The sequence below is a fragment of the Bacillus sp. FSL W8-1202 genome, from assembly GCF_038006165.1.
Lineage (GTDB): Bacteria > Bacillota > Bacilli > Bacillales > Bacillaceae > Bacillus > Bacillus subtilis.
The window spans coordinates 3,473,277-3,587,318 of record NZ_JBBOUR010000001.1; the positions used below are offsets into that span (position 1 = coordinate 3,473,277).

Consider the following 114,042-nt stretch of genomic DNA (forward strand, 5'->3'; position numbering starts at 1 on the left):
AATAATGTTTCCAAATGAAACGGCCCGATATTCAACTCACCGTCGCCTTCAATTAGATGATCTGCAGGCTTAGCTGTTACTTCTATCCCTCGCAGCATGCCGGAGCCGTTTAAAGAAGCGTCCGTAAGCCAATTTTTTTCATTTTGATGCAGGTAAACAGGGATATCCCATTTTTCTCTCACTTCATCAAGCGCCCCAATATGGTCAAAATGGGCATGTGTAAGCAAAATGGCTAAAGGCGTCAGCCCTTTTTCTTTTATGTATTGATTGATTTTATGTCCCTCACCGCCCGGATCAAAAATCAGGCATTGATCATCACTGATGAGAAAATATGCGTTCGCTTGAATCGGCCCTACTGGCATTCGTCTCCATTTCACTATTATCACCTCTTTCTTTTTTATGCTCTTATTATGAGGGTTTTTTAAAAAAGATTCAAACAATCGCAATGAAAACGCTATCGACAAACCTATAAAAAACAGGTAGAATAAAACTGGAAAGAATTGCAGGTTTTTCAATGTAAAGGGGGCTGTGTTATGCTACTTGTCGTGATTTTCGGCCTTGTCGCTCTTTTCGCTTTATGGGGAGTCTTGCGTTCTGTTAGAAATAAAAATATACTCGGGTTTTTATTAGCCGGTGCCACCTTATTTGTCTTTGGCTGGTTTACCGTGATGACCGTAATTAACAGCGGGTATCCAACCGCACATTAAAACCTGTATCCGATGGGATACAGGTTTATTTTTATGGCTGTAAATGTTTATTGACACTTTCTATTTTGCTCTCAAGCGTCGTTTTTTTGTCACGCCTGTCATCGATACGGATATTCGTTGCGACTCTGTGCAATCCTTTTTGAAATGGCGCTTCGTGAATTGCCTGAATGACTGCAAAAAGGTCACTGAGTTCTCCCTCGATCAGCGTATTCATCGGTGTCAGCTGATATTTGATTTTCCCTTCTGCTTGATATCCTTCTAATATCTTTTGCACATCGGCTACGTAAGCACTGACACTGGGTGTTTCCGTACCGATTGGGATAATGGTTACATCTGCGATAGCCATCGTTATTCCATCTCCTTTTGATCAATGATGAGTTGCTTCGTTTCATGTGATTTCAATAAAATAATTTGCTCAAAATGAAAGCCGTATAACGCATATTTCCCGTTCGGAGATATTTGAATCGGCTCCATTTCCCGCAGAGACACAAGATCCTTTGTCTCTCCCGATGCTACATTGACTGCTGCGAGCTTATATGCATCGCCGCTTTGCTTGAATGTATAAAACAGGCCTCCTGCTTCATCATAGTCATACTCCATTGGAGCCAAACTTGTATATTTCGCTTGGAGCGGCCATTTCGCTGTAACAGGTGATGTTGATTGCGGTGTTTTAAACTGATACGTCCCTTTTCCTCCGGAAGCTGATTTGACAGTAAAACTCATTTGATGGAAAGAATCGAAGAATAGAACGTTATCCTCAAGCTTCTGTTCCGTCTTAGAAGCTGTATCGAACGTATATAAAGGCCCTGTTTTATCGTCTCTTCCCTCTTTTACATAATCAAATGTATTTTTGGATGTCCAATGAATGAACGGAACCTGTACTGGGCTTAAGAAAGATTCGTCTTTTTTAGCATTCACCTGATATGTATGGAAATCCCAGTTTTCATTGAATTCCGTCACCATCATTTGATAAGGATCATACTGATTCCAAGCAGCCTCAAGCTCATACGTTTCGTAATCTTTTTCGTAAAGCGTCTCTCCTTCTGCATTAAGCAAAACCACTGCCGTCTTTTGGCTATGTGTGATTTGCAGCAGAATCATCTGCTTTCTCGCATTGATTTGAACATCAACGATTTGACCATCCGTTTGATAGAGCTTTTTCGCTTTGCCTGTAAAGATGCGGTACGCAAAAAGCTCTGTTTTCGTCGGATTAGACGCAGTATATAATATTGTGCTGTTATTCAGCCAGCCTTCCGCCCCATCCGCTTTTTCCGCGGAAAGCGGTATGATGTCTTTTTTCTCATCTTTTGCCGCCGATGCCTGTTTTTGCTGCTGATGAGATGGTTCGCATGCCGATAAACTAAACAGCAATACCGCCAGCAGAATAAAACAAACTGATCTCATCAGCATTCCCCTCCGATCATCTTTATTCTCTCATATTTGCTTCGGCAGAAAAAAGAAAAAGTTTCAGTTACTCATATAACGCTCTCCACAAGATGCCGTTTGTGGCGTTATATATGTGTGAAAACTGCTGAAACGGCAAAGGATTTTGGCCTTTTCCAAGTTCCACCGTATACCCTTCCTTAAAATAATGATGAATAAACCAATCACGAAATCCAGCATAGCTGTCTATATCCCTTACTCCCTTATAAATGTTCCCGCTTAACTCCTCAAAATCCTTTATGACGGCAGCAGATTCCTCAGGCTCAAGGCCTTTATAGCCCCAATAAATTTCTTCTCCTTGAGTATGAAGAGCCAGCAGTCTGTCAGGCGGATTCTCCGTGATCAGCCGGTACATCGCAATAGATTCCGGCTCCGTAAGCGGAGAGATTCCCGGAAAATCGCGGTAGCTGGGTGCTGTCGGTTTTCGATATTTTTCAATTTCCCATAATGATGGAAATTGTTTATTTAAATCAACCCCGTTTATATTCGCCTTCCATTCATTAAAATTCGGACGATGTTCATTTAGCCTTTCGAGCTCATCTCTTCTGGCTCCCATGACTTCTGATCCGTTTAAAACAAGATCAACGCCATCCGGATTGACAAGAGGAACGAGGGATAAGGATGTGCTGTTAAACAGCTTTATGGGAGAAAAGCCAAAGAAAGGCGAATTGCAGCATAATGACATACAGTATTCCTTAAACCATTTTAGCAGGACAGACGTTGTAATCCACTCATTCGCATGAAATGACGCGTTCATATGGACCTTTTTTACGGCATGCTCCCCACCAGCCTTCAGCTCCCAGATAGGCTTGCCGAGTACAGAACGGCCAATTTCCCGGCATGAGACAAACGGAAAAACATCAATAATCTTCTTTATTTCCTTTTCAACAGCTGAATCATCATAGATTTTCTCTTGCTCAATCCAGCTATCAGAAAGTTTCAGCTGCCGAGGCTGTAAAAAGCGCTTTATGTCCTGAATGGTTTGAAGCTCTTTGCCGCTATGCTCCTCTATCACATAACCAGGGCAATACAATTGATGTTTTTGTGCGGAGCGATTTGCACTTTTAAGCAATTCCTCGTCTATCTTCAGTTCTTTCGCCACATTGGCCAAATTGTTCTTGATCTCAGGTTTCACCGTAATAAACGCCATCATCATCCCCCTTTTTTGTTACTATATGACAGCGTATTTAAAAAAAGAAAGCCTCCCGCTCACTTTGACGCGGGAGACATTGTGATTATGATGCCTGATCAAGCATTTGTTTTTCTTTCCGTTTTGACGAATTGTCCAGCCTTTTCTGGTCATAAAATCGCAACAAATCCCCATAAATGATTTCATCAGAAAGTGATAGCTCCTGTTTTGCTTTATCAGCAAATGCTTCACATTGTTTTGTCTCTTCTAACGGTTTTCCCGTCTCTTTGTCATAACACGCACCGTCTGTATAAACAACCTGATCTGTGATAAAGCTCCCGTCCCGGAGCACCGTGAAGTCCAGTTTTTCGTCTGAAAGCAGATCGTTGCCGAATTGAATTTGATCTTTCGTATCAATCCCTAAAAGATTCATCAGCGTCGGCCTGATATCAATCTGCCCGCCTACTGTTTCAATGGTTTGCGGCTTTTTATCAGTAATACCCGGAATATGAATGACCAGCGGCACTTTTTGGAGCTGCACCTCTTCAAATGGGGTTATTTCTTTTCCTAAAAACTCCCCCATCGCTTCATTATGGTTTTCTGATATACCATAATGGTCACCATATAATACAATAACAGAGTTGTCGTATAACCAGTCTTCCTTCAGCTTTTCGATAAACCGTTTCAGCGCCTCATCCTGATAACGCACTGTCGGAAAATATTTATTTAGCGTCTGGCTGCTTGAATCATATTCATCAATCAATTGATCCTCTTCATCAAGATCAAACGGGAAGTGGTTCGTCAGTGTAATCAGCCTCGAGTAAAACGGCTGAGGCAGATTTTTCATCAGCTCTGAAGACTGCTCAAAAAATTCTTTATCCTTCAGTCCCCAGCCGACTGAATTTTCGTCAGTTACATCATACGAGTTAATATCAAAAAACGAATCATATCCAAATGAGTCGTACATTAAATCACGATTCCAAAAGCTCTTATTATTAGCGTGGAGCACCGCTGAATAGTATCCGCTGTTTTTCAAAATTTCAGGAGCGGCCATATATTGATTGCCCGCATTCGTAAAAAACACGGCACCTCGTCCAAGCGGATACAGTGAATTGTCCACGATAAATTCAGAATCCGAGGTTTTCCCCTGGCCTGTTTGGTGGTAAACATTATTAAAGTTGTAGCTCTGTTTTATAAAGTCATTCAGAAAAGGCGTGATTTCTTCTCCATTCAATTTTTCATTAATCACGAAGCTTTGCGTCGACTCTAAGGATACGAGAATGACGTTCCTTCCTTTTGCAGCGCCGAATAAGCGTTTGTTGGCATCCTTCGCATTAGCGGTTACGTAGTTTTCAATTTCCGTCAGGCTGTTGCTGTCTGCCAACGCTCTCTGTGCGGATTGCTTTGACTGAAGAACGCCATCGTAAATATGAAAATTAAACAGGCTAATGTTTTTAACAAGCATTTCTCTGTCAAAAGAGCGTGTCAATAGCTGAGGTCTCTCCGCCTCAGACAAGCCCAGGTTGAAGAAATAAACAGAAGCAACGAACAAAAAATAAGCCGCCCGTTCATTTTTCGTTGAGGGAATGTCCGATTGAAAAGCTTTTTGCCGGATGTGAAGCCATATTAAAACCGCAATATCTACAGCTAATAGGAGGTCTGTCGGCTCAAGAAGTGTTCCGATGCTGCTTCCGAGATCACCCATATTGCTCGTTTGAAAAAGAACAGGGATTGTTAAGAAATCATTGTAAAAACGGTAAAAAACCATATTTGCCAGCAATACAAACGTGACAAGACAGCTCATCGCGATAATGTAGCGATTTCTGTTTTTGCCTTTTAAAAACAGGCTGAGGCCGAAAATAAGCAACAAAAAACTCAATGGGTTGATAAACAGAATAAATTCCTGTGTTAGATTGTCGATTTTAATATGAAAACTGGTTTTGTAAACAGCATACGTTTTCAGCCACATCAATAAAATGGCAATCAGCATAAATGAAATCTTCGAAAAAAACGTTTTTCGCATTTCAACCTCCTATGCAGCACGCTCAAAAAAATCAGTCTATTCCCAACATTCTCATTAACACATCAAACTAAATCTTAACGTGAGCACAACAAAAAATCAATTTCATTTACACAATTTTAACAATTTTGATGTTTCAGCCATTCATTTTTAGCGATCCAAGCGCCTCCGATAACGCCGGCATCATTTCCAAGTGCTGCGATTGAAATATCAGCAGCTTGGGCTGCCCGCGGAAACGCGCATTTGCGGAATGTTTTCTCAACTTTTGATCTCAGCAGTTCTCCGGCTCTCGATACGCCGCCGCCAAGAACGATTTTGGACGGATTAAGCGAGCTTGCCAAATTTCCGAGCACCAAACCAAGATGCTTGGCTACATAATCAACCACCTCAAGGGCAATTTCATCATTTTCACCCGCCGCTTCAAACACATCCCGCGCTGACAATTGTTCGGTTGCTTTTAAACGTGTCGTCTTTTTAACATTTGCTATTTTTTCTTTTGCAATTCTTACAATTCCGGTTGCTGACGCAATTGTTTCGATACAGCCCGTTTTTCCGCAGTTGCAGGGCGCTCCGCCTTCAGGGATGCTGCAAATATGGCCGATTTCTCCGCCGGCGCCATTTATGCCATGTACAATTTCACCATTTGCAATGATGCCGCCGCCAACTCCTGTGCCAAGCGTCACGAGAATGACGTCTTTTGCGCCATCACCCGCTCCCTTCCACATTTCCCCGAGCGCAGCAATATTCGCGTCATTTTCTATAACAGCTGGGATGCCGGTTTCTGTCTCCAGATGGTTTTTCAAAGCATAATTTTTCCACCCTAGATTTACTGTTTCATAAACAACTCCTGCCGCCATATCTACAGGGCCTGGCGCACCCATTCCGATGTATTTGATGATGTGCTTCGGTTTTTGCAGCTCATCCAGCTTGCTGTCGATTGTTTTTGCAATTGTGACAGTAATCGTGTCGCCGGTTTTATCAGTCGGAACTTCCCACTTATGCTGAATTTCGCCATATTGATTAATAAAAGCGAGTTTAATCGTCGTTCCTCCCAGGTCAATGCCCGCAAACCATATCTCGTCCATTTTTATCACCTTAGCCTTTATAGAAGTCTCTTTCGTTTTTTGTTTGTTCCAATTCTTTTCGAAGGACAGCTGCCGCTCTGGCCCACTGCTCCTTTTCAATCATGTGGTTCATGTATAATTCCTTTAATTCATCCAGCATAAACTCAATTTCAAGCTCTCTGTCTCCAAAATAAACAATGTGGCCAAACGTTTTTAACAGCTGCTGCACATCATAAAATGTATTCATTTTCCTCACCATTTCTTGAACTTAACTATCATAAGCGTATTCATAAGGAAGCGGTCAGTCAAGAAGAAAACGCTGACAAAAAAGCCAGCCTCCTTTCCATATTCCACCTTTATGATTCTTTATTATTTTCAATTTGTTGCTGAAGCTCCTTGTAGCGCTGCTCCTTCGGCTTAAGTTTCACAGCCAACCTGATGGCCTTTTCTGCTTGTGCAAGCTCATTTTTTCCCGCATACAATAAGGCTAAATAGTAATATGAGGCATGGTCTTTAGGTTCTTTTTTCACTGCTCGTTCCAAAAGGGAAACCGCCTGATCATATTCGCCGATTTGAATATCAGAAACAGCAAGAATTTTCAAAAGATCGGCAGAGGCATCTTTTTGCGCTGCTTCTTCGTTCAGCAATTCTGTTACTTCTTCATACTTTCCTTCCTGATACAGCTCGCTTGCCTGCTGAATCATCGCTGACTCCTGGTGTGAAGGCGAATGCAATCCGTAATATAAAAATCCAGCAGCCAAAGCAATCAGCAAAACCGCTGACAACAATCTTTTTCCCAAGGCTCCGGCTTTGGGCAACCCCAATGCTGCTGCAGCGAAAAAGCCGCCAATCAAGCCGCCGATATGTCCTGAATTATCAATATTCGAAACCGCAAAACCAAAGCCCAGATTGATGATAATAATGACAATAATATTGGTTCCTATGGTTCTTAAAAACATTTTTCGATTAGACAAAGCAACATACAGTAATGCGCCTAAGCATCCGAATATGGCTCCTGATGCGCCTGCCGAAGGATACGGGCTGAACACAAAACTCGCAATCGAACCCGTAATGCCAGCAGCCAGATAAATCAGCAAAAACCGGCCCGATCCATACATCCGCTCAACCGCTGTACCAACCGACCATAAAGCCAGCGTATTAAAAGCTAAATGCGCTATGCCGATGTGAAGCACGATCGGTGTCAGAAGCCGCCACCATTCTCCTTGTGCAATCAGGCTGTTTTCCTTTGCTCCAAAAGCGACCAGCGTCTCCGTATTAGTGCTGCCTCCGTTTATTTCGAGCAAGAAAAACATCAGGATCTGAAGCGCAATAAATAAATATGTAAAAATCGGTTTTCCATTTTGAAAAACCGCCGCTTCAGTTTTTCTCTGTTCTTCTTGTTTCAGCACTAGCGAAAGGAAGCGTTCTCGCGCCATTTGCGCGTCTTCAAACGAAGCGTGTTCCTCTGTACAATCTTCTGTACGAAATGATGGAAAAACCGCTTGAAGATCATCTCGAAGCATCGTTCCTCTAACCATCGCCGGCTCAACTGACACAGTTCCCTTCTCAAAAGTTTTTTTTGCAATCTCTTCCCAGTCATCAACAGGGGCTTCCGTTGAAAAAAACACATTCAGCAGCTTCATCCTTCGTCTGCCCAATTGATGTCTGACTCGTTCTACTCGTTCGGCCTGCTCTTCGATGTCTCTAACCATTTCTTGACGGAAATCAAGATCGTGCTTATATAGACGAACTAGATCATGAGAGGACTTGTCCGGCGCTTCCAGCCATATTTCATCTGACTCACCGGCTTGTATGACGCCATACCCGCTATTCACCAGGTGCGCCGCAATTTTCCAATATGTATACTCCAGCAAAAACATGTTTACCGCTCCAATAGTTTTTTTTCATTATAACAGCTGGCGCTCCGAAACGCCTACTGAAAGCAAAAAATCCCGTTTTTCACGGGATTTTAGAAAGCTTGCTGTATAAACTTATTGCGGATAAATGGAATTCTTAAAAACAAATGGATAAAAGACCGCCTGATTCCTGGCTGGCTGAGTACAGTATTCATAAGACGGTAGCGATTTTGATAAAACATGACGGCAGAAACCGCGAAAATGGCATATATCAAAAGTTTTTTCATGATATCCCTCCTGCCAATAGGGTTTGTTATTCTACCTTATTTATTCTCGAATAAGGGACAGGAAAGTTATGAAAAACAAGAAATAATCCGATCCTCTGTTATCAGCTTATGTACCGGGATATCATGCGGCAGACGGGGTACGTGCGCAAACAACTGGCACTCCAATAGCAAAGAGACTGTCTTCCCTTCATATTCACTTAAATAGCGATCATAATAGCCGCCTCCAAAGCCGACCCTAAACCCGTTAACATCAAAACAAACACCTGGAACGATCATCAAGTCAATTTGTGATGGGTTTACTTCTTTTGTTTTTTCAATTACCGGCTCGAGCAGTCCGGCGTAAACGGTTTCGAGCTGACCATCAGTCTGATATGTGCGAAATTGCATTTTCTTCGTGTCCGGATGGCATTTTGGGATGCAAACTTGTTTCCCTTCTTCCCAAGCCTGCTCAATGACAGGACGCGTCGGTATCTCTAATCCTCTGGAAATAGTGACGGCAATGGTGCCGGCATTTTGCCACTCCTGCAGAGAAAACAAGTACTTATGCATACGTTCCGTTTTTTGAAGCAGATCTTCATTTGATAAAGCAGACAGTGCCTCCAGCGTCTTTTTTCTTAATTGTGATTTCATCTCTCATCCCCCTTGGAATAGAAAAAAAGCCAGAACCTTTTTCAAAGCTCTGGCTTTTTTCTTACACCTCAAACAGCAAGGCTGTTATTTTGTTTCACGGTGTAACGTAGATTTTTTATCACGTGGGCAATATTTTTTAAATTCAACGCGGTCTGGATTGTTGCGTTTGTTCTTTTTAGAAATATAGTTACGCTCACCACATTCAGTGCAAGCCAAAGTAATATTAACGCGCATTATTTTCCCTCCAAACTAAAATCATTTACTTATTCAGACTTATATATAATACCACTATAATGGACGGAATGCTAGGCTGTTTTTCAATGAATTGCTGAATTATTGAAGATACGCTCATAAAGCTGCAAATATGATGACATAATGAGTCGGGGGTGGTGGAGCTTGAACACTTGTTGTCTGCCAGCATCTTTTATCCGGCGGGCTTTTTCCCGGTCTTTTAAAAAACTGTCCAGCAGACCAGCCGCTTCCTGTACGAGCGTAAAATCAACGATGACTGCCGTTTTGTCATGAACGGCATAGTCACAAAAACCACCCGACTGAGAAACGACAGTCAGCACACCTTGTTCCATGCTTTCTTGCGCGGCAAGCCCAAACGGTTCATAAGAACTAGGGAAAACAGCCATTTCACAGTGAGACAGTAACGTTCTGATGTCTTTCCTATTGAGAAACGGCAGGAACATGACGCGATCCTTCAGATTATATGACGCAGCCAATTTCTCATAGCAGGACAGAGACGGCCCCTCCCCAGCCAGCACTAGATAGAGGTCAGGCTGATGCTGCTTCAAGATGGCAAACACCTTTAACAGCTGCGAAAATCCTTTTTCCGGAACAAACCTTCCATATGAAAAGAGGAATCTTCTATTCATGCTTCTTGGGATTTTCCCCTTCTCTTCCTCCATCGATACAGGGCTCGGGATAACGGTTATTTTTTTATGTGCCGCCTTATTAAGAGACCGCTTCATAAATGTGCTTAATACGACCAAAGCATCAGCCGATTCTATAAGGAGCCGTTCGGTCATGAGCCTGTATGGGTGTGGGGCTTCTCGGCACACCTTCTTCCTTTCGCTTTCAAGGCCGTGGATTGTCGCAGCAAGCGGAAGGCCAAGCCGTTGTTTCAAATACTGGGCGGCAGGGGCAGTTGTGTCATCATGGGCATGAATCAGATCAAAGCGTTTATTGTGTGATAACACATGGCGAACCATTGTAAAGTTAGCATCAGCTATGTAATCTTCAAACTTCGCATACGAAAACAGCTGCCCGCTCGGAGTACAAACTGTAATGTTGATATGAGGATTTAAACAGGAAATGAGGCGGTTTAAATGGACACCGAGCCCGCTTTTCGGCTCATCGGGATGTTCAGGTGAAAGCATGAGAATGTTCACCGTTCTTTTTCCCCTCTCCCATAACAGGTGTATGCAGAAAATTGCGCCTCCCAACTGGTGTGCGCTTCTTCAATCTGAAAACTGTTTATATGACGAATCCCATTTTCATCAAGATAGATGTCGTCTGTACCGGCAAGCTTGAGAGAGACATTCATTGAATTCACAATTCTGTATTCAGCCCGATATACAGCATCACCAGCCGCCTGTCTAATCGTCCATTCGCCTTTATCATACGTTGTGCGTTTTGTCCTGACAGCTTCAATGTCTTTTCTTTTGATGACAATGCGCATTTCTTTTATCATATCCTGCGTTTTTTCGAAAAGGACCGCTTCAGCCAGCCGCATTGTTTCTTCTGAGATTTCCCAGCTTACGGTCAAGGTGTGAGCGTTTTGAATGATTATGTCGAATGTGTCCCTAAAAAAGGAAAGCTTATGTCGTATATTATAGGGAATTGGGTGATTATCCATGGACTCCTAACATTCTCCTTTCCAATCGTTCACTTCGTGTCCCTATTAAACCATTACATAAAGAAGAAGCAAAGAAAGATTTCTCGACAAAATCTCGTTTTTTTCGCGAATTCCTTTAGAAACTATTGGTTTTATGGTATAAAAAAGAAGGATAAAAAAAGAATAGAAGGTGATGAAACGTGGAAATTGCTATTATTGCGTTGTTTATCGTCAGTATAGCGCTAATTGCATTCTCATATTCTCAAAGAGACCCGATGAAAGATGTAGAACAGGAACTCGAAACACTGCAGCTTTCTGCGATGCAGGAAATTTACAAGCTCAAAAAGAAAATGACAGTGCTTGAGGAAGAATTACTGGAAACTAACCTTGTCATTCGCAAATCAAAGCAGAGCGACATCAATCAAAAAATCGCTAAACAAATACTTTCTAAATATAATAACGGTATGTCAGCTGAAGCGATTGCTAAAGCTGAGCATGTATCAGTGGAAGACGTGAATACGATTATCAAAGATAATGAGAAGGTGCTCGTATGACAAAACGGGGCATTCAGGCATTTGCTGGCGGCATCATTTTAGCGACAGCCGTTCTTGCAGCTGTTTTTTATCTGACTGACGAAGACCAGGCCGCTGCTGTAAAAGATAATAAAACAGTAACTGAACAAGACGTGAACAATTACCTTGATTCTAAAAAAATGGTTTCTGTGAACCGTGATGAATATCAAAAACTTCTTGATTCAAAAGAGAAATCGTTGACCGATGACAGCAGCTCAGACACGAAAACAGACAAAGTCAAAACGTACAAGCTCAAAATTAAAGATGGCATGAGCACTGCGGATGTATCTGCTATTCTTGAAAAAGAGGGCATTATCTCTTCGGCTCAAGACTTTAATGACTATGTCATTGATGCCGGCTATCACAAAGAAATTCGTGCCGGCGAGTTTAAAGTAAAATCAGACATGAGTTTCAAAAAGATCGTAAAAACGTTAACACGATAAAAAAACAGGCTGACTCAGCCTGTTTTTTTCATCCAAACTTTCCTGAAATGTAATCGAGCGTTCTTTGGTCCTTCGGGTTAGAGAACATTTTATCCGTATTGTCGCATTCAACAAGCTCGCCCATGTAGAAAAAGGCGGTTTGATCAGAAACCCTTGCTGCCTGCTGCATGTTATGCGTGACAATGACAATTGTATATTTATTTTTCAGCTCTAGAATGAGTTCTTCAATTTTTCTCGTTGAGATTGGATCTAGTGCAGATGTCGGTTCATCCATCAGCAAAATATCAGGATTGGTCGCAAGTGCTCTGGCGATGCAAAGACGCTGCTGCTGGCCCCCTGACAGCGAAAGAGCGGACGTATGCAATCGATCCTTCACCTCATCCCATAACGCCACGTCTTTTAATGACTTTTCCACAATTTCCTGAAGCTTCTTCTTATTTTTGGTGCCATGGACTCTCGGTCCGTAAGCCACATTATCAAAAATAGATTGCGGAAACGGGTTCCCTTTTTGGAATACCATGCCGATATTTTTCCGTAAATCCACGATGTCCACTTTATCCTTTAAAATATTGCTGCCATTATAGTTCAGCTCACCTGCAAGCTTTACATTCGGCGTCATTTGAATCATTAAATTCAATGTCTTGATAAAGGTCGATTTCCCGCATCCGGATGGCCCGATAATCGCCGTAACCTCATTTTCATAAATGCTCAAATTGATATTTCTTAAAGCATGATGCTGCCCATACCATAAGTTCATTCCATTGACTTGATAGACTTCCTGTTTCATTACAGCTTCGGTAGCAATACTCATTGCCGCCCTCCTATCCGAATTTCCCGTTAATATAATCCTCTGTCTTTTGCTTTTTCGGACTCGTGAAAATCTGTTCGGTCTGTCCGTATTCTACAAGCTCGCCGTTTAAAAAGAATGCCGTCCGGTCAGAAACCCGCAGAGCCTGCTGCATATTGTGCGTGACAATAATAATTGAGTATTCTCTTTTCAATCCTGTAATTAATTCCTCTATTTTCGCATTTGAAATCGGATCAAGCGCTGAAGCTGGTTCATCAAGCAAAAGAACAGCCGGCTTCATCGCAAGCGTTCTCGCGATGCATAAACGTTGCTGCTGGCCGCCGGATAACGAGAGTGCGGATGAATGTAAACGATCCTTCACCTCATCCCAGAGCGCCGCTTTTGTTAAACTTTCTTCCACAATTTCATCTAAAACAGCTTTATTCCGCTCTCCGGCATATTTCAATGCATGTGTGATATTCGCATAGATCGATTTCGGAAATGGATTTGGTTTTTGGAAAACCATTCCGATTTCTCTTCTCAAGCTGACAACGTTAATATTGCCGCCCAATATATTTAATCCCTCATAAAGGATTTCACCTTCCGCTCTTGCAGATGGAATTAAATCGTTCATTCGGTTAATATTTCTCAAAAAAGTGGATTTTCCGCATCCCGACGGCCCAATTAAAGCAGTCACCGCATTTTTTTCAATATCCATGTTTACATGATGAACTGCTTGTTTATTTCCGTAAAAAATAGACAGATCTTTGACCTCAAGCACGTGGTTCTGCTTCGGAACAATAACAGCTCGCTCAGGTTTTTCTTTTACCATTTGTTCAGACATGTTTTTCGCCTCTTTCCGTTCTAATTTGCCGTCAGCTTTTTGTAAATCATCGTGCCAAGCCATCTCGCCGCGAGATTAAACACAAGAACAGAAATCACCAGCACGGCAGAACCACCGTTGGCAATCGCTTCATCATCCGGAATCATTCCTTGTGTATTGACGTTCCAAATGTGGACCGCAAGTGTTTCAGCGGGCCTGAAAATATTAAGCGGTGATGTTTCCGAAAACGGGTTCCACTCCGTAAAATTAAGACGCGGTGTTGTCAGGCCTGCCGTAAATAATAATGCGGCCGCTTCCCCGAACACCCTTCCTGACGCTAAAATTGCTCCTGTGATGATAGAAGGAATCGCACTTGGAATTAAAACGGTTTTTACGGTATGCCAGCGTGATACACCTAAAGCGAGAGAGGCTTCCTTCAGATCTTTAGGGACTGAACGGATCGCGTCTTCTGTCACACGCACCATGACAGGAAGGTTAAAAACAGTTAACGCAAGCGCTCCGCCTATGATCGTATATCCCCAGCCTGTTAAGTTGACAAACATCAATAATCCAAACATCCCAATGACAATAGACGGAAGAGATGAAAGCACCTCTATACATGTTCTGATGAAGTCAGTTACTTTGTTATTAGGCGCGTATTCAGCCATGAAGACTCCGCCGCCCACACCGAGCGGGATTGTAATCAGCATTGTAATAAACAAAATATAAAAGGAGTTAAACAGCTGATCTCGTATGCCTCCTCCAGCTGCAATGGCGCTCGATTTTGTTGTAATAAATTGAAAACTGAGCTGAGAAACACCGTTTATAATAATATAGGAAAACAAACCTACTAAAATGGCAGCGATAATGGCTGCACACAAACCAAACATTCCGGTCGCCAATTTATCTGTTATTTTGCGGTTCATTACACTTTCCTCCTAGATGACAAGTAGCGAATAAGCAGGATGAACAAGAATGACATCACCAGAAGCACAAGCCCCATTGACCACAGCGTATTGTTTTCAACACTTCCGTATGTGGTGTGGCCCATATTCAGCGTGATGATCGTTGTCAGCGTTCCCGCAGTGTCAAACAGGCTTTCCGGCAATACTCTTGTATTTCCAATGACCATCTGAACAGCCAAAGCTTCACCGAACGCCCGAGCCATGCCTAACACAACAGCTGTCATCAATGTTGGAAAAGCCGCAGGCACAAGTACTTTTCTGATCGTCTGCCATCTTGTCGCACCAAGCGCATAAGAACCCTCTCGTAAACTCTTCGGAAGAGAAGCCATTGCATCAGCAGAAATCGATGTGATCGTCGGCAGAATCATGACGGAAAGGACAATCGTTCCCGCCAATAAACTGTGCCCTGTTCCGCTCGATTTGAACTGGGCGATAAACGGCACCAATACTGTAAGACCTATGAATCCATAAACAACAGATGGAATACCGACTAAAAGCTCAATCACCGGCTGCAGCACTTTCTTTCCCCAATTCGGGGCAATCTCTGTCATAAAAATCGCACCTGCAATGCCAAGCGGCGCAGCGATTAGAGCAGAAAGAATCGTTACTGCAAATGAGCCAAAAATAAATGGCAGCACTCCGTATTTCGGATCACTATCTGTAGGATTCCAATTTAAGCTCGTTAAGAATTCAATTGGGCTTACACCATTTACAAGAAAAGATTGCAGCCCCTTCACGCCGAGGAAAATGGTGATCGCAACAGATGCCGCAATCATAATCAGCGCACATGCTGTCACAATCATTCTTCCCCGAACTTCATCCAATTGCCGATTTTGCCTTGAGCTGATTAAACGCTCGCTCACAGACATATTTTCTCTATTGTTTATCATTGTTTTACACTCCTATGAATGTGTTAAGAGGAGAAACGGTTGTCCCCGCACTCCTCTTTTTATTAAGATCAGCTTTGCTTCCCGTTGGCATCGCGTGTCACTTTCATATCAGTAACCGGAATGTAGCCTTGGTCAGTAACAATGCTTTTTTGAATGTCTTCACTCTTTAGATAATCAAGAAATTCTTTAGCTAAACCTGTCGCTTCACCTTTTGTATAAGAATGCTGATAAGCCCAGATCGGATACTCGCCAGTTGCTACATTTTTCGCTTCAGGTTTAACACCGTCAATAGATAGAGCAGTTACTTTGTCATCTGTTAAATATGAGAATGCAAGATATCCAATCGCTCCCGGAGTATCAGCAATGATTTTTTTCACCGTGTTGGAGGAATCTTCAGTAATGCCTTCTGCAGGCTCCGCTCCGTCAAGCGCATATTTCACAAATGTAGCACGTGTGCCGGAAGAATCAGGACGGTTTACAAGTGTAATCTTTTGGTCTTTGCCGCCGAGCTCTTTCCAGTTTTTAATTTTGCCAGTGAAGATTTTTTTCAATTCATCTTTTGAAATATTCTTCACACCAGCATCAGGGTTTACAGCTGCTGCCATACCAACTACAGCGACTTGATGATCGACAAGCGCTTTTGCATCGATGCCTTCTTTTTCTTCAGCAAAAACGTCTGAATTCCCGATCTGAACAGCTCCTTCAGAGACTTGAGAAAGCCCTGTTCCAGAACCGCCAGCTTGTACCTGTATATCAGCATCAGGGTTTTCTTCCATAAATTTTTCCGCGGCTGCAAGTACTAGTGGCTGCATGGCCGATGAACCAGAAATGGTTAAAGAACCTGATGCCTTTTCTTCTCCTTTTGCAGAATCGCTATTCGATTTTTTACTTTCTCCTGCATTTCCGCATGCAGCTGCAATCATTATAAAAGCAGCCATCAGAAGCATAAGCACCAATTTGTTTTTTTTCATTTCCTGAATTCCCCCTGCGTATAATGTGTAATTTGTCCTACACGTATAGAGTAAAGGTTCTATGTAAAAAGGGTTTGAACCGAATGTTAAGGTTTTGTAAATCAGTGCGTTTTTTTGTATAAAAAAAACGCCCACATCATGTGAGCGTTTCTTTTTAGTTATCAGAAGACGTTGTGTTTTCTGCATTTTCTTCAATTTTATCTTTATTCTTTTGCTGAGTATCTTCTTTGTCCTGCTTCGATTTCAGCTCAAAATATTTATCCATTACTTCCCTGCCGATTTCGTTTGTAATGGTATATTTAGCGCTGTAATCAATATAAGCCCAAGGGACTACTACAGAGATCGCAATCTCAGGATTATCAGCCGGTGCATAGGCAACAAGTGTCGTATTATAAGTCGCTGTTCCTGTTTTTGATTTATCAGGTCCATCATAGAACGATTGTGCTGTTCCTGTTTTGCCGGCAGGCTGATATGACGCTGAAGCAAATTGGCTGGCAGCTGTCCCTTTTGTCATCACCCGTCTGAATCCGGCCTGAACCTCTTTAATGTATTCACTCTTCATGTCGATTTTATTCAGCACTTCCGGCTGAACGGACTGTACGACAGCACCGATCCCTCTTTTAGCATCAGGTTCTCTGACTTCCTTTACAAGCTGAGGCTTTAAGCGATATCCGCCGTTTGCAATCGTTGATACGTATTGCGCAAGTTCCAGCGGTGTATATGTGTCGTATTGCCCGATCGCATAGTCAAGCAAGAATCCCGTCAATCTGTCTGTTCCTTTATAGCCTGTCATTTCATTCGGAAGATCAATTCCAGTTTTGACACCTAATCCAAATTGGCTGAAATAATTACGGAACGTATCAAAGGCCGTCGTATCAATCGGTAAAGCCTGGTGCGGTTTATATTCACCTTTTCCGAGCGCGATCGCTGTTTTAAACATAAATACGTTGGAAGACTGCTCTAAGGCTCTTTGAATGTTAACAGGTCCTAAAGTAGTCCAGGATTTTTTACCATTTTTATCCTGGCCGATATACAATGGTTCATCCTGAAAAACTGTATTCAGGTTGATGGCACCGGTTTGAAGGCCTGTCAAGACTGTTGCCCCTTTGACTGCTGAACCCATGGCGTAAGATGACGTCATTGTACCTAAAGCGTAATCATCAATTTTATATTTCCCATTTTCTTGTTTAATCTGCTTGCCCGCCATTGAAAGCACTTCACCGTTTCTTGGGTCCATCATGACAACGAATGCCCTGTCTAACAATTGCGTGCTTGGTCTTGCTTTAGCAGATTTGAGGTTCTTCTCAATGATTTTTTCCACTTCTTTTTGCAAATCAATGTCAATCGTAAGGACGAGATCTTTACCGGCTTTACCTTCAGAAACGGTTTTCGTTCCCGTGACATTGCCGTTTGAATCTGTGATATTTTCGACTTTGGCTTTTTGGCCCTGCAGAAGGCTTTCGTATTGGTATTCCAGATAACTTTTTCCGACCCTGTCATTTCGGCTGTAGCCAAGCGACAGATAATGGTCGAGCAAGTTGGACGGCAATCCTTCATTAGAGCTGGACACACTTCCGAGCACTGAGCGAAGAAGGTTTTTATACGGATATTCACGTTCCCAATCGGACGTGACATCAACACCTGGCAGTTCGTCTAAATGTTCACTTACCACTGCCATTTCCTTCGCTGATACACCTTCGTTTTTGATATATTGAGGGGTCAATGCATAGCCCGAATCCATCTGTCTTTTGATAGCGAGGATCTGCATATCTTTATCCGTCAATTCATTCAGCTGCTTATCAGTAATCCGTTTTAGCTGAAGCTGGTATAAATCGTCATCGGATATTTTTTTGTCTTCAACCTGCTGTCTTTCTTTAGAGCTAATGAGCTTTTTTGCTTCTTTCGGTCTAGTCAAAATCCAGTAATCTTTTTTATCCCGTTCTGTTACTTTTTTTGTATCGACTTTGATCATGTCAGACAGCTTTTTTGCGATCTTTAAGCGCTGTTCTTGCGTGGTCGATTTAGATCTCGTGTATGTGATTGCATTTAAAGCCTTATTTGTCACAATGGCATTAAAGTTTCGATCATAAATTTTCCCGCGTGGTACCGCTGAGCTGACTTCACTTTGTTCCTGCTTATTCGCTTGGTTTTTGTAATCATCGCCTTGCACGATCTGCTTGATGCCCAGTTCCACAATAATCCAGGTAAATATAACAAAGGCAGCTAAAAATAAAATATTCAGCCGGATCGGAAGCGACTTCTTTTTCTCTTTATGATTTTGCTTTTTTGGTTTATTTCTCCTCATAACATCACCTTTTCTATTTACAGAAAGAAAAGACACTCAAGTAAGAGTGCCAGTTTTCATTTTAAAGGTTTTTTCGACTTTTTTCTACAGATAACCCCTTTTTGGCAAAAAAAATTATCTCTCGCCTTTTAACAGGGTCGGTTCTGTTACCCGCTTTTGGCCGTCTTCTTCCTTGGTTTCATTTTCCCCTTCTTTCTCCTTAAAACGGATATCCTTGACAAAGTAATAAATCAAAGGATGTCCTATACCCAATATCGCAAGTGACAAAGGAATTCCCACATCCTCTTTCAGAAGGGCCATGATCAGGAGAAAGCACAAAATGGAAACAATTCTGCCGGCATTCAAGAACATTTCTCTAAGCACGATATATTCAATTCTTGCTTTTCTGGCATGCCTCGCGTTCCCTATCACATCATATGTAAGTGATACATATGGCACAAGCAACAGAGGATAGCCGATGGCAATAAAAACGCCGTACGTTAATAATGTCGAAAAGCTCATATGGAACAGAATCAAAAACAGCGCGCCATACAAAATAAGTCCGCCCAGCAAAATCGATTTTTTTCTCGCCTTTTTCTTAATCAGCCTGGATGCAAAGTAGTAGGCAAAGAAGGAAACAGTTGAATTGACAAGACCGAATGTACCGAGAGCAAGTTCACTGTTTGTCTCAATAAATACAAACACACTGATTAAAAAGACAAAAATCCCTTCTCTCAAACCCTGAAAAAAATGCGCATTCGTGATTCTCCGCCAATTCATATTGCTATGGCGCTCTCCAAATACTTTGCTCAGCATAAAACGGCCCTTTGATTCTCTCCGTTTTAAGAAAAAGCTCATCACGACAGCCAGGGCAAATAAACTGAGGGAGAGACTGAAAATCACTGTATAACCCGTATTATTTTCAAGCCTTGAGATCACGAATCCGGCTACAATCGGGCCGATCATTCCTGCAGAGGAAGAAAGAATGCCCATAAACCCGTTGAAAAAGTCTCGTGTATCCGGCTCTGTTATTTCAAAGGTCAGTACGTTAAACGCTAGCCAATAAAAGCCATAGCCCACTCCGAGCACCGCGCCGATTAGCACGAGGCGGCTGGCCGCCGTTTCTCCGGCTAAAAGCACACTTAAATAAAAGGCAGCTAAAAAAATGACGCCGAACCTTAAAATGAATACCCTGTCTATTTTTTTGGCTAACCGTCCAGCCAAATAAAAGGTTATCGGCTGCATTGTCACAATGGATAAATTATATATCGCCAAATCAATAAATTTCCCTGACTGCTTCCAAAGATACACATTAACAAAAGTATTGGACAGTGCAATTCCCAGCGAGTAAAGCCCGCCAATGGTCAGCAGAAAGAGTAACCCTTTGTTTACGTCTACATCGCCTATCACTTTTTTTAGTTTGCTCATTACTGACTCCCCTTTACTATCCCTTAGTCTGTCTCACTCAAACCGAGATATGTAAAAAGAAGACATAAAAAAACAAGGCCCCATAATGAGGACCTTGTTTGTGCCATTATTTTGCTTCGCTGTATAGACGAGCCACTTCGTCCCAGTTTACAACATTCCAGAAAGCTGAAATGTAATCAGGACGGCGGTTTTGATAGTTAAGGTAGTAAGCATGCTCCCAAACGTCAAGACCTAAGATAGGCGTTTTGCCTTCTGAAAGCGGAGAATCTTGGTTTGGCGTGCTTGTGATTTCAAGTTTGCCGTTGTTCACAACAAGCCATGCCCAGCCAGAACCGAAGCGTCCAGCTGCTGCTGCTGCGAATTGCTCTTTGAATTTGTCAAAGCTTCCAAATACACTGCTGATCTCTTCAGCAAGCGCGCCAGTCGGTTCGCCTCCGCCGTTTGGAGATAAAAGTGTCCAGAATAATTTGTGGTTCGCGTGTCCGCCGCCGTTGTTGCGGACCGCAGTGCGGATGTTTTCAGGAACAGAATCAAGATCAGCGACAAGCTCTTCAACTGATTTGTTGGCAAGAGCAGTGTTTCCTTCAACCGCTTTGTTTAAATTTGTCACGTATGTGTTGTGGTGTTTCGTATGGTGAATAGTCATAGTTTCCTTGTCGATATGCGGTTCTAAAGCATCGTACGCATAAGGTAATTCTGGAAGTTCGTAAGCCATGATAATTCCTCCTTAGTATATATGTACTGAAATGCCGCTTCACAGCGAGCCTTTCTTCATTCAATGTAACAAAAGAATGCTTTGTAATCAATGAAAAAGCTCACGATTTGGCTCATTTCAGCGGACATATTTCACTTTAACCGATAATCTGCCCCATTAAACCTGCCGCCAGCATTTCTTATAGGACCGTCCATAAAAAGTATCCGATCATCAAAAGCTGTATGATGCCCTTTGCAATAACCCCTGTTAAAAAACCAATGAGTGAGCCGAGGCCAATTTTAAACGCTGACTTTAAGTCCTTCTGATGGACGATAAGTTCTGCGCAAACAGCCCCGATAAACGGCCCCAATATGATCCCTGCAACCGGAATGACAAAAGGCCCGATTAATAAACCGATCGTGCTTCCCCATATGGCAGCTTTGCTTCCTCCGAACCTTTTTACTCCAAGCAGATTCGACACGTAATCTGCTGCGAATAATACTGCGGCAAAAACTGCCTCAACAAGCCAGAACATATAAGAATACGGACTGAATGAAAATAAAAATCCGTACAATACAAATCCGGCAACAATAAATACTACGCTCGGAATAACAGGATACACTAGCCCGATAAAGGCAATGATAAAAACCGCTGCAATCAACAGCCAATACAACATATCCATAGCTTCCATCCTCCCATTTTACTCTGTCTTCTTCATGTCTTCCTTGTATTCACACGCATGCAACGATACAATAAGCAACATATATTAGTTTAGCTAGGAAGTGAAGATAGTGAATGTGTTTCAGCTTTTCATTAAAAGTACATACTCTCCCCGTGATATTGCAAAAACAAGATTTCAAGGAATCGGAAAAGCGATTCTTTATGTATTTTTGCTCTCTGTCCTGTTTGCAATCCCTACCGCTTATTATGTAAGTACAGGGACCGTAAAATCAATGAACGGCTTTAAAACTGTTTTAAACAAAGATTTCCCTGACTTCACAATTTCAAACGGCAAACTTCAAACGGATGAGAAAAAAGCCACGGAATCTCAAGCAAATGGTTTCGTTATCGTGTTCGATCCGACAGACTCCTATGGCACTGAACAAATTGAAGCAAAGCAAAACGCGATCGGCATCCTTCAGAACAAATTTGTTTTGGCCATTGACGGACAAGCCCAAGAAATGTCTTACTCAATGATGCCGTCAGAGTTACAGAAAAAAGATGTCATTGCAGGTTTAAACCAAAATAAAGCGATGATTGTAACTGTTCTCTCAGCTCTTATTTTTCTCGTAACAGCAGCGGGAAAATTTATTGAAGTATCGTTTTTAGCGCTTATCGGGTTAATCATTAAGAATTCTCAGAAAAAACATTTATCCTATCATCAGCTCTGGAAGCTTTCTGCTTATTCCATCACCCTTTCAACTGTATTCTTTACAACCATGCGGGCACTAGAAGCAACCGTACCAAGTGAATTTTTGCTGAACTGGTTTGTCAATTTTGTCATCCTGTTTCTCGTTTTAAAAGAGATTCCGTCCAAAAAAGCTGCTGTATAAACCGAGGCTGCATTCGCAGTCTCTTTTCTTTTGTCATGAATCGAAATGGACAAGCATACTATGGTATAAAATTTCGTATGCGGGAGGAAAAGCGATGAAGCGTCTCACCTTAGTATGCAGCATTGTTTTTATACTTTTTATTCTTGTTTATGACCTTAAAATTGGAACCATCCCCATTCAGGACCTCCCTGTCTATGAAGCATCAGCAAAAACGGCTGTACAAGAACCGGCTTATAAAACGGTGAAGGTAAAGCCGGGTGATACGGTTATGTCGATAGTCGGATCAGCAGGTTCTCCGGATGACATTGTAAAGGATTTTGAAGCACTGAATCCAAATGTGAAAGCCAATGCCATTCAAGCGGGAACAGCGTATAAATTCCCGGTCTACCCTTAATTTAACGTTAATTTCTTGTCAGTTCGGCGAAGACACTGTTACAATGTAATTTGTAAAATAAATTCACATAAACCATACTAGAATTGTTATATCTAGAAGCGGCAACTACAATTAAGGAGCGATTGCAAGTGAGTGAAATCACACATCGTACAAAAACGCGTCCCGTCAAAGTGGGACCTTTAACAATAGGCGGCAACAATGAAGTTGTCATCCAAAGCATGACAACAACAAAAACACATGATGTAGAAGCAACGGTTGCGGAAATTAACCGTTTGGCTGAAGCCGGTTGCCAAATCGTTCGGGTAGCATGTCCGGATGAACGGGCAGCAAACGCCATTGCGGATATTAAAAAGCGCATTTCCATTCCTCTTGTTGTTGACATACATTTCGATTATAAACTTGCGTTGAAAGCCATTGAAGGCGGCGCAGATAAAATCCGCATCAACCCCGGCAACATCGGTCGACGTGAAAAAGTTGAAGCGGTTGTTAAAGCGGCCAAAGACAAAGGCATTCCGATCAGGATCGGAGTAAACGCCGGTTCATTGGAAAAACGCATTTTAGAAAAATACGGTTATCCGACTGCCGATGGAATGGTAGAAAGCGCACTTCATCACATTAAAATTCTTGAGGATCTTGATTTTCACGATATTATTGTCAGCATGAAGGCCTCTGACGTGAACCTTGCAATCGAGGCTTATGAAAAAGCGGCGAAAGCGTTTGACTACCCGCTTCACCTCGGGATCACCGAGTCAGGAACACTGTTTGCCGGCACAGTAAAGAGCGCAACAGGACTCGGCGCAATTTTAAGCAAAGGCATCGGGAACACCATGCGCATTTCACTAAGCGCAGACCCTGTAGAAGAGGTAAAAGTAGCAAGGGAGCTTCTGAAATCTTTCGGCTTAGCCTCCAATGCTGCCACGCTCATCTCTTGCCCGACTTGCGGCCGTATTGAGATTGATCTAATCAGCATTGCCAATGAAGTGGAAGAGTATATTTCTAAGATAAAAGCGCCGATTAAAGTTGCTGTTCTCGGCTGCGCTGTAAACGGACCTGGTGAAGCGAGAGAAGCTGATATCGGAATCGCCGGCGCACGCGGTGAAGGGCTACTGTTCCGGAAAGGGAAAATTGTCCGTAAGGTTCCAGAGGAAACGATGGTAGAAGAACTCAAAAAAGAAATTGACATTCTTGCTGAGGAACACTACGCAAAACTTGAAGCTGAAAAAGCAAAATTAAAAGAAGAAACACAAAAAGCTTGACGGGAACCCGTCAAGCTTTTTTGTGTTAGAAAAATGGAATAATAAATATTCCAAGCACTAATGAAACGACACCGATACCCATTGCCCAGGCGCCAAGGCCTTGAGCACCTCTTCTTCTTGCGATATAGCCGACAATAATACCGGCAGCTCCCAATAAAACAGGCAGTACAAACAATGAAATGATGGACAAGGCTAAAGCGATATATCCTATTCCCCGTCCTTCATTGACATTGCCGCCGCTGCGATCATTGTCTTGGTCATTGCTGCGGTCAGCAGCACGATAAGGCTCTGCGATTTCAGCAGCTGTTTCCTCAAAAAAACCGTCATTGTCGCGGTTAATATTTGTCCCTTCAGATCCATGATCAACATAGTAACTGTTGTTATCACGCTTTTCGTAATCGTTTGCCACCTTCAATTCCCCCTTCTGTTTTATTAAAGGAGCTTTTATAGTTTGATCCATTTTGCCTGATTCATGTTTGCTAAACTTTTCTGTTAATGTCAATTGTTTATGTTACACTTGAAGGGATGAAACTGAAGGAGTGTGGGCATGTTACGCTTAGGAATAGATATTGACGGCACAATCACGGCTCAGGATACATTCGTCCCTTATTTGAACCGTTCGTTTAATCTTTCCATTTCATTAAACGATATGACGGATTATGATTTAACAAAGCTGTTAAACATTACCCAGGAAGAATTTTGGGATTGGATGAATCAAAATGAAGCGATCATATATAAGGAAGCATTGCTTGCACAGCATGCGAAACAGTCACTTGATCTTCTCAAAGAGGAGCACAAGCTTATTTATATTACAGCGAGACGGACTCATTTAACTGATATTACCTATGAATGGTTTGACAGACAAAACATTCATTATGACCACATCGAACTCGTTGGCGGTCATCACAAAGTTGAAGCGGTCAAGAATCATAACATCGACCTGTTTTTTGAAGATCATCACGGTAACGCCATGATGATTGCGAAAGAAGCCGGGATACCGGTGATTTTGTTCAATTCCCCTTATAATCAGCTTCCGATTGATTCAAACATCATCAGAGTAAACAACTGGCTAGAAGCCGTTCAATGGATGAACAACAATAAGCATCACTTAATACGTGTCAATAACTGAAAAAAGGGCCCAAACCGGGCCCCTTTTTCATATATACGCATTTTACGCAGTAGTGTTTTCTTGGTTTTCCGCTGTACAATCAGGGCATGTGCCGTAAATCTCAAATTTATGTCCGCTGACCTGATAGCCATCCAAATCATCACAAAGCTTGTCCATCGGACATGATTCAATTTCCTTTGTTTTGCCGCAGGCAAGACAAATAAAATGATGGTGGTGATGGGTGAATGAACACTTAAATCGGAAAAGCTTTTCACCGGACAGCTCAGTTGTTTCCAAAATCCCAAGTTCTTCATATAAAGAAAGATTTCTGTAGATTGTATCAAAGCTTAAGCCTGGATAATCATCATTCAGTGCAGACAGTACGTTTTTAGCGGTAAGATATCTGTCTGAATCAGCAAAAAGCTGCAGCATATCCTCCCGTTTGTTTGTATATTTATATCCGTTTTCTTTTAGTAGGTTCAGCGCTTCTTGTACGTTCATGAAGGGTCCCCCTTTTCGCTTTGCTTAAGAACGTATTACATGTATGAAAAAGAAAATGGCAGCTGTCTGTCCAGCAAGCCATTTTCTTTACTGCAGATAAAATTATACCCATAAAATGAATAAAAGTAAATGAAAGCCTAGTGGATTGCGTTTTTGAATTTTCCGCCTCTCGTTTCATGAGTATTCATAATTGTTATGAATGCATTTTGATCAACTTCAAACACGATCGATTTGAGCTTTGTCACTTCCAGCCTTGTGACAACCGCGTAAATTACGTCTTTTTCTTCGTCCGTATACCCGCCTTTCCCCTTCAGCTTCGTTGTGCCCCGACCAAGACGGTGCAAAATCGCGTCGGAAATCTCATCATACTGCTCAGACACAATAATGACAGCTTTTGTTTCATCAAGCCCTTGGATCACGGCATCAATCGTTTTCATCGCAATATAATAAGTCATGAATGAGTACATCGCTTGCTCAGGACCGAACACAAAAACTGCCCAAATGAAAATGAACACATTGATGAACATAACGAACTCACCTACTGAAAACGGGAGTTTTTTGGTCAGCAAAATACCGAGAATTTCTGTACCATCCATTGAACCTCCGTTTCGAATAACAAGCCCGACGCCAAAGCCGAGTAAAAGACCTCCGAACACAGTAGCCAAAATAGGCTGGGTTGTAATGGCTTCTACATGGTGAAGTGAGGATTCAATAACGGCAAGCCCGACAATCCCTATAAACGTAGAGACTAGAAAGGTCTTACCGATATATTTATATCCGAAGATCATAAAAGGAATATTTAATATGACAACGAAAAAAGCGAAATTCAGAAAGGGGTTTGACATAAAGAGGTGGTCTAAAATAAGTGATACACCGATAATCCCGCCATCAATAAAATCATTGGGGATTAAAAATAATTCAATACTTACAGCCGCAGATGCAGCTCCTACCAGAATCATAAAGACCCTGAAAATAAAATGGGTAAATGTTTCTTTCTTATGTTGTTTTGTTGGGGTCATAAAATCTCCTTTCCTGCAATAACTATTTTAAATACATTATAAATCTATTTTACCATTAAACATTGACACATTTTACTGATTTGCCCATACATTAAGTCTGGAGGTGGAATGACCGATGATTTTATTTCAAAGAATTATCTTACAGCGGCTTAATCAGGCTACTGCTGATGATTTGCTGAAGTACTCAAAACAATACGGAATCAGCTTAACAAGATCGCAGGCCGTTGAAGTAGCGAACCTGTTATACGGGAAAAATGTAAACATCTTTAATGAGAGTGAACGAATGCGGCTGCTGAAACAAGTAGAGACGATTACATCGAAAGAAACAGCTCAAACAGTTAATGAACTATTCAAACAATTTACAAGCTAAAAAATGGGGGTGTTATCCCCCATTTTTTATTGCTGTAAAATCTTTTCGAGCAATGTATCATCAAATTGTTTTTCTTTCAGCATTTCAATCTCAAAACGGTATGGCGGTTTTTTGTTCTTTTTATCTTCACCGACGTATGGTGTTTCAAGAATTTTTGGAATGTCTTTTAACTGCTCATGGTGAACAACATATTGCAGTGCGTCAAAACCTATTTCACCAAAGCCAATATTTTCATGGCGGTCTTTTCTCGCACCTTTGACATTTTTGCTGTCATTGATATGAAGCACTTTAATACGGTCAATGCCAATGATTTTATCGAACTCATTTAGCACTCCGTCAAAGTCTTCGACAATGTTATACCCGGCATCATGTGTATGGCACGTGTCAAAGCACACTGACAGCTGCTCATTGTGTGTAACGCCTTCGATAATCTGCGCAAGCTCCTCAAAGCTTCTGCCGCATTCTGATCCTTTTCCAGCCATTGTTTCTAATGCAATCTGGACATTTTGATTCGGATCAATCACTTCATTTAAGCCTTCAATAATTTTTTTGATGCCGGCTTCAGCTCCTGCCCCTACGTGAGCGCCAGGATGAAGGACAATTTGCTTCGCTCCGATGGCCGCTGTCCGTTCAATTTCTGAACGAAGAAAATCAACACCCAGCTCAAAAGTGGACGGATTTGTCGTGTTGCCAATATTAATAATATAAGGCGCGTGTACGATAATCTCGTCAATGCCATTTTCTTGCATATGTGCCCGGCCTGCTTCTATATTTAAGTCTTCAATTTTCTTTCGGCGCGTATTTTGCGGTGCGCCTGTATAGATCATAAACGTATTCGCCCCATAAGAGACTGCTTCCTGGCTTGCAGCCAGAAGCATGTGTTTTCCGCTCATAGAGACGTGTGAGCCTATTCTCAGCAACAGGTTCCCCTACTTTCTTTTCTTAGATTGGTTTCTTCTCTGTTTTTTCTTGATTTTCTCCATCTCATAGCTCATTTTCTTTTTATACCCAGGCTTAACCTTCTTCGGCTTTTTCACGAGACGATGAGCAATTTCATCCGCTTCATTCGGCGTTTTTTTACGCTTTTTGCGGCGCTGACGGTCATCGCCTTTTTTCCATTCGCCCTTTTCAAGCTCTAAGTAATCAAATTCGATGCCCATTTTTTCAAGTCTTACTAATGCATCCTCATCAGTAAGCTCATAAATGGTCATCGCTTGTCCTGATGAGCCGGCACGAGCCGTTCTGCCCACACGGTGAACATAGAAATCGAGATCATCCGGCAGCTCATAGTTGATAACATGGCTGACACCTTTAATATCAATACCTCTTGCGGCAAGGTCAGTTGCAATGATATATGTGAATTCCAAATCATTGATCTGCTTCATGACTTTTTTCCGCTCACGTGGTGTTAATCCGCCGTGCAGCAAGCCGATTTTCATGCCTTTGCCAGTCAGATATTGGGCAATATGGTCAGCCGTATTTTTCGTGTTGGCAAACACAATCCCCAGGTATGGATTCAGATGCGACATGATGTCAAAAAGGAGCTTGTCCTTGTCACGATGTTTCGAAGGAATGAGGATATGCTCGATTTTCGCAGCAGTCACTTGTTTTGGCTCCACATGGGCGTATTTCGGATTTTCCATGTATTTCTTCAAGAATGGTTTCAGCTTTTCCGGTATGGTCGCTGAGAACACAAGCATTTGCAGATCCTCAGGCATGCGGGAACCGATGTAATCTACATCTGCAAGGAATCCCATGTCCAGCATTAAATCCGCTTCATCAATAACAAGAGATTCCGCTTTATGAACACTTAACGCCTGTTCTTTGATTAAGTCAGCGATCCGTCCGGGTGTACCGACAACAAGATGCGGCTGTATTTTCAATTTATCAATTGATTTTTGTTTATCAGTGCCTCCGATAAAACATTTCGAGCGAATCTGACTGCCTTCCTCACCCTGCGTGATTTTAAGCGCTTCCTGATAAATCTGGTTGGCTAGCTCTCTTGTCGGAGCCGTAATGACTACCTGAACGACATCCTTAGCAGGATCGATTTTGTTTAATAAAGGCAGTAAATAAGCGTGAGTCTTTCCAGTACCCGTCTGAGACTGGCCGATGACGCTTTCTTTTTTTAACACTGCAGGAATCAGCCTTTTCTGGATATCAGTCGGTTCGTAAAAACCAAGGCGATGTACTGCATCTATAATAAATGGTTTCAATTCATAAAGTTCAAATTTCGTTTCTTTCATTTTTCCCAGCTCCTTAAAGCGGCACATTATGTGTCCATCATCACATTATACCCGATTTTGCTTAAAAACACCACGTTTGCAAGGCGTTTGTTTTATTCAGTTATGTAAAGCAAATACCGCAGCCCATGCATATTCTAATAGCAGAGAGAGCTGAAAGGAGGTACAAGTATGTTTTCACCGCAGCAGCCAATGAGAAATTACCCACAGCCCGGACCGCCCCGCCCCATGCCAAATCAGCGAATGATGGGCAGAAGACCGCCTAATATGCGAGGACCTTCATTTGGAGCACAGCAGCAAGGTTTTCAGCAAGCCGGACAATTTCTTCCTCAGGCAAATGCCGGAGCGAGAAATGGTGCAGGTGCAGGCGGAGGCTTAAAAGGAATGCTGTCAAGGTTCCTACCCGGCGGAGGAGGCGCTGGCAGCGCCGGAGTTCCTGGAATTCCAGGAGCAGGTGCAGCAGCGAGCGGAGGTGCTGGCCTGCAAGGCATTCAAAATATCGCCAATCCTGCATCATTATCCAGTATGCTTGGAAATGTGCAAAAAGTACTCGGCATGGCGCAGCAAGTCACCCCTATGATCCAGCAGTACGGCCCATTAGTCCGCAATCTGCCAGCAATGATGAAGCTGTACAGCCAATTAAGTAAAAGTGATGATACTGAGACAGAGACCAATGAGGAAAGTGAAAAACAATCTGTTTCAGAAGAATCATCAGAAAAAGAAAAAGAGACTGAAACAAAAACCTCAGATGGGAACAAAAAATCAAAACCAAAAAGTTCTTCTCTCCCAAAGAAATCTAAAACAACTGACAATAAAGAACAAGAATCAAAAACATCTGCCCCGAAGAAAAAGGAAGCTGCCTCTCCTGCTCCGAAAAGAACATCAGGCAGTTCAAAACCGAGATTATATATTTAACATTCTTTGATATCTGAAGTGAGATTGGCTATAATGAGATCAGAAGAATGCAAGAATAGAGCCGTTTGATTACGGCTTTTTATATTGCCTTTACTCACTTCAGTATTGGAGGACAACCGAAAATGGACGTAATTAAAATTTCACCGCGCGGCTATTGCTATGGTGTTGTTGATGCTATGGTCATTGCCAAAAATGCGTCACTAGATAAAAGCTTGCCAAGACCCATCTATATACTCGGGATGATTGTTCATAATAAACACGTCACTGATGCGTTTGAAGAGGAAGGGATTTTTACATTGGACGGCTCTAACCGTCTGGACATCTTAAAGCAGGTTGACAAAGGAACTGTCATTTTCACTGCGCACGGTGTTTCTCCCGAAGTCAGAAGAATCGCAGAAGAAAAAGGGTTAGTCGCAATTGATGCTACATGTCCGGATGTGACAAAAACTCATAATCTAATCTTAGAGATGAAAGAAAAAGGATATCACGTGATCTATATCGGCAAAAAAGGGCATCCAGAGCCTGAGGGAGCCGTTGGCGTAGCGCCGGAGATCGTTCACTTAGTTGAAACAGAAGAAGATGTAAAGAACCTTGATATCCAATCTGAGAAGTTAATCGTGACGAATCAAACAACAATGTCTCAATGGGATGTTCACGACATTATGGAGCTTGTCAAAGAAAAATATCCTCATGTCGAATATCACCAAGAGATTTGCCTCGCTACTCAAGTGCGGCAGGAAGCTGTATCAGAGCAGGCAAAAAAAGCGGACTTAACAATCGTTGTCGGAGACCCGAAAAGCAACAATTCAAATAGGCTTGCTCAAGTGTCAGAGGAAATAGCCGGGACAAAAGCATACCGGATCGGCGACTTAAGCGAATTGAAGCTCGAATGGCTGAAAGGCGTTAATACCGTTGCAGTTACAGCGGGAGCTTCAACACCGACGCCGATCACAAAAGAAGTCATTCGCTTTTTAGAGCAGTTTGATCACGAAGATCCATCAACTTGGACAACTGAACATAATATACCGCTCAAAAAAATACTTCCAAAAGTAAAAGCAAAAAACTGAGGCTGTAAGGGACTGACCCCATAAGATGAGACAAATAAAAACACCTTCAAGTTTGAATACGGATGATTGTTATCCGAAATTAGACTTGGAGGTGTTTTTTCTATGGGGACAAGAGTGAGTTATCCGGTTGAAGTGAAACAGAAGGCTGTAGAAATGAGATTGGCAGGCGTACCTATGAAAGAGATCATGCAGGAGTTGAATATCAAAAATAATACGCAGATTAAGACATGGGTCAGATGGTATAAGGCTGGTGATACACATCGATTTGAACAGCCTGTTGGTAAGCAATACACTTATGGAAAAGGTCCGGAGTATTCTTCCGAATTAGAGAAACTGCAGGCAGAGAATCGATATCTGAGACAACAGAATGAAGTGTTAAAAAAGTACAACGAATTGGAAAGGAAGTTGATAGCCAAACGTCAGTCGAACTTGTAGAAGAATTGCACAGCACAATGACCGTGCAGGATATCTGTATTCATTTAGGTATCTCTCGCTCGTCTTATTATCGTTGGAAGAAGAATCTGAAGAAAGATCATCCCAAGCGCCATTTAGAAAAACAAATCGGCACGTTGTGCCGAGAGCACCAGTATCGATATGGATATCGAAAAATCACAGCTATATTAAAAAAGAGAATGTGTATTAACCATAAAACGGTTCAGCGTATTATGCAGAAAAATCAGTGGCAGTGCCGGGTTAAGGTGAAAAAGCGCAAGAAGAATGGGCAGCCATATGCCGTGGTCGACAATATATTAGATCGGAACTTTCAGTCTGATCATCCTCTTGAAAAACTAGTAACAGACATCACGTATTTGCCTTATGGACAGAAACAATTGTACCTTTCCAGTATATTGGATGTATATAATGGAGAAGTGATTGCTTTTACGATTGGAGATAAGCAGGACACAGACTTTGTCTTACACACACTTGATCAACTGCCAACACTGCCTGAGAACTGCGTGTTACATAGTGACCAAGGATCTGTGTATACATCTTACGAGTATCAGAAAGCTGTTAAAACAAAAGGCATTACCATGAGCATGTCCCGCAAAGGGACACCCGCTGATAATGCCTCCATCGAATCGTTTCATTCCTCACTAAAGTCTGAAACGTTCTATCTTAACAGCATTGATCGAACCACGACCGCCATCGTAGAACGCACTGTCATAGAATACATTCATTATTATAACAATATTCGTATTCAAACGAAACTAAACAACCAATCACCGATAAATTATCGGCAATTGGCTGTTTAAAAGGTGTTTTGATCCCTGTCTCAAAAACGGGGGTCAGTCCCGTAAAAGCCTCAGTTTTTTTATAGAAATGTAAATGGATTTGTATCTGTTTCAGAAACAAAGATATTCACGTCAAACTTTTTATCGTTACACATTGATGTCAGTTTTCTCGTGACGCCTTCTTTCATGATTTTTTCTGCGTAATGGCCCGGATCAACCACATTTAGGCCAAGCATCATCGCATCATGGGCCACATGGAAGTATAAATCTCCTGTGACGTAAACATCGGCTCCCTTTCGTTTTGCATGATGAATATACTTGTTTCCATCTCCGCCAAGAACAGCTACCTTTTTCACCATGCTGTCAGCATCCCCCACCATTCTGACACCATTGACGTCAAGCTTGTCTTTCACAAATAAAGCGAATTCCTTGAGCGTCATCTCAGTTTTAAGGGTTCCGACACGGCCGAGCCCTTTTTCGGCGGGAGTCTGTTCGACAGGATAGATATCGTAAGCGACTTCTTCATATGGATGGCTTTTTATCATTGCGTTGATAACAGCTTTTTCGATGCTTTTAGGAAATACAGTCTCAAGTCTTACTTCATGAACAAGCTCAAGCTCTCCCACTTCACCGATAAAAGGCTTAGCTCCGTCCAATGGCTTAAAGCTGCCGATTCCTTCAGATGAAAACGCGCAATGGCTGTATTCACCGATATGGCCGGCCCCCACATTTCCGACCGCGGCTCTGACCTGCTCTTCATATTCCTTCGGCACGTAAACTGCCAGCTTTTTCAGAGGATCCGTATAAGTAGGTGCCAGCACTTCCGTCTCACTCAGCTCTAATGCTTCAGCAAGCAAATCATTCACGCCGCCGTCCGCAACGTCTAAATTTGTATGAGCTGCATAAACAGCAATATCATGCTTCAAACACTTTTCAATTAACCTTCCGGCAGGCTGATCTGTTGAAATATGCTTTAGCGGCCGGAAAATAGGAGGATGGTGTGCAATAATCAAGTCAACCTCTTTTTCAATCGCTTCATCGATAACGCTCTCTAACACATCAAGTGTAACCATCACATTTTTAATTGGTTTGTTTAAAGTGCCGATTTGCAGGCCGATTTTATCTCCTTCAACCGCATAGGCTTTCGGAGAAAATTGTTCAAACAGCTGGATGATCTGCTGCCCATTTACACTTTTATCCATGATCGATTACCTCCTTTAACAGCTCCATTCGATCGGAGAGCTCCTTTAATTTTTGTTTGTTTTGCTCTGTATCCGCCGCTTGGCTGATCTGTTCATAAATGCTTTGAGTGTGCTGAAGCTCTTGTGTCCACTTTTTCAAAAAGACAGCATTTTTTTCTTTTGCCAAGAAAGGGCCGACGAGCATCCCGGCTGATAAAGAAATACCGTCATAAGCCGCATCCCTGTCTCCCGCTTCTGCTACCAGCACCTCATAGCACTTTCCGTCCTCTTCAAGGATTACCTCATCTATCAGCGCATATCCTTCTTTATAAAGCCACTCCCTGATATGAACAGCATGAATATTCGGCTGTAAAATGAGCCGTTCCTTCCCCGTTAATTTGTCTTTGCCCGCTTCTAAAATGTGAGCGATCAAAGCCCCGCCCATTCCGGCAATCGTAATGGCATCAGCTTCACCTTTTTTAATCACTTCCAGTCCGTCTCCCTGCCTTACAGAAATGTGCGAGTTTAAGCCTGATTTTTCAACCTGCCGCTTTGCAGACAAAAATGGGCCGTCTGTTATTTCTCCGGCAATCGCCCCGCTGGCTTTATGATTCAGCACCGCATAACAAGGAAGGTATGCGTGATCAGAGCCGATATCGGCCATCACCGCTCCATTCGGTATGTACTCCGCTACTGTTTGCAATCGTTTAGATAATTTTAATTCGTTCACTTGTCATCACAACTTTTCTCAATCATTTTTTCCTTTACTATCATATAAAAAATCAGCCCGGAATCCAAGCTGAAGCAAATGATTTTGAGATTATTTCTTTTGATGCGGGTCTGCACGCGGCAGTCAAAAATAAAAGGCTGTCGAGAACATCTCGGCGGCCTGTGAATGTATAAAGAGAAAAATGGTTTTTTTATTTAATTTTTGATACCCACTCTGCCATATCATCCAGCTTATCGGCCGGAACAAGACCGGAAGGCATTCCATTACCGCCTTTTTCGATCTTTGTTTTAATTTCAGCGACATCTTTCTTATCCCCTACACCCTTTAAGCTCGGACCCGAAACGCCTTCATAATTTTCACCGTGGCATGCGATGCAGTTTGCCTTGTAAATTTCTTCTGGTGAAGCGTTTGCATCTTTCTTTTCAGCAGATTTGCTTTCTCCTCCGCTTGCAATCTCCCGAGAGTCATCAAGTCCTTTTACTGATAAAAAGAAAGTTAGACCAATTCCTAAAACAGCGATCAGCAAAAATGGAATAAGCGGGTTCCATTTCATTTCCCTTCCCCCTTTTTGATCCTTCCCCCTATGTAAACACTTCTAATTCTAACTTATTTTTACAAAAAGTAAATGGATTGCTATACAAAAGTTTTTTATTCACACTTTATACAAAATTGAATTGAAACATGCCTAAATCTCTAATATCCTTTTTATTCTATTGTATAATGTATTGTATACGCTTACAATAGAAAATATGGAATTAGATTTTGAAATTTTTCATCACAATGTTCATTTGCAAATGACATCATTTTTCAGTAAAATAAAGGCATATTATCCATATATCTTTTTAAAAAAGAAGAACGGATCATCAAGACCCGTTCCATCTTATTCGAGGAAATCTTTCAAACGTTTACTTCTGCTAGGATGTCTTAGTTTCCGCAACGCTTTGGCTTCGATTTGTCGAATACGCTCTCTCGTTACTCCAAATACTTTGCCGACCTCTTCTAATGTTCTTGTACGGCCGTCATCAAGACCGAATCGAAGACGCAATACATTTTCTTCACGATCAGTTAACGTATCAAGCACATCTTCCAGCTGCTCTTTCAATAGCTCGTATGCGGCGTGGTCAGAAGGTGAAGTTGCTTCTTGGTCTTCAATGAAATCACCAAGGTGCGAGTCATCCTCTTCACCGATCGGTGTTTCCAGCGATACCGGCTCTTGAGCAATCTTTAAGATTTCGCGTACTTTTTCAGGCGTTAAATCCATATCTTCCGCAATTTCTTCAGGTGTTGGTTCTCTGCCTAAGTCTTGCAGTAATTGACGCTGTACACGGATTAATTTATTAATGGTTTCAACCATATGAACGGGAATCCGGATCGTTCTCGCCTGATCGGCAATGGCGCGTGTAATCGCCTGTCTGATCCACCACGTAGCATACGTACTGAATTTATAACCTTTGCGATAATCAAATTTTTCAACGGCTTTCATCAGGCCCATGTTTCCTTCCTGGATCAGATCAAGGAACAGCATACCGCGTCCGACATACCGTTTTGCGATACTGACAACAAGCCGCAGGTTCGCTTCAGCCAATCTGCGTTTAGATTCTTCGTCACCTTCTTCAATCTTTTGAGCGTAGGCGATTTCTTCTTTTGCAGAAAGAAGGTTAACCCGACCGATTTCCTTTAAATACATACGAACTGGGTCATTGATTTTAACGCCAGGCGGTACACTTAGGTCATTAAGGTCAAATTCTTCTTCGGCTTTGGCAAGCTGCTGAATATTAGGATCTTCTGTTTCTTCATTCTCACTAATTAATTCAACACCTTGTTCACCTAAAAATTCATAATACTCATCCATTTGGTCTGATTCAATTTCAAAGCTGGACATACGCTCAGCAATTTCTTCATATGTCAAAACGCCACGTTTTTTACCAGACTCTGTTAATTGCTCTTTTACTTGGTCGAATGTTAATTCTGTCTCGTGGGTTTGTTTATCAGCCATTATGGATCCCTCCTTCCAAAGCTTGCAACGAATTCTATAAGCGGTATGATTCTTATTCGGTCCATTCAGGCGTTTTCTATGTGAACTGCCTTTAACAATGTGCGAATAATGAAATGACAATTCATGATGAGGTTAAGCGATCTATTTGCTCCTCCGCAAGGAATCATTGCCAATAAATGCTCCTCATCAGTTCTCCAGTTATTTTAAAGATCGGTTCAATGTAACGATTTCTTGAGCCAGAGAAGCAGCTCTTAAAAAATCTTTTTGCCTTTCGGCTTCGGCTCTTTCCGCCTCTTTTTCTTTTATCATTGACCAATTTCTTTGATTCAACACTTTTTTTACATAATCTGATAACTCGGCTTCGCTAAGCTCTTGACTAACCTGAAGCATTAATATATCAGACAAGAGCTGGCTTATATGATCATCCGTCACCCTGGCCATCAGATGCTGAGGCGTCAGCTCGGCTCCCTCTTCATAAAAAGCATAAAGATAGGCGGCTAATGCCCGGTGCTCATCAATATTAAATTGAAACCCTACCCGGTCAATCACTTTTTTGATGACGCTCCGATCTCGAAGCATGTGAGCGAGTAACAGCCTTTCTGCATTTTCATACGCCGGACGCAAACGTTTTTGCCTTGCTTTTGTCGTCAGATGCGCTCGCCGCGTTTTTGTTTCACCGCTATTGTCAGCAGGTTTGTTTTGCTTGCTGAAAACAGACAGCTGCTCAGTTAAAGACTCCTGTGAAAGCGAAAACTCTGAAGCAAGCTGCTTTACATAGACTTCCTGCTCTAGAGACCCTGAAAGCGTGCTGATTTCTTTCAGTACGTCTTTAATGTAAGCTAGTCGGTCGCCTTCATCGGACAGGTTCTTTCCTTTTCGGAAATATTGCATTTTGAACGCCATTACGGTGACACTGGCGTCAATAATGTCGTTTTTAAATTTTTCCCCGCCGAATTTTTTGATGTAATCATCAGGGTCCAATCCGTCAGGAATCATTGCAACTCTGACTTTGCAGCCTTTTTTTTGCAGAAGCTCCGAAGCTTTTAAGGTGGCTTCATAACCGGCTTTATCAGAGTCATAGCAAAGAATGATTTCTTCGACGTTTCTTCTCAGGATCTTGACATGATCATCTGTAAGCGATGTTCCCATCGTGGCTATGCTTTCTTTTACACCCGAGCTTACGGCCGATATGACATCAGCAAACCCTTCAAATAAGACTGCTCTTTCCTGCTTTCTGATATGAAGGCGGGCCTTATAAAAATTGTAAAGCAGTTTACTTTTATGAAAGAGCGGGGTTTCAGGACTGTTCATATACTTAGGCTGCTGGCTGCCAAGAGCCCTGCCTGAGAAAGCAACAACAGCCCCGTGATGATCATGAATCGGAAACATGACACGGTTTCTGAAGCGGTCGAAATATCCGCTTCCGTCTTCGCGTCTGATCAGGAGACCCGCTTTTTCCATTTGCGCCTCACTAAATCCCCTCTTTACAAGGAATTTCGTAATAAAGTCCCAAGAATCAAGAGCATAGCCAATCTGAAATTCATCAATCAGCTCTTTCGTAAAGCCCCTAGAAAGCAGATAATCCAGTGCCTCTTGACCTTCTTTTGTATTTATCAACAAATGATGGTAAAATTTCTTCAGGAGCTCATGTGCCTCAGCCATTTTTTGTTCTCCAGAAGACTCTGGCCGGGCTCCGGAATGGACTGTTATATCATCTGGAAAATCAATTTGGTATTTGTCAGCAAGGTGAGAAACCGACTCGGCAAATGAGTAGCCTTCCATCTGCCTTAAAAAAGAGAAAACATTGCCGCCCGCTCCGCAGCCAAAGCAATGAAAAATCTGTTTGTCGGGCGATACGGAAAACGAAGGTGTGCTTTCTCCATGAAAAGGACAGAGTCCAAAGTAGTTTCGTCCTTGCTTCTTTAATTGAACATAATCACCTATGACTTCAACGATATCTGCCGACTTTTGCACCTGATCCACAATTTCATCTGGTATCCGATTTCCCATCTTATAACACTCCGTAGTACATTATTCGATGCTTTAGTGCAAAAAATCCCTTCATCGTTCGACAGGATTTTTTGCAGCAGTGTAATAAATCGTTCTCGATCTTCTTTATTCAATTTTTTAGGCCCTTTGGCATATACGCCTTTTCTTCTTTGTTTGCCGGAAAAATGACGGCCCTCTAGGGCAAAATCAATCGTGTCTTCTTTGTAAAGACGACCTCTTTCCGACATAACGGAGACATTTCTGTTCAACAGCAGAGATGCTAATCCGATGTCCTGCGTCACAACAATATCTCCCGGTTTCACGTGATTTGCGATATATAAATCAGCAGCTTCTTTATGAGGATCAACATACTTCCATTTTTCTTCATTGCTTCTGGAAAGCTGATAATGTTCAAATGAAGCGACAAAAAGAACTTGAACTTCATACTCGGATGCTGTTTGTAAAATTTCATCTTTTACCGGACAAGCATCAGCATCGACAAAAATCGTCTTTTCTTGTTCATTAAGAAGAGTAATTCTCCATCCCTCCATTAAACTCCTGCATAAAAGCAAGCAAAATCGCACATCCTTTATTATTGCGGATGTATATGAATTTGTCGAAAAATTTCCGGGAGAAATTCTTGACATCTTACCCATAATAGTTTATTCGTATCACACGATCCTTAAACCTAAAATTAATCATTTTATCACAATTTTTTATTATAATACAAACTTCACAAAGATGCTATTGTTTTTCATTATTCCCTTTTGGCACAGCCAAAAACCCAGGATAGAGCGTCCTGAGTTATATGTTTTTTGTTTTGAGATGATGGATAATATTTGCTGTTTCCTCAACCGCTTTATTTGAAACATCAACAACCTGGCAGCCGATCCGATCCACAATCTTTTCGAAATACTCGAGTTCCTCTTTGATTCTGTTGATATTTGCATAAATCGCTTTATCATTAAGCCCGAGTGATTTTAAACGTTCTTTTCTGATATGATTCAGTTTATCAGGGCTAATCTTTAAACCGATGCATTTTTTCGGATCAACGTTAAAGAGTTCTTCCGGCGGATCAACCTCCGGTACAATCGGAACATTGGCAACCTTCAGGCGTTTGTGTGCGAGATATTGAGACAGCGGTGTTTTAGACGTTCTTGACACGCCGATCAAAACGATATCAGCTTTTAAAATCCCTCTTGGATCACGTCCATCATCGTATTTAACTGCAAACTCGATGGCCTCCACTTTTTTGAAATAATCTTCATCAAGCTGGCGCACCCGCCCCGGTTCGTATTTCGCTGTTAAACCGTAGGCTGTTTCCATTTTATCAATCAACGGGCCGATAATATCATAATATAAAACATTTGCTTTTTCCGCTTCGGCTATCAAATATTCTCTGATTTCCGGCACCACGAGTGTAAAACAGATAATGCCGCCGTCTGCCTTTGCAAGTGAAATCACTTCATTGATAGTGCCTATATCTTCAACATAAGGAATTCTTCTTACATGAGTATCATCCGCCGATCCGTTAAATTGGCTGAGTGCTGCTTTTACTACCAATTCAGCCGTTTCACCGACGGAATCCGATACAACATAGATGATGCGGTTATTCATATTATCCCCCCGTTAGTTTGCAATCTTATAGGATTTCATTTTCAGATAAACTGACAAGTATTTTGGTCATATTTGTTTTTGTCACTCTGCCGATCACTTCAAAGCCTTTATCGGTGTCTTTGATGACAGGCAGTGCATCAATTTGTTTTTCTATTAAGTGCTTTGCAATGTCCATCACATAATCCTCGCGTCTGCACACCGTAATGTTCGGCATCCTTGTCATGATGATGTGAACAGGGACCGATGTAAGCTCCTGCTGGCCAATGCTCGCTCTGAGCAAGTCTTTTCGTGAAAGCACCCCGACTAAAACAGCATCGCGGTCCACCACAAACAGAGTACCTACATCTTCTAAAAACATGGTGCAAATCGCATCGTACACAGAAACGTTTTCGTGAATCACTACGGGGATAGATTGAAAGTCTTTCACCTGAAGCTTTTTGAGTTTATCCGCCAAAAGCTGTGTGCCGGTTTTTCCCGTATAGAAATAACCGACTCTCGGGCGCGCCTCGAGGAATCCTGACATGGTGAGTATGGCTAAATCCGGGCGCAATGTCGCCCTGGTTAGGTTCAGCTTTTCTGCAATATGCTCCCCTGTAATCGGCCCGTTTTCTTTTACAATCTGCAAAATATGTTCTTGCCGTTTATTTAGTTCGATCGTACTCACCACCTTTTCACTTCATAGCTATGTAAAGAAATAATAATCCATATTATAACGTAAATATCTTGTAATCAAACAAAAAACTTATAAATGGGGAAAAGACGATTACCGATCACACAGCAACCGCCTTTTCTCTCTTTATTTTACAATAAGGGCATTCATATTCGCAAAGGACTTGATCTCATCCGCCAAGCTTACCATTTGCGCTAAACGATTTGCCTTTAATGACTCATTATCCGCTATAACCATTGTATGATCGAAGTAAGCATCGATCGGTTCTTTTAAGGCTGCAAGTGAAGCAAGCGCCGCCTCATAATCTTTTTTGCTGAAGTTTTCCTGCAGATTTTGCTTCGCTGTTTGGTAGGCATCAAACAGTTTTGCTTCGTATTCATTTTCAAACAGATCAGGCTGAATGTCTCCGCGGACTCCTTTTTTGCTGATAGAGATCACTCGGCCTAACGCTTCGGCTGTTTCCTTAAAGCCAGGTGCACCAAGCTTTTGCTCCAGTACTTGTGCTTTATGCAGCGCAGAATACGGCTCAAGCTCAGAGCTTTCCAGCACGGCGTCAATGACATCATGTCTGATTTGTTCAGCATTCAAGACATATTTCAAGCGCTGAGTGAAGAAATCCAGCAGTTCAATTTCTTTATCGGTTTGTACGAAAGTTAGCAGCTCTTCAAATGAAATTCCCCAGTTGCGGTCAAGAAGAATCGCAACAATACCGCTAGCTTGGCGGCGCAGTCCGTAAGGGTCCTGGGAACCGGTCGGAATTACGCCGATAGAGAAGAATGAAGCGATTGTGTCAAGCTTATCCGCCATTGCTACAACAGCTCCGGTGAAAGTAGAAGGCGTTTCTCCGCCCGCTGATCTAGGCATATAATGTTCATTAACTGCCGCAGCCACAGCTTCATCTTCGCCAAGCATTCTCGCATACTTTTCGCCCATAATTCCTTGAAGTTCAGGGAATTCATATATCATATGCGTCACAAGGTCGAATTTAGAAATTTCAGCAGCCCGCTTCACATGTTTTAATGTATCTTCATCAGCCTGAAGACGAACGGCAAGTTTCTCTGCGATTGATGTGACTCTTCTAACCTTATCAGCAAGAGAACCAAGCTCTTCATGGAAAACGATATTTTCAAGCTTCTTCACATTTGCATCAATGTTTAGTTTCTGATCTTCCTTGTAGAAGAATGAAGCATCAGATAAACGTGCGCGCAGCACTTTTTCATTGCCTCGGGCCACATTTTCAATCGCGTGGCTGTTGCCGTTTCGGACTGTGATAAAGTGAGGCAGCAGGTCACCGTTTTTGTCTTTGACAGGGAAGTAGCGCTGATGCTCTTTCATTGTCGTGACAAGCACTTCTTCAGGAATTGACAGAAACTCCGATTCAAATGAACCGTAAAGAGCTGTCGGGTATTCTACTAAATGATTCACTTCATCAAGAAGGTCTTCGTCAACTGGAATGCTCCAATTGTTTTCAGCAGCCATTGCTTCCAGCTGAGATTGAATCATTTGCTTTCGGACGCTAGGATCAGCAATAACATGCTGTTCTTTCAGCTGCTCTTCATAAGCTGAAGGTGATTCAATTGACACTTCATGTCCGAGGAAACGATGTCCCTGTGTTGTCCGTCCAGACTCAACGTTTGTGATCGAAAATGGAATGACATCCTGTCCAAATAATGCGACAATCCATTTGATCGGTCGGATATAACGCAAATCTTCATTTCCCCAGCGCATGTTTTTCGGGAAATGCAAGCTTGTAATTAAACCGCTCAATTCTGGCAGAAGCGACTTCGTTTCTTGGCCGGCTTGGAATTTTTGCACGAATACATACTCTATGCCTTTTACTTCTTTGATGTACAGGTCTTCCACATTCGCGCCTTGGCCTTTTGAAAAGCCGATTGCCGCTTTTGTCCAGTTCCCGTCCGCATCAAGGGCAATTTTTTTCGCAGGTCCTTTTGCTTCTTCTTTTATATCATCCTGCTTTTCTGCGACACCCTTAACGAACACAGCAAGACGTCTCGGTGTATTGAAGAGTTTCACTTCACCGTGAGTAATATTTTTTTCTTTAAGCCAGCCTGTCAGCTTGTCGCCAAGCTGAACCATGCTTTCATTCAAAAAGCGCGCCGGCATTTCCTCTAATCCGATCTCTAAAAGTAAATCCTGTTTACTCATGAGAAGAACCCTCCCCTTTAAGCATTGGGAACCCTAGTTTTTCTCGTTCCTCATAATAGGTTTTTGCTACTTTTCTAGCTAAATTCCGCACTCTTGCGATATAGCCCGTCCGCTCGGTAACAGAGATCGCACCTTTGGCGTCAAGCAGATTGAAGGTGTGCGAGCATTTCAGCACATAGTCATACGCTGGATGAACAAGTCCGTTATCCATTTGCTTGATCGCTTCTTTTTCATATGTGCTGAACAATTGGAACAGCATATCGACGTCTGATGTTTCAAACGTATAAACAGAATGCTCATATTCAGCCATCATGAATAAATCTTTTACTGTAAACCCTGACGTCCATTCCAAGTCAAACACGTTTTCTTTATCCTGGATATAAGACGCGAGACGCTCAATTCCATACGTAATCTCTACAGAAACGGGTTTACACTCTAATCCCCCGACCTGCTGGAAATACGTAAATTGTGTTATTTCCATTCCGTCAAGCCAAACTTCCCAGCCTAGACCCGCGCAGCCTAAAGACGGATTCTCCCAGTTGTCTTCAACAAAGCGAATATCGTGCTCAAGCGGATCAATTCCAAGAGCACGCAAGGAATCCAAATACAGCTCTTGAATGTTATCAGGTGACGGTTTAATAATGACCTGGAACTGATGATGCTGATACAGTCTGTTCGGGTTCTCCCCGTAGCGGCCGTCTGCCGGACGTCTGGAAGGCTCTACATAAGCCACTTTCCACGGCTCAGGACCGATACTGCGCAAAAATGTATACGGGCTCATCGTGCCGGCTCCTTTTTCTACATCGTAAGCCTGCATAAGCACACAGCCCTGACTGGACCAATGCTTTTGCAAGGTTAGAATCATGTCTTGAATATTCATTTCAAGCACCTCCACTTTTCTTTCATAAGTTGACTGCGGCAGCAACCAAAAAACTCCCGTCTCTATGCTTGCCAGCCGCAAACATAGGGACGAGAGTTCTCCCGCGGTTCCACCCTAGTTGCTGAGAACAAAATCCCAGCCTCTTTTTTTAAAATTGCTCAAGAATGCCTTTCGTTGCGTGCTCATCCTTAGCTTACACCGCCCTAAGGTCGCTTTCATGAGGTAAACGCAAGTACTTCTTTCTCTCACTGCAACATATTTTATAATAAATGATCATATAAAAAGATGGACCAAATGTCAACTTTTGTTTTCACCCATAAGATGTTTCATGCTTTCCATTTGATCTAAAAAGCGCTTTGATTTTAAATACAATCCCGAATATTCTTCGTAATATAAATCAATCACTTGCTTTAATTCAGCTTTTGTTTCCTCTTTTAAGGACACATTGCCGAGCCTCGACAGATCAAAATAGTAAAAGAGTCTTAACAGCCTTGCCGTTTGCGGTTTGATCGGTATCCTGTAAGGATCTTTTTCAAAACAGCGGTGGCATATAAAACCATTATCACGAACAGAGAAATGAAAGGTTCCGTCTTGGCTCTTACAATGTACACAATGATTCAGCTCAGGATACAGGCCCATGACACCGAGCATCTTCATTTGAACAATGAAGGTGATAACATCCGGATCTGTTCCTTCATTCAGCTGTTTTAATGATTCTAATATGAATTCAAATAAATAAGGATTTGGCTTTTTTTCTTCTGTGCCTCTGTCGACTAACTCAGCAATATAGGCAGCATATGCTGTTAAAAACAAGTCTTCCCTGATGCCTCTCATGCTGAGGATCATTTCCCCCTGTTGAAGCGTTCCGAGGCCCGATGTTTTTTGCATTAAGAAAGAACCATACAAAAAGGGCTGGCTGACTGCTGATAAACGGCTGTTCGGTTTTTTGGCGCCTCGTGCCATAACACCTATTTTTCCGTGTTCTCTTGTCAGTAAAGTTACGATTTTATTCGTCTCTCCGTAATCATTTGTGCGAAGAACGATTCCTTCACATTTTGTCAGCATTTCCGCACCTTCCTCAAGCAGGAGCGGCCAAGAGGTTTATAAAATTGGATAATCAAATCGGGCTAGCTCATCTTCTAGTTCTTCGGGTCTTTCCATGTTCTCTTTTTCCAGTTCTTTAAAAAGAAGATACGTATCAACATTTCCTGTTTGAGAAAATACGTTCCAGGTAAAATTCAACACAAGAAACCCACCTTTCTGTAGTTAAACTAGCTTACCTAAACTCCAAATTCTTACCTTTATCTTGACCAGATGTCCTCCATTTCATGTTAAACAAAATTTGCTAATGTATCCCTGTTCCTGTGAGATAATGACACACACAGCTAGAGATTAATATTCGTCCTCTTTAAAGCCAAAATCGCGAAGCTGGGACATTTTATTACGCCAGTCTTTCTGCACTTTCACCCACAATTCAAGGTAGACACGGGAGCCCAACAGTGCTTCAATATCCGCTCTCGCTCTTTTTCCAACCTCTTTTAGAAGGCTTCCTTTTTTACCGATCACGATGCCTTTCTGGGAATCCCGCTCGACCACAATCGTTGCCGCTACGTGCACAGAACCGTTGTCCTGCCCTTTGATGGATTCGATGGCCACCGCAATGCTGTGCGGGATTTCTTCTCTCGTCAAATGCAGCACCTTTTCCCTGATTAATTCAGAAATGATAAATCGCTCAGGGTGGTCAGTTACCTGGTCACTCGGATAGAATTGCGGCCCTTCCGGCAAATACGCTTCAATCTGAGCGAGCAAGGTTTCGATGTTATTTCCTTCTAAAGCAGAAATCGGAACAATTTCCTTAAAAGGATAACGTTTGCGGTATTCGTCAATTAGCAGAAGCAATTGGTCGGGATGAATTTTATCGATTTTGTTTACGATTAAGAATACAGGCGTAGACATCGTCTGCAATTTCTCAATGATGAATTCGTCGCCCTTCCCGTAGCCTTCCTCAGCATTGATCATAAACAAGATCAAATCGACTTCTTTTAATGTATTTTGCGCCACTTTCATCATAAAGTCCCCAAGCTTATGCTTAGGTTTATGAATCCCAGGTGTGTCAATAAAAATGGTTTGTGATGTGCCTGTCGTCAGTACTCCTTGCACCTTGTTTCTCGTCGTTTGGGGCTTATCGCTCATGATCGCGATTTTCTGTCCAATGACTCTGTTCAAAAATGTAGATTTTCCTACGTTTGGTCTTCCAATAATGGATACAAATCCTGATTTAAAGCTTTCGTTCGTCATGTAAATCCTCCGATGAAAATGCGCCTGGCAATAATTCTTCCACAGTCATTTCTTTTATTTGTCCTTGTAAATTAGTCAGTACGACAATAACGTCTTTTGTGCAAAGCTCAGAAATCACCTGGCGGCAGGCTCCGCACGGAGATACCGGTCCAGGGGTGTCAGCCGCAACGGCCAGCATCTGAAACTCTGTATCCCCTTCAGAAACAGCTTTAAATAAAGCGGTACGCTCGGCGCAATTGCACATGCTGTATGCCGCGTTCTCAATGTTGCAGCCTCTGTACACTTTTCCATCCTTGGTAAGAAGAGCGGCTCCTACTTGGAATTTGGAATACGGCGCATATGCCATATCACGCGCTTTTAAAGCTTCTGTTATTAATTCTTGTCTGTTCATGTGTACATTCCTCTCTTACCTATAATGGTACCGCTATCACTTTATATTTTACATAATCGCGCGCTTTTTTTCACGCCCATTTCTAAAAATGTAAAATAAATGTAAGAATTTTCAGCCATTACAGCTTTGGCAAAAAAATAAGTAAACCAATGATACACGAAATCACGGCAAAAACGCAAACAGCCCCGGCGGCAGCGTCCTTAGCCGCTTTAGCAAGAGGGTGATGTTTGTCAGTTATTAAATCAACCGTATGTTCAATGGCTGTATTTAAAAGCTCAAGCGAAAACATACCGCCAATCAAAAGGAATATAATCATCCACTCAATCATGCTGAGCTCTACAAGGAAGCCGCAAATGAGTACAGCGCAGGCGGCTGCGGCATGAAATTGGAAATTCCGCTCCGTCCGCGCTGTTTCCCAGATGCCCCGGCCTGCATGCACGAAGCTTTTGAAGAATCGCTTCAGCTCATTTCTATGATCTTTTGAGTCCATAAGCGTCCAGCAATTCCTTTTGCTTAGTAAACATCTCCTCTTCTTCCTCTTTCGTCAAATGGTCATATCCTAAAAGGTGCAGAAATCCGTGTACAGCTAGAAATCCGAGCTCTCTTTTAAAAGAATGATTATACTCCTCTGCCTGCTCTCTTGTGCGATCGGCACTGATGATAATATCACCTAAAACCGGAGGCATTTCGGCGCCCACGATTTCGATCTCGCCTTCTCCCTCTTCTTCAAGAGCAAATGAGATGACATCTGTCGGAGCATCCTTTCCCCGGTATTCTTTGTTAATCTGATGTATGTCATCATTGGAAACAATCGTGACAGAAACTTCAGCCTGATCCTGAACGCCTTCACGCTCAGCGGCAAATTGAAGCAGATTTTCTACTTCTTTGAGCATCTCTTCTGAGACGCTTCCTGTTTCATCAACGATATCAATCAGTAAACTCATCTATTTCACCTTCTTAGTAGCCTCCGGATATTCAATCCGGGAGTGGAAAATTCCTTTTAATGTTGCACAGAGCGTTTTTGCGATTGTATCCAGCTCTTTAAATGTCAAATCGCATTCACTGAACTGTCCGTCCTGAAGCTTATCGGATATAATACCCCGGACAAGCTTTTCAATTCGTTCAGGATTTGGATTGTGCATGGATCTGACGGCCGCTTCAACACTGTCGGCCACTGATATAATTGCGGCTTCCTTTGACTGCGGCTTCGGCCCCGGATAACGGAACTCTTCCTCTGTAATCTGGTCGCCTTTTTCCTTCGCTTTATAGTAAAAAAACTTTAAAAGCGAGGTTCCATGATGCTGCTCAGCAATATCGACAAGCTCTTTCGGAAATTTATAGCTTCTCAGCATATTCGCACCGTCTGTCGTATGCGAGATAATAATATTTTTACTTAACTGAGGTGACAGCTTGTCATGCGGATTGTCAATATTCATTTGGTTTTCAATAAAATATTGCGGGCGCTTTGTTTTTCCGAGATCGTGATAATATGCGCCGACTCTTGCAAGCAAACCATTAGCCCCAACCGCTTCACAGGCTGCCTCTGATAAATTGGCAACCATTACACTGTGATGATATGTACCTGGTGTTTCCGTCAGTATTTTGCGCAATAGCGGATGGTTAGGATTAGACAGCTCGAGCAGCCTCATGGTGGATAAAATGCCAAAGCCCGTCTCAAAAAACGGCATCAGGCCGATGATCAATACAGATGAAGCAAACCCCGACACAACCCCCATGAGCATTAACGTGCCGATTTCAAGACCCGACAGCGCAGTGTTCTGGATCAATAATAAGGATAGAACGACAACCATATTAATAAACGCCACGAAAAGTCCGGTCTGCAAAATCTTTGATCTTGCATTGTGTTTTCCTAAAAATAATACACCTGAAATGCCGCTGATCAAATAATAAATCCCTATGACATAATTGAATGTTCCTGTCACACCCTGATTAAACATCATACTTCCGCAAATCGCAAGAATGATACTTCCCAAAATGGCAATGCGTTCATTCATCAGCAGTTTGATTAAGATGGCGCCGGCCGCAATGGGGACCAGATAGCCGATATTATTATACTCCATCTTCTGAAACAAACTGACAACCTCCATGATCACAAGCAAAAGTGTTGTGATAATCGAGAATAACAGAATGGATTGGTTTTTAAACTTCAGATTTTGTTTCTGTTTTTCAAAATAATATACAAGTGTTGCAATGAAAAGTCCGATCATAATCAATAGCCCGCTGATCGGTTTAAAGAGATTTGAGTTATTTAATAACCCGGTCAGCTCAAGTTTCCTGTACACTTCCCGATCAATGAGGTCATTTTCTTCCACAAGCACTTGTCCCTGTTTGATTTGAACCTGCTGGACATTGTCTGAAGCTTCCTGCCGTTTTGCCTCTGTTGCTTTCGGATCAAAGACGTAATTCGGAATAATAGCAAAACGCCCGATTTCTGTCGCAGCTCCCAAGTATTTAGACGGAATAGAATTGCTCTTTAGCTCTTTTTCTACCTTATCCTTTGCATCAGATAGTTTATCCGAAGGGATTTCACTGCTCATGACCGTATTTACTGCGGTAATGACCGTATCTCTGACAAAAGAAAAGTCTTCACTGTCTGCTTTCAGCAATGTCTTAATTGAGTCCTCGGATATGGAATCATTCACATCTGACGTCAATTTATCCTTTACGGATTTGACCATTGATTTTTCCGATGGTGATTTGCTGCCTTCTTCCGATGATTTTTTCACTTCACTGATACTGTCGAATATTGATGACACAAGGTCAATCCGATTATCTGTGTATTCTTTTTTTAATGTATATTGATCCTCAACCGCGTCCTCAGCGGCTTGCTTTTTTTCCTCTGTGGCTTTTTGATCTTCCACGGTTGCCGGAGCATAAATGGTCTTGTCGCTGACTGAAAACAGGTCTAAATCAAGTGTTTCCGGCTTAACATGTACAAAGAGCAAAGCAAACATAATGGCAGCCAGCAGAAGATACAGCAGTACATGCATGGAGCGGGCATTTTTAAAACTGCTCCATTTTTTTGAGCTGCTTTTGGTCTTAGCCTTCTTTTTCAACACAAGAACCTCCTCTTGAAACATCAAGCCAATAAGCAATCATAAAAATGACCCGATAACGCGCGATCGGGTCATTCAGCATTAATTTTGCTTATCGTATGCTTCAATAATTTTCGCAACAAGCGGATGTCTGACCACGTCTGTCTGGTCTAGCTCAATCATAGAAATGCCGTCTATTCCTTTCAGCATCTCCTTCGCTACTGCAAGTCCCGATTTGACGCCTTTCGGCAGATCAATTTGGCTAACGTCACCTGTAATGATCATTTTAGAGCCAAAACCCAGTCTCGTCAAAAACATTTTCATTTGAGCAGGCGTGGTATTCTGTGCTTCATCAAGTATAACATAAGCATCATCGAGCGTCCGTCCCCTCATATATGCGAGCGGAGCAATTTCAATGATGCCTCTTTCCATCAGACGTTCTGTATGATCTGCCCCAAGCACATCATGGAGAGCGTCATACAGCGGGCGCAAATAAGGATCTACTTTTTCTTTTAGGTCACCTGGGAGAAAACCAAGGCTTTCACCAGCTTCCACGGCAGGTCTTGTTAAAATGATTTTTTTGATATGTCCGTTTTTTAAAGCATGGACTGCTTTTACGACAGCCAGGTACGTTTTCCCGGTTCCCGCCGGACCAATGCCGAATACAAGGTCATTCCGCTTCATAGCGGCCACGTATTCCCGCTGTCCCATTGTTTTTACACGGATTGATTTGCCTTTTGCGTTTTTTGTAATTTCTTCTTCATACATGCTTTCAAAGTATTCAAGTTCATTCTTCTTTGCCATTTTGATGGCGTAAATCACATCACGTTCAGAGATCTCTATCCCCTTGCGAATTAAAGCGAGGAGCGATCCCAGCAGCCTGTCTGCAATCTGAAACGATTCATCATCGCCTGAAACATAAATCGTCTCGCCGCGCGTAATGATATTTACATTCAGATCTTTCTCCATCAATTTCAAAAAAGAATCTTGGTTCCCGAAGAGTGAAAGCGCCTCGTCCGGGTTTTTCAGTTTTTGATTCATCGCAAGTAAATGTTCTGTCATTCTTCAGTCTCCCTGACAATAGGTGTGGTTTGAACGATATCTTCTATAACTTGGTAGAGAATAATCAACTTTACTTTACCATTCTCAACAGTCTGGTGCAAAACTTTTTCACTTTTCACCTCGCCGTTTTCGCCTATTTTATCCTCTACATCCTGTTTACCCAATTTAATGCCTTCTTGAACTGCTTCTTCTTTCGTATATTTTCGCAAAGCCTCTTCACTTTCTCTCGTTTGCTCTTTGACATAGGATACAGGGAGCTTAAATCCGAGAAAATGAAGCGAATGCTTTTCTTGTTCTGTTTTTGGATGCTTCAATTCCTCTTTTTTAAACGTCATCCCCCAGATCGGGATTGCCAAAGAACCAAAAGAAAGCTTGTGCTTTGTCCTTACTTTGCCCGTATAGACGTTAAATAATGTTTCAAGCGGGACAGTCACTTCTGATCTATACCAGGTTTCTCCGTAAATTTCTGCTTTTGAGGCGACTTCCTGCTGATGGTCTTCGCTGCCGATCAGTCCCGAAACAAGCAGCTGACCCTTTTCAACATGATCGTGTATGGCAGCCATGGGCTGTCCTTTTTGCACAAACATTCTCGTAATGGTTGCTTTCTTTTTGGCGACAATATTGCGCGGGCTAACATACTTTTCTTTTTCGGGCTCATTTTTCTCCACAACTTTCATGTGAATGGTCGTCCCCTTCAGATCAACTCCGACCCAAGTGATATTGTCTATTCCATTGGTTAATGATTTCTGTATTTTTTCGGGCGACATCATTAAAAACTGCAGACGGCCCTTTTTGACGCCGATTTCATTAAGATGCTGCCTCATTTGATGTTCTGTTTCAGGCTTAGCGCCTGTCACATCAATTTTCCACACCATATTGGACAGCAAAAACAAAAGAATGAAAAAAATCGCAAAACCGATCGTAAACCCTATATTCAGCTTTGATTTCAGCAACAGGAAGGGAAATCCCTTCCGATTGATAAATCGGGCTTTACATTTAAATTTACTTCTTACCCGCCGAAAGGCATGTACATCCTGAAGCTGTATATATAACGATACGGCTTCTTTCTTTTTTTTGACATGAAAGACCGGAATCCCCTGTCTTGTGCATTCATTAAGGAGCCGCTCAATCCCTCTTCCCGTCAATTCAAGCTGGACCTTACCCGAAAAAAAAGACAGCCATTTATTTTTCACAACATTTCCCCCTCGGCTTTATGACTCAACATATCGAACGACATCAATCGTACCCTCCAAAAGTATCTCTTCCGGAAGAATCGCCTTGATGACAAAATTTTTACCAGATATGATGCACTGGCCCTGCTTCAGCATCAGCCGCACTTCATTCTCACTGAAAAGCAAAAGGCCTCTGTGGTTTTCTATGTAGATATGAAGTCTGCCAACCATTGTAATCCTCGGCAGATCCATCATAACGTCCGGGGGAATTTCCAATGCTCTTGTCAGCCAAGCTTTCATACGATTCTTTCTTTGCCCCATACAAAAAGAACCCCCTTTCATCTCATATGTATGATTTGAAAGGAGGTTCTAACACTTTAATTTTTACGGGCCGGGCGCATCGTACGGTGAGGTTTTTTCGCCCGTGGAGGTCCGAACACCTCTCCTAGAACGATCCCCTGTACGACGGTGTCTTTATTCACCTGAAGCATTTTTTGTTTTGTGTATACTGTTTTTTGTTTGGCAGCAGCAAGATCTCGTTCCAGCCCTTTCAGGTTTCTTGCTGTTTCCCTGCGTCTTTCTTCCGCTTCCCGTCTTGCCTGTTCCATACGGTTAGGGATAGGTGCAGGGACATCTTCTTTTGACTGCTTCTTTTGAGGAGATACAGATTGCACGTGTTGAGTTTTTTTTCTTTTTTGGCTGTTTTGCTTTTCTTCTTTGCTCTTTTTGCCGAAAATCGCAGAAATGATTCCGATGATCGCTGCAATAATAAGCGGATTGGTCAGTAAATCTTCCATCAGCGTTCTCCTTCTTAGAGAGATTATGATTTGCGGTCTTCATCCGAAGGGTCTTTCGTCAGCTTCCCGAATGAATCACGCATTTCTGTGTCAGCATCGATGTTCTTGATATTCATGTAATCCATGACGCCAATATTCCCTTCACGCAAAGCTTCTGCCATCGCAAGCGGCACTTCCGCCTCGGCTTCTACCACTTTCGCGCGCATTTCTTCTACGCGGGCGCGCATTTCCTGTTCTTGAGCGACAGCCATCGCACGTCGTTCTTCCGCTTTTGCCTGCGCGATGTTTTTATCAGCCTCAGCCTGATCGGTTTGTAAAATTGCACCGATGTTTTTGCCGATATCTACATCTGCAATATCAATTGAGAGAATTTCAAACGCAGTTCCTGAGTCCAATCCTTTTCCAAGGACTGTCTGAGAAATCATGTCAGGGTTTTCAAGCACTTTTTTATGATTGCCAGATGAACCGATTGTAGAAACGATCCCCTCACCTACACGAGCTACAATGGTTTCTTCTCCTGCTCCCCCGACGAGGCGCTCGATATTCGCTCTTACTGTGATTCTCGCTTTCGCTTTCACTTCAATCCCGTCCATTGCGACACCGGCAATGAACGGTGTTTCAATCACCTTAGGATTAACGCTCATTTGAACAGCTTCCAACACGTCCCGGCCTGCAAGATCAATGGCAGCACAGCGCTTGAATGTGAGTTCAATGTTAGCTCGCTGAGCGGCGATAAGCGCGTTGACGACTCTGTCAACATTACCTCCAGCCAGATAGTGGCTTTCAAGCTGGTTTGTTCCAACATTAAGTCCCGCTTTATGCGCTTTAATCAGCGGGTTAACAACCCGATTCGGAATGACACGGCGAAGCCTCATCCCAACTAGAGTGAAAATGCTGATTTTCACTCCGGCTGCCAAAGCTGAAATCCAAAGCATTACAGGCACAAATGTAAAAAATACTGCCAAAACAATGATCGCTACTGCGACAATTGCCAGAATCATAAGTGTTGACGGATCCATATAACTTCTCCTCGTTTCTATTTAAATTTCTCTCACGACAATGCGTGAGCCTTCTACTTTAATCACTTTTACTTTTTTATCTTTTTCTGTAAACGATCCCTCCGAAACAACGTCAAGGCGTTCATCATCAATAATCACGGTACCGGAAGGACGCAGCGGTGTAAAGGTTATACCCACTTTTCCCATTAAGTCCGTGCGCGTTTGATTTGAAACGTAGCCGCTCTCCGTGTTTGTAGAATCATTTAATATCAATTTCTTAAAGAATTTCATACGCTTTCCCAACACCCTTGCCAGTAAAATAAAAGCTGTAATCGAAACAGCTGAGGCGATCAAGAGAGAAACCGCCATGACAGTGAAGCTCCCCGCGGCTAAAAACAGGCTCGCAATAATCGCTCCCAAACCCAGTAATCCAATGATTCCTCCGGGAAGGAAAATCTCAAGCAGGATGAGGATCACCCCTGCTATAAAGAGGAGAACCGTCTCATACCCGGCAAGGCCTGCTGCGAGATGCCCGTAAAAGAACAGCAATAACGCAATGAGTCCAGCCGTTCCAGGGAGGCCGACACCTGGGGAAAAAAGCTCCACCGTCAGACCTAAAAAAGTGATTGTCAGCAGAATAGGGACAATGACCGGATTCGTCAGCCACCTTGCCGTCTTTTCCGCAAAGCTCTCCTTTGCATAGCTGATCTGCGCCTTTTCGAACCCAAGCTTCTTTACGAGCGTGGATAAATTGTCAGCAGTGCCTTCTGAATAGCCTACCTCAATTGCCTTGTCTGCGTTAAGTGTCAGCAGATCTCCCTTAGGCGCGCCGACTTCCTTGGCATCTATATCCGGGTCAGCCATTGCGAGCGCATATTTTGGATCACGGTTATTTTTCACTGCGGCATCTTCCATCTCTGCCAGCCAAAGTGATTGGGCTTTTTGGTCAGCGGCATTGCCTTGGCCATCAACAATCGCGGCGGCTCCCATTTTTCCGCCAGGCGCCATATAAATGTGATCTGCTTGAAGTGCAATATATGCACCAGCAGACAACGCGCGTTTGTTGACATATGCAGTTATGGGGATCTCGCTTTCGGTTATCAAATCGGCCATATCAATAGCAGATTTGACCAATCCCCCCGGGGTATTGATATCAAGAATAATATGGTCTGCATGTGCATCCTTTGCGTCTTGTAACGAACGGGACAAAAACGAGGCGAGACCCTGTTCGACATTTTTTTCAACCGGAATCACATAAACAGTTTGTTTTTCTGCTTTTGCGTTCAGCTGTACGCCTAATAAAGAAAGTAAAAATATACCCAAAAGAGCAGCACGGAATCCTTTGATTTGAAGCAAGGGCGGTGTATCCCTCCTTCCTTTTATAATAAGTGCCTTCTCTTCATACGTAACAAATGTATCAAAGGTTTCATTTTTTTATGTATAAAAAAAGACATCTCTCTTAGAAAGATGTCCTTTTCTTTGCCATTTAAGACAGTTGACTGCTCACAAGCTTATTAATTAAACTTCCGTCAGCTTTACCTTTTACTTTAGGCATAATTGCCCCCATCACTTTGCCCATGTCCGCTTTTGAGCTCGCACCGACCTCCGCGATGGTTTCATTTACGATTGTACGCAGCTCTTCTTCTGACAGCTGCTCAGGTAAATAAACTTCTAAAATGTCCAGCTCTTTTTGAACTTTATCTACTAAATCTAAACGATTAGCGTTTGAAAATTCCTGGAGGGAGTCTTTACGTTGCTTAAGTTCACGAGAAAGGACAGTGAGTTCCTCATCCTCGGTCAAACTGTCTTTCTTAAGCTTAATTGCTTCATTTTGAAGTGAAGCCTTAACCATTCGAACGACAGTCAGTTTGTCTTTCTCACGGTTTTTCATATACAGCTTCATATCCTGGTTGAGACGCTCAAGAAGACTCATAAATCCACCCTCTTTTAGAATTTGCGTTTTCTAGCAGCTTCAGACTTTTTCTTGCGCTTTACGCTAGGTTTTTCATAAAATTCACGCTTTCTTGCTTCTTGCAAAGTACCTGTCTTTGATACACTGCGTTTGAAGCGACGAAGAGCATCTTCAAGCGATTCGTTTTTTCTAACGACCGTTTTTGACATTCTCTTTCCCTCCCTCCGAATACACCAATCGACTACCTTTAAGTTACACATATAAACATGTACTTTGACATTATAATATAAGCCATCAGTCAGGTCAACTAAGTGAGTTCACTTTTCCGTCATGAGTGCGACTGCCTGTCTATATAATGATAGAAAGGGGTTGGTGAATAGGATGTTAATTCTGATTAGCTTTACTGCTCTTATATTATTCTTTCTCACAGGCATGAACATGCTTCGAAAAGGCTTAATTTCTATGGCGTACTCAAAAATTGAAGATCGTTTGCTTTTATTTACAAACCATCCGTTAAAAGCGTTTCTTATCAGCATTGTATTTACGGGGATACTTCAGAGCAGTTCAGCCTTTATGGTCATTGTCATCGGCTTTGTAAGTGCGGGCGTTCTTTCTTTTAAGCGGACGATACCGATGATTCTGGGGACGAATGTTGGCTCTACTTTTACAACTGAATTTATTGCTATCAAAATGGATATTTTGATTTGGGTTCTTTTAATAGGAGGTTTATTGTTTTTTCTGACTGGCAGGCATCCTTTGAAACAGCTGGGAACAAGCTTCCTCGGACTGGGCATCATCTTCTTTTGCATCAGCGGATTCAGCCACCTTGCCGGGCCGCTGACGAAGCTGAAAACGGGAGCCGACGTTCTATACCATGTTAACGATTCAAACTGGTCCGCTTTGCTCATCGGCATGGTGTTAACTGCCATCATTCACTCCAGTTCTGTCTGTATCGGCATTTTGATGAGTTTTATGAATGAAGGGATTATCGGACTGACACAGGCGATGAGCGTCGTACTCGGATCCAATATCGGGACATGCATTACAGCTGTCATGGCTGCTGTATCCGGCGGATATGCGGCGAAACAGACAGCGTATGCGCATGTGGTATTTAACGTGCTAGGGGTGGCTCTAGTATTGCCTTTTCTGACCGCAGCGACCGGCTTTGTAGAGCAGTTATCACCCGATCCTGCCCAAAGGATTGCTCATTTCAGTCTTTTATTTAATGTAGTAACAGCTCTTTTATTTCTTCCGCTTACAAACTTGTTTTACCGATTGATTCACCTTCTTATCCCGGCTAAATAAAAAACCGGTACATTTTAATGCACCGATTTTTCAGGTTAAGAAGACAAACGCATGTGTTCAGTTATTTCATCCTCAACCACACGGACAAACTGTCCTTCGTTGTAAGGATAACCTGCTTTTAGGATTTTGACTTTTACGATTTTGCCGATCATATCTTCCGTGCCTTTGAAAACAACCTTCATATAGTTGTCTGTGTAACCGACAAACATGTTCTCTTCTTCTGTTTCTTTATAGGCTTCCTCAGGAATAATCTCAAGCACTTCATTTTCATACTGAGAAGCGTATTCCTTTGCAAGCTGGTCAGAAAGAGCAATCAGGCGGTGCACACGTTCGTTTTTCACGTTTTCATCCACTTGGTCTTCCATTCGCGCAGCTGGTGTTCCTGTACGTTTACTGTAAGGGAAAACATGCAGTTCAGAGAATTTATGTTCTTTAATAAAGTTATAGGTTTCCATAAATTCTTCTTCTGTTTCTCCAGGGAATCCGACGATGACATCAGAAGTAACAGCTAAGCCTGGCAGTGCTTTTATCAATTTATTTAAACGGTCTGCAAAGAATTCCATTGTATATTTGCGTCTCATCCGTTTAAGCACTGTGTTTGATCCGGATTGGATAGGAATATGCAGATGATTCACTATCTTATCTGAGCGGTCTAAGACCTCGATCACTTCGTCAGTGATTTGGCTGGCTTCGATTGAAGAAATTCTGATCCGTTTCACGCCTTCCACACGGGTGTCTAATTCGCTCAAAAGCTTCGCGAAGTTGTAATCTTTCATATCTTCGCCGTAGCCGCCTGTATGAATACCCGTAAGAACAATTTCCTTATATCCGGCATCGACAAGCTGCTGCGCTTGTTTAATGACTTCTTCAGGGTCGCGGGAGCGGAGCAGGCCGCGCGCCCACGGAATGATACAGAATGTGCAGAAATTATTGCAGCCCTCCTGTATTTTCAATGACGCTCTTGTCCGGTCCGTGAAAGCAGGCACATCTAGCTCTTCATAGACTCTTGCTTTCATGATGTTGCTGACGCCATTAATCGGCTGGCGTTCTTCTCGGTATTGGTCAATGTAGCCAAGCATTTTTTCACGGTCCTGTGTTCCGACTACAATGTCGACACCGGGGATCGCCATAATCTCAGCAGGTGAGGTTTGCGCGTAGCAGCCTGTGACACAGATGACACCGTCAGGATTTTGACGAATGGCGCGTCTGATCACTTGGCGGCTTTTTTTATCTCCCGTATTTGTAACCGTACATGTATTAATGACATATACATCAGCTGTTTGTTCAAAGTCTCTTCTTTCATAGCCCGCTTCTTTGAAAAGCTGCCAGATTGCTTCTGTTTCATAATGGTTGACTTTACAGCCAAGCGTATGGAAAGCAACAGTTGCCATTACTGATCACCTCTTAATAACTCTGTTTGATAAGAAATCGCGCTCAACGCGTATAGCGGAGCGGTTTCTGTCCTTAAAATTCTCGGTCCAAGGCCGCACGGCACACCGTCTTGCTCTGTGAGCCGTTCAACCTCCGCTTCTGTTAAACCGCCTTCGGGACCAAATACGATCAATAGAGATGATCCTTTCGGAAGGCTGCTTACAATCGCGCTGAATGCGCTTATTTCCCCTTGCTTCGATGACTCCTCGTATGCAACGACACATTTATCGAAATCCTGCATCCTTTGAAGAAGCTGCTGAAAAGAATGGACATCCATCACTCGCGGCACTTCGTTACGGTACGATTGTTCAGCCGCTTCCTTCGCAATTTTCGTCCATCTTTCCCGCTTTTTCTTTGCCTTTTTGTCATCCAGCTTGACAACAGAACGCGCGGCTTGGAAAGGAATAAAGGCATGAGCTCCGAGCTCAGTCCCCTTTTGGATAATCCATTCAAGCTTATCTCCTTTCGGAAGGCCGCTCGCAATATAGACCTTTATCGGAAGCTCTCTGTTTTCATTCGTCCATTCTATCACAAGGCAGGACACTTTATCTTTGGAAACAGATTGAAGTTCACATTTTGCCTCGAAGCCGTCTTGAGAGCAGCAGATAATCTGATCTCCCTCATTCATTCTCATCACGTTCACAATATGATGAACATCTTCGCCGGTAATCGAAAAAGCCGGCGCTTCCTCTATTTGCTGCTTCGTGAGCTCGATAAAATATCGTTGCATACGCTGTGACACCTACTAACTGTTATTTTTTCGCAATAATACTGACCCAATCTTCCATTGAAAGGATTTCTACAATGGTAAAGCCAGCTTGTTCCAGTGCTTCTTTTACTTCTTGTTTTTTATGACCGATGATTCCTGACGTAATAAAGTGGCCGCTTTCTTTTAACAGGCTGTACGCTTGTGAAGTAAAGCGAAGAATGACTTCAGCCAAAATGTTGGCCACAATCACATCATGTTCCCCTTCAATCCCGTCTAACAAATTGTTTTGCTTCACTTGAGCAATATCGCTGACTTTGTTCAGCTTGAGATTGAGGCGTGCACTTTCTACAGCCACGGGATCAAGATCGTAGGCATGAACCGATTCAGCCTCAAGCATTGCAGCCGCAATACTTAAAATTCCCGAACCAGTGCCGACATCAATCACCTTATCACCCTTTTGCACAAAGCGTTCAAGCGCCTGAATGCAGAGTACGGTTGTCGGATGTGTCCCTGTGCCGAAAGCCATTCCCGGGTCCATTTCAATAATCAGTTCATCAGTATGGACCGGCGTATATTCCTCCCACGTCGGCACAATTGTAAACTTTTCAGAAATTTTCACAGGATGATAATACTTTTTCCAGGCAGTCGCCCACTCTTCTTCATTTACTTCAGAAATAGTGATGTGGTTTCTGCCCAAATCAATATTGTAAAGAAGGAGATTATTAATCGTTTCTTTGATGCCGTCTACAGTTTCGCCCAGAAAACTGTTAACCGGCAGATATGCTTTGACAATGACACCCTCATCTGGGTAATCATTGGGGTCGAGCTGGTAGATTTCCCCGTACACATTCTCACGTTCTTTAATTAAATCAAGCGGGTCCTCTATCACAACCCCACTTGCACCAGCTTCATGCAATATATTTGAGATAGGTTCGACCGCTTCATGTGTTGTGTGAATGCTTAATTCGGACCATTTCAAAACTACCAACTCCTCATCCAATAATTAATCGCCTTTAAACGCGCGTTTTACCTTGTCAAAGAAACTCATTTCCTGTTCGTCAGGCAGGTTTCCGCTGACTTCGGCAAATTCGCGGATAATGTCTTTTTGTTTATCAGTCAGATTTGTCGGCGTAACGACGCGGACGACGATATGCTGGTCACCCTGTCCATAGCCTCTGACATTTTGAACGCCTTTGCCTCTTAATCTGAATTTCGTTCCTGTTTGTGTACCGGCCGGAATTTTCAATTTCACTTTTCCATGCAGCGTCGGCACTTCTACCTCATCTCCAAGAGCAGCCTGAGCAAACGTTAACGGCATTTCACAGTAAATATCATCGCCGTCACGCTCGAAGAACTCGTGTGCGCGTACATGGAACACGACAAATAAATCCCCGGCAGGGCCGCCGTTTATTCCTGGTTCACCCTGTCCCGAGAGACGAAGCTGCTGCCCGTCATCTACACCGGCTGGAATTGTCACATTGATTTTCTTGCGTTTTTTGATTTTTCCTTTGCCGCCGCAGTCCGCACATTTGTTTTTAATGATTTTGCCTGTACCTTCACAGTGGTGGCAGACCCGTCTGTTAACGACTTTTCCAAACGGTGTATTTTGCTCCACGTTTAACTGGCCGGAGCCTCCGCAGTGGGAGCATGTTTCTGGATTTGTTCCAGGTTTCGCACCTGAGCCTTTACATGTTTCGCACGTTTCCTCGCGGGGAATTTCAATGGTTGTTTCTTTACCGAAAGCCGCATCCTCAAACGACAGGGTCATCGTATACTGTAAATCAGCACCCTGGCGCGGAGCGTTTGGATCTCTCCGTCTTGTGCCTCCGCCGAAAATACTTGAGAAAATATCATCGAAACCAAAACCGCCGAAATCGCCGCCGCCAAAACCTCCGCCGCCGAAGCCTTGGTTAGGATCAGTGTGACCAAATTGATCGTAATGCGCACGTTTTTGGTCATCTGACAGCGTTTCGTACGCTTCTTTTACCTCTTTAAATTTTTCATCTGATCCGGCTTCTTTGTTAATATCAGGATGATATTTTTTTGACAGCTTCCGATAAGCTTTTTTAATTTCATCCTTTGAAGCGCTCTTACTTACTCCCAGCACTTCATAGTAATCACGCTTACTCATCTCGCTTCACTCTCCCGAATTTCTCACATAAATTAGATTGTATCATTTTGAATTATGATTTTTCAATTCCTTTTATCCCGGGCAAGAAAAAAAGTCAAAGCCAAGAGATGCCTGACTTTGACTTTCTAATCATTGAATCAGATTATGAAATGTGTTCTTTTCGGTCAGCTCCGGAAGCGGGGCTGACACTAAAAAGAACTTATTTTTTGTTTTGGTCGTCGTTTACTTCTTCGTATTCAGCGTCGACAACGTTGTCATCCGCTTTGCCTTCAGCGTTTGCTCCGCCTTGAGCTTGCTGTGCTTTAGCAGCTTCTTCATAAAGCTTCATAGAAAGCTCTTGAACGATTGTTTGAAGCTCATCTTTTTTCGCTTTGATCTCTTCAAATTCGTTTTTCTCAATTGCTGCTTTTAAAGCGTCTTTGGCATCGTTGGCTTTTTTCACTTGTTCTTCGTCCACTTTGCCTTCAAGATCTTTTAATGTTTTCTCAGTTTGGAAAACAAGCTGATCTGCTTCGTTGCGGACTTCGATTTCTTCTTTTTTCTTCGCATCAGCGTCAGCATTTTCTTCCGCTTCTTTTACCATGCGTTCGATCTCTTCATCTGAAAGACCTGAAGAAGATTTGATTGTAATGTTTTGTTCTTTTCCTGTGCCTAAGTCTTTTGCTCTTACGTTTACGATACCATTTTTGTCAATATCGAAAGAAACTTCGATTTGAGGCACGCCGCGCGGTGCTGGCGGGATATCAGTAAGCTGGAAGCGGCCGAGTGTTTTGTTGTCGGCAGACATTGGGCGCTCACCTTGAAGAACATGGATATCAACAGCTGTTTGGTTATCAGCAGCAGTTGAGAACACTTGAGATTTGCTTGTCGGGATCGTCGTGTTGCGGTCGATCAGTTTTGTAAACACGCCGCCCATTGTTTCGATACCGAGAGAAAGCGGTGTAACGTCAAGAAGAACAACGTCTTTTACGTCACCTGTGATAACGCCGCCCTGAATCGCAGCACCAAGCGCTACAACTTCATCCGGGTTTACGCCTTTATGCGCTTCTTTTCCAGTTTCTTTTTTGATTGCTTCTTGTACGGCAGGGATACGAGTTGATCCGCCGACAAGGATGACTTTGTCTATTTCGCTTGCAGAAAGTCCTGCATCTTGAAGCGCTTGACGGACAGGACCCATTGTGCGCTCTACTAAATGAGAAGAAAGCTCTTCGAATTTAGCGCGAGTTAATGTAAGTTCAAGGTGAAGCGGTCCTGCTTCTCCAGCTGTGATAAACGGTAAAGAAATTTGCGTAGAAGAAACGCCGGAAAGATCTTTTTTCGCTTTTTCAGCTGCGTCTTTCAAACGCTGAAGCGCCATTTTGTCTTTTGACAAATCAATGCCGTTTTCTTTTTTGAATTCAGACACAAGATGATCGATGATAACTTGGTCAAAATCGTCCCCGCCCAGACGGTTGTCGCCGGCAGTTGAACGAACTTCGAATACACCGTCGCCAAGCTCAAGGATGGAAACGTCGAATGTACCGCCGCCAAGGTCGTATACTAGGATCGTTTGATCTTCATCTGTTTTATCAAGTCCGTATGCAAGCGCTGCTGCAGTCGGCTCGTTGATGATACGTTCTACTTCAAGACCGGCAATTTTACCAGCGTCTTTTGTTGCTTGACGCTCAGCATCGTTAAAGTATGCAGGAACTGTGATAACTGCTTTTGATACTGTTTCGCCAAGATAGCTTTCAGCGTATGATTTAAGGTGTTGAAGGATGATAGCAGACACTTCTTGTGGAGTGTAATCCTTTCCTTCAATTTCAACTTTATAATCAGTACCCATATGACGTTTGATAGACATAATTGTGTTAGGGTTTGTAATAGATTGGCGTTTAGCCACTTCCCCTACTTGGCGTTCGCCGTTTTTGAACGCAACAACTGATGGCGTTGTGCGGTTTCCTTCAGCGTTAGCAATCACTTTAGGCTCGCCGCCTTCAAGAACTGCCACACATGAGTTTGTTGTTCCTAAGTCGATTCCGATAACTTTACTCACTTGAATAACCTCCTGCTATGTAATTATTGATTCACTTTGACCATGGAAGGGCGAATGACGCGATCCTTCAGCTTATAGCCTTTTTGCATTTCCTCAACAACAATGTTGGAGCCGTAGTTTTCGTCTTCAGCCTGCATAACAGCTTGGTGCAGATTAGGATCAAATTCCTGCCCTACAGCTTCGATGGCTTCGACGCCTTCTTTTTTCAAGGCTTCTACGAGCTGACGGTGGACCATTTCCATTCCCTGGAGCAAACTTTTCGTCTGTTCATTGTCGGCTTCAACCTGAAGCGCTCGTTCAAAGCTGTCAAGAGCCGGCAGCAAATCAGTCACGATATTTTGAGAACGGTATTTTTGGGACGCTTCCATCTCTAAACGGCTGCGTCGTTTAGAGTTTTCAAAGTCTGCTTGAACACGCAAAAGTTTGTTTTCTTTTTCCTCAAGCAAACCTTGCAATTCGTTAATTTGGTTTTGAAGAAGTTCGCTTTCATTTGTTTCTTCCTGCTGTTCATCAGCGGCAGCTTGTTCTTCAATGATTTCTTGCTCTTCTGTTTCGTTTTGTTCAACGGTTTGTTTTTCTTCTGACATTGTGTTCACCTCCCTCAAAGTGTAAGGAGAAGGACAGGTGCTGTCCTTCGATAAAATTTTCCAAAATTCCCTTATTCATCATACAGACTTGTTAATGCTTTTGACAAGTCCGAAGTCACATGCTGAAGCAGGCTGACAACCCTGGAATAATTCATGCGGGTCGGGCCGATAATCGCAATTGAGCCGATCTGCTTCTGGTCTACGGAATAAGAAGCCGTAATCAGACTGCAATTTTCCATCTCTTCATAGTCGTTTTCTTTTCCGATTTTAATCGAAATTCCCGTGCGCGGGGATTGAACCAGCTTTAAAACATCCTGTTCTTTCTCAATTAATGAAAGCAGCGACCGAACTCGGGTGATATCATGGAACTCAGGCTGGTTCAGCATATTGATTTTCCCGCCAAAAAACAACTTTTCAATGTGATTTGTGGAATGAAAGGTTGAACGAAGCGCGTCGAGTATATTGTCATAGTTTTTAATGTGCTGTCTTAGGTACATGACAACTTCTTTAAATATGCGCTCATTCAGTTCATCCATTGGAACGCCGCTTAAACGGTCGTTCAGTATATTTACCAGTTTTTCAATATCAGACAGATCCATTTTGGTCGGAAAGTTAATCGTTTTGTTTTCCACATGCCCCGTATTGGTAACGAGAATCGCTACCGCCATATCAGGCTGAATCGGAATGATTTGAATCTGTTTAAGGTAATTCTCACTCAGCTTCGGCCCGAGTACGATGGATGTGTAATTCGTCAGATCGGACAAAATTTGCGCTGATTTTTGAACTGTCTTCTCCAGCTCGAAAATTTTCTCTTTGAAGATCGAGTGGATTTGGTCCAGGTCGCTTTTCGTCAGTTTGACGGGTGACAGCAAATGGTCAACATAGTACCGATACCCTTTTTCTGACGGAACACGTCCTGAGGATGAATGGGTTTTTTCAATAAAGCCCAATTCCTCCAAGTCAGCCATCTCGTTTCTTATTGTTGCAGAGCTAAATGTGATTTCATCTTTTTTCGAAAGAGTTCTTGATCCCACCGGCTGTGCCGATTTAATAAAATCGTTGATTATAACCTGAAGGATCAGCAGCTGACGATTTGTTAACATCATCATCACCTCTGTTAGCACTCTCAATAAGCGAGTGCTAATTCTATAACAAAAGTATCAAACCACAAGAAAAATGTCAATTATAACTCACCCAAAAAAGCGCCAAAAACTTCATTGCCTAATAATTTCCCTTGATGAGTCAAATAAACGGCAGACTCCGAATTGTGAATCAGCCCTTTTTCAGCGAGGTCTTTTAACACGCTTGGGAAAAGTCCATCCAGGGAACGGCCGTATTTTTCTGCGAATCGTTTTTTGCTGACACCGGCTGTTTTTCTCAAACCTAAAAACATTTCTTCCTCAATCTGTTCTTCTGTTGTTACTTCATGTGTATCTCTGTACGGAAAACCCTTTTCAGCTATCAGGTCAATGTAATGCTTAACAGGTCCGACGTTCACTGTTCGTGTGCCGCCGATATATCCGTGAGCGCCGGCTCCGAAACCGAAATATTGTTCGTTGCTCCAATACGTTAGATTGTGCTTAGACTCCATGCCTGCCTTAGCAAAGTTGCTGATTTCATATTGATGAATGCCGTGAGCTTCCATCTGGCTCATCACCATTTCATACATTTCAGCTTCCTGCTCCTGCGGCGGAAGATGAAGCCGCCCTTTTTGCATCAAATTATAAAATACCGTTTTCGGTTCTACAATAAGGGAGTAAACGGAATAATGCTCGGCATCCAGTGATAAAGCAGTGTTTATGGAATGTTCCAGATGCTTGAGGGTTTGCCCCGGAAGCCCGAACATGAGATCAAGACTGATATTCTCAAAACCGATTTCCCGCGCTCTTTCAAAAGAGGTGAATACATCTTTTTGCTTGTGAACTCGGCCGATTTTTTCTAACAGATCGTCTTCGAACGTTTGCACACCAAAGCTGAGGCGATTTACGCCTGCTTCTTTTAATATTTTTAATTTCTCTGCGGACAAGTCGTCCGGATTCGCTTCAACCGCAAATTCCGATAAGTCGCTTGAGGGCTTCAGCACGCGGTTGATCATGTCCATTAGCTTTTTAAGCTGTTCCTCAGACAGGGAGGTTGGCGTGCCTCCTCCGATAAAGATTGTTTTAAGATCAGGCTGCCCGGTTTTTGCTATTGTATTTATCATTTCCTGTTCGAGTGCGTTTAAATACTCGTCGACTGGCTGACTTTGAATAAAATATTTATTGAAATCGCAGTAGTGGCAAATATGCTCACAAAATGGGATATGGATATAAGCTGATTTCAACGGATTCACCTTCTTTACAGAAAGAAGCCGCAGTACAAGACTGCGGCGGCTTCTATTGTTTTTTCGGACTGTCGTCCATTTTCAGAACTGCCATAAATGCTTCTTGCGGCACTTCAACTGAGCCGACCTGCTTCATACGGCGTTTTCCTTCTTTTTGTTTTTCAAGAAGTTTCCGTTTACGTGAGATGTCCCCTCCGTAACATTTAGCCAATACGTTTTTACGCATTGCTTTTATGGTGGAGCGGGCCACGATTTTCTGGCCGATTGCGGCTTGTACCGGAACTTCAAACTGCTGGCGCGGAATGAGTTCTTTCAGTTTTTCAACGATCACTTTTCCCCGTTCATATGCGTAATCACGATGCACGATAAAGGAAAGGGCATCGATTTTTTCACCATTCAGCATAATGTCCATTTTCACAAGCTTGGACGGTTTGTAGCCGATCAGTTCATAATCAAAGGACGCATAGCCTTTAGTGCTTGATTTCAGCTGATCAAAAAACTCATATACGATTTCCGCTAATGGCATATCATAAATGATACTGACACGGTTTGCGTCTAAATACTGCATATCAATGAAATTGCCGCGTTTTCCTTGGCAAAGCTCCATTACAGCGCCGACATAGTCATTCGGCACCATCATCGTCGCTTTTACGTATGGCTCCTCAACCCTTTCGATCTTTTGAGGATCCGGCATGTTGGACGGGTTGTCGACAACGACCTTTTCGCCGTCTGTCATATACACGTCATAGATAACGCTTGGCGCTGTCGTAATCAGGTCGATGTTGAACTCACGCTCAATTCGCTCCTGAATGATCTCCATGTGAAGCATGCCTAAAAATCCGCAGCGGAACCCGAATCCAAGCGCTTGCGAAGTTTCCGCTTCATATTGAAGGGAGGAATCATTCAGCTCAAGCTTTTCAAGAGCTTCCCTTAAATCATTATACTTCGCTGTATCAATCGGATACAAACCACAGTACACCATCGGGTTTAGCTTGCGGTATCCCGGCAGCGCTTCTTCTGCAGGATTGGCAGCACTCGTTATTGTATCACCGACACGTGTGTCACCGACATTTTTGATTGAGGCAGTCAGGAAGCCTACATCACCTACCGTCAGTTCATTTGTCGGAGTTGCTTTCGGCGTGAACACGCCCACCTCTGTCACTTCGAATTCTTTGCCGGTTGCCATCATTTTGATTTTTTGTCCTGGCTTTACCGTTCCTTCAACGACTCTGATATAAGCCACGACACCGCGGTAGGCGTCATAAAGCGAGTCAAAGATCAGCGCTTTGAGCGGCGCCTCCGGATCTCCGGTCGGAGCTGGCACCTTTTCTACGATTTGTTCTAAAATCTCCTCAATCCCGATACCGGCTTTTGCTGAAGCAAGCACGGCTTCTGATGCGTCAAGGCCGATAACGTCTTCTACCTCTTGGCGCACACGTTCGGGCTCGGCGCTCGGAAGGTCGATTTTATTGATGACCGGAAGGATTTCAAGATCGTTGTCAAGCGCTAAGTAGACATTGGCGAGCGTCTGCGCTTCAATCCCCTGGGCTGCATCCACGACAAGAATCGCTCCTTCGCAGGCAGCAAGGCTTCGGGATACTTCATACGTGAAGTCGACGTGTCCCGGCGTATCGATTAGATGAAAGATATATTCTTCTCCGTCTTTTGCTTTATATTTAAGCTGAACAGAGTTTAATTTAATGGTTATGCCCCGCTCACGTTCAAGATCCATAGAATCGAGCAATTGTTCTTTCATTTCTCGTTGAGTGATTGCCGACGTTTTTTCTAAAATACGATCCGCTAAGGTCGATTTTCCGTGGTCAATATGGGCAATGATAGAGAAATTCCGTATTCTCGATTGCCTCTCTAAACGCTTTTCTTTATCTGTCACAATCTATCACTCCTACTATTAAACGCAAAATACACTAGCTTAGATTATATCAATAGGATTGTAAAGATTCAATGTAAAACAAGAAAGAGAAAAGTTCCCTATCATATCTGGGCTGCTTTTCTCTTTCACGTACTTATTGATTCATATCCCGTATCCATTCATACATTGACTGGGCAGTATTGGTTACGGTGTCCGAAAGCGCTTTTCCGGCTTTTGAAAACATATTGAATGTCTCCACCTTTTCCAGCTCTTTTTGTTTTTCTTCTAAATCTTTTGCCGTGACTGTTTCTCCTAGGATTGAGGCTTCTTTTTCATTATCTTTTCCGTCGGTGAGCGTAAACGCCCCCTTCAGTGAAGGGTCATGATAGCCTTTCATACTCAGCATCCCGTTGTTTGCCTGCTGCATGCCGAACAGAACGCCTAAAAACATGATCGTGACAAGCAGTAAGCATTTTCCAAAGTATGCAATCAAATCAACCACCTATTTCTTATTGTTTTTTCGTCTCCCCGCTCGCTGCATTGACCTTTTCAGCATCCCAGTACATTTCGCTGAATACGTCCGCGGCTGCGTTAGCCGCACGCTGCAGCTCTTCGAGATTATTATCTACTCCGCCAAATTCGAGCAAAAGCGCTCTATCGGTTAAATCCTGATTGTAAACACCATTATCGCCTGGCGAGCCTTTGGAAAAGACACCTGTGCTAAGTCCGGGGTATTTTTTCTCCATCAGTTTATGAAGCTCACTCGCAATTTTATAGTTTTCTTCGAAGTTTTTGCTTTTTTTCCCGACGACAAAGGCTACCCTCGCATAGCTTTTCCCTTTAATCGTTGCAGTTGTGTCTTTTTTGCGCCGAGAGTCTCTGTGGATGTCAATGATATATTGCAGATTTTTGTTTGAAGCGAGGGCGTCTTTCACGACCGGCCTTGATTCATCATAGGACCTGGCATAGTTTAAGCCTTTTTTATTTAATTTTGACTGTATATCGGTTTTATTCACTGTGGCTCCGATTCCCTGGGATTCAAGCGCTTGTCCGAACATATCTCCTACAAGCGTGACGTTGGCTTTAGAATGGCGCGCCATGTCAGGATCGGTCTCGCCTTTTAATAGAGGGAGATATGATTCCGTATTGTGCGTGTGATAGATAAACACGACCTTTTTATCACCTGTTGTTTGTTTGGGCGGATCTTTTTGCGCATTATCTGATTGCGTTTGCTGTTTTTCAATCTCTGCCAAATTCGCTTCCCTTTCTTCCTCCATCACCTTAGACGGCGGCGGCGATTCCGCAGGCATATTCGTATAATCGGTTCCTTGTCCAGCTAACAAAATCTCGGTATCAAATTGTGCAAACCCCGGCAGCTCCCGACCGAGAAAGCTCCGCGGATCTTCGAGGTTAATGCTCGTCGCCAGCTTTAAAGAAAGACGAGAAAGATGAAATGAGCTGTCTGTTTGAGAGAGGTCAGAAGCGAAATAATGGTTTTCCATCTGCAGCAAGTGTGCAAACACGTCACCCGGCAATTCTTCAGCAATCCCATAAAAAGAGTCAGACGACGGCCTAAGTTCCGGCCGGAGAGACGTCAGCACACCGGATAGAACAAAAATCACGATAAGGCTTACGATAAATAGAAAGATGGCTTTTACCGCTTTCCCTCCATTTACCGCAACAACAATCTGTCTGTTTCTGCGTTTATTTCTCATTGAATCCCTCCAGCGCTTGTCTAGTAATTACTCTATGAACAAGCTAGAGGAAGTAGAACTGTTTAGTGATTGTAGGAGCCTTTGTTTTCTTGTGACACTTTTTCATGAAGCGCTGTGTTTAATCCGTTCGCCAAAACATTTGCCATATCATCGATAAATGAATCGACTTCCTTCGGCGTAACCATTAAGTTGTGCCCTAAAGGCGAAAGCACCTCGTGAATGAGCTGCCGTTTTTCATCTTCTTGAAGGGTTCCGACAATCCCTAGGAACGATTGGCGCTGCTTTTGATCGGGAAGATCTTCTTCAGTGAGCACTTTCTTTTTCCCAAACGTCATGCCTGCCGGAACAAGCGATCTTGATGGCCTGTTATCCTTCATTTCTCTGCCAAAATGTTTTAATATGTAGTCCACCGTGTCACTGGCAATTGTCACGGCATCAACTACTGTCGGAACACCGATAGCAATCACCGGAACACCAAGCGTGTCTTTGCTTAAATCTTTTCGTTTATTCCCCACTCCAGATCCCGGGTGAATGCCGGTATCCGATATTTGAATGGTTGTGTTGACCCTTTCCACCGCCCGCGCCGCCAACGCATCAATGGCGATGACAAAATCAGGCTTCGATTGCTCAATCACACCTTTAATAATGTCACTTGTTTCGATTCCTGTTATCCCCATTACACCCGGTGCAAAAGCACTGACAGGCCTGTAACCCTCCTGTACGTTTTCCGGCTGAAGCTTAAACAAGTGCCTTGTTACCAACAGATTTTCTACTGCCATCGGTCCAAGCGCATCAGGTGTCACGTTCCAGTTGCCGAGCCCAACGATCAAACAGCTCGCATCTTTTGAGATATTAAGGTTTTCAAGAAAAGCTGAGAATTCCTCCGCAAAGACAGCAGAGACCTTCTCCTGCATTTCCGAATCATTCTCCCTGATTCCCTGTGCTTCAAGCGTTAAATAGCGCCCTTCTTTTTTTCCCGAAAGCTCTGCGCCTTCCTTTGTAACATCAACTGTGCGGATTTTAATGCCGCCGTGATCACGCTCTTTTTCAATAAAGCCTTTAATTTCTTTTGTCGGCACAGCCTGCTGATTGGCCATTGCTTCCTTCGTTTCCACTGCCAAATCGGTACGTATCAAATACTGATTCACATCCAGCTCACTCTTTTTCATACAGGGGCCTCCTTCACATTAAGTACCTATATTGTTGCCATTTGCTGAATGAATCATGCTAAAAAGAGAACCTTCAATGAAAAATACTTTACATTTATATTGCAATCTAAAGGTGTGTTTGATAGAATACAATTTGTTCTATTGTGAAGAAGATTTAACCTTAAGACACTGTGCTACAGGTTGTATCTTAGGAGGTGAAACACATGCCAAACATTAAATCAGCGATTAAACGTACAAAAACAAACAACGAACGCCGCGTTCATAACGCGACAATCAAATCTGCTATGCGTACTGCAATCAAACAAGTTGAAGCTTCTGTTGCCAACAACGAAGCTGACAAAGCGAAAACTGCTCTTACTGAAGCAGCTAAACGTATTGATAAAGCAGTGAAAACAGGTCTTGTACACAAAAATACCGCAGCTCGATACAAATCAAGACTAGCGAAAAAAGTGAACGGACTTTCTGCATAATATAAAAACGATCCTCAATAATGGGGATCGTTTTTTTCATTTCTTTTTAACAGCTGTAAAAGGAACAGTTCGAGCAGAAGCTGCTTGTCCTTTTTCCCGGTTTTCATCTCATAGTCCATGACGGCAAGCTGTTCAATAATTGAACGGAGCTCCTCCTCTGAAAAAAGCCTTGCTTGATCCATCGCCAGCTTTACCCGAAAAGGGTGAACTTTTAGATTAGAAGCGATTTGTTTTTGTCCGTATCCCTGTTCCGCGAAGTACTTCGTCTGCAGAATCAGCCGGAACTGATTCGAAATAAGCGCCATAATTTTGATCGGTTCTTCATTTTGTTTTAGCAAATCATAAAAAATTTGCAGACTCTCAGTTCGTTTTCGGTTGACGATTTTATTGATCAGCTCAAAAATATTTTGTTCAAGGCTTCTAGCAACAAGCATTTTCACATCATCCAGCGTAATTTCTTCACGATCTCCAATAAACGTGCAGAGCTTTTGAATCTCCTGAAAAATCGATGACAGATGCCCGTTCACAAGCAGAACCAAATGCTCCGCCGCTTCCGTGCCGATTGTTTTCTGCTCTGTTTTTGCAAGGTTGACAGTAAAGTCCGTCGTTTCCTTTGCGTTTAATTCCTTCGCCTCCATCATAAACGCGTGCTTCTTTAACGCTTTCGTCAGCTTTTTCCGTTCATCAAGCTTTTCATACGGAGCAAGCAGGACAAAGACTGTGTAAGGCGCAGGTGATTGTATATATGATTCAAGCGCACTGACGTTGTGCTCAATTTTTTCTTTTTTCTTTTCACCTGTTAAAAAATATGGATTTTTCACAATGACAAGACGCCTCTCCCCCATAAACGGAAACGTTTCAGCATCTGCAATTGCTTGATCCAGCGGGTCCTCTTCCAGATCAAAAACGGACAGATTGAAATCCTTTGTCTCCTGATCAACGACCGTCTGTCTGATCCTGCTGACGGTTTCTTGCAGCAGATATGTCTCTTTTCCGTATAAACAATAAACTGGATGGACATCTCCTTTTTTCAGGCTTTTCCACACATCAAATACCATTGTTGTACGACTTCCTCTCTTTCATCATCCCCTTCTATCCTAAATTGAGTTTGCAAAATAGTAAAGAGGAAGCCTGACTGCTGCTTCCCCATTTATATTAAACGCCTGTTCGCAAGCCCCCGGGACAGCTTGTAAAAAGGCGATAATCACCAGAACAGAAAACGTTACCTTAGCTTCTAGATTTTTCAAAACAATTCCATTATACTTAAGTCAGTCAGGAGGGATAAAGTTGAATGATTTTGAAAAAAACGTTCAAAGCAAACGAAATGATGCTGTAGATTCAGCTGTTGGTTTTGTTGTGTCCTTCGGATTTTTCGCCTTCTTGTTTGTCATGGCAACGGTTATTCACCTAGTTGGTTCATAACAGCGACTGCCCGGGCTGCTGATTTCTCGGCAGTCTTTTTTAGTTCGTCTCTGTTATATCTGATGTATCATATGGAGGATAGACAGAAAAGGTTCCAACTCTGTTTTTGTATCTATATTGGATCGTTCCGTTTTGATCTGTTCGCAGCACGCGGATAGAATGTCTCTGTAATAGTTGAAGAACTTTTTGATGAGGATGATGGTACCGATTGTTTTTCCCGGCTGAGATAATGGCCGTTTTCGGCTGAAGCTGTTGGATGAATTCTTCACCGGTAGAGCCTTTGCTCCCATGGTGCCCCACCTTTAAGACATCTGCTTTAATATTTGGAAACACGTCCATCACCTCCTGTTCCCCTTCTTTCTCCAGGTCACCCGTCAAGATCCAGCTCATACCGCCCGTCTCCATCCACAGAACGAGAGAGGAATTATTTTTGCTTGCCGGATCAGGTGATTCAGGTGACAGTACATGGAACTGCAAATCCTTTATTTGCAATACATCGCCTCGCTTCACCTCTTCAATTGTCACTCCCTCTTCTCTGGCTGTCTGCAGCACGTTCTCATCTTTGGGTTCAGAAACGAACCCTTTCGGAATCACGAGGCGCTTTACTTTATGATGCTTCAGCAGAGTCTCCGCCTCTCCGATATGATCTTGGTCAGCGTGGGTCAGAATTAAAGCGTCAAGCTGTTTGATTCCCTTAGCAGTTAAAAACGGAATCAGCACCTTTTCCCCCAGTGAAAACGGATGCTGTTTTTCGCGCCAAGGCTCTGACGAGTAAGACAAAGTGCCGCCGGTATCAATTAAGACACGACCCCGCTGATGCGGAGCACCTACAAACATGCTGTCACCCTGTCCAATATCTATCATATCCACTTCTCCTTCGGAACTAAGACACGGAGATATAAAGAGCAGAAACAGCACCGTCAAGCAAATGCCGCCGGTTACCATCAACTGCGACAAGGAGCGTTTTTCAATCGCCATAAGCAATAGGATGATCGTAACCGTGAATAAAAAAAGCAAAACAGGTGCAGGATGTGCGATCATAATCGTGAACACTTCAACATCTGCAATGTTTGTGATTAGCCTATTGGTCCAGCTTATCAATAAATCAAACCAGCTGAAAAACAATCTCCCAAACGAAACGGAAAGACTTAATAGAAGAACACCTGCTACAGCTCCCGGCAAAATACAGAAGGTATAAAATGGTACCATCAACATATTCATCGGTACGCTGATGATAGAAAACTGATGAAAATGATATAGGAGAATCGGAAGCGAGCCCAGCTGAGCGATGAGTGATACAATTGTCAGCTGCCCCAAGGAGGTTTTAACCTGATGAAAAATAGAAGAGGATAGAATTAAAGAAAAACTGACGGCGAACGATAGCTGAAAACCGGCTTCAAAGAGATGATAAGGATTGAAGAGCAGAAGGACGATGTATGAAAGACAAATTGCAGTTGCAGAGTGGACACGCCATTTGACAAGGCTTCCAGCTAAGTAAACACCCGACATGAGAGCGGCGCGTAGCACTGAAGGAGCAGCGCCGGTCAACATCACATAGAGCGGCAGAAATAACAGCAACAGAATTGACGCCTTTTCTCTAGTTATACCAAGGCGAATCATGATATAAAACAAACCTGCTGTCAAAATCCCCACGTGGAGTCCTGATATTGCCAAGAGATGGACAACACCAAGCTTTTGATACGCGGTAAGCACTTCATCCTCCACATAAAATCTGTCACCAACTGTAAGTGCCTGTACAATCCCTGCCGAATCAGGAGGCAAAAGGCTGTTTGTGAATGATATGATATGTTTTCTCAAGCTGAGCACCTTGTACTTAAAATTTTCAGGTTCGCTGCAGTTTTGAATAGACGTGACAGAGTAGTTCCAATGAATATGCTGCCGATAAAGATACTCGTTATAATCAAATGCACCCGGCACAGTTGCGTGATTCGGTTCTTCCAATGTACCAGTCAACTCACATGACATTCCTGGTTCTATGTATAACAGCTGTTCTTTTTCACCAGCAGACTGAATGCGATACGCAGCAGCCCATTTTTCCTTATCAGGTGTCTCAACCATCATAGACATACGGTCGCCGTCAATTTTGGGAATAGTGTCAATCACTGCCTTGAATTGATAGGTTCCCTGCCGATAGGAAGAGACATTCTGAGAATCTGTGACTGCATACAGTACAAAAAACAATATAAAAGAGAAGAAACAAACAATAATGAGAAAAGCGTGCCTCGTTTTGATTAAAATGATGAGGAGAAAGAGGATGAAAAGAAAAATAGCGGGGAAATAAGCGGCGGCAGTAATTCCAGCCGTTGCCGAAGCTGCCGCCATAGGCAATAATAAGCGCGAATTACGCATTCATCACACGTAGCTCGTGAAAAGTGTATTCGCCTGTTCATGTATCTTTTTCAATTCTTCCTCCGCTAAACCGGCATCAGCCAATTTCCCTATAAGACCCGCTACAAATGAAAGCTTTTCCCTGTTTTTCAGATCAACGATCATTTCATCGAGTTCAACCTGTTCAACTGTTACACCCGCCTGTTCAAATAATTCCTGCGCATATGGATGTGTTTTGTAATCCTCAGCATAATAAACCGTTTTGATACCCGCTTGAATAATAGATTTGCAGCATTGAATGCACGGATAATGCGTCACATAAATCTCGGCTCCATCAGTCGGCACCCCAAACTTAGAGCATTGAAGAATCGCATTCATTTCAGCGTGAATGGTTCTTGCGCAATGATCATCTATCATTAAGCATCCTTCATCTGCACAATGTACGCCGCCCGCGATTGACCCATTGTAGCCTCCTGCTATCATGCGTTTGTCTCTGACTATAGTAGCGCCGACAGATAATCTCGGACATGTGCTGCGCAGCGCCAATAAATGGCTTTGAGCCATAAAGTATTGATTCCATGAAATTCGTTCCACGTTGTTCCCTCCAAATGTTGTGTTGCCTGACCTTTAGTTTACCTATCATAATGCATGACCGTCAAATCACTTTACTGTAATGGAAGACTTTATTTTCTCAAATGACTTTTCACCTATTCCTGAAACCTTAGTGATATCTTCAATTGTTTGGAAACGCCCGTTTTCTTCCCGGTATGCAATAATAGCTTCAGCTTTGGATGGCCCCACCCCTGAGATGCCTTGTAACTCCTCTAAGGTTGCTGTATTGATATTCACCAGCGCTCCCTTCCCTCCATCGCTTTGGACTGACCCTCCGCCACCTTGCTGCACTGCTGTTTCCTCTCCCTTTTTCGGGATGTACACCACTGTCCCGTCCTGCAGAATCTCCGCCAAATTTACTTGCGCTTCGTCTGCTTGTTCACTGGTCCCGCCCGCTTTCTCAATTGCCTGAGATACTCTGTCCCCTGTTCGCATTTCATAAACGCCAGGATGCTGAACAGCACCTTTGATGTCTATCACAATTGTTTCGTTTGACTCGTCGTTGTTTGCTTCCTGCTTTACCACTGTATTTTCTGTCTCTGTTGGTACAGCTTGCTTCACCGGCTCTTTATTTTTCCCTGTGGCCAGAAAGATCATAATCGCTGTGAAAACAGCCGCAGAAGCCGCTAAAATAATTGCTTTCTTATGCTGATTCAACCAATTCATCGTGCATGTTCCCCGCTTTCGTCATATTTTATTTTCATAACACATATGGTTTAGAGGATAATAGCTCAAAGGAGGGGAAACCATTGAAGATAGGCTTTATCGGCACAGGAAATATGGGTACGATCCTTATCGAATCATTTATTGAATCAAAAGCAGCCGATCCCTCAAACATGACAATCACAAACCGCACAATTGAAAAAGCGTTGCACATAAAAAACCGCTACAACAGCATAAACGTTACCGAAAGTCTCGAAAAGCTCGTTTCTGAAAACGAGATGATTTTTATTTGTGTTAAGCCGCTTGATATATATCCTTTACTGGCAAGAGCGTTACCTTATTTAAGAAAAGATCATATTCTCATCTCAATTACAAGCCCCGTTCAAACCGAACAGCTCGAACAATATGTGCCGTGTCAAGTGGCTCGAGTGATCCCAAGTATTACGAACAGAGCGCTGGCAGGTGTTTCTCTCGTCACTTTCGGCACAAGCTGCGGCGAATCTGCAAAAACGAAAATCAATGAGCTGATGCAGCATATCTCTCATCCGCTGCAAATTGAAAGTGACATCACCAGGGTTGCATCAGACATCGTAAGCTGCGGCCCCGCTTTTATGAGCTATCTGATTCAGCGGTTTATAGATGCAGCTGTTTCGGAAACATCAGTGTCTAAACAGGACGCGATTTTGATGTGTAAGGAAATGCTTGTCGGAATGGGAAAACTGTTAGAAACCGAATTGTATACCCTGCCTGCATTACAGGAAAAGGTTTGCGTTAAAGGCGGTGTAACAGGAGAAGGCATTAAAGCGCTGGAAAGCGGTGTGCAGGATATGTTTCACCGGGTATTTCAAAATACTCATATGAAGTACGAGGAGGATATTTCCGCAGTGAAAAAGCAGTTTCATGTGTAGACGAGTATGTCATACGTTCGTCTGTACTGCAAAAGCATAAAAAAGCATTTTAAAAAACCATCGTTTTAGGAAACGATGGTTTTTGATTTCTGCGCCTTGAAAAAGAGGCGTTCTGATTGTGCTGATGGCTCGGTATCCGTAAAATCAGCTGTCACGCGATGGAGCTGAAAGCCGCAGTTCTTAAGCATTTCTTCGTATTCTTCCACCGGGAACGTTCTTTGCTCGTGTGTCTCATCAAAACGATCATACGCTTCTCCGTTCCACACAAAAAACGACATATCATGAATGACAGAAAGCTCGTCACTTCCGGCAAAGCTCTGCCAAATATAGCTGATATCTTCGTCCTGGTCAGCAAATGTGCTATCCGGAAAGACTTCCGCAATTTTAAAAGATGAATGAACATCAAACAGCAGAATGCCTTCAGGCTTTAATACCCGAAAAACACTTTTAAAGGTTTCGATCACATCATTTTTTGTTTTTAAATAATTTAATGAGTCACAGCATATCACAACAGCGTCAAATTGACCGTCAAAGCCGGTAATCTCTCTCATATCCTGCTGAAGAAATAAAATAGGCTGGCTACTCGATACCTTTTGCTGGGCGAAAGAAAGCATCTCTTCGCTGAGATCGATGCCTGTAACCTCGAAGCCTTTTTCGGCAAGCCGGATGGAGATTTCCCCCGTGCCGCATGCCAGATCGAGAATACGGCCTTTTTCCGGGAGAGATGCTTCAATCCATTTTGTCCATTGATCGTAAGGCGCGTGTGACATTAACTCGTCATACACGCTTGCAAAGCCTTGATAAATCATTGATTCATTCCAAGATCAAGATCTGCGAGCGGAGCGTCTCCCCACAGCTTTTCAAGGTTGTAGTAGCTTCTTTCGTCCTTGTGGAAGACATGGACAATCACATCGCCTAGGTCAACGAGAACCCATCTTGCTTCATCAAAGCCTTCCATCTTTTTGACTTGAATGCCGTTTTCATCAGCTTGATCCTTGATTTCACGGGCAATCGCCTGTACCTGTTTATCTGAATTTCCGTGGCAGATCAGAAAATAATCAGCAACCAGAGAAATACCTTCCATATCCAGTGCTAAAATATCCTCTGCCCGTTTATCATCGCAAGCCGCAGCTGCGATCTTTAAAATGGACTTATGGTTCATTCACAAATTCCTCCTGTTCAGCTGCCAGACACAAGCCAGTTATACGTTAAAAATGTGTCTGGAAAAACCGGTTGATTTTTTTTCATAAGAAAAACCATTGTATTTTTAATGGACTGAATCAGCGCTTGATTCAAATCTGTCTCAGCAAGCTTACGCACCTCATCGACACCGGGAAATGCCCGGTTTGGCTCAATGTAATCGGCAACGTAAATGACTTTTTCTAAAAGTGTCATGCCGGGGCGGCCTGAGGTATGATACCTAATGGCGTCAAGAATGTCTTCATCTTGAACCCCTGCCTCTCTTTGGACCAAATAAGCGCCGACCGGAGCGTGCCAGAGCTCCGGATTATGATCCAATAAATGCGCAGGCATTTTTTCACGCGCAATAATTTGTTTCATTTCTTCTTTCGGGCGGAATTTGGCGTAATCATGAAAGATTGCCGCTGTTTCCGCTTTTTTAGAATCGGCTCCAAAACGCTCCGCAAGTTCGATCGCCGTGTTCATCACGCCAACCGTATGGATATATCGGTGTTCGGTCAATTGCTGCTTCACGCATGCAAGTGCCTCCTCACGATTCATATAAACCATTCTCCTCTACATACTTCTTCACTTTATCAGGGATTAAGTAGTCAGTGGGCTTCTTGCTTTTAAACCGTTCCCTTATCATAGTTGATGATACCTCAAATTCCGGAACGTCTGCAAAGAGAAGCGGATAAGGGGTTTCAACATGAAAACCGGGGCGCTTTACTCCAATAAATTGAATGAGGTTCAGCAGCTCGTCCAGCTTATACCATTTCGGCAAATATTCAATCATATCAGCGCCGATAATAAAGAACAGCTGATCATTTGGATAACGCTGCTTCAGTAAAGAAACGGTATCAAAGGTATATGATGGCCCTTCTCTTTCCATTTCAACAAGCTCCAGCTTAAAGGACGGATTAGATTGAATTGCAAGCTTTAGCATTTCCACGCGATGAAAGCTGTCGGTATAGTCTTCGTTCTGTTTATGCGGCGGAATTTGATTAGGCATAAACCAAATTTCATCAAGCTCCGCCTGGTACAGCACCTCATTCGCCATTAAGAGGTGACCATTATGCGGAGGGTCAAACGTGCCTCCGAAAATTCCGATTTTCTTCATTTCAACCACCTTTAAGGAAGCTCGATTTGTTTATTTTCCTTTGATTCCTTATATAACACAATCGTATTGCCGATTGTCTGCACCAATTGAGAGCGGCTTCCTTTTACAAGAGCTTCCGCTACATCGTTTTTATCCTCTTCGCAATTCTGAAGCACGCTGACTTTAATGAGCTCTCTCGCTTCAAGCGCCTCAGCAATTTGTTTAATCATGTTGTCGTTTACTCCGCCTTTACCTACTTGAAAAATCGGCGTTAAATGATGCGCTTTTGAACGCAAAAAACGTTTTTGTTTACCTGTTAACATTCTGTTCCTCCTAATTTTCCTGTTACAATGGATCTCATTTTTTCAATATCAGGCTCTTGTCCAGTCCACAATTGGAAAGACAATGCTGCCTGTTCAACAAACATGCCCACACCGTCGAGTGTTTTCAAGCCTTTTTGGCTTGCTTCCTTTAAAAGGGCCGTCTGTATTGGATTATACACGATATCACATACGACGGCACTGCTCGCGGCACGCTGTAATGAAAGCGGCACATCGTCCACGTTCGGATACATGCCCACAGACGTTGTATGGATGATAACATCATACTGCTCAAGACGTTCTTCTGCTTCTTTTATGCTTAATACTTCTTTATTGTGAAACGAGGGAGTAGCTTCTGTAAGCCGCTTTGCTTTTTCTAACGTCCGGTTGCAAATGTCAAATTTTTTCGGGGTATTTCGGACAATTGTTGTAAAAATGGCTCTCGCCGCTCCGCCAGCGCCGATCATTAAGAATGACAGTTCAGAGATGGGCTTGTCTAATACCTTCATTAATGACTTCACGAAGCCTTCCCCATCGGTATTGTATCCGACAAGCTTATCTCCCTCTCTTCTGACCGTGTTTACGGCACCGAGCACTTTTGCACTCTCATCAATATGATCCAGATAATCCATAATGGAAACCTTGTGCGGAACAGTCACATTGATTCCTTGTACGCCTAGAGCTCTTATTCCTTTTACCGCATCCTCCAGATCATTCTCTTCTACCTTGAAGGCATGATAATGTCCGTCAAGCCCGAGGTCTTTCAATGATGCGTTATGAATATCAGGTGACATAGAATGGCCAATCGGATTTCCGATAACCCCGTACAGCTTTTTCATACTCCTCTCCCCTTTTCTTAAATTAATGAACGCCGAACAAATACATGAACGCCTTTTGGCGCGTATGCAGTTACCTTTTTATCGGCGTCATGGACAGTAACCCAGCCTAACCCAGAGAAAACGATATCTGTCTTTTTGTCTTTTATCGTAAACGTATGGGCGACCAATTCCGGAAACTCATCCATTTCATCTTTACCCGGAGGTGTGAGCAATTCCCCTGCATGCTTTTCATAAAGCGCGTCTGCATTTTCAAGTTTTGTTCTATGAATCATCAGCTCATTCGGCATATAGCAAATAAAAGGAGATCTTTCCCCAGACACATAATCAAACCTTGCAAGTCCGCCAAAATACAGTGTTTGCTGATCATTAAGCTGGAATGTGCGAGGCTTCAGCTCCTTTTTAGGAGATAATACTTTCAGGTCCTTTTTATTGACATAATGCGCCATTTGATGGTTGTTGATAATTCCCGGTGTATCATAAAGCGATGAACCGTCATCCAGCGGGATTTCAATCGCATCAAGGGTTGTGCCAGGAAATTGGGATGTTGTAATAATATCTTCTTCACCTGACACTTCTTTAATAATCCGGTTAATAAAGGTTGACTTTCCTACATTTGTACATCCGACAACATAGACGTCTTTTCCGTTGCGGTAATGCTCAATCGCGTCAATTACTTCTCTGATTCCCTGGCCGCGTCCCGCACTGACCAAAAATACGTCAACCGGTTTTAAGCCAAGCTCTTTCGCTTCACGCTTCATCCATTGGATCAGACGCTCTCTTTTCAGTGACTTAGGCAAAATATCCGCTTTATTGCCAACTAATAAGATAGGGTTTCCCCCCACCAAGCGCTGCAGCCCATTAATCCAGCTGCCGTTAAAATCAAAAATATCAACAATTTTTACGACAAGAGAGTCCGTTTCTCCAATACCGTGAAGAATGTTCAAAAAATCATCATCAGTTAAGGAGACATCTTGTATTTCATTATAGTTTTTCAGTCTGAAGCAACGCTGGCAAATCACATTTTCTTTCGTAAGCGATGCAGGCGGCGCGTACCCCAAACCTGTTTTGTCCTCGGTTTGGATCGTAACTCCGCACCCGATACAAACAACCTTTTCCATTTCTTACTCCTCCCACTGAATGTGCCCTTTTCGTTTGAGAGCACTCAGTATTCTGCGTTCGACCTGGCGGTTAAAGCGCGTAATGAATCCGTCAGAGGAAGCGACTGGCACGACCAAAATCGTATGGTAGCCGTTTCGGTTTCCCCCGAGTACATCGGTCAGCAGCTGGTCTCCGATGACAACACAGTCCTCTTTTTTCAGCTCCATATTGCGCACCGCTCTATTAAAGGCTTTACCCATCGGTTTTCTTGCTTTATAGATGAATGGGATTCCAAGCGGTTCTGAGAAAAGTTTCACTCTTCTTTCGTTATTATTAGAGACAATTGTCACTTTAATGCCGTGTTCCTTCATTTCTTCAAACCACTCGATCAATCGCGGCGTCGCGTTCGGCCTGTCCCATTCAACAAGCGTATTATCCAGGTCAGTAATAATCCCTTTTACATTTCGTTCCTTTAATTTCTCAGGTGTAATATGAAAAATATTTTTTACAAACTCGTCAGGTAAAAAAAACTTTTTTAACAAAACCCGCACCCTTCCCTTTTTCTTTCTTTCAAAATGATTGTCGAAAAAAATCGAACTTGCGCCTAAAGAAAAACTGAGCAAAAAAATTTCGACAAAAATTGGGTTTCTTCACCAGGTGTGGATAAATTTACACACAATATCCACTCTTATTACATCACTCTTTAGACAAATTATAAACACGATACTCACAAGTTATCCACTTTTTGGTGTGGATAACAGAACGATTGTTCTTATATGCATTTCATGGTAGATTAAAGATAACTTCAACCTCAGATGAACACAACTTATCATTGTATGCGTTAAAATCATGAATGATTCCAACTTTTAAGGAGGTGCCTCTCCCATTAATTGGGTTCCTAGCATGAGAAAACTGTCTGATGAATTACTAATAGAATCTTATTTCAAAGCCACCGAAATGAATTTAAACCGTGACTTTATCGAGTTAATTGAAAACGAAATAAAAAGAAGATCGCTCGGACATATTATTTCCGTATCTTCTTAATAGGAATTTGTCTAATTTCCGGGCGTATTTCCTTTTTTTACTCAGATGACTGATATTATATCACTTTGGCTGCGCGCTTTACTACTATTTTCAGCAAAAAACACCCCTAAAAAGAGGTGTTTTAAAGGGCCGGTTATTATGCTAACCAGTATATGCCGCCCACAACCAGGAGAACAACAACTAAAACAACAATAAAAGCGTATCCATATGCTCTGCCTGCCCAATACATGTGAAGCGCCTCCTTAATAAGGTTTTATAACAGCCTATGTAGGAGAAATAAATCGGACTAGGCGGTTGTCCGGCTCAACGCTGCAGGATCTGCCCATCTTGTATTCCTTCATATACGATCCTTGCCCCTTTAGGTGTCATATGATTTCCAGAAGGATCTATTAAACCAGATTGGATAAGCGCTTCATCAGTTGCTTTTCCGCCGTCTGCTTCTATAAAATGCTTCCAGTTATCTACAAGAGGGACATCCAGGCGCTTCGACACATCTCTTGTAATATCGTTATATGAGTTGTGCCATTTCCTTGCTCCGCCTTTTGGTTCAAAAGCAGCTGCCTGATATCTGGAATAGTAAAACAGATGATGCTTCCCATTACCTTCTATAATTGGGATACACGTCATTAAGATAGGCTTGATTCCGTGTTTTCTGCTTTCTTTAATAAAATAAACCAGATTTTCTCTAAAACGCTGCTTCGACACTCTCGGTTTCCCCTCAGTCAGTATGGCAGCGTCATTGGTGCCGAACATAATAAACAAATACTTCGGTTTTTGATCCAGCACATCTGTCTGAAATCGGAGACGGGCATCCTCTGTCGTCTGTCCGCCGATTCCCGCATTGAGTATATCAAGGTTACCGCGCTCAGCTGTTTTTAATATATTGACCCACTGCTGTGCTTTTGGATAATCGCGATAATCCCAATTAGAGCCACGCGTATTGCTATCACCAAATGCTACAACGTCTTCGTATCCCCTTCCCTCGCATCCTGCTGTAACGAACAGCAGAAGGAAAAGGATGATAAAATGTTTCATCTTTACACCCCCAAAAGCCTCACCTTAATGTTATACCTCTGTTTCTCTTCGTTCAATGAAGAGTTTTTCGCTATCACTGTTTTTTCCTATAGTTAACGTGTCCCCCTCAGTGAATATCATTCTGCTTTCATTGCGGCGCAGCTGATGATTTTTTAAAATTCCCTTCTTTCCAATCTGAAAAACACACAAACCAAAGAAAAAAAAATAACCTGAATCCGCACCGGAAACAGGTTATCCGTTAAATCCTGCATTTACTTTAACTTCGATTTAAGCTTGGCCTTTGTTTTTGACCCATAAATCCCGTCTGCAGTTAATCCGTTCATGAGCTGAAAACGCTTGACGGCATTCGCTGTTTTCGGTCCGTAAACTCCATCTATGCCATTGTTTTTGGCTCCCTTATCAGGGTAAAAGTGAAGTGCAGCTAAAGCCTTTTGCAGCTGGAGAATGTTTGTGCCCTTTCGATAAGGCGAAGTGAGCTTTATAACCCCAGACGGCAGAGGATATGATGGTGAAGATTCTTTTGGAGGTGTATCCGAGGAAGAAATTCCGTTTATAAAAGAGTTCCAGTGGTTCAAGAGTTTCCGCGGACATTCTTTCCCAGACCATTTTTTGTGGGGAACAACACGATGTAACGGAATATTGTTTTCCTTCATCAGCTTTCTGATCAGCCACTGGGCATTTGATGTTGCTTTTTCAAAATCGCCATCAGCATTTTCGCAGATTTCAATCCCGATCGACTTGCTATTTCCTGTCCCGTTTGTACCGTCTCCCGCATGCCAGCCGTTTTCATCTATCGGGAGATGCTGATAAATGACTGAATCGTCAACTGTAAAATGCCAGCTTTCGGATGTGCTCGGGTTTTTCACAAAATTGGCGTGCATTTTCGCATCAGCGCCTTTTGCTGTATTCGCTGTATTATGCACCGTAATATAAGCAGGCGTCATCGCATAGCCAGGACGATTATCATTTGATAGCGGTATAAAATCCTTTTTTATGGTTACCATTTCTATCCCTCCCTATTATTAAGAATGCAGAAAACAGAGAGATGGACAGCCTTTTTTATGAGGTAAAATAGAATTGTGTTCTTAACCTGGTTTTCAGTTGAACCGCTGAAATGGCACCAGTTATACTAATTTAGATGACGGAGGTTTTGGCTCCTGACATCACCTAAGTTGGGAGTGACCATAGACATGTTAAAAAAAGTAATAGGTATCCTTGTGATTATCGCTATCATTGCAGTCGGTTTTTTTCAGAAAGAAGCTTGGCTTGATGCAATCAAAGCAGGAGGGATGTTTTCCGTTTTATTTAGTATGCTGCTGATTGCTGCCGATGTTTTTTTCCCAATAGTGCCGTTTGCTTTGGTTGCTGCTTTAAATGGCGCAGTGTTCGGGACTGCAAATGGAATTTGGATTACACTGACCGGCTCAATGCTTGGTACTATATTGCTGTTTTTTCTCGCCAGGTACAGTTTTAGAGATTGGGCCAGAAAAAAAGTTCAGGCCTACCCTGCCATACAAAGCTACGAGGCTTCCTTCAACAAAAACGCTTTTACCGCTGTTTTATTAGGAAGGCTGATACCAGTCATACCTTCCCTTATAATGAATGTGATCTGCGGTCTGAGCCAGGTTCGCTGGCATGTTTTTTTCTTTGCGTCTTTAATAGGGAAAATCCCCAATATTGTTGTTGTCACTATTGCAGGCGCCAACTTCACCAGCAATAAATTATTGTCTATCAGCATTTACGGTGCATATATTCTGATCATCATGCTGGTCATTTATAAAAAGTTTCCTCATCTTCTGAAGGTGCCAAAAAAATAAGGAGGCTTGTTGGCCCCCTTACTTTTTTTCTGTCGCATGGCCTCCAAATTCATTTCGAAGCGCAGCGACAACCTTTCCTGTAAACGTATCGTCAGTTAAAGAACGGTATCTCATCATCAGTGACATGGCGATGACCGGAGTTGCCGTCTGCAGATCAAGCGCAGTTTCCACCGTCCATTTTCCTTCACCTGAGGAATGCATAATGCCCTTGATCTGATCCAGTTTAGCATCCTTAGAGAAAGCTCGCTCAGTCAGTCCCATAAGCCAAGAACGAATGACAGAACCATGATTCCACACTCTGGCAACCTTCTCATAGTCAAAATCAAATTGGCTGTTTTCAAGCACTTCAAATCCTTCACCAATCGCGGCCATCATTCCATACTCAATTCCATTATGGATCATTTTTAAAAAATGTCCGCTTCCCGCTTCACCAGCGTATAGATAACCATTTTCGACGGCGGTATCACGAAAAAGCGGTTCCACAATCTCCCATGCTTCATGATCGCCCCCCACCATAAAACAGGCTCCATGCCGTGCGCCTTCCATTCCGCCCGACGTTCCGGCATCGAGATAATGGATACCCGCTTCTTTCATTTGATTGTAGCGGCGAATTGAGTCTTTATAATGAGAGTTTCCAGCTTCGATAATCATATCGCCTTTACTTAATAAAGGTGATACCTCACGCAAAACAGCATCGACAATGCCATGCGGTACCATAACCCATAGGATGCGCGGCGGGTGTAATAAAGAAATGAACTCTTTAAGATTCGTTGTCCCCTCAGCCCCGTATGCTTTCAGTTCATCAACAGCCGCTTGATTTACATCATATCCAACCGCTTGATGATTGCGGTCAATGAATTGCTTTCCTATGTTTATGCCCATTTTCCCTAAGCCGATTAATCCGATTTTCATATCTGTTCCTCCTGATTGTCTAAAAAGCCTTTACTCTTTATGTTCCCTTTGAATTGTATTGCGATACGCAGAAAACAAATGGGGCTTACATCGTCTGCGCATGTAAATTTTATTTTTCATGACTGACTGCGCCTGCCAGTTCTATTACTGAATCTCTTTATATCACTTTATCCTTGATTTACCATCATTTTAAGTTAAAATATGGGAAGGAATTCGATATTTTCAGTAAAAGAAGGTGACATGTTGCAGAATCAATCTCATACTCTTATTGGAGTTACGAAAACCGCTGTATTCTTTTTATACGCTGCACTTGCAATCATCGGTTTTGCAATCGGGTATTTTATCCCGCAGATTGCGAAATGGGCATTATCCCTCCCCTGGATCCCTCTTGAAGGACCGCTTCGGCTCATCACCTCTTTTCAGGGATCCACAGCTGCATTTATCACTGCTCTTCTCGGTATGTGTGCGGGGATTTGGTTCGCTCATTCTGTTATTGCAATGCTGCTGTCTGTCAAAATTACAGATCACACAGTGGAATTCATCAAAGGAAAAAAAGTGCAAACAATTCATTCTGATGACATCGCTCTTGTATTTATGGATCACAAACGGCTTGTCCTCCTGGGAACAGCCGGATATGAATTGGTACGGGAAGAAATTGATGAAAAACCAGTAAACGTTGAGAAGGCCTTTAGACAGCATCATTACGAATGGGCAACAGATGGTGATCCGTTTAAAGATCAATTTCGCCGATGGATTCCTGATGCACCAGACCTATCGCAAGGCGCCCATGCCTTATTAAAAGCTCGTCACAAAGCGCTGCAGGACGAAGAAAAAGACGATATTGAAGAATTCCGTCTCGAACTGGCACAGCTGGGCATCGTTGTACGGGACGAAGGCACACGCCAATATTGGCGAAAAGCAGAAACCTATCCCCCGAAAATTCAGCACGGCGAAGGATTGTAACAACAGAGGCTCAAGAAAGAGCCTCTTCTTTATTACTGCACAATAAACAGCACTCTGGTGCCGTCAGGATAGCTGCTCATTTGATTCCCTACCCACGAGCCGGCGCCGCGATTATCAGAAGGCGTCACATATCGGACATCAGCCCCTGCGCCGCCTTCCTCGCAGACCGCCATCGGCCACTCATCCCGGTCATAGCCCGGCTTGGTCAGGATTCCCTTTAAAGATTCCTCCCGCCTTTTGTCTGCTCCATCTCTGTCAATGGTACAAATATCTGGATGTCCCTCTGCAATCGCATCTCTAATATGACTGCCGGTTTCCGGATAACGAGACAGCGGAAAATACAACATTTTGTCATACGAAGATGCGCCTTGGATCTGTTGCGGAACCATTAAACAAAGAAGAACTGCTGCAGCAAGAAACAGGCCTGCCATCCATTTTTTCATTCCCATCCCCCCATATCTTTGTTCACTTCAATGTATGGGCGCTTGATAAAGATTATTTTTAACATTTGAAGTTAGTATGCTGCTTACAAAAGCCGGACTCCCCCACGAGAAATTTCCCGGTACAGACACAGACAGCCTCCCGGTCACATACATTTACATATAGGCTTTTGCCTACATACTTTTGTGGAGGTGACGATGGTGACAGGTGTTTTCGCAGCGCTCGGCTTTGTTGTTAAAGAGCTTGTCTTTTTAGTATCTTACGTGAAAAACAATGCCTTTCCACAACCGCTCTCAAGCAGCGAGGAAAAAAAATACTTAGAGCTCATGGCTAAAGGGGATGAACATGCCAGAAACATGCTGATTGAGCATAATCTTCGCTTGGTCGCCCATATTGTGAAAAAGTTCGAAAATACAGGTGAGGATGCAGAGGACTTAATCTCCATCGGAACGATCGGGCTTATTAAAGGAATTGAAAGCTATTCCGCTGGAAAAGGGACAAAGCTGGCGACGTATGCTGCGAGGTGTATTGAAAATGAAATCCTCATGCATTTGCGCGCATTGAAAAAAACAAAAAAAGACGTCTCCCTTCACGATCCGATCGGGCAGGATAAGGAAGGGAATGAAATAAGCCTGATTGACGTTTTGAAATCAGAAAACGAAGACGTGATAGATACGATCCAGCTCAATATGGAGCTTGAAAAAGTGAAACAATACATTGACATTTTAGATGACCGTGAGAAGGAAGTGATTGTCGGGCGGTTTGGACTTGATTTGAAGAAGGAAAAAACGCAGCGAGAGATTGCCAAAGAACTCGGTATCTCACGCAGCTATGTATCGCGGATTGAAAAACGGGCGCTGATGAAGATGTTTCATGAGTTTTATCGGGCAGAGAAGGAAAAGCGGAAGAAGGCGAAGGGGAAATAATGCAGAAGAAGCCGGATCTCATACTCCGGCTTTCTCTATTTCATTAAAGTTTTTTTAAAAAGAAAATAGAGAAAAAATATATAAAAGAGTGATGAAAATCAGTTTTGTCATCACTGATAAACTCTTCGAGAAAAGCGTCTGGATCATAGCAGATGGCTTCTCTCTTATGGGGCGTTACTTCCCTCCATCAAGCGATTCTAAGCCGGACGTTCTAAAAGCTCTCCTGAGAAAATCCTTAGATCGGTATACTTCAGTACATTCCTAGTCACTGCTTTCTTTATAGAGGCCTCATCTATGCTGTCGATACCCTTACATATATGACTATCACAATGAGAGGACTTTTAATGAATATGAAGAATCAGTTAAAAAAAATTGGTTAGAAGCAGTTCATTTTAAAGAACTACTCATTTTATTTCTTCTTCAATTAAATCACTGGCGTTTAAGTACAATTCTTCACAATCTCTTCTGTTGACTCCAATCCCTAAGTAGTGCTCCTCCAGTACGGTGACACATATAGAGGGACGAGAAAATCTCAATTAAACTGCCCTTCCGATGGCGGGCAGTTTAATTATTACCTCTCCTGTTCCTTTATCACCCTCTCAATCCCATATAAAATCAGTTTCAAGCCAAACTCAAATGCTCTGTCAGTCCCCATCAACTCAAACAGCCCGTTCGTAAACATCCTCCGGAATAATCCCGCATCTGTCTCGCTCATGGAATCAAGAAGGCGTATCATCTCCTCCCCCGGATGCTCTTCTTGGTCCTTCAGGATAGCAGTGACATTGCGCTCATGCTGATAATCGTCTAAAACGAAGTAGAAGACATAGTTTACAAGCGTAGTAACCACTTGCATTTTCTGCTCTTGCTTAAGTGGTGTTGATTCCACGCAGAGTAACATTCGGTTCGTGAATCGGATGATGTCCGGTTCATGGGGCAGCGTCATCATCATGAGCTGCGTAGAGCAAGGATATCGGCTGAGCACGTTCCGTACCGTTATCGCAAGCCCCATCAGCTGCTCCTTCCAGTCTCCCTCGGAGTGGAACTCCTCCAGAATCATTTTCGATACTTGGTTAGCCAGACGCTGGTAAAGCTTCTGTTTGCTCTTGAAATACCAGTACAGAGAGGGAGCCTGAATCCCTAGCCTGTTGGCCAATCGTCTCATGCTGAATGTTTCGATGCCTCCCTCCCCAAGAAGTTCCCACGAGGTTTCTAAAATCTTTTCCTCTGAAATCTGAGGCTGCTGCTTTTTCATATTATCCGTCCTTTTATCTAACAGTGTAAGTTTCTCTTTACAGGTTTATAAAATGATGATACCATCTAACACTGTAAGACTCAAACTAACAGTGTTAGATTAAATATAAACAAGAAAGAAGTGAAATATAATGGATACAGAAAACCTCTATTATTTTGAAAAAGCACCGATCGCAAAAGCTGTTGCTCACTTCGCTATACCGATGATGCTAGGTACATCAATGAGTGTCATATATTCCATTCTAAATGCCTTTTTCCTTGGTACACTCCACAATACCGCCATATTAACCGCACTCGCATTAACCTTGCCGTTATTTGCAATCATTATGGCGCTAGGCAACTTGATTGGCATGGGCAGCGGTACATTAATCTCCCGTTTGCTCGGGGAGAAAAAATATGATGATGTAAAGCATGTATCCTCATTTGCCTTTTACAGCAGTTTAGTTCTTGGTCTTATTGTGATGGCAGTGGGTCTCCCTTTAATCGATCCAATTGTTCATGGCCTGGGGGCAACATCTGACTCCTTCGGCTTCACGAAGGACTATGTCATGGTTATGCTTATTGGTTCACCTTTCGTCGTATTATTTTTCACGCTGGAGAATATCGTGCGCTCAGAGGGTTCAGCAATCACGTCGATGACCGGTATGATTCTCAGTGTTGTTGTAAATATTATGCTTGATGCGTTAGTCATCTTCGTATGCCATTGGGGTGTAATCGGAGTTGCGTCTGCTACCGTCATTTCCAACTTGGCTGCGAGTTCATTCTATGCCTTCCACATGGGATATAAGAGCCAGTTCTTAACTGTCTCCGTAAAGTGGTTCAAGGTTGGCCTGGATATTCTGAGCAATGTATTAAAAATCGGCATTCCGGTCTTTATTATGAGTATTTTTTGGGGGCAATGTCTCTTATCTTTAATCATTTTCTTGTCGAATATGGGGACAAAGCCGTTGCTGCATACGGAATTTCATCCCGCTTATTTCAATTTCCTGAATTTATTTTGATGGGACTATGTGAAGGGGTCGTACCGTTAATTGCATTCTCTTTTACAGCGGATAAATTACGCATGAAAAATACCATTGGATTTACATTAAAAGCGATTGTGACGCTAGCAGTAATGTTTGGCGTTATCGTCTATTTAATTTCCGACCATCTAATAGGTTTATTTACAAATGACCCGCAATTAATTAAAATAGGCAGCTACATTCTACATGTTACGTTTTTATCCATATTTATTACAGGGATGTCCTCATTATTTACTGGTATCTTCCAAGCTACCGCGCAAGGAACGGCCGCTTTTGTTATGTCATTTATACAAGGAATTACTCTGATTCCTGTATTGTTCATCGCCAATCAGGTGAACGGCTTTCATGGGGTGGTTTGGTCACTTGTCATTGCAGATACAGTCGCATTCCTTGTAGGTGCCATCATGCTTTATGCTTTGAGGAACAAATTGCAGCCTGAATTGAATAGTTAAGTGCTAGTAAACATATGACATTTAAATCCGTATTGTAAACTAATCAAATATGTAAAAAAAGATAGTTTAGCCCTCATAATCGGCTAAACTATCCCCTTCTCAAATCCTCCCACTTTATTATTAATGTGGTTTAGAAGAATTGAACCTGCACGAGTTATTCCGCTCACTATCATTGATTATGAAGCTTATATATTAAAAAATGGTGAGCTCAAAACAGTAAACGTCGGGCTTTTTTACTCTCTTCCTTTTAAATACACGATTAGAATCATCAAAAACAATAATGATATTTACACAAATTGCGATTTACGCAAAAGTCACCACTCCTCTTTTCATGGACAGAAAAAGAGGAGCAAACCTATGTCTGCGTCTTAACGTTTTTCTTTGCACAACGTCTAGTATCTTCTTTGGATCAATTTTTCTGTAAGAAATTCAACAAGTGTTACTCAACGACATGAAGAAATTGTTTATGTCCTTGTCATTTCAGTTATTCAACTATTGGTGTAAGTGAACTACCAGCCCATACCTCTCCCTTATTAAGGGTCCAGCTGTCATTATAAAAATTAGACCCACCTTTATTAACCGAAGGGCTGTGAACCTCATCCCAAGTTAGAAAGTACACGGTTTTCGGATATTTTTGTTTGACTGTATTAAGAAACACAGCATAATCCAAATTACCATCTTGTTTTTGTGTGCCGATTTCTGTGAACGCAAATGGCTTATTAAGAGCTGTTAACTCATCATATCCTTGAATTGTAAAATCATCTGAGAAATACGCATCTAATCCAACAATATCAACATATGAAGATCCAGGATAAAAGTCAGTCTTAAAGTCTCGATTGGCGTCCGGTGAGTAAACCCATATCAGGTTGTCCAAACCTCTTGTATCAGTCATATAATGATAGATTTTTTGATAAAGTTGTTTATAAAGTGAGAAGCGCTGGCTGTCTTTTTTGTTATATTCGGTTAGTCCCCACCAAAACCATTCTCCATTCATTTCATGAAGAGGTCTGAATAGAACAGGTACACCTTCATTTTTTAACTGATCAAGGCCATCTGCAACTTTGCTCAGAACAGCCTCTAATCGCTTACCCTCTGTAGTTGATGAGTCTAAGATTTTTTCATACTCACTGTTTGAAATATGGGAAGCATTTTTCCCAAAAGTACTGGATGCAGGATTAGCTAGATGTAAGCTAATCTGTGGTATTCCACCGCTTTTCCAATATGAGATTAAGTCACTGTTGCAACTATAGTCGATCGTCTCAGTAATATCAGAAATATAGGGCTTCTCCAACCATCCACTGGAATAGTCACAACCATAAATTGCGGGTAGCTGGCCAGTAGCATTCTTAATTCGGTTGGCTTCTTTCATGGAAAACGAAGCATTTGTGAATCCGCCGAATGCACCTGACAGTATGCGATTTTCAGATCGGTTTGGCAGATGAGCCAGCCAATTCATCAACTCTTTCGTTGTTGCCTGTGCATTAGGATTCACAGGGTAAACTGTATGAGCAAGAGCCGACTGTGAAAAAGATGAAACGATTATGAAAGATAGTAATATAAAAACAGCAATTTTTTTATACATAATATTCTCCGTCTTCTACTTTTATTATTTTAATCATTTATTCTGTTAAAGATTTATAAAGCACAGAATCTATTAAGTCATTTACGCTTTTTCATCCCCTTTCATATTTAAAATAAGAGAGACCTTCCTTAGAGATATTTGCATTTACCCATTGTAAATCTCCATTTTTTGGGCATTAATTATATTAAACCGAAAAATATCTTCTTTCATCAGACGTTTCACCTATTTTTTATTGTATGCCTCACAGACTATGAAGCAAACTTTCCCTTTTGCATTTAAACCTTATTGCCTATTTAGTTAAGTCGAATTATTTTCGATATTAAGTGGTGGATGATTTTCACTCTCTTTTTTATCCTATTAAATTATTTTAAAAAATAATCAAAAAACAAATCATTTTGATCCCTATTCATAGCAGCAAACGTTACTTTTGGTACAAAGTCCTTTATAAACAGAAAGAGGAGCAAACGTATGGTTTACTCCTCTAACTTAGTTTCTTTCTTCTTGGTTTTTCATAATCTGATGTTTTCCTTAACAGCAGTTTCAACCCGTCACTTTCTCCGCAGCATATAATCAAGATTCTAATACCAATCCAAAAGTTATTTTGATCTACTGAGAATTTTAATTTGCGGTGCCCTATTGCCTTTTTCTCTCTGACTCATAGTCAATTTTAAACCATTCAATAAAAAACCCTCAATTGATGTTTCATATTCATTTGATTTTCAAAAACTTCAGCCGTATCAACCTGTTAATCTTGCATTTTACCTGCTGACTTATATCAGAAGCTCTAACCAAATTTTAATAGCTGTCGCACTTATTAATAGCGCTAAAATCCATTGCAGGAATTTTGTATTTACTTTTTGCCCAACTGATGCGCCAATAGGAGAAGCAATTAAACTAGCAATCATAAGAACCAGGGCTGGTACAAAAAGAACCTGGCCCGTGATTACTTTTCCAACTGTTGCGCCAATAGATGAAAGAAATGTAATCGCAAGAGATGAAGCGACTGTGATTCTAACAGGAATATTTAAAATCGATAACATAATGGGGACCAGGATAAAGGCGCCGCCAGCTCCTAAAATACCTGATACACCACCTATGATTAACGCTAGGGACGAAGCCAACCATTTATTAAATATCACTTCTTTGTCTTCGCTATGTTCTTGTCCTTTTTTAGGTATCAACATTAAAATAACTGCTAAAATAGCCAGAATTCCGTATATAAAGTTAATTCCTTTTTCAGATATGTAATGAGAAAAGTAACTCCCCAATACACTCCCTAAAAGCGGGTTAACCCCCTAATTTTGGACACATACTACTCTTAGCTCATTATTTCATAGAATTGCTCTTTATTTTAGGTGAGGCAAGAAAATCATCCTGCCTCATACTCTCACTTCTTTAATCGTTAGCTCTTCTGTTTGGTTTCGTTGATAAAATTCATTTGGTGCTAAATCTAAAATACTCGAATGGATTCTTCGATTATTGTAGAAATCCATGTATTCAGCCACCTCATGATACGCATCTGCGTAGGAATGAAAAGCGAACCGCCTCAAACATTCATACTCTAGTAATCGGTGAAACGACTCGATATGGGCATTCATATTCGGTGTTCTCGGCGGAATGCGTTCATGTTCGATGTGGAACGTTTCACATGCTTTCTGAAACGCTAGAGAAATAAATTGTGGACCATTATCCGTTCGAATGACTGGCTTTGTTTCTCTTTCAAATTGCTGACGCTTAAACAAGGCACGCTGCACGAGTTGGCCAGCGTCGTGTCCGGTACAATGTAAACCAATATGATAATCAATGATGGAACGGTCATATACATCAATGAGCGATAGAATAAAGAAGAAACGCTCTTCACCTTCGATGTAGCCGTATTTAATATCTGCTTCCCACAGCTGATTCGATTCAGTGATGATCCGGTTCCTCGCTAATTTTCTTGGATAGTGGAACTTCACTTCTCGCTGTGGCTGTAGGATATCGAGTTCCTTACATAATCGGTACACTTTCTTTTTGTTAATCTGTAGCGCATACTCGCTTCGAAGGCGGAGGCACAACTTTCGATAGCCATAGACACCGGCTTCACCTGAGATGAGTTCCATCAGCCATTCCTGTATTTGTTCATCCGGTATTTTTTTGCCGTTCTTAGTGAGTGAATAGCCCGGAATGGGTCTGCCCTCACTTACTGACTTTTCTTCTTTCTTGTATTGATAATAGTACGTAGAAGGAGAAATCTCTAAAATCTTCAGGACTTTACGGACGGCATAACCTTTCGCAATCCACTCATTCGCTATTTCAAGCGTTTCAGTAAGTGAGGGTTCTTCTTTTTTAGTACGTCACGGAGAATGGAAATTTCTAAATCTTTTTCGCCTAACAGCTTTTTAAGCTGGTCATTCTCCTCCTCCAACTGTTTGATCCCTGAGGGAGAAACAATATCTTGAATGCCGGAATGATCTAGATTGCCTTTTTCCTGAAAAGCTTTTACCCATTTGCTTACGAGATTTGGACTGAGCTCGTGACGTCTCGCCACCAAAGCTTTATTGCCTGTTTCAATTGCTTCTTGTACCACCTGTTGTTTAAATTCAGCAGAATGTTTTCGTCTTTGCATCACAAAAGCCCCCTTATTTGGCAACCATAAGTATAAAACCACTCTTAGTAGGTGTCCAAATTCATTAGGGGGCTAAATAGAAAGGATGCTGCTTCCCATGTAAATAATTAATGCTTTATTTAGAAGACCACTCTTACGATAAGCCCAAACACCGCCGAGTGTCGCAAAGAAAACTTGAATAGCCCCTATCCCTGAAACTTCATGGGCAGTTAATGACATCACTCCCACTAAAGAAGGAATGTACAATAGCATTGGATAATTAATAACTGCTCCGCCAATACCAATCATTCCGGAAATAAAGGCACCAATAAACCCTATAATGAAAAGAGTTGTGATAAAGGCAATATCCACTTTGGTTTCCTCCTTTCAAAGGAAAAGGGTATCTTTTTATTCGATACCCTTTCACATTATTAGCCTTTTTTAATCCAGAATTTCAATACATCACCTTCATCAGTTTGCTCTAAAAGGTCATGCCCGCCTGATTTAGACCAAGCTGCAAGATCACTTTTAGCTCCCTTATCTGTTGCATGCACTTCTAATATTTGACCTGATTCCAGTTCATTCATCGCTTTCTTTGTTCTGACGATTGGCATTGGGCATGCCAGGCCTTTTGCGTCTAATACTTTATCTGATTTCATGTTCATCTCTCCTCTTATTAATAGAAACTTGTGTTACCGTATTGCACAGCGGTTTGGACCAATCTCCATTTCACGCTGTTTTTCTTCATCTGGGCTGATTTTCCCCATGTTTGTTTCTCGAATCTCTTGGTATGCATTTGGTTGCGGAGGCAAATGATCTGTTACTAGGTGTCTAAATTCTGTTTCATCCGCAATGTTCAAACCATGGTTCTCGCTAAATAATGTACTTAGTTTTTTACCAACACTTCCATCCTCATTTAGCTCGTCAATGATCATAAAGTGTGCCGGTAATACAATTAAATCCTTTGATAACGCTTTGTAACGGCTATAAAGCGTTTTTCTTAAATCTCCTACCCAATCTTCTGCCATACCGGCTAAGTCTGGTCTGCCAATTGAATCAATAAACAAAATATCACCTGAAAGAAGATACAGATCATCGACAATGAAAGAAGTGGACCCAATCGTGTGCCCCGGAGAATAAATCGGTTGAATTTTAATCGTTGTATTTCCAATGATCATGTCGTTTCCTTCTTCCAACGGCTGATAATCGAATACCACTTCTTCAGCATCTTTAGGCGGTAACCAGTAGGTTGCTTTTGTTTTTTCAGCAATGACTCTGCCGCCTGAAATATGGTCCGCGTGAAGATGTGTATCAAATACGTGAGTAATCGTTGCACCCTTCTCCTTCGCAAAATCCATAAAGAAATCTACCATACGTGTCGCATCAATAATTGCTGCTTCACCATTGGAAATGACCATGTATGACAGGCAGCCTTTACCGATTCGAACAAACTGATACATCTCACCGCCATCTTTTAAATCCCCGACTTTTACCGGCTCTAAATGTTCGCTCCATGCTTTCATTCCACCCTTAAGATAGGATACAGAATGACCTGCTTCAGATAGCATTTCGGATACCATGACGGATGAACCTTCTTTTGCACAAACGACCAGCACTTCTTTATCAGAAGGAATTTTCTCCAAGATATCTTCTACGCCATCTAAAAGATCAAAATAAGGAACATTCAAATGGTCAAAGTCATGCCCTTCTATCTTCCAATCGTTAAAATCATTTTCATTACGCACATCCAAAATAAATAAAGGTTCTTTGTTAAAGATTTTTTGTGTGACTTCTTTTGCGGTAAGTGCTTGAACGGCCATGTTTCATTTCCTCCCCTATCAAATCTTATTAAGCAGAACTTAAAATGTTAAAGATACATCTGCATCTTTAGCAAAATCTAAAAAGGTAACAGCCCCGCCTACTTCGATTTTCTTCTATAAAATCATCTTTTGTTAAACCCATAACGTCCATCGTCATATGACAACCAATAAATGTAACTCCCATTTCTTGTGCCATTTCAATCAATTCAGGAATAGAAGGCACATTTGCTTTCCTACAACCTTCTGCGACATGCTCTTTTCCTTGTCGCAATATTACAGACTTTATAAGCATCAAACAGACCGCCATTTGCCGCAATAATCGCTACTCTTGTACTCATCTGTTCATCATGCTTTTTATTTATTCGGTTTTACCTGTCCAATCCCGCATACCGGGGACAACATTAATAACCTTTTTAAAACCTTGTTTCTTCATGGTGTGGGCCGCCATTTCACTTCTTCTTCCCGAATGGCAGATAATATAAATTTCATCATTTTTGTTTAATTCATTAGAGCGCTTTTCCACTTCACCAAGAGGGATATGCACAACTCCAGGAATATGAGCTTTTTCATACTCCTCTATCTCTCGTACATCTAAAATGTTAAGAGACTCGTCACTATCCACTTTCTGTTTGAAAGCTTCTAATGAAATCTCAGGAATTGAAGATGCATTTTCTGATGAATGCTCTCCTCCTTTTCGAAGAAAATGACGAAGTATCTCTCCCTCTGCTTCAGTACCTAGATATTCATGGCCTGTACTTTTTGCCCATGCTTCCAGATCTGCTGTGGAACCTTTATCTGTCGCATGAATTTCCAATACTTCACCAGCTTTTAAATCCTTCATTCTCTTCTTCGTTTTTACGATAGGCATTGGACACGCCAAACCTTTAGCGTCTAGTACAATAGTTGCTTTCATCATTTTTTCCTCCTTTTTTCATATAGGGGTGGGGGTATATAAATATACAAAAAGTTTCTCACTAGAAGTTAATACCATGTATTCATGCCCCCTTTTATATTTGTGATGTTTTTAAATCCTTGTTTCTTCAATATTTTTACTTGCCTTTAAACTTCTCATTCCGCTTAGCAATGAGTAAATGAGTAGCATTAGATAAATAAGTTGACACTGCCTTCCTCAGCATCTGCCAAATAAGCTGCTACACCAGCATAGTCGATATCATCTAATAGTTCTTTTTCCTGTAAACCAAGAAGATCCATTGTCATCGTACAAGCTACGAGCTTTACCCCCTGTTCTTGAGCCATCTCAATCAACTGAGGTAATGTAAGTGCATTATGCTTTTTCATCACATTTTTAATCATTTTAGGGCCCATACCTGCAAAGTTCATTTTAGATAAACCCATCTTATCAGCACCACGAGGCATCATCTTTCCAAACATTTTTTCAAGAAATCCTTTTTTCACTGGAATCAGCTCTTCTTTACGTAAAGCGTTTAATCCCCAAAAAGTATGGAAGATCGTCACTTCATGATCGTAGGCAGCTGCACCATTTGCAATAATATAGGCTGCCATTGCCTTATCATAATCCCCGCTAAATAAAACAATTGTTGTGCGTTTTGTTTGTTCTGTCATGTTTATTCCCCCAACTAATTACCCCTGAGGGTATATTAAAGTCAAAAAATTTTTTTTCGAAAGATCTGCTTTTATTCAACTCTTTAAATACCATAGGGGGTATAATATAACGCATATAAAAATTCGTCAACCTTAGGTTGATGAATTTTTATCGGCTCTTTACCAATAAGTCGACTGCTTCTTTTACTAAATTTTGTGTGTCTTCGCCTTTTTCTAAACTTTCACGAACACAATGTTCAAGGTTTGTGCTCACAATTAAACCCATCGCTCGATCGATCGCATTACGGGAAGCTGCTAATTGGGTCACAACCTCTCTACAATCTTTTCCTTGTTCCATCATAGTCAATACACCTTTAATTTGTCCTTCAATCCGTCGTAAGCGGTTTTTAATCTTTTGATCATACTCCATATATCAATGAAATCCTTTCTTTCATTTATTTTTACATTTACATGTTGCCAGTTCATAACTGTTTACATGGATACCTTTGCGCTTTAGAAAACGCACTCCTAAATTTAATTCCACCCGATCACGAGCTATTATGTGTATTTTATCACGTGGAATCTCTAAATAAAAACGTTTTAGATACGCATATGGGATGTTTAAAATAATATTATCCGAAAAATTGGGTACATCGTTATAATGGCGAATATCTAATATTGTCATGTCTATAGCCTTTAATTTATCTTTATGGATACAAGAGATTCCGGTTATAGGATAATAACGTCTATACGTTGCAATGATAATCACAAAAATAAGCAGGAATGCAATAATTAAATAATTGATACTACTTACACCACCTTATTAACTCTTTGTTATTCACAAAACTATAGTATACCCCCTTGGGTATATAGTCAAGCCTGAAAGTGAATTTCTTTGAGCAGTTAGATAAATTTTAATATCCAAAGATTGAAAAAAATACTTACATTTCGATAATGCCAATTCCGCTAAAAGGAACTCGAATAAAGCAAGCAATAAGCCGATTTAATTTTAAATCGGCTTTATTTATCAATTACTTTTAAAATTAGCACAAGACACGCTGCTTGGATATTAAATTGGGTTTCATTATCATGGTACTGGTTCCCCATGTTTCATGCTGGATGTGACTTTAATTATTCTAGAATTCTGCAGAATATCTGTGCTAATCTTCCGCAGCCACTGCATCTGCTTTGGTTTTATGAACTGTACCAAATGGATGGTTAGGAGGAGCATAAATGGAGTAAAGTTTTAATGGCGTATTACCTGTATTAATCACGTTATGCCAAGTGCCGGCAGGTACAATAATGGCATAATCATCATAAACATTTCTTTGAAAGTTCAAATGATCTTTGCTCTTTCCCATTTTGACGATCCCACGCCCCTGCTCAATCCGTAAGAACTGGTCAACGTTAGGATGGATTTCCAAACCAATGTCTTCTCCAATACCAAGACTCATCAAAGTCACTTGAAAATGCTTTCCTGTCCATAAAGCAGTACGGAACGTATGGTTTTGTTTTGTGGCTCTATTGATATTTACAACAAATGGTTTTGGCCCATAATCCTTCAAGAGAAGGTTTCTATCTTCATATGAAGAGCGCAAATCGGCACATCTGTGTACGTGCTCCATCTCATTTGGAATAGACCAATAAACAGATCTTCCATCATTATACATCGGTACAGTCACATAATAATAACATTGAGGCGAAAAAGGGTTATAGTACATTTTTTGATCCCCCGCAATTATAAATTTTTGTGATAGTATCCTATGCATTTATTAAGGGAGTGTGCGAAATCAAGAAAACTCATATTGAACACAAAAATGAATGTTCGATCACCGTTTGATTCACGAATGAATAATTTATCACCGACCTTGTAATCGTTTTCTGGATGTTGAATTTTACTAGCCTTTGTTAACAAGACATCGAATGACACCTTTATATGATGGATTATCAAAGGTCGACGATCCTAAATGGCTTTTGAACATTTACATAGCACAACAACAGAGTATACGGAATTCTGTTGTTTGTCCCCCCTATCCCAGCTCTTTTAGATTTATCCCTTTGGATGCGCCTTGATGGCCAGCTTTTCAGCAGCGTAGAATTTATCGCCTCCTGAATCGTTATAGCATATTTCAACGCCGATAGACTTGCGGTTCCCAGTACCGTTTGTACCGTCTCCTGTATGTGGGCTCGCTTTTAGTAAACCAGTTTATATTCTTTTTGGGCACACAACAGAAACAATTTTTCCATATGAAAATCTCGTAATCTTACACCTCTTTAACTTGAAGGAGGATTTTTGCATATGTATTTTCATACCCGTCAACTACCATCTCATCCAGCATATATTCCTCATATGCATTTTCCCCTATTTGCATTCCATTTCTTTCAATGAACTCAATGATTCTCCGGTACGCCTCTTCAGTATTTCCGCCTATTTCATATCCAACTGCATACAGGCCTTTTGGCCGTACATGATAATTTATGTTCTCTGCCCCATCTTTTACTTTTATATAAAAGTAACTGTAATTGTAGAAGTCTTTTTCTAAGATTTGTTCCCGTGCAAAGATTCCGCCTATCGGATATCCTTCATCTAATTCATATTGCTGAACTTCATGAATGAGTTCTGAAATGGCTGCCACATATTTTCGTTCCGGTAAGTTTAATGTTTTTCGGCTTAACATGAATGTTTCTTCATTTAAATATTCAAAAGATATTGAGGAAAAATCAGTCTCAAGTGCTTGTTCTGTAAGCGTCACTTTTGTTTGTAAGATCGTTTGCAACTGCTTAAGCTCATTTATTTTTTTATCAATCTCAATAGACTTTTCTTTTAGAACATGCAGGATCTTGTCTGGTGTTTTTCCTTTTATTAGACACTTTATTTCTTTTAATGGAACCCCAAGCTCTTTAAATAGACTGATGACTTGAAAAATCTCAAATTGATGATAGGAATAATATCTATACCCATTTTCTTTTTTTATTTCCGGCGAGAAAAGACCAATCTCATCATAATGAAATAAGGTTTGTTTTTTTACACGGCAGAGCTTCGAAAACTCCCCTGTTGTGAAATACTTCTTAACATCTTCGCTCATAAAAACCTCCTTGACTATACGGTAACCATATACCTTATGATTTGATTGTACTTGAAAAAAGCTTCAAGCGAAAAGGATAGGTAAAAAGGGTTCAATTGAGTAAAAGGGGAATTCAGATGAAAAAATCAATAAATGAGCAAAAAACGATATTCATTATACTATTAAGCAACATCTTCGTAGCATTTCTTGGTATCGGTTTAATCATTCCAGTTATGCCTTCTTTTATGAAAATCATGCATTTATCCGGCAGCACAATGGGTTATCTTGTTGCGGCTTTTGCCATTTCTCAGTTAATTACTTCACCTTTTGCAGGTAGGTGGGTTGACCGTTTCGGGAGAAAAAAAATGATTATTCTCGGGTTGCTTATATTCAGTTTATCTGAGTTGATTTTCGGATTAGGGACCCATGTTTCAATATTTTATTTCTCGAGGATATTGGGTGGTGTAAGTGCGGCTTTTATCATGCCCGCGGTAACAGCATATGTAGCTGATATTACAACCCTAAAGGAAAGGTCAAAGGCTATGGGGTATGTTTCTGCTGCAATTAGCACCGGCTTTATTATTGGGCCTGGTGCGGGAGGATTTATTGCCGGCTTTGGCATCCGCATGCCGTTTTTCTTCGCCTCCGCCATCGCGTTAATAGCTGCTGTCACTTCCGTTTTTATACTAAAAGAGTCATTGTCGATAGAAGAACGCCATCAACTCTCATCTCATACAAAGGAATCAAATTTCATTAAAGACTTGAAGAGATCCATTCATCCTGTCTATTTCATTGCATTTATTATCGTCTTTGTAATGGCTTTTGGTTTATCAGCTTATGAAACGGTATTCAGCTTGTTTTCTGATCATAAATTTGGCTTCACACCAAAAGATATTGCAGCCATTATTACGATTAGTTCCATTGTTGCGGTAGTTATTCAAGTTTTACTATTCGGGAAATTGGTCAACAAACTTGGAGAGAAAAGAATGATTCAGCTATGCTTAATAACCGGAGCGATCTTGGCTTTCGTGTCTACTGTTATGTCAGGATTTTTAACTGTTTTGCTTGTAACTTGTTTTATTTTTCTGGCGTTCGATTTGCTACGTCCGGCCTTAACCGCTCATTTATCCAATATGGCCGGTAACCAGCAGGGTTTCGTAGCAGGCATGAACTCCACATACACCAGCCTGGGAAATATATTTGGACCTGCTCTAGGCGGTATACTATTTGATCTTAACATTCATTATCCTTTCCTTTTTGCAGGTTTCGTTATGATTGTCGGCCTTGGTCTTACAATGGTTTGGAAAGAAAAAAAGAATGATGCTGCAGCTTTGAATTAATTCATTTTCTATAAAGTTAAGTCATTTGGATGCAGGGAATGCCCCTGGTTAGGCACAATAAGAAAAGGTACTTAATTTGATAGGCTACATGTTGCTTGACGTGAATATAGTTTAAGCTGAGTTTTAGCAATATCAGGATTTCATCTGCCATCACCATAAGCAGTCGCAGCCTAACCGGGATAAGAAAAAAGGAGAAGGTAGTATGAGTATAAAAATAAAAGCAGTAACTGATGATAATCGTGCTGCAATTCTTGATCTGCATGTCAGCCAGAATCAATTATCATATATTGAAACTACAAAAGTATGTTTAGAGGATGCAAAAGAATGTCACTATTATAAACCTGTCGGGCTTTACTATGAAGGAGATCTAGTCGGTTTTGCAATGTATGGATTGTTTCCCGAGTATGATGAAGATAATAAAAACGGACGAGTCTGGCTTGACCGATTTTTTATTGACGAACGCTATCAGGGAAAAGGATTAGGGAAGAAAATGCTTAAAGCCCTCATTCAGCACCTTGCTGAGCTATATAAATGCAAAAGAATTTATTTAAGTATATTTGAAAATAATATTCATGCTATACGCCTTTATCAAAGGTTTGGTTTTCAATTTAATGGTGAACTCGACTTTAATGGTGAGAAGGTAATGGTAAAAGAGCTATAGATATCCAGGCCTCCTTTTTTGCTGAGAAACGTTTGAACTTCGATAATGATTACCTACTTAAACTGCAAGATCATTGTTTAAAAAAGCCTGGATGAAAATTTCATCTCAGGCTTTAAGCATCTTATTAGTCAAAATCTCATGTGTTTTATCCAGATGTTATTCTTTTTTCCGGACAATTTCTAAATAATTAATATGCCGGCCAACTGTTTTGTGCACTTTAAAAATATACCCATCGGCTTCTATAACGGACCCAACTGCAGCGTCTATTTGTTGAGTCATAAACCAGCCGCCTATTGTATCCACTTCGTCACTTGCTAACGTCGTTCCCAATAAATCATTTACATCTTCAATGAGCACTTTCGAATCTAAGATATAGTGATTATCATTTACTTTTCTAATATTAGGCACTTCATCTTTATCAAATTCATCTCTGATTTCCCCGACAATTTCTTCAAGAATATCTTCAGCAGTGACTAAACCTGAAGTGCCGCCATATTCATCCACAAGAATAGCGATATGTGTTCGCTCTTTTTGCATTTTTACCAATAAATCATGAATTGGAACGGATTCAATAACATGGATAACAGGGTTGATATGATTTTCTAACTTGAAATCCTCTTTTATCTTCTGGTCTGTGTCAATATAAGCTGACAAAAATTCTTTAGCATTGATAAAACCAATGATTGAATCTTTATCTCCATTTAGGACTGGGTACCTTGTATAGCTCTCTGTCTTAATGGTCTTAACAATAGTTTCATAAGAATCCTCACTAGAAATCGCTACGATCTCTCTTCTCGGAATCATAATTTCTTTGGCGATTCTTTCATCAAATTCAAAAATATTATTTACATATTTCAACTCATTTTGATTGATTTCACCGCTCTTATAGCTTTCAGACAGTAAGATGCGCAGTTCTTCTTCAGAATGAGCAAGTTCATGTTCTGATGCAGGTTTCAAACCGAAGAGTCCTACTATAAACCGGGCTGAACCATTTAAAAACCATATAAAAGGGAACAGGATGCGGTAAAACCAAATAATTGGCTTTGCAGTCAAAAGAGTGATGGTTTCCGCTTTTTGGATAGCGAGTGTTTTAGGAGCAAGTTCTCCAACTACAACGTGCAAAAAAGTCGCCATCACAAAAGCAATCACTAAGATCAATACATGTGAGACTGTTTCACTTACATGAAAATGAGCAAATAAGGGGTGCAAAATCACTTCAAAAGTCGATTCTCCGACCCAGCCAATTCCCAACGCTGTAACCGTGATCCCTAATTGACAAGCTGACAAATATTCGTCCAAATGAGTAATGACCTTTTTGGCTGATACGGCACCTTTTTTTCCCTCTAATATGAGTTGGTCAATTTTTGATGACCTGATCTTTACTATCGCAAATTCAGTCGCAACAAAAAATGCTGTTAAGACAATTAAAAGAGTAAAGATTATAAGGTTAATGGTTGTCAATGATTTGCCTTACCTAGTAAGGCGTACACCTCCGATGTAAATATTTATTTTTATAACCCGTTTTTTCTGAATAAACAAAAAACAGTATATATAACATTATAAGTTCAAAAGAACCTAAAATCAACTCTGAATGATGTAAATAATCATCTTTTTCCGTATGGAGAGTGGTTCCCATAGTCTTCAACTAACGATTAGTGGCGTTTTAAGGCTTAAAAAAGAAAGCAAAATAAAAACACACCTGAATTTTCTGGTGTGTTTCAATAATACCCAACCGTCTTGATTTATTTAATGTCTTTATTAAGGTTTTCTTTTAAAATTTGAATCAATTCCGCCTGTTGCTTTATATTTTTGCGGCCATTTCTATTAATTGCAGCAAGTTCACAGACAATTCCAGCTGAAATGAAAAACAATAAACCTTCAAACATTTTAAATCCCCCTCCGTCTAAGTGATAGTCAAATTTGTTTTTTCTTTTTGCAATACCTGCTTATAATCTTCCTTACGCTGATATATGTTATTTAAAATGAGTCCAATAATGACAAACAGTGTTCCTACTATATCAAATGCAGTTATGTTATATCCTTTGATCACCATGATTAACAATGTAGTAATGGGGACAAAGTTAATAAATAAAATCCCATTAATGGATGATAGGATTTTAATGCCATAGTTCCAACTAAGGAGGGCTATGATACCTGGTAAAGTAATCATAAATAAAAAATCATACTTAATTGCTGCAATCACTTTAATACTCGGTACCGACACGTAACCTTGCGCGGTAAGTATAGCTGTCATGATTCCTGTTATAGCTGTGCCGAATAAACATGTCAAAGTTGAATAACGAAGTGTGGACCACTCTCGGAATATCTGTCCCCCCATTGTGTAGACAACCCACCCTAAAACACCAATGAATATAAAGAGTATCGAGAATAGATGATCCCCTAATGAAAAAAAGAAACTTATATTACCTTTGGTTATGACCATCGAAGCCCCCAAAAAGGCAATCAATATACTGATCATTGTGTATTTTTTAGGTTTCACATGTTTATATCCCCATAGAATAACAATTGAAAGCATCGGCATGAGTGCCTCGGCAATGGATGCTGTCATAATTCCAGACTTCCCCATCAACCTTTGACCTAAAAAAATAAGAACATTGTATACAGTAAACGCCATCACCCCAAATAAAATGATCCATTTTGCTTTACCCTCTAAATGAAATGATTTTTTTCCTTCTCTCACCAATAATAAAATCACTAACATAATCGTTACCACACCGTAGCGAATAAATGAAAAATAAAACGGATCAATAAATTCTAATGCATGATCTGCAACTGGAAACATCGCGCCCCAAGACATACTTGCCACTAAACATGTAAGGGCACCAATGAATAATTGACTTTTTTTCATTGAATTCCCCTCCTTTTCTTTAAAATTACAATGAGAATTATAAAAAGAAGTAAGCATCAAGTAAAATGAACAAATGTGATGAAAAACATCATTGATAATGATACTTTAATGAAGAGGGGATCTTCATGGAACTGCGAGACTTACAAATTTTCAAATGCGTAGCCCATCACAAGAGTATTACCGGTGCTGCAAAAGAGTTAAATTATGTACAATCTAATGTAACTGCGCGGATTAAGCAATTAGAGAATGAGCTCAAAACACCTCTTTTCAATCGCCATAAAAAAGGGGTTTCACTAAGCCCAGAGGGCCGAAAAATGATTGAATACGTTAACAAAATTTTGAAAGATGTTGAAGAACTGGAGCAGGTCTTTCTAGATACTGACATACCGTCTGGAATATTAAAAATCGGTACAGTGGAAACAGTGAGGATACTGCCGACCATCATAGCTTCCTATTATAAAAAGTATCCTAATGTGGATTTATCATTGCAGGCTGGTCTAACAGAGGAACTTATTAAAAAGGTCATGAATCACGAATTAGACGGAGCTTTTATTTCAGGCCCTTTGAAACATTCTATTCTGGAACAGTATGATGTTTATACTGAAAGACTTACTCTTGTAACCAGTAACAAAACGTTTAATATAGAGGATTTTTCAACGACTCCGATTCTTGTTTTTAATCAAGGGTGCGGGTATCGGTCTAGGCTTGAACAGTGGCTCAAAGATGAAGGTGTGCTCCCAAACAGAATGATGGAATTTAACATCCTAGAGACAATCTTAAATAGTGTTGCACTTGGACTCGGTATAACAGTGGTACCGGAATCTGCTGTTATGCATCTAGCTGCACAAGGTAAGGTTTATTGTCACCCATTACCTGAGAAAGACAGCTGTATCTCAACAATCTTTATACGCCATAAAGATGCGTACCTGACAAATTCAATGCGCAGCCTCCTTAAGACCATTGTTGAACATAAAAATATGAGTATGGCTTAAAGTGCTTTTTCTCTTTCTATGTTAACTTCTTAAATAAAAGAGAAAGCGCATCTCCACTTCGCTACCCTTATTCACGCAAAAAATAGAGCAGTAAACATGTGAGTTACTGCTCTGCTTCGTTTATCCACCGTTCATTTGTTTTACAATGTATTCAGCATCATTTCCTACGCCTTGAAGCAACGCTGAACCTCGCTTATGCTGCCAAGGCAACCCTATAAAGTACAATCCTTCTACAGGTGAAACACCTCTATGATGTATGATTCGACCTTCTTGATCCAAAACACCTTTTATATTTATCCAACATAAGGGATTCCTGAAACCAGTAGCCCAAATAATATTGTTTACTTCTAATGTAGATGAATCTTTAAAAATGATTTCATTTTGCTTTGCGGCAATGACTCTTTTTTTTAAGATGATCTCCTTCTGTTTTATTGCATGTTTTAATTCATGCCCAAATACTGGATCACCTTTCTTTTGAATGAATTTGCCTACTATTGATGTATGACTTGCATGTAAAACTCCTAATTTATCAAACCACCAAAAGATGCTTCTTTTTCCGATCATTAAAGGGAAATAAACTAGTTTATTACTACAGGCTAAATATGTAACTCTTTCTTTGGATAATTCAACAGCTATCTGAGCACCACTATTCCCACCACCAACTACTAGTACATTTCCATATGCCAATTGTTTTGAATTCTTATATTGTGATGAGTGTAGTTGATTAATATGATCAGCTAAATCCTTTGATATTGATGGAATACTAGGGGTATGAAAAGGCCCTGTAGCAATGACAAGATTCTTCGTTTGATATTCTTCCCGATTTGTTTTTATTAAGAAATAATTCTTTATTTTTAGGACACTTATTACTTCTGTCCGTAATTGGATTGGAATTTCAAATTTTTCAACATATTTCTTTAGATAAGCAACAATTTCATTTTTTGTAGGAAATCCATGTTTGTCTCCTTCAAGATGCATTCCAGGCAAAGAGCTATACATTCGAGAAGTAAATAAAACCAATGAGTCATACCGATCTTTCCAGCTCTCCCCCACCTCATGACTTTTATCCAAAATGATAAACTTTTGATCGGACTGCTTAAAATAATATCCTATCGAGATCCCTGCTTGACCAGCCCCGATTACGATAGTGTCGTACACATTATCACCCCGCCAATTTCAAATTGTCAGTAGACAGAATCTGCAAAATGCTAGTTGATCTCCTCACTATAAAGTTAGATAAAAAATTTAATGGTGATGGTGGTCACGCGGCTTCTCCATTTTGGGCTGACAAAGGATCGCATTGTCGTGATTATGCGCTTCGGTTTCCATTTGAATGGTTACGTGCGTAATGCCTTTATGCTCAAGTTCATGTTCAATTTTGCGTAAAATATTTTCACTTTCTGAAATGGTCAGTTGATCGTCCACAACTGCATGGCAAGAAAGAGCATTCAATCCGCTTGTGATAGACCATATGTGTAAATCATGAATGTTTTGAATTCCCTCTGTCCCTTCAATTGTACGAATGATATCAGAGACATCGATATTTTCTGGAGTTCCTTCCATTAAGATGTGAATGGAATCTTTAGTCACATTGTAACCGCTTCTTAGAACAAGAATAGCCACAATGATACTAGCCAATGGATCTGCCCAGCCCCATCCAAAGAAGATGATGAGTATGGCAGCTAAAATGGCACCTACAGAGCCGAGCATATCGCTTATTACATGTAAATAAGCTCCTCTTATATTCAGATTATTCTTTGTATCTCCGCCACTCATCATAATCCAAGCGACCAATAGATTCACAACTAACCCGATGATACTAATTGTAAGCATGCCAGTTGTTGCTACTTTTGGTGGATTAGAGAAGCGTTCGATTGCTTCATAAATGATATAAAGAGAAATAAGAATTAAGGCAGCACCGTTTATCACAGCTGCAAGAATCTCAAATCGTTTATAGCCGAATGTCTTATTGTGATTTGCCTTTTTTTCAGCTAATGTAAAAGCAATCAGGGCAACCATTAATGAAATTGAATCACTCAGCATATGGCCTGCATCAGATAAAAGCGCCAGACTATTTGTTAAAAATCCACCTATAGCTTCTATTATCATATAACCTGTAATCATGATAAAAGAGATCAATAAAACCTTTTTATTTGCTCCTTCATTATGATTGTGACTATGATTGTGACCCATAAAAAACTCCTCCTTACCTAAAGTTTTTAATACATATGTATTTATTATTTCAAATCTGTTATGAAGCATTCTAACATGATGCAAACAATATTTATATATGAGCATGTGTTCATATATAAATATATCTGCTCTTTACTGAAATGTCAAAATATTTTTTATAGAAATCAACAATACCTCCTTAATTATTCTCTAAAAAGCGGAGCAAACCCATGGTTTGCTCCGCTAACTAAGTTTCTCTATCCTTTTCCTTTTCTTCAATCAAGCATTTGAGGGTAGTATTCAACTACAATTTACCGGTTAAAATTTGGGCCTCGCCAAGTCCAAAACTCCAGTCAGCATTATCATTTTCAACAATAGATACAATTAAATCAGTTGATGCGATACCACACTCAGATTCCAGTCTTTCAGCTAACAGCCTGTAAAATTTTTGTTTCTTCTCTTCCGGTCGGGATTTACTTGTAACTGAAAGAACAACAAGATTTTTAGTTCGGTTAAATCCTAACCCAGTATCCTCAATAATCATATGATTTTCTGGATGTTCATGAACAATTTGATAACGGTCTAGTTGAGGCACATCAAAAGCCTCTACTACAACATTGTGAGCGACATCTAAAAGTTTTTTCAAACTTGATTGATCTCGCCCTTCTATTAAGTCAAAACGAAGTAATGGCATAAAATCCCCTCCTTCTACTACAACAGTCTTTTTAATTTCATTCGTTAATGTGTCAGCTATTTCCAAGCAGCTGCTACATTTAGAATAAAGTAATTTCCCAATAACCCCTTCATTCTGGTGTTAGTCAAGCCTATGTTATGATGTGTATTTCCATAGGCAATATACAGAATCAACTTCGAGTAAATTAACCATTTTTTGAAATAGCCTTATCACTTACTTTAGAAATCATTTATTCTTCTAAGCTTTAGTTTACATGAAGCTCTGCTATCATATATAATTCAAAATTAAGATGGAAGACATCTCAAAATCAGATATTAACTATGGAGGACTAGATGAATATTCAGTTGTTACAGGTTTTTCTCACTACTGCTCGTGAAGGCAGTATTTCCAAGGCTGCTCAGACTTTAAATTATGCACAATCGAACGTAACGAATAAGATACAACAACTAGAAAACGATTTACAGACAAAATTATTCTATCGCCATAGTCGAGGAATCACACTTACTCCCCCAGGGCAAATTCTTGTTTCTTACTCAGAGAAAATTCTACATACTATTGAAGAAGCTAGAGCAGCCATGGGCGAATCATCCGCGCCTTCTGGGCCACTGCGTATAGGATCAATGGAAACAACAGCTGCAGTTTGGCTTCCTCAACTCCTTGCACATTATAATAACCTCTATCCAAATGTTGATTTGAACCTAGTAACCGGCCCTACGGAACAACAAATACAAGCAGTTTTACATTATGAGTTAAACGGCGCTTTTATTTCAGGGCCTATTGAACACCCTGATTTAGTTCAAGAAAAGGTATTGGATGAAGAGATGGTTCTTGTTACAAGCGCTTCACACCCTGTGATTTCTTCCATTCAGGATGTTCAAACACAAACAATGCTTGTATTCCGTAAAGGATGCTCTTACAGAGCAAAGCTCAATCATATCCTCCAAGAAGAAGGTTTATTACCTATAAAATTAATGGAATTTGGCATACTTGAAGCGATCATTGGCTGTGTAAGCGCCGGCTTGGGGATTTCACTGCTGCCTCGTTCAATCATTGCTTCGCATGAAAAAGAAGGCCGCATTCGCAGCCACACTATCTCTGACAAATATTCTTTCGTATCAACCATGTTTATAAGGCGGAAAGACACTTTAATTACCCCTGCTTTATCTGCTTTTTTAACGCATATGAGGGATCATTTTCAGGTAAAGAGGCCAGATCAATCGTAAATAAATGGATGGAAGGCAGGCTTCGCCTCAAAATACCTCTGATCAGTTGTCTGATATAAAAATATAGGCGCATCTCATTGTTTGTATAGAGCAAAAAAGCAAACTTCGGTATGTAGTTTGCTTTTTCTTCGTGATTTTGCACTCTGAATTGTGAAACCTAGTCGATATTAGAATGTAGATTTTCCTCATTCAAAGAATTTTGAACGAAGATCATTGCCCTAGACACTTGGTTGCGTCTTGAAGTTAAAGGCTGACTATTTCCTAAAGAGTCAATCGCTCTCACAACTATTAAATATTCACCTACAGATTTCGGGTGACAACGGAAAGATTGATATTTTCGGTTGGACAGGGGCAGAACATCCAATTGTAACAGTTGAAGTATCCACTGATGGAGGAGATCCTGCAGATCTGAGTGATATTGCTGTTGATTGATCAACTTGTTTTTGTTCGGAATATACTCAGTATATAGCCGCATATTCCCCCTGCAATAGCTGGAATGAGCCACCCCAGCCCTATGTTATACATAGGGAGAATCTGAGAGAAAATATGATTCACAACTTCAATTTTTATTCCCGCCTCCTTCAAACCGTCAAATAAGCTGATGATGAATGCGAATAATAAACTGCCTTGATACACTTCTGTCTTCCCTTTAAATACAGAATGCAAAAACGTTAAAAATATTAAGGAAATCGCGATAGGATACATCGTCAGTAAGACAGGCATTGACACCTTAATGAGCTGGGTTAATCCTATATTTGCGACAAGTGTACTAAACACTGATAAAACGACAGCAATTTTTTTATAAGAAATGTTCGGAAATAATTCATGAAAAAATGAAGAACACGCTGTGATCAGTCCGACACTTGTCGTCAGACACGCCACTGTAATCATTAAGCCCAATAAGATCGAACCATAAGATCCAAAATAATAGGATGAAACCTTAGCCAAGACCTCTGCTCCATTTTCTAAAATCCCCAGTTCTTCAACGCTGGAAGCCCCCATATAGGAAAGGGCTGTATACATAACTGCTAAGAGTACAGCTGCAATCGCGGCTGCTTTTGCACAAACACCCATCAGCTGTTTTTTGGTAGAAGCTCCTTGTTCCTTAAAATGCATTCACGATGATAATTCCAAAAACAAATGCTACAAGGGCATCCAGAGTAAGGTATCCTTCCTGAAATCCTTTAAAAAACGCTTGTGATGTGTACCCTTTTGATGGTGCTTGAATGGTTCCAATTGGGCGAATAAGAGCTACCACTACAAGCAATCCGATAAATGTCAGCTTAATTGGTGTCAAAAATTTCCCAACTATATCAATGATTTTTGAAGGATTAAGTGATAACACGCATGCCAATCCGAAAAATAATATTGTAAATATGATCAATGAGACAGGGCCTGCATCATTTGATAAAAAAGGTTTTACCCCAATTTCAAACGATACGTTTCCTGATCTCGGGATAGCGAAAAAAGGCCCGATTGCCAAATAGAGAATCGTCGTAAATACAATGCCAAACACCGGGTGAACACGGCTGGCTAACGACTGTAAGTTTTGTTTACCCGAAAAAACAAATGCTGTTATAGCCAGTAATGGCAATCCAACTCCGGTCACTAAGAAACCTGCATTAGCGACCCATACATTTTTCCCGGCCAATTGACCAAGCATAGGCGGAAAAATGAGATTTCCTGCTCCAAAAAACAATGCAAATAGCATTAATCCTATAATGATGATATAGGAAGCAGACACTTTTTTTGACATTATATATCCTCCGATTAAAGTAGACACTTCTTGAATAGCCAGGAAACATTACAGATGCTATTTGCACTGGCACAGTGTTGATTCCAAAATAAGCTTGTGTCAGTTTTATATATTTTTATCAAGTTTAATAAAAGCATGATTTGATAGTTTCCGATATCGGTTAAAAAACCAATTGCACCAAAACCATATAAACAACGGTTCCCCCCGCTATG

123 protein-coding genes, 9 pseudogenes and 1 other annotated feature (2 of these 133 running past the window's edge) are annotated in these 114,042 nt (G+C 41.6%); of the genes and pseudogenes, 24 read left to right on the forward strand and 108 right to left on the reverse strand.

Translation table 11 applies throughout. From position 1 onward, the window contains the following. Positions 1-377: the 5' portion of an MBL fold metallo-hydrolase gene (locus NSQ09_RS18340; RefSeq protein ID WP_014480263.1), read on the reverse strand. 259 nt of this gene lie to the left of the window's left edge; the window shows 377 of its 636 coding nt (coding positions 1-377); the start codon lies at positions 375-377; its stop codon lies beyond the left edge, outside the window. Between the two features lie 156 nt (positions 378-533). Between NSQ09_RS18340 and NSQ09_RS18345 the strand changes: the two genes are divergently transcribed. Next, entirely contained in the window at positions 534-707 is a 174-nt protein-coding gene (locus tag NSQ09_RS18345) for a DUF2759 domain-containing protein (protein ID WP_003230141.1), read from the forward strand. A gap of 31 nt (positions 708-738) precedes the next feature. Here the strand turns inward: NSQ09_RS18345 and NSQ09_RS18350 are convergent, their stop codons facing one another. From NSQ09_RS18350 to NSQ09_RS18405, 12 genes are all read right to left on the reverse strand, one after another. After that, complete coding sequence (locus NSQ09_RS18350; protein WP_003230139.1) at positions 739-1,053, reverse strand: MTH1187 family thiamine-binding protein; 315 nt, start codon at positions 1,051-1,053, stop codon at positions 739-741. A gap of 2 nt (positions 1,054-1,055) precedes the next feature. Further along, a complete protein-coding gene (locus NSQ09_RS18355) occupies positions 1,056-2,111 on the reverse strand; it encodes a YqgU-like beta propeller domain-containing protein (protein WP_445291717.1) in 1,056 nt (351 codons plus the stop codon). A gap of 67 nt (positions 2,112-2,178) precedes the next feature. Then, positions 2,179-3,303, reverse strand: coding sequence for a M14 family metallopeptidase (locus NSQ09_RS18360; RefSeq protein WP_144453310.1), 1,125 nt, complete (start codon positions 3,301-3,303; stop codon positions 2,179-2,181). Between the two features lie 82 nt (positions 3,304-3,385). Further along, on the reverse strand, positions 3,386-5,302 hold the full coding sequence (locus tag NSQ09_RS18365) for an LTA synthase family protein (protein ID WP_041339730.1): 1,917 nt from the start codon (positions 5,300-5,302) through the stop codon (positions 3,386-3,388). 116 nt (positions 5,303-5,418) lie between these two features. Further along, entirely contained in the window at positions 5,419-6,384 is a 966-nt protein-coding gene (gene glcK, locus NSQ09_RS18370) for a glucose kinase GlcK (protein WP_144453297.1), read from the reverse strand. Positions 6,385-6,394: 10 nt separating this feature from the next. After that, positions 6,395-6,610, reverse strand: coding sequence for a YqgQ family protein (locus NSQ09_RS18375; RefSeq protein ID WP_017696181.1), 216 nt, complete (start codon positions 6,608-6,610; stop codon positions 6,395-6,397). A 109-nt stretch (positions 6,611-6,719) separates the two neighbouring features. Further along, positions 6,720-8,243, reverse strand: coding sequence for a rhomboid protease YqgP (gene yqgP / locus NSQ09_RS18380; protein ID WP_144453299.1), 1,524 nt, complete (start codon positions 8,241-8,243; stop codon positions 6,720-6,722). 89 nt (positions 8,244-8,332) lie between these two features. Next, positions 8,333-8,506, reverse strand: a complete 174-nt coding sequence (locus tag NSQ09_RS18385) for a hypothetical protein (RefSeq protein ID WP_003230126.1) — start codon at positions 8,504-8,506, stop codon at positions 8,333-8,335. Between the two features lie 66 nt (positions 8,507-8,572). After that, positions 8,573-9,136: a 5-formyltetrahydrofolate cyclo-ligase gene (locus NSQ09_RS18390; protein WP_341032318.1), complete on the reverse strand. Its 564-nt coding sequence runs from the start codon at positions 9,134-9,136 to the stop codon at positions 8,573-8,575. 84 nt (positions 9,137-9,220) lie between these two features. Continuing rightward, entirely contained in the window at positions 9,221-9,370 is a 150-nt protein-coding gene (rpmG, locus tag NSQ09_RS18395; protein WP_003153056.1) for a 50S ribosomal protein L33, read from the reverse strand. 83 nt (positions 9,371-9,453) lie between these two features. Continuing rightward, a complete protein-coding gene (locus NSQ09_RS18400) occupies positions 9,454-10,533 on the reverse strand; it encodes a glycosyltransferase family 4 protein (protein ID WP_341032320.1) in 1,080 nt (359 codons plus the stop codon). Next, positions 10,530-11,000, reverse strand: a complete 471-nt coding sequence (locus tag NSQ09_RS18405) for a hypothetical protein (protein ID WP_326122232.1) — start codon at positions 10,998-11,000, stop codon at positions 10,530-10,532. The genes NSQ09_RS18400 and NSQ09_RS18405 overlap by 4 nt, the downstream gene beginning before the upstream one ends. A 179-nt stretch (positions 11,001-11,179) precedes the next feature. On the opposite strand from NSQ09_RS18405, the gene NSQ09_RS18410 reads away from it, so the two are divergent. Together NSQ09_RS18410 and NSQ09_RS18415 are read left to right on the forward strand one after the other, a co-directional pair. Further along, complete coding sequence (locus NSQ09_RS18410) at positions 11,180-11,533, forward strand: hypothetical protein (RefSeq protein WP_014477348.1); 354 nt, start codon at positions 11,180-11,182, stop codon at positions 11,531-11,533. Continuing rightward, positions 11,530-11,994 (forward strand): endolytic transglycosylase MltG, encoded by a 465-nt coding sequence (locus NSQ09_RS18415; RefSeq protein ID WP_014480272.1) that lies wholly within the window; start codon positions 11,530-11,532, stop codon positions 11,992-11,994. Before NSQ09_RS18410 ends, NSQ09_RS18415 begins: the two co-directional genes overlap by 4 nt. 28 nt (positions 11,995-12,022) lie before the next feature. Here NSQ09_RS18415 and pstB (NSQ09_RS18420) read toward each other — a convergent pair whose 3' ends face one another. The 9 genes from pstB (NSQ09_RS18420) to NSQ09_RS18460 form a co-directional block, all read right to left on the reverse strand. Then, positions 12,023-12,805, reverse strand: a complete 783-nt coding sequence (gene pstB, locus NSQ09_RS18420; protein WP_257986075.1) for a phosphate ABC transporter ATP-binding protein PstB — start codon at positions 12,803-12,805, stop codon at positions 12,023-12,025. A gap of 10 nt (positions 12,806-12,815) precedes the next feature. Beyond that, a complete protein-coding gene (gene pstB / locus NSQ09_RS18425) occupies positions 12,816-13,625 on the reverse strand; it encodes a phosphate ABC transporter ATP-binding protein PstB (RefSeq protein ID WP_015384102.1) in 810 nt (269 codons plus the stop codon). A 20-nt stretch (positions 13,626-13,645) separates the two neighbouring features. After that, entirely contained in the window at positions 13,646-14,530 is an 885-nt protein-coding gene (gene pstA / locus NSQ09_RS18430) for a phosphate ABC transporter permease PstA (protein ID WP_017696173.1), read from the reverse strand. Then, the gene (gene pstC, locus NSQ09_RS18435) at positions 14,530-15,459 is read right to left on the reverse strand and encodes a phosphate ABC transporter permease subunit PstC (protein WP_014477352.1); all 930 of its coding nucleotides are present in this window, start codon (positions 15,457-15,459) and stop codon (positions 14,530-14,532) included. The genes pstA and pstC overlap by 1 nt, the downstream gene beginning before the upstream one ends. 68 nt (positions 15,460-15,527) lie before the next feature. Next, the gene (locus NSQ09_RS18440; RefSeq protein WP_341032328.1) at positions 15,528-16,430 is read right to left on the reverse strand and encodes a phosphate ABC transporter substrate-binding protein; all 903 of its coding nucleotides are present in this window, start codon (positions 16,428-16,430) and stop codon (positions 15,528-15,530) included. Between the two features lie 154 nt (positions 16,431-16,584). After that, on the reverse strand, positions 16,585-18,735 hold the full coding sequence (gene pbpA / locus NSQ09_RS18445; RefSeq protein ID WP_144530360.1) for a penicillin-binding protein 2A: 2,151 nt from the start codon (positions 18,733-18,735) through the stop codon (positions 16,585-16,587). A gap of 114 nt (positions 18,736-18,849) precedes the next feature. Beyond that, the gene (locus NSQ09_RS18450) at positions 18,850-20,142 is read right to left on the reverse strand and encodes an MFS transporter (RefSeq protein WP_341032331.1); all 1,293 of its coding nucleotides are present in this window, start codon (positions 20,140-20,142) and stop codon (positions 18,850-18,852) included. Between the two features lie 106 nt (positions 20,143-20,248). Then, complete coding sequence (gene sodA / locus NSQ09_RS18455) at positions 20,249-20,857, reverse strand: superoxide dismutase SodA (protein WP_014480278.1); 609 nt, start codon at positions 20,855-20,857, stop codon at positions 20,249-20,251. Positions 20,858-21,035: 178 nt separating this feature from the next. Next, positions 21,036-21,518 (reverse strand): DUF456 domain-containing protein, encoded by a 483-nt coding sequence (locus NSQ09_RS18460; RefSeq protein WP_004398518.1) that lies wholly within the window; start codon positions 21,516-21,518, stop codon positions 21,036-21,038. Between the two features lie 109 nt (positions 21,519-21,627). On the opposite strand from NSQ09_RS18460, the gene NSQ09_RS18465 reads away from it, so the two are divergent. The 3 genes from NSQ09_RS18465 (at position 21,628) to ispG (ending at position 24,039) form a co-directional block, all read left to right on the forward strand. Beyond that, positions 21,628-22,389, forward strand: a complete 762-nt coding sequence (locus NSQ09_RS18465; protein ID WP_095843841.1) for a DUF1189 domain-containing protein — start codon at positions 21,628-21,630, stop codon at positions 22,387-22,389. Between the two features lie 94 nt (positions 22,390-22,483). Then, positions 22,484-22,783: a LysM peptidoglycan-binding domain-containing protein gene (locus NSQ09_RS18470; RefSeq protein ID WP_014480280.1), complete on the forward strand. Its 300-nt coding sequence runs from the start codon at positions 22,484-22,486 to the stop codon at positions 22,781-22,783. A gap of 122 nt (positions 22,784-22,905) precedes the next feature. After that, positions 22,906-24,039, forward strand: a complete 1,134-nt coding sequence (ispG, locus tag NSQ09_RS18475; RefSeq protein ID WP_341032335.1) for a flavodoxin-dependent (E)-4-hydroxy-3-methylbut-2-enyl-diphosphate synthase — start codon at positions 22,906-22,908, stop codon at positions 24,037-24,039. Positions 24,040-24,064: 25 nt separating this feature from the next. Here ispG and NSQ09_RS18480 read toward each other — a convergent pair whose 3' ends face one another. After that, complete coding sequence (locus NSQ09_RS18480; protein ID WP_074794481.1) at positions 24,065-24,454, reverse strand: DUF308 domain-containing protein; 390 nt, start codon at positions 24,452-24,454, stop codon at positions 24,065-24,067. A gap of 132 nt (positions 24,455-24,586) precedes the next feature. On the opposite strand from NSQ09_RS18480, the gene NSQ09_RS18485 reads away from it, so the two are divergent. Then, positions 24,587-25,168, forward strand: a complete 582-nt coding sequence (locus NSQ09_RS18485; RefSeq protein WP_003246215.1) for a nucleotidase — start codon at positions 24,587-24,589, stop codon at positions 25,166-25,168. Between the two features lie 42 nt (positions 25,169-25,210). Here NSQ09_RS18485 and zur read toward each other — a convergent pair whose 3' ends face one another. Together zur and NSQ09_RS18495 are read right to left on the reverse strand one after the other, a co-directional pair. Continuing rightward, on the reverse strand, positions 25,211-25,648 hold the full coding sequence (gene zur / locus NSQ09_RS18490) for a zinc uptake transcriptional repressor Zur (protein ID WP_004398578.1): 438 nt from the start codon (positions 25,646-25,648) through the stop codon (positions 25,211-25,213). A 137-nt stretch (positions 25,649-25,785) separates the two neighbouring features. Then, the gene (locus NSQ09_RS18495; RefSeq protein WP_003230077.1) at positions 25,786-26,667 is read right to left on the reverse strand and encodes a YitT family protein; all 882 of its coding nucleotides are present in this window, start codon (positions 26,665-26,667) and stop codon (positions 25,786-25,788) included. A 115-nt stretch (positions 26,668-26,782) separates the two neighbouring features. Between NSQ09_RS18495 and NSQ09_RS18500 the strand changes: the two genes are divergently transcribed. Further along, complete coding sequence (locus tag NSQ09_RS18500; protein WP_003230076.1) at positions 26,783-27,037, forward strand: DUF2624 domain-containing protein; 255 nt, start codon at positions 26,783-26,785, stop codon at positions 27,035-27,037. 26 nt (positions 27,038-27,063) lie between these two features. Here the strand turns inward: NSQ09_RS18500 and NSQ09_RS18505 are convergent, their stop codons facing one another. Further along, the gene (locus NSQ09_RS18505; RefSeq protein WP_009967756.1) at positions 27,064-27,957 is read right to left on the reverse strand and encodes a deoxyribonuclease IV; all 894 of its coding nucleotides are present in this window, start codon (positions 27,955-27,957) and stop codon (positions 27,064-27,066) included. 9 nt (positions 27,958-27,966) lie between these two features. Next, a complete protein-coding gene (cshB, locus tag NSQ09_RS18510; protein ID WP_021480044.1) occupies positions 27,967-29,283 on the reverse strand; it encodes a DEAD-box ATP-dependent RNA helicase CshB in 1,317 nt (438 codons plus the stop codon). Between the two features lie 168 nt (positions 29,284-29,451). Between cshB and vrrA the strand changes: the two genes are divergently transcribed. The 3 genes from vrrA (at position 29,452) to NSQ09_RS18525 (ending at position 32,515) form a co-directional block, all read left to right on the forward strand. Continuing rightward, the gene (gene vrrA, locus NSQ09_RS18515) at positions 29,452-30,195 is read left to right on the forward strand and encodes a VrrA/YqfQ family protein (RefSeq protein ID WP_080529554.1); all 744 of its coding nucleotides are present in this window, start codon (positions 29,452-29,454) and stop codon (positions 30,193-30,195) included. Between the two features lie 122 nt (positions 30,196-30,317). Next, positions 30,318-31,262 carry a 4-hydroxy-3-methylbut-2-enyl diphosphate reductase gene (locus tag NSQ09_RS18520; protein WP_003246170.1) on the forward strand — a complete coding sequence of 315 codons (945 nt, stop codon included), beginning with the start codon at positions 30,318-30,320 and terminating at the stop codon, positions 31,260-31,262. 102 nt (positions 31,263-31,364) lie between these two features. Continuing rightward, a protein-coding gene (locus NSQ09_RS18525) for an IS3 family transposase (protein WP_087614160.1) occupies positions 31,365-32,515 on the forward strand; the annotation gives its coding sequence in 2 pieces (ribosomal slippage) (positions 31,365-31,638 and positions 31,638-32,515; 1,152 coding nt in all). A 59-nt stretch (positions 32,516-32,574) separates the two neighbouring features. Here NSQ09_RS18525 and NSQ09_RS18530 read toward each other — a convergent pair. From NSQ09_RS18530 to rpsU, 25 genes and pseudogenes are all read right to left on the reverse strand, one after another. After that, positions 32,575-33,696, reverse strand: coding sequence for a Nif3-like dinuclear metal center hexameric protein (locus NSQ09_RS18530; RefSeq protein WP_017696273.1), 1,122 nt, complete (start codon positions 33,694-33,696; stop codon positions 32,575-32,577). Then, positions 33,689-34,339: a tRNA (adenine(22)-N(1))-methyltransferase TrmK gene (gene trmK / locus NSQ09_RS18535; protein ID WP_014480286.1), complete on the reverse strand. Its 651-nt coding sequence runs from the start codon at positions 34,337-34,339 to the stop codon at positions 33,689-33,691. Before trmK ends, NSQ09_RS18530 begins: the two co-directional genes overlap by 8 nt. A 256-nt stretch (positions 34,340-34,595) precedes the next feature. After that, a complete protein-coding gene (gene cccA / locus NSQ09_RS18540) occupies positions 34,596-34,958 on the reverse strand; it encodes a cytochrome c550 (protein ID WP_003230068.1) in 363 nt (120 codons plus the stop codon). A 327-nt stretch (positions 34,959-35,285) separates the two neighbouring features. Beyond that, a complete protein-coding gene (rpoD, locus tag NSQ09_RS18545; RefSeq protein WP_003226225.1) occupies positions 35,286-36,401 on the reverse strand; it encodes an RNA polymerase sigma factor RpoD in 1,116 nt (371 codons plus the stop codon). Between the two features lie 198 nt (positions 36,402-36,599). Continuing rightward, positions 36,600-38,411 (reverse strand): DNA primase, encoded by a 1,812-nt coding sequence (gene dnaG, locus NSQ09_RS18550; RefSeq protein ID WP_064671022.1) that lies wholly within the window; start codon positions 38,409-38,411, stop codon positions 36,600-36,602. A gap of 44 nt (positions 38,412-38,455) precedes the next feature. Then, positions 38,456-38,941 (reverse strand): annotated as a pseudogene (locus tag NSQ09_RS18555) (YaiI/YqxD family protein); the annotation flags it as partial. A gap of 253 nt (positions 38,942-39,194) precedes the next feature. After that, entirely contained in the window at positions 39,195-40,007 is an 813-nt protein-coding gene (locus NSQ09_RS18560; protein ID WP_003230064.1) for a pyruvate, water dikinase regulatory protein, read from the reverse strand. Positions 40,008-40,032: 25 nt separating this feature from the next. After that, a complete protein-coding gene (gene ccpN, locus NSQ09_RS18565) occupies positions 40,033-40,671 on the reverse strand; it encodes a transcriptional regulator CcpN (protein ID WP_003237058.1) in 639 nt (212 codons plus the stop codon). 132 nt (positions 40,672-40,803) lie between these two features. Next, a complete protein-coding gene (gene glyS / locus NSQ09_RS18570) occupies positions 40,804-42,843 on the reverse strand; it encodes a glycine--tRNA ligase subunit beta (protein ID WP_014480291.1) in 2,040 nt (679 codons plus the stop codon). Beyond that, a complete protein-coding gene (gene glyQ, locus NSQ09_RS18575; protein WP_003226213.1) occupies positions 42,836-43,723 on the reverse strand; it encodes a glycine--tRNA ligase subunit alpha in 888 nt (295 codons plus the stop codon). The genes glyS and glyQ overlap by 8 nt, the downstream gene beginning before the upstream one ends. Before the next feature lie 82 nt (positions 43,724-43,805). After that, positions 43,806-43,981: a binding site (T-box leader), on the reverse strand. A 39-nt stretch (positions 43,982-44,020) separates the two neighbouring features. Continuing rightward, positions 44,021-44,788: a DNA repair protein RecO gene (gene recO / locus NSQ09_RS18580; RefSeq protein WP_014477369.1), complete on the reverse strand. Its 768-nt coding sequence runs from the start codon at positions 44,786-44,788 to the stop codon at positions 44,021-44,023. 36 nt (positions 44,789-44,824) lie between these two features. Then, complete coding sequence (locus NSQ09_RS18585; RefSeq protein ID WP_003230053.1) at positions 44,825-44,968, reverse strand: YqzL family protein; 144 nt, start codon at positions 44,966-44,968, stop codon at positions 44,825-44,827. 147 nt (positions 44,969-45,115) lie between these two features. Beyond that, positions 45,116-46,021: a GTPase Era gene (gene era, locus NSQ09_RS18590; protein WP_003230051.1), complete on the reverse strand. Its 906-nt coding sequence runs from the start codon at positions 46,019-46,021 to the stop codon at positions 45,116-45,118. Beyond that, a complete protein-coding gene (locus NSQ09_RS18595; protein WP_003230049.1) occupies positions 46,002-46,412 on the reverse strand; it encodes a cytidine deaminase in 411 nt (136 codons plus the stop codon). The genes era and NSQ09_RS18595 overlap by 20 nt, the downstream gene beginning before the upstream one ends. Positions 46,413-46,530: 118 nt before the next feature. Next, positions 46,531-46,902: a diacylglycerol kinase family protein gene (locus tag NSQ09_RS18600; RefSeq protein ID WP_015384119.1), complete on the reverse strand. Its 372-nt coding sequence runs from the start codon at positions 46,900-46,902 to the stop codon at positions 46,531-46,533. Next, complete coding sequence (gene ybeY / locus NSQ09_RS18605) at positions 46,883-47,356, reverse strand: rRNA maturation RNase YbeY (protein WP_041333780.1); 474 nt, start codon at positions 47,354-47,356, stop codon at positions 46,883-46,885. Before ybeY ends, NSQ09_RS18600 begins: the two co-directional genes overlap by 20 nt. Then, positions 47,357-49,492, reverse strand: a complete 2,136-nt coding sequence (gene pgpH, locus NSQ09_RS18610; protein ID WP_010886570.1) for a cyclic-di-AMP phosphodiesterase PgpH — start codon at positions 49,490-49,492, stop codon at positions 47,357-47,359. It abuts the gene before it with no gap. 78 nt (positions 49,493-49,570) lie between these two features. After that, positions 49,571-50,530, reverse strand: coding sequence for a PhoH family protein (locus tag NSQ09_RS18615; protein WP_014477373.1), 960 nt, complete (start codon positions 50,528-50,530; stop codon positions 49,571-49,573). Beyond that, positions 50,527-51,723: a sporulation protein YqfD gene (gene yqfD, locus NSQ09_RS18620; protein WP_003230033.1), complete on the reverse strand. Its 1,197-nt coding sequence runs from the start codon at positions 51,721-51,723 to the stop codon at positions 50,527-50,529. The genes NSQ09_RS18615 and yqfD overlap by 4 nt, the downstream gene beginning before the upstream one ends. Before the next feature lie 18 nt (positions 51,724-51,741). After that, positions 51,742-52,023: a sporulation protein YqfC gene (yqfC, locus tag NSQ09_RS18625; protein ID WP_003226191.1), complete on the reverse strand. Its 282-nt coding sequence runs from the start codon at positions 52,021-52,023 to the stop codon at positions 51,742-51,744. A 56-nt stretch (positions 52,024-52,079) separates the two neighbouring features. Further along, positions 52,080-52,499 (reverse strand): hypothetical protein, encoded by a 420-nt coding sequence (locus tag NSQ09_RS18630; protein WP_326233959.1) that lies wholly within the window; start codon positions 52,497-52,499, stop codon positions 52,080-52,082. Between the two features lie 23 nt (positions 52,500-52,522). Further along, positions 52,523-53,518, reverse strand: coding sequence for a flotillin-like protein FloA (floA, locus tag NSQ09_RS18635; RefSeq protein WP_341032347.1), 996 nt, complete (start codon positions 53,516-53,518; stop codon positions 52,523-52,525). A gap of 21 nt (positions 53,519-53,539) precedes the next feature. Further along, positions 53,540-54,853 (reverse strand): NfeD family protein, encoded by a 1,314-nt coding sequence (locus NSQ09_RS18640; RefSeq protein ID WP_041351689.1) that lies wholly within the window; start codon positions 54,851-54,853, stop codon positions 53,540-53,542. A 130-nt stretch (positions 54,854-54,983) separates the two neighbouring features. After that, on the reverse strand, positions 54,984-55,430 hold the full coding sequence (locus NSQ09_RS18645) for a GatB/YqeY domain-containing protein (RefSeq protein ID WP_003230022.1): 447 nt from the start codon (positions 55,428-55,430) through the stop codon (positions 54,984-54,986). Between the two features lie 14 nt (positions 55,431-55,444). Next, positions 55,445-55,618, reverse strand: coding sequence for a 30S ribosomal protein S21 (rpsU, locus tag NSQ09_RS18650; protein ID WP_003152957.1), 174 nt, complete (start codon positions 55,616-55,618; stop codon positions 55,445-55,447). A gap of 172 nt (positions 55,619-55,790) precedes the next feature. On the opposite strand from rpsU, the gene NSQ09_RS18655 reads away from it, so the two are divergent. Beyond that, a complete protein-coding gene (locus NSQ09_RS18655; protein WP_326233958.1) occupies positions 55,791-56,714 on the forward strand; it encodes a Na/Pi symporter in 924 nt (307 codons plus the stop codon). 35 nt (positions 56,715-56,749) lie between these two features. On the opposite strand, the gene mtaB is transcribed toward NSQ09_RS18655, so the two are convergent. The 12 genes from mtaB to gpr form a co-directional block, all read right to left on the reverse strand. Continuing rightward, positions 56,750-58,105, reverse strand: coding sequence for a tRNA (N(6)-L-threonylcarbamoyladenosine(37)-C(2))-methylthiotransferase MtaB (gene mtaB, locus NSQ09_RS18660; protein WP_341032356.1), 1,356 nt, complete (start codon positions 58,103-58,105; stop codon positions 56,750-56,752). Beyond that, entirely contained in the window at positions 58,105-58,875 is a 771-nt protein-coding gene (locus tag NSQ09_RS18665) for a 16S rRNA (uracil(1498)-N(3))-methyltransferase (protein WP_015251679.1), read from the reverse strand. The genes mtaB and NSQ09_RS18665 overlap by 1 nt, the downstream gene beginning before the upstream one ends. Positions 58,876-58,897: 22 nt before the next feature. Further along, complete coding sequence (gene prmA / locus NSQ09_RS18670) at positions 58,898-59,833, reverse strand: 50S ribosomal protein L11 methyltransferase (protein ID WP_257986080.1); 936 nt, start codon at positions 59,831-59,833, stop codon at positions 58,898-58,900. Positions 59,834-59,857: 24 nt separating this feature from the next. Further along, positions 59,858-60,985 (reverse strand): molecular chaperone DnaJ, encoded by a 1,128-nt coding sequence (gene dnaJ, locus NSQ09_RS18675; protein ID WP_003230010.1) that lies wholly within the window; start codon positions 60,983-60,985, stop codon positions 59,858-59,860. Between the two features lie 199 nt (positions 60,986-61,184). After that, the gene (gene dnaK / locus NSQ09_RS18680) at positions 61,185-63,020 is read right to left on the reverse strand and encodes a molecular chaperone DnaK (RefSeq protein ID WP_004398786.1); all 1,836 of its coding nucleotides are present in this window, start codon (positions 63,018-63,020) and stop codon (positions 61,185-61,187) included. A gap of 23 nt (positions 63,021-63,043) precedes the next feature. Further along, positions 63,044-63,607 (reverse strand): nucleotide exchange factor GrpE, encoded by a 564-nt coding sequence (gene grpE / locus NSQ09_RS18685; protein ID WP_341032358.1) that lies wholly within the window; start codon positions 63,605-63,607, stop codon positions 63,044-63,046. A gap of 71 nt (positions 63,608-63,678) precedes the next feature. Beyond that, positions 63,679-64,710, reverse strand: coding sequence for a heat-inducible transcriptional repressor HrcA (gene hrcA, locus NSQ09_RS18690; protein WP_014480306.1), 1,032 nt, complete (start codon positions 64,708-64,710; stop codon positions 63,679-63,681). Positions 64,711-64,790: 80 nt separating this feature from the next. Next, on the reverse strand, positions 64,791-65,930 hold the full coding sequence (gene hemW, locus NSQ09_RS18695) for a radical SAM family heme chaperone HemW (protein WP_015714284.1): 1,140 nt from the start codon (positions 65,928-65,930) through the stop codon (positions 64,791-64,793). A 52-nt stretch (positions 65,931-65,982) separates the two neighbouring features. Next, positions 65,983-67,821, reverse strand: a complete 1,839-nt coding sequence (lepA, locus tag NSQ09_RS18700) for a translation elongation factor 4 (RefSeq protein WP_003229999.1) — start codon at positions 67,819-67,821, stop codon at positions 65,983-65,985. A 133-nt stretch (positions 67,822-67,954) separates the two neighbouring features. Beyond that, positions 67,955-68,293 carry a YqxA family protein gene (locus NSQ09_RS18705; protein ID WP_014477382.1) on the reverse strand — a complete coding sequence of 113 codons (339 nt, stop codon included), beginning with the start codon at positions 68,291-68,293 and terminating at the stop codon, positions 67,955-67,957. 16 nt (positions 68,294-68,309) lie between these two features. Beyond that, complete coding sequence (spoIIP, locus tag NSQ09_RS18710) at positions 68,310-69,515, reverse strand: spore autolysin SpoIIP (protein ID WP_003229993.1); 1,206 nt, start codon at positions 69,513-69,515, stop codon at positions 68,310-68,312. 62 nt (positions 69,516-69,577) lie between these two features. Beyond that, positions 69,578-70,684 (reverse strand): GPR endopeptidase, encoded by a 1,107-nt coding sequence (gene gpr, locus NSQ09_RS18715; protein WP_014480309.1) that lies wholly within the window; start codon positions 70,682-70,684, stop codon positions 69,578-69,580. A 203-nt stretch (positions 70,685-70,887) separates the two neighbouring features. Between gpr and rpsT the strand changes: the two genes are divergently transcribed. Further along, positions 70,888-71,154: a 30S ribosomal protein S20 gene (gene rpsT, locus NSQ09_RS18720; RefSeq protein ID WP_003229989.1), complete on the forward strand. Its 267-nt coding sequence runs from the start codon at positions 70,888-70,890 to the stop codon at positions 71,152-71,154. 14 nt (positions 71,155-71,168) lie between these two features. Here rpsT and holA read toward each other — a convergent pair whose 3' ends face one another. Beyond that, positions 71,169-72,212, reverse strand: a complete 1,044-nt coding sequence (gene holA / locus NSQ09_RS18725; protein WP_029317888.1) for a DNA polymerase III subunit delta — start codon at positions 72,210-72,212, stop codon at positions 71,169-71,171. 39 nt (positions 72,213-72,251) lie between these two features. Further along, the gene (locus tag NSQ09_RS18730; RefSeq protein WP_003229985.1) at positions 72,252-72,401 is read right to left on the reverse strand and encodes a hypothetical protein; all 150 of its coding nucleotides are present in this window, start codon (positions 72,399-72,401) and stop codon (positions 72,252-72,254) included. Between the two features lie 40 nt (positions 72,402-72,441). Between NSQ09_RS18730 and NSQ09_RS18735 the strand changes: the two genes are divergently transcribed. Next, positions 72,442-72,576 carry a YqzM family protein gene (locus NSQ09_RS18735; protein ID WP_003229983.1) on the forward strand — a complete coding sequence of 45 codons (135 nt, stop codon included), beginning with the start codon at positions 72,442-72,444 and terminating at the stop codon, positions 72,574-72,576. A gap of 39 nt (positions 72,577-72,615) precedes the next feature. Here NSQ09_RS18735 and NSQ09_RS18740 read toward each other — a convergent pair whose 3' ends face one another. The 3 genes from NSQ09_RS18740 to comEA form a co-directional block, all read right to left on the reverse strand. Next, positions 72,616-74,946 carry a DNA internalization-related competence protein ComEC/Rec2 gene (locus NSQ09_RS18740; protein WP_341032360.1) on the reverse strand — a complete coding sequence of 777 codons (2,331 nt, stop codon included), beginning with the start codon at positions 74,944-74,946 and terminating at the stop codon, positions 72,616-72,618. A gap of 3 nt (positions 74,947-74,949) precedes the next feature. After that, complete coding sequence (locus NSQ09_RS18745; protein ID WP_003229978.1) at positions 74,950-75,519, reverse strand: ComE operon protein 2; 570 nt, start codon at positions 75,517-75,519, stop codon at positions 74,950-74,952. Positions 75,520-75,585: 66 nt separating this feature from the next. Further along, positions 75,586-76,203 carry a competence protein ComEA gene (gene comEA / locus NSQ09_RS18750; RefSeq protein WP_004398514.1) on the reverse strand — a complete coding sequence of 206 codons (618 nt, stop codon included), beginning with the start codon at positions 76,201-76,203 and terminating at the stop codon, positions 75,586-75,588. A gap of 83 nt (positions 76,204-76,286) precedes the next feature. Here comEA and comER point away from each other — a divergent pair, with 83 nt between their 5' ends. Then, positions 76,287-77,108 (forward strand): late competence protein ComER, encoded by an 822-nt coding sequence (gene comER, locus NSQ09_RS18755; protein WP_014480313.1) that lies wholly within the window; start codon positions 76,287-76,289, stop codon positions 77,106-77,108. Between the two features lie 65 nt (positions 77,109-77,173). Here comER and NSQ09_RS18760 read toward each other — a convergent pair whose 3' ends face one another. The 8 genes from NSQ09_RS18760 to NSQ09_RS18795 are packed head-to-tail and all read right to left on the reverse strand — an operon-like array spanning position 77,174 to position 82,185. Further along, positions 77,174-77,917 (reverse strand): class I SAM-dependent DNA methyltransferase, encoded by a 744-nt coding sequence (locus tag NSQ09_RS18760; RefSeq protein WP_003229973.1) that lies wholly within the window; start codon positions 77,915-77,917, stop codon positions 77,174-77,176. Then, positions 77,914-78,270 (reverse strand): ribosome silencing factor, encoded by a 357-nt coding sequence (gene rsfS / locus NSQ09_RS18765; RefSeq protein WP_041333759.1) that lies wholly within the window; start codon positions 78,268-78,270, stop codon positions 77,914-77,916. Before rsfS ends, NSQ09_RS18760 begins: the two co-directional genes overlap by 4 nt. A 17-nt stretch (positions 78,271-78,287) precedes the next feature. Further along, a complete protein-coding gene (gene yqeK / locus NSQ09_RS18770; protein ID WP_014480316.1) occupies positions 78,288-78,848 on the reverse strand; it encodes a bis(5'-nucleosyl)-tetraphosphatase (symmetrical) YqeK in 561 nt (186 codons plus the stop codon). After that, positions 78,838-79,407 (reverse strand): nicotinate-nucleotide adenylyltransferase, encoded by a 570-nt coding sequence (locus tag NSQ09_RS18775; protein WP_041333756.1) that lies wholly within the window; start codon positions 79,405-79,407, stop codon positions 78,838-78,840. The genes yqeK and NSQ09_RS18775 overlap by 11 nt, the downstream gene beginning before the upstream one ends. An 11-nt stretch (positions 79,408-79,418) precedes the next feature. Continuing rightward, on the reverse strand, positions 79,419-79,709 hold the full coding sequence (gene yhbY, locus NSQ09_RS18780; RefSeq protein ID WP_003226133.1) for a ribosome assembly RNA-binding protein YhbY: 291 nt from the start codon (positions 79,707-79,709) through the stop codon (positions 79,419-79,421). Further along, entirely contained in the window at positions 79,703-80,545 is an 843-nt protein-coding gene (gene aroE / locus NSQ09_RS18785) for a shikimate dehydrogenase (protein ID WP_029317883.1), read from the reverse strand. The genes yhbY and aroE overlap by 7 nt, the downstream gene beginning before the upstream one ends. A 17-nt stretch (positions 80,546-80,562) precedes the next feature. Then, the gene (gene yqeH / locus NSQ09_RS18790) at positions 80,563-81,663 is read right to left on the reverse strand and encodes a ribosome biogenesis GTPase YqeH (RefSeq protein ID WP_341032369.1); all 1,101 of its coding nucleotides are present in this window, start codon (positions 81,661-81,663) and stop codon (positions 80,563-80,565) included. Between the two features lie 3 nt (positions 81,664-81,666). Further along, a complete protein-coding gene (locus NSQ09_RS18795) occupies positions 81,667-82,185 on the reverse strand; it encodes a YqeG family HAD IIIA-type phosphatase (protein ID WP_003226126.1) in 519 nt (172 codons plus the stop codon). Positions 82,186-82,546: 361 nt separating this feature from the next. On the opposite strand from NSQ09_RS18795, the gene NSQ09_RS18800 reads away from it, so the two are divergent. Further along, the gene (locus tag NSQ09_RS18800) at positions 82,547-82,687 is read left to right on the forward strand and encodes a sporulation histidine kinase inhibitor Sda (RefSeq protein ID WP_003226124.1); all 141 of its coding nucleotides are present in this window, start codon (positions 82,547-82,549) and stop codon (positions 82,685-82,687) included. Positions 82,688-82,990: 303 nt separating this feature from the next. Here the strand turns inward: NSQ09_RS18800 and NSQ09_RS18805 are convergent, their stop codons facing one another. Further along, positions 82,991-83,722 (reverse strand): SGNH/GDSL hydrolase family protein, encoded by a 732-nt coding sequence (locus tag NSQ09_RS18805; protein WP_029317882.1) that lies wholly within the window; start codon positions 83,720-83,722, stop codon positions 82,991-82,993. Between the two features lie 251 nt (positions 83,723-83,973). Then, entirely contained in the window at positions 83,974-84,726 is a 753-nt protein-coding gene (gene cwlH, locus NSQ09_RS18810; protein ID WP_327845505.1) for an N-acetylmuramoyl-L-alanine amidase CwlH, read from the reverse strand. Positions 84,727-84,912: 186 nt separating this feature from the next. Here cwlH and NSQ09_RS18815 point away from each other — a divergent pair, with 186 nt between their 5' ends. Then, positions 84,913-85,539 (forward strand): TVP38/TMEM64 family protein, encoded by a 627-nt coding sequence (locus NSQ09_RS18815; protein WP_014480319.1) that lies wholly within the window; start codon positions 84,913-84,915, stop codon positions 85,537-85,539. A gap of 18 nt (positions 85,540-85,557) precedes the next feature. Here the strand turns inward: NSQ09_RS18815 and gnd are convergent, their stop codons facing one another. Further along, on the reverse strand, positions 85,558-86,451 hold the full coding sequence (gene gnd, locus NSQ09_RS18820; protein ID WP_041333751.1) for a phosphogluconate dehydrogenase (NAD(+)-dependent, decarboxylating): 894 nt from the start codon (positions 86,449-86,451) through the stop codon (positions 85,558-85,560). A 240-nt stretch (positions 86,452-86,691) separates the two neighbouring features. Here gnd and NSQ09_RS18825 point away from each other — a divergent pair, with 240 nt between their 5' ends. Further along, entirely contained in the window at positions 86,692-87,414 is a 723-nt protein-coding gene (locus NSQ09_RS18825; protein ID WP_032726205.1) for a YqeB family protein, read from the forward strand. Between the two features lie 32 nt (positions 87,415-87,446). Here NSQ09_RS18825 and nucB read toward each other — a convergent pair whose 3' ends face one another. Next, the gene (nucB, locus tag NSQ09_RS18830) at positions 87,447-87,857 is read right to left on the reverse strand and encodes a sporulation-specific Dnase NucB (protein WP_341032376.1); all 411 of its coding nucleotides are present in this window, start codon (positions 87,855-87,857) and stop codon (positions 87,447-87,449) included. 195 nt (positions 87,858-88,052) lie between these two features. On the opposite strand from nucB, the gene sigK reads away from it, so the two are divergent. Then, positions 88,053-88,781, forward strand: a complete 729-nt coding sequence (gene sigK / locus NSQ09_RS18835) for an RNA polymerase sporulation sigma factor SigK (protein ID WP_013308023.1) — start codon at positions 88,053-88,055, stop codon at positions 88,779-88,781. Positions 88,782-89,352: 571 nt separating this feature from the next. On the opposite strand, the gene NSQ09_RS18840 is transcribed toward sigK, so the two are convergent. Next, on the reverse strand, positions 89,353-90,033 hold the full coding sequence (locus NSQ09_RS18840) for a TetR/AcrR family transcriptional regulator C-terminal domain-containing protein (protein WP_015714344.1): 681 nt from the start codon (positions 90,031-90,033) through the stop codon (positions 89,353-89,355). 130 nt (positions 90,034-90,163) lie between these two features. Between NSQ09_RS18840 and NSQ09_RS18845 the strand changes: the two are divergent. Further along, positions 90,164-91,506, forward strand: a pseudogene (locus NSQ09_RS18845) (MATE family efflux transporter). Positions 91,507-91,990: 484 nt separating this feature from the next. Here NSQ09_RS18845 and NSQ09_RS18850 read toward each other — a convergent pair. The 17 genes and pseudogenes from NSQ09_RS18850 to bltR all read right to left on the reverse strand — a co-directional run bounded on the left by NSQ09_RS18850 (position 91,991) and on the right by bltR (position 102,144). Beyond that, positions 91,991-93,088: a glycosyl hydrolase gene (locus NSQ09_RS18850; RefSeq protein WP_038429356.1), complete on the reverse strand. Its 1,098-nt coding sequence runs from the start codon at positions 93,086-93,088 to the stop codon at positions 91,991-91,993. A 770-nt stretch (positions 93,089-93,858) separates the two neighbouring features. Beyond that, a pseudogene (locus NSQ09_RS18855) lies at positions 93,859-94,383 on the reverse strand (sulfite exporter TauE/SafE family protein); the annotation flags it as partial. Between the two features lie 84 nt (positions 94,384-94,467). After that, positions 94,468-95,382, reverse strand: coding sequence for an IS3 family transposase (locus NSQ09_RS18860; RefSeq protein ID WP_033880480.1), 915 nt, complete (start codon positions 95,380-95,382; stop codon positions 94,468-94,470). Continuing rightward, the gene (locus NSQ09_RS18865; protein WP_014479904.1) at positions 95,379-95,696 is read right to left on the reverse strand and encodes a transposase; all 318 of its coding nucleotides are present in this window, start codon (positions 95,694-95,696) and stop codon (positions 95,379-95,381) included. Before NSQ09_RS18865 ends, NSQ09_RS18860 begins: the two co-directional genes overlap by 4 nt. A gap of 81 nt (positions 95,697-95,777) precedes the next feature. Then, positions 95,778-96,047 (reverse strand): annotated as a pseudogene (locus NSQ09_RS18870) (TSUP family transporter); the annotation flags it as partial. Between the two features lie 59 nt (positions 96,048-96,106). Then, on the reverse strand, positions 96,107-96,334 hold the full coding sequence (locus tag NSQ09_RS18875) for a sulfurtransferase TusA family protein (protein WP_012116896.1): 228 nt from the start codon (positions 96,332-96,334) through the stop codon (positions 96,107-96,109). A gap of 33 nt (positions 96,335-96,367) precedes the next feature. Then, a pseudogene (locus NSQ09_RS18880) lies at positions 96,368-97,502 on the reverse strand (MBL fold metallo-hydrolase). 32 nt (positions 97,503-97,534) lie between these two features. Then, a pseudogene (locus NSQ09_RS18885) lies at positions 97,535-97,833 on the reverse strand (DsrE/DsrF/DrsH-like family protein). A gap of 20 nt (positions 97,834-97,853) precedes the next feature. Beyond that, entirely contained in the window at positions 97,854-98,411 is a 558-nt protein-coding gene (locus NSQ09_RS18890; RefSeq protein WP_041333528.1) for a sulfurtransferase TusA family protein, read from the reverse strand. A 65-nt stretch (positions 98,412-98,476) separates the two neighbouring features. Further along, positions 98,477-98,573: pseudogene (locus NSQ09_RS18895) on the reverse strand (rhodanese-like domain-containing protein); the annotation flags it as partial. Positions 98,574-98,596: 23 nt separating this feature from the next. Further along, complete coding sequence (locus tag NSQ09_RS18900; RefSeq protein WP_024572226.1) at positions 98,597-99,079, reverse strand: DsrE/DsrF/DrsH-like family protein; 483 nt, start codon at positions 99,077-99,079, stop codon at positions 98,597-98,599. A gap of 148 nt (positions 99,080-99,227) precedes the next feature. Further along, a complete protein-coding gene (locus tag NSQ09_RS18905; RefSeq protein WP_003237170.1) occupies positions 99,228-99,488 on the reverse strand; it encodes a metal-sensitive transcriptional regulator in 261 nt (86 codons plus the stop codon). Between the two features lie 21 nt (positions 99,489-99,509). Continuing rightward, positions 99,510-99,827 carry a sulfurtransferase gene (locus tag NSQ09_RS18910; RefSeq protein ID WP_080286220.1) on the reverse strand — a complete coding sequence of 106 codons (318 nt, stop codon included), beginning with the start codon at positions 99,825-99,827 and terminating at the stop codon, positions 99,510-99,512. 391 nt (positions 99,828-100,218) lie between these two features. After that, entirely contained in the window at positions 100,219-100,779 is a 561-nt protein-coding gene (locus tag NSQ09_RS18915) for a cupin domain-containing protein (protein WP_041333524.1), read from the reverse strand. Between the two features lie 226 nt (positions 100,780-101,005). Further along, positions 101,006-101,149 (reverse strand): hypothetical protein, encoded by a 144-nt coding sequence (locus NSQ09_RS18920; protein WP_032722385.1) that lies wholly within the window; start codon positions 101,147-101,149, stop codon positions 101,006-101,008. Further along, positions 101,130-101,240, reverse strand: a pseudogene (locus tag NSQ09_RS18925) (N-acetylmuramoyl-L-alanine amidase); the annotation flags it as partial. The pseudogene NSQ09_RS18925 and the gene NSQ09_RS18920, both read right to left, overlap by 20 nt. An 82-nt stretch (positions 101,241-101,322) precedes the next feature. Beyond that, complete coding sequence (bltR, locus tag NSQ09_RS18930; RefSeq protein WP_014480349.1) at positions 101,323-102,144, reverse strand: multidrug efflux transcriptional regulator BltR; 822 nt, start codon at positions 102,142-102,144, stop codon at positions 101,323-101,325. A gap of 116 nt (positions 102,145-102,260) precedes the next feature. Between bltR and blt the strand changes: the two genes are divergently transcribed. Together blt and bltD are read left to right on the forward strand one after the other, a co-directional pair. Then, on the forward strand, positions 102,261-103,463 hold the full coding sequence (gene blt, locus NSQ09_RS18935) for a multidrug efflux MFS transporter Blt (RefSeq protein WP_003229880.1): 1,203 nt from the start codon (positions 102,261-102,263) through the stop codon (positions 103,461-103,463). Positions 103,464-103,665: 202 nt separating this feature from the next. Further along, positions 103,666-104,124, forward strand: a complete 459-nt coding sequence (bltD, locus tag NSQ09_RS18940; RefSeq protein WP_041333519.1) for a spermine/spermidine acetyltransferase — start codon at positions 103,666-103,668, stop codon at positions 104,122-104,124. 156 nt (positions 104,125-104,280) lie between these two features. On the opposite strand, the gene NSQ09_RS18945 is transcribed toward bltD, so the two are convergent. From NSQ09_RS18945 to NSQ09_RS18955, 3 genes are all read right to left on the reverse strand, one after another. Then, positions 104,281-105,585 (reverse strand): hemolysin family protein, encoded by a 1,305-nt coding sequence (locus NSQ09_RS18945; RefSeq protein WP_017697706.1) that lies wholly within the window; start codon positions 105,583-105,585, stop codon positions 104,281-104,283. Between the two features lie 281 nt (positions 105,586-105,866). After that, entirely contained in the window at positions 105,867-106,010 is a 144-nt protein-coding gene (locus NSQ09_RS18950) for a YrzO family protein (RefSeq protein WP_014477437.1), read from the reverse strand. Between the two features lie 17 nt (positions 106,011-106,027). Then, positions 106,028-106,993 carry a DMT family transporter gene (locus tag NSQ09_RS18955; RefSeq protein ID WP_041333517.1) on the reverse strand — a complete coding sequence of 322 codons (966 nt, stop codon included), beginning with the start codon at positions 106,991-106,993 and terminating at the stop codon, positions 106,028-106,030. 125 nt (positions 106,994-107,118) lie between these two features. Here NSQ09_RS18955 and czcR point away from each other — a divergent pair, with 125 nt between their 5' ends. After that, positions 107,119-107,985 carry a LysR family transcriptional regulator CzcR gene (gene czcR / locus NSQ09_RS18960; RefSeq protein ID WP_041333514.1) on the forward strand — a complete coding sequence of 289 codons (867 nt, stop codon included), beginning with the start codon at positions 107,119-107,121 and terminating at the stop codon, positions 107,983-107,985. A gap of 120 nt (positions 107,986-108,105) precedes the next feature. Here the strand turns inward: czcR and NSQ09_RS18965 are convergent, their stop codons facing one another. The 3 genes from NSQ09_RS18965 to NSQ09_RS18975 all read right to left on the reverse strand — a co-directional run bounded on the left by NSQ09_RS18965 (position 108,106) and on the right by NSQ09_RS18975 (position 110,851). Beyond that, positions 108,106-109,143 carry a flavin-containing monooxygenase gene (locus NSQ09_RS18965; RefSeq protein WP_041333512.1) on the reverse strand — a complete coding sequence of 346 codons (1,038 nt, stop codon included), beginning with the start codon at positions 109,141-109,143 and terminating at the stop codon, positions 108,106-108,108. 87 nt (positions 109,144-109,230) lie between these two features. Next, positions 109,231-110,178 (reverse strand): CDF family zinc transporter CzcD, encoded by a 948-nt coding sequence (gene czcD, locus NSQ09_RS18970; protein ID WP_038429364.1) that lies wholly within the window; start codon positions 110,176-110,178, stop codon positions 109,231-109,233. A 283-nt stretch (positions 110,179-110,461) separates the two neighbouring features. Next, positions 110,462-110,851 (reverse strand): tautomerase family protein, encoded by a 390-nt coding sequence (locus NSQ09_RS18975; protein WP_041333508.1) that lies wholly within the window; start codon positions 110,849-110,851, stop codon positions 110,462-110,464. A 332-nt stretch (positions 110,852-111,183) separates the two neighbouring features. Between NSQ09_RS18975 and gltR the strand changes: the two genes are divergently transcribed. Beyond that, positions 111,184-112,074, forward strand: coding sequence for a glutamate biosynthesis transcriptional regulator GltR (gene gltR / locus NSQ09_RS18980; protein WP_019712544.1), 891 nt, complete (start codon positions 111,184-111,186; stop codon positions 112,072-112,074). Positions 112,075-112,231: 157 nt separating this feature from the next. Here the strand turns inward: gltR and NSQ09_RS18985 are convergent, their stop codons facing one another. From NSQ09_RS18985 to azlD, 3 genes and pseudogenes are all read right to left on the reverse strand, one after another. Continuing rightward, complete coding sequence (locus NSQ09_RS18985; protein WP_015251620.1) at positions 112,232-112,549, reverse strand: hypothetical protein; 318 nt, start codon at positions 112,547-112,549, stop codon at positions 112,232-112,234. After that, a pseudogene (brnQ, locus tag NSQ09_RS18990) lies at positions 112,507-113,830 on the reverse strand (branched-chain amino acid transport system II carrier protein). The gene NSQ09_RS18985 and the pseudogene brnQ overlap by 43 nt, the downstream one beginning before the upstream one ends. A 160-nt stretch (positions 113,831-113,990) precedes the next feature. Continuing rightward, a protein-coding gene (gene azlD, locus NSQ09_RS18995; RefSeq protein ID WP_003245988.1) for a branched-chain amino acid transporter AzlD crosses the window boundary here: on the reverse strand, positions 113,991-114,042 show its 3' portion. Its footprint extends 281 nt past the window's final position; the window shows 52 of its 333 coding nt (coding positions 282-333); the start codon falls outside the window, past its right edge — the gene reads right to left on this strand; the stop codon is at positions 113,991-113,993.

Bases quoted from the DNA above. Each gene is read 5' to 3' on its own strand.
- NSQ09_RS18345 (WP_003230141.1), top strand. From the start codon at position 534: ATGCTACTTGTCGTGATTTTCGGCCTTGTCGCTCTTTTCGCTTTATGG.
- NSQ09_RS18350 (WP_003230139.1), bottom strand. From the start codon at position 1,053: ATGGCTATCGCAGATGTAACCATTATCCCAATCGGTACGGAAACACCC.
- NSQ09_RS18355 (WP_445291717.1), bottom strand. From the start codon at position 2,111: ATGAGATCAGTTTGTTTTATTCTGCTGGCGGTATTGCTGTTTAGTTTA.
- NSQ09_RS18360 (WP_144453310.1), bottom strand. From the start codon at position 3,303: ATGATGGCGTTTATTACGGTGAAACCTGAGATCAAGAACAATTTGGCC.
- NSQ09_RS18365 (WP_041339730.1), bottom strand. From the start codon at position 5,302: ATGCGAAAAACGTTTTTTTCGAAGATTTCATTTATGCTGATTGCCATT.
- glcK (WP_144453297.1), bottom strand. From the start codon at position 6,384: ATGGACGAGATATGGTTTGCGGGCATTGACCTGGGAGGAACGACGATT.
- NSQ09_RS18375 (WP_017696181.1), bottom strand. From the start codon at position 6,610: ATGAATACATTTTATGATGTGCAGCAGCTGTTAAAAACGTTTGGCCAC.
- yqgP (WP_144453299.1), bottom strand. From the start codon at position 8,243: ATGTTTTTGCTGGAGTATACATATTGGAAAATTGCGGCGCACCTGGTG.
- NSQ09_RS18385 (WP_003230126.1), bottom strand. From the start codon at position 8,506: ATGAAAAAACTTTTGATATATGCCATTTTCGCGGTTTCTGCCGTCATG.
- NSQ09_RS18390 (WP_341032318.1), bottom strand. From the start codon at position 9,136: ATGAAATCACAATTAAGAAAAAAGACGCTGGAGGCACTGTCTGCTTTA.
- rpmG (WP_003153056.1), bottom strand. From the start codon at position 9,370: ATGCGCGTTAATATTACTTTGGCTTGCACTGAATGTGGTGAGCGTAAC.
- NSQ09_RS18405 (WP_326122232.1), bottom strand. From the start codon at position 11,000: ATGGATAATCACCCAATTCCCTATAATATACGACATAAGCTTTCCTTT.
- NSQ09_RS18415 (WP_014480272.1), top strand. From the start codon at position 11,530: ATGACAAAACGGGGCATTCAGGCATTTGCTGGCGGCATCATTTTAGCG.
- pstB (WP_257986075.1), bottom strand. From the start codon at position 12,805: ATGAGTATTGCTACCGAAGCTGTAATGAAACAGGAAGTCTATCAAGTC.
- pstB (WP_015384102.1), bottom strand. From the start codon at position 13,625: ATGTCTGAACAAATGGTAAAAGAAAAACCTGAGCGAGCTGTTATTGTT.
- pstA (WP_017696173.1), bottom strand. From the start codon at position 14,530: ATGAACCGCAAAATAACAGATAAATTGGCGACCGGAATGTTTGGTTTG.
- pstC (WP_014477352.1), bottom strand. From the start codon at position 15,459: ATGATAAACAATAGAGAAAATATGTCTGTGAGCGAGCGTTTAATCAGC.
- NSQ09_RS18440 (WP_341032328.1), bottom strand. From the start codon at position 16,430: ATGAAAAAAAACAAATTGGTGCTTATGCTTCTGATGGCTGCTTTTATA.
- pbpA (WP_144530360.1), bottom strand. From the start codon at position 18,735: ATGAGGAGAAATAAACCAAAAAAGCAAAATCATAAAGAGAAAAAGAAG.
- NSQ09_RS18450 (WP_341032331.1), bottom strand. From the start codon at position 20,142: ATGAGCAAACTAAAAAAAGTGATAGGCGATGTAGACGTAAACAAAGGG.
- sodA (WP_014480278.1), bottom strand. From the start codon at position 20,857: ATGGCTTACGAACTTCCAGAATTACCTTATGCGTACGATGCTTTAGAA.
- NSQ09_RS18460 (WP_004398518.1), bottom strand. From the start codon at position 21,518: ATGGATATGTTGTATTGGCTGTTGATTGCAGCGGTTTTTATCATTGCC.
- NSQ09_RS18470 (WP_014480280.1), top strand. From the start codon at position 22,484: ATGAAGCGTCTCACCTTAGTATGCAGCATTGTTTTTATACTTTTTATT.
- NSQ09_RS18485 (WP_003246215.1), top strand. From the start codon at position 24,587: ATGTTACGCTTAGGAATAGATATTGACGGCACAATCACGGCTCAGGAT.
- zur (WP_004398578.1), bottom strand. From the start codon at position 25,648: ATGAACGTACAAGAAGCGCTGAACCTACTAAAAGAAAACGGATATAAA.
- NSQ09_RS18495 (WP_003230077.1), bottom strand. From the start codon at position 26,667: ATGACCCCAACAAAACAACATAAGAAAGAAACATTTACCCATTTTATT.
- NSQ09_RS18500 (WP_003230076.1), top strand. From the start codon at position 26,783: ATGATTTTATTTCAAAGAATTATCTTACAGCGGCTTAATCAGGCTACT.
- cshB (WP_021480044.1), bottom strand. From the start codon at position 29,283: ATGAAAGAAACGAAATTTGAACTTTATGAATTGAAACCATTTATTATA.
- vrrA (WP_080529554.1), top strand. From the start codon at position 29,452: ATGTTTTCACCGCAGCAGCCAATGAGAAATTACCCACAGCCCGGACCG.
- NSQ09_RS18520 (WP_003246170.1), top strand. From the start codon at position 30,318: ATGGACGTAATTAAAATTTCACCGCGCGGCTATTGCTATGGTGTTGTT.
- NSQ09_RS18530 (WP_017696273.1), bottom strand. From the start codon at position 33,696: ATGGATAAAAGTGTAAATGGGCAGCAGATCATCCAGCTGTTTGAACAA.
- trmK (WP_014480286.1), bottom strand. From the start codon at position 34,339: ATGGCCGATATCGGCTCTGATCACGCATACCTTCCTTGTTATGCGGTG.
- cccA (WP_003230068.1), bottom strand. From the start codon at position 34,958: ATGAAATGGAACCCGCTTATTCCATTTTTGCTGATCGCTGTTTTAGGA.
- rpoD (WP_003226225.1), bottom strand. From the start codon at position 36,401: ATGGCTGATAAACAAACCCACGAGACAGAATTAACATTCGACCAAGTA.
- dnaG (WP_064671022.1), bottom strand. From the start codon at position 38,411: ATGGGAAATCGGATACCAGATGAAATTGTGGATCAGGTGCAAAAGTCG.
- NSQ09_RS18560 (WP_003230064.1), bottom strand. From the start codon at position 40,007: ATGAATAACCGCATCATCTATGTTGTATCGGATTCCGTCGGTGAAACG.
- glyS (WP_014480291.1), bottom strand. From the start codon at position 42,843: ATGAGTAAACAGGATTTACTTTTAGAGATCGGATTAGAGGAAATGCCG.
- glyQ (WP_003226213.1), bottom strand. From the start codon at position 43,723: ATGAATATTCAAGACATGATTCTAACCTTGCAAAAGCATTGGTCCAGT.
- recO (WP_014477369.1), bottom strand. From the start codon at position 44,788: ATGCTGACAAAATGTGAAGGAATCGTTCTTCGCACAAATGATTACGGA.
- era (WP_003230051.1), bottom strand. From the start codon at position 46,021: ATGACGAACGAAAGCTTTAAATCAGGATTTGTATCCATTATTGGAAGA.
- NSQ09_RS18595 (WP_003230049.1), bottom strand. From the start codon at position 46,412: ATGAACAGACAAGAATTAATAACAGAAGCTTTAAAAGCGCGTGATATG.
- NSQ09_RS18600 (WP_015384119.1), bottom strand. From the start codon at position 46,902: ATGGACTCAAAAGATCATAGAAATGAGCTGAAGCGATTCTTCAAAAGC.
- ybeY (WP_041333780.1), bottom strand. From the start codon at position 47,356: ATGAGTTTACTGATTGATATCGTTGATGAAACAGGAAGCGTCTCAGAA.
- NSQ09_RS18615 (WP_014477373.1), bottom strand. From the start codon at position 50,530: ATGACAGAACATTTACTTGCGATGAATCAAAAACTGAAAAACCCGGAC.
- yqfC (WP_003226191.1), bottom strand. From the start codon at position 52,023: ATGGGGCAAAGAAAGAATCGTATGAAAGCTTGGCTGACAAGAGCATTG.
- NSQ09_RS18630 (WP_326233959.1), bottom strand. From the start codon at position 52,499: ATGGAAGATTTACTGACCAATCCGCTTATTATTGCAGCGATCATCGGA.
- floA (WP_341032347.1), bottom strand. From the start codon at position 53,518: ATGGATCCGTCAACACTTATGATTCTGGCAATTGTCGCAGTAGCGATC.
- NSQ09_RS18645 (WP_003230022.1), bottom strand. From the start codon at position 55,430: ATGAGTCTTCTTGAGCGTCTCAACCAGGATATGAAGCTGTATATGAAA.
- rpsU (WP_003152957.1), bottom strand. From the start codon at position 55,618: ATGTCAAAAACGGTCGTTAGAAAAAACGAATCGCTTGAAGATGCTCTT.
- NSQ09_RS18655 (WP_326233958.1), top strand. From the start codon at position 55,791: ATGTTAATTCTGATTAGCTTTACTGCTCTTATATTATTCTTTCTCACA.
- mtaB (WP_341032356.1), bottom strand. From the start codon at position 58,105: ATGGCAACTGTTGCTTTCCATACGCTTGGCTGTAAAGTCAACCATTAT.
- NSQ09_RS18665 (WP_015251679.1), bottom strand. From the start codon at position 58,875: ATGCAACGATATTTTATCGAGCTCACGAAGCAGCAAATAGAGGAAGCG.
- dnaJ (WP_003230010.1), bottom strand. From the start codon at position 60,985: ATGAGTAAGCGTGATTACTATGAAGTGCTGGGAGTAAGTAAGAGCGCT.
- grpE (WP_341032358.1), bottom strand. From the start codon at position 63,607: ATGTCAGAAGAAAAACAAACCGTTGAACAAAACGAAACAGAAGAGCAA.
- hrcA (WP_014480306.1), bottom strand. From the start codon at position 64,710: ATGTTAACAAATCGTCAGCTGCTGATCCTTCAGGTTATAATCAACGAT.
- spoIIP (WP_003229993.1), bottom strand. From the start codon at position 69,515: ATGAGAAATAAACGCAGAAACAGACAGATTGTTGTTGCGGTAAATGGA.
- gpr (WP_014480309.1), bottom strand. From the start codon at position 70,684: ATGAAAAAGAGTGAGCTGGATGTGAATCAGTATTTGATACGTACCGAT.
- rpsT (WP_003229989.1), top strand. From the start codon at position 70,888: ATGCCAAACATTAAATCAGCGATTAAACGTACAAAAACAAACAACGAA.
- holA (WP_029317888.1), bottom strand. From the start codon at position 72,212: ATGGTATTTGATGTGTGGAAAAGCCTGAAAAAAGGAGATGTCCATCCA.
- NSQ09_RS18740 (WP_341032360.1), bottom strand. From the start codon at position 74,946: ATGCGTAATTCGCGCTTATTATTGCCTATGGCGGCAGCTTCGGCAACG.
- comEA (WP_004398514.1), bottom strand. From the start codon at position 76,203: ATGAATTGGTTGAATCAGCATAAGAAAGCAATTATTTTAGCGGCTTCT.
- NSQ09_RS18760 (WP_003229973.1), bottom strand. From the start codon at position 77,917: ATGATTTATCAAGGCTTTGCAAGCGTGTATGACGAGTTAATGTCACAC.
- rsfS (WP_041333759.1), bottom strand. From the start codon at position 78,270: ATGAACCATAAGTCCATTTTAAAGATCGCAGCTGCGGCTTGCGATGAT.
- yqeK (WP_014480316.1), bottom strand. From the start codon at position 78,848: ATGAATCGTGAGGAGGCACTTGCATGCGTGAAGCAGCAATTGACCGAA.
- NSQ09_RS18775 (WP_041333756.1), bottom strand. From the start codon at position 79,407: ATGAAGAAAATCGGAATTTTCGGAGGCACGTTTGACCCTCCGCATAAT.
- yhbY (WP_003226133.1), bottom strand. From the start codon at position 79,709: ATGTTAACAGGTAAACAAAAACGTTTTTTGCGTTCAAAAGCGCATCAT.
- aroE (WP_029317883.1), bottom strand. From the start codon at position 80,545: ATGAAAAAGCTGTACGGGGTTATCGGAAATCCGATTGGCCATTCTATG.
- yqeH (WP_341032369.1), bottom strand. From the start codon at position 81,663: ATGGAAAAGGTTGTTTGTATCGGGTGCGGAGTTACGATCCAAACCGAG.
- NSQ09_RS18800 (WP_003226124.1), top strand. From the start codon at position 82,547: ATGAGAAAACTGTCTGATGAATTACTAATAGAATCTTATTTCAAAGCC.
- NSQ09_RS18805 (WP_029317882.1), bottom strand. From the start codon at position 83,722: ATGAAACATTTTATCATCCTTTTCCTTCTGCTGTTCGTTACAGCAGGA.
- cwlH (WP_327845505.1), bottom strand. From the start codon at position 84,726: ATGGTAACCATAAAAAAGGATTTTATACCGCTATCAAATGATAATCGT.
- NSQ09_RS18815 (WP_014480319.1), top strand. From the start codon at position 84,913: ATGTTAAAAAAAGTAATAGGTATCCTTGTGATTATCGCTATCATTGCA.
- gnd (WP_041333751.1), bottom strand. From the start codon at position 86,451: ATGAAAATCGGATTAATCGGCTTAGGGAAAATGGGCATAAACATAGGA.
- NSQ09_RS18825 (WP_032726205.1), top strand. From the start codon at position 86,692: ATGTTGCAGAATCAATCTCATACTCTTATTGGAGTTACGAAAACCGCT.
- nucB (WP_341032376.1), bottom strand. From the start codon at position 87,857: ATGAAAAAATGGATGGCAGGCCTGTTTCTTGCTGCAGCAGTTCTTCTT.
- sigK (WP_013308023.1), top strand. From the start codon at position 88,053: ATGGTGACAGGTGTTTTCGCAGCGCTCGGCTTTGTTGTTAAAGAGCTT.
- NSQ09_RS18840 (WP_015714344.1), bottom strand. From the start codon at position 90,033: ATGAAAAAGCAGCAGCCTCAGATTTCAGAGGAAAAGATTTTAGAAACC.
- NSQ09_RS18850 (WP_038429356.1), bottom strand. From the start codon at position 93,088: ATGTATAAAAAAATTGCTGTTTTTATATTACTATCTTTCATAATCGTT.
- NSQ09_RS18865 (WP_014479904.1), bottom strand. From the start codon at position 95,696: ATGCAAAGACGAAAACATTCTGCTGAATTTAAACAACAGGTGGTACAA.
- NSQ09_RS18875 (WP_012116896.1), bottom strand. From the start codon at position 96,334: ATGAAATCAGATAAAGTATTAGACGCAAAAGGCCTGGCATGCCCAATG.
- NSQ09_RS18890 (WP_041333528.1), bottom strand. From the start codon at position 98,411: ATGATGAAAGCAACTATTGTACTAGACGCTAAAGGTTTGGCGTGTCCA.
- NSQ09_RS18900 (WP_024572226.1), bottom strand. From the start codon at position 99,079: ATGACAGAACAAACAAAACGCACAACAATTGTTTTATTTAGCGGGGAT.
- NSQ09_RS18905 (WP_003237170.1), bottom strand. From the start codon at position 99,488: ATGGAGTATGATCAAAAGATTAAAAACCGCTTACGACGGATTGAAGGA.
- NSQ09_RS18915 (WP_041333524.1), bottom strand. From the start codon at position 100,779: ATGTACTATAACCCTTTTTCGCCTCAATGTTATTATTATGTGACTGTA.
- bltR (WP_014480349.1), bottom strand. From the start codon at position 102,144: ATGAGCGAAGATGTTAAGAAGTATTTCACAACAGGGGAGTTTTCGAAG.
- blt (WP_003229880.1), top strand. From the start codon at position 102,261: ATGAAAAAATCAATAAATGAGCAAAAAACGATATTCATTATACTATTA.
- bltD (WP_041333519.1), top strand. From the start codon at position 103,666: ATGAGTATAAAAATAAAAGCAGTAACTGATGATAATCGTGCTGCAATT.
- NSQ09_RS18950 (WP_014477437.1), bottom strand. From the start codon at position 106,010: ATGTTTGAAGGTTTATTGTTTTTCATTTCAGCTGGAATTGTCTGTGAA.
- NSQ09_RS18955 (WP_041333517.1), bottom strand. From the start codon at position 106,993: ATGAAAAAAAGTCAATTATTCATTGGTGCCCTTACATGTTTAGTGGCA.
- czcR (WP_041333514.1), top strand. From the start codon at position 107,119: ATGGAACTGCGAGACTTACAAATTTTCAAATGCGTAGCCCATCACAAG.
- czcD (WP_038429364.1), bottom strand. From the start codon at position 110,178: ATGGGTCACAATCATAGTCACAATCATAATGAAGGAGCAAATAAAAAG.
- NSQ09_RS18975 (WP_041333508.1), bottom strand. From the start codon at position 110,851: ATGCCATTACTTCGTTTTGACTTAATAGAAGGGCGAGATCAATCAAGT.
- gltR (WP_019712544.1), top strand. From the start codon at position 111,184: ATGAATATTCAGTTGTTACAGGTTTTTCTCACTACTGCTCGTGAAGGC.
- NSQ09_RS18985 (WP_015251620.1), bottom strand. From the start codon at position 112,549: ATGCGGCTATATACTGAGTATATTCCGAACAAAAACAAGTTGATCAAT.